General features: G+C 60.8%; 107 protein-coding genes, 1 tRNA gene and 1 pseudogene (1 of these 109 running past the window's edge). 75 read left to right on the plus strand and 34 right to left on the minus strand.

Annotated features, from left to right (window positions below):
- Positions 1–505: pseudogene (locus HMPREF3056_RS00115) on the plus strand (hypothetical protein); the annotation flags it as partial.
- 46 nt (positions 506–551) lie between these two features.
- Here the strand turns inward: HMPREF3056_RS00115 and HMPREF3056_RS00120 are convergent.
- Positions 552–1,550 (minus strand): NUDIX hydrolase, encoded by a 999-nt coding sequence (locus tag HMPREF3056_RS00120; protein WP_046649070.1) that lies wholly within the window; start codon positions 1,548–1,550, stop codon positions 552–554.
- A gap of 149 nt (positions 1,551–1,699) precedes the next feature.
- Here HMPREF3056_RS00120 and HMPREF3056_RS00125 point away from each other — a divergent pair, with 149 nt between their 5' ends.
- On the plus strand, positions 1,700–2,698 hold the full coding sequence (locus HMPREF3056_RS00125; protein WP_070511939.1) for an NAD(P)H-dependent glycerol-3-phosphate dehydrogenase: 999 nt from the start codon (positions 1,700–1,702) through the stop codon (positions 2,696–2,698).
- A 21-nt stretch (positions 2,699–2,719) separates the two neighbouring features.
- Positions 2,720–3,790: a D-alanine--D-alanine ligase family protein gene (locus HMPREF3056_RS00130; RefSeq protein ID WP_046649071.1), complete on the plus strand. Its 1,071-nt coding sequence runs from the start codon at positions 2,720–2,722 to the stop codon at positions 3,788–3,790.
- Positions 3,791–3,856: 66 nt separating this feature from the next.
- On the opposite strand, the gene HMPREF3056_RS00135 is transcribed toward HMPREF3056_RS00130, so the two are convergent.
- Positions 3,857–4,771, minus strand: a complete 915-nt coding sequence (locus HMPREF3056_RS00135; RefSeq protein ID WP_046649072.1) for a DUF3515 domain-containing protein — start codon at positions 4,769–4,771, stop codon at positions 3,857–3,859.
- A 92-nt stretch (positions 4,772–4,863) separates the two neighbouring features.
- On the opposite strand from HMPREF3056_RS00135, the gene HMPREF3056_RS00140 reads away from it, so the two are divergent.
- From HMPREF3056_RS00140 to HMPREF3056_RS00175, 8 genes are read left to right on the plus strand one after another with little or no spacing between them, the layout of a single operon-like run.
- Positions 4,864–5,829: a thiamine-phosphate kinase gene (locus HMPREF3056_RS00140; RefSeq protein WP_102233886.1), complete on the plus strand. Its 966-nt coding sequence runs from the start codon at positions 4,864–4,866 to the stop codon at positions 5,827–5,829.
- Between the two features lie 35 nt (positions 5,830–5,864).
- Positions 5,865–6,473 carry a uracil-DNA glycosylase gene (locus HMPREF3056_RS00145; RefSeq protein WP_158395598.1) on the plus strand — a complete coding sequence of 203 codons (609 nt, stop codon included), beginning with the start codon at positions 5,865–5,867 and terminating at the stop codon, positions 6,471–6,473.
- 10 nt (positions 6,474–6,483) lie between these two features.
- On the plus strand, positions 6,484–7,923 hold the full coding sequence (locus HMPREF3056_RS00150) for a DAK2 domain-containing protein (protein WP_046649075.1): 1,440 nt from the start codon (positions 6,484–6,486) through the stop codon (positions 7,921–7,923).
- A gap of 3 nt (positions 7,924–7,926) precedes the next feature.
- On the plus strand, positions 7,927–10,023 hold the full coding sequence (locus HMPREF3056_RS00155) for an ATP-dependent DNA helicase RecG (RefSeq protein ID WP_070511698.1): 2,097 nt from the start codon (positions 7,927–7,929) through the stop codon (positions 10,021–10,023).
- Between the two features lie 42 nt (positions 10,024–10,065).
- A complete protein-coding gene (rsmD, locus tag HMPREF3056_RS00160) occupies positions 10,066–10,692 on the plus strand; it encodes a 16S rRNA (guanine(966)-N(2))-methyltransferase RsmD (protein WP_046649076.1) in 627 nt (208 codons plus the stop codon).
- A 2-nt stretch (positions 10,693–10,694) separates the two neighbouring features.
- Positions 10,695–11,171 carry a pantetheine-phosphate adenylyltransferase gene (gene coaD / locus HMPREF3056_RS00165; RefSeq protein WP_046649077.1) on the plus strand — a complete coding sequence of 159 codons (477 nt, stop codon included), beginning with the start codon at positions 10,695–10,697 and terminating at the stop codon, positions 11,169–11,171.
- 6 nt (positions 11,172–11,177) lie between these two features.
- On the plus strand, positions 11,178–11,933 hold the full coding sequence (locus HMPREF3056_RS00170) for a sulfite exporter TauE/SafE family protein (RefSeq protein WP_049156553.1): 756 nt from the start codon (positions 11,178–11,180) through the stop codon (positions 11,931–11,933).
- Positions 11,934–11,958: 25 nt separating this feature from the next.
- Entirely contained in the window at positions 11,959–12,813 is an 855-nt protein-coding gene (locus tag HMPREF3056_RS00175) for a PPK2 family polyphosphate kinase (protein ID WP_049156556.1), read from the plus strand.
- A 3-nt stretch (positions 12,814–12,816) separates the two neighbouring features.
- On the opposite strand, the gene HMPREF3056_RS00180 is transcribed toward HMPREF3056_RS00175, so the two are convergent.
- Genes HMPREF3056_RS00180 through HMPREF3056_RS00200 form a run of 5 tightly spaced genes read right to left on the minus strand, consistent with a single transcriptional unit; the run spans position 12,817 to position 16,299 of the window.
- Positions 12,817–13,329, minus strand: coding sequence for a hypothetical protein (locus HMPREF3056_RS00180; RefSeq protein ID WP_070753888.1), 513 nt, complete (start codon positions 13,327–13,329; stop codon positions 12,817–12,819).
- A complete protein-coding gene (locus HMPREF3056_RS00185; RefSeq protein WP_070516567.1) occupies positions 13,326–13,847 on the minus strand; it encodes a hypothetical protein in 522 nt (173 codons plus the stop codon). Before HMPREF3056_RS00185 ends, HMPREF3056_RS00180 begins: the two co-directional genes overlap by 4 nt.
- Complete coding sequence (locus tag HMPREF3056_RS00190; RefSeq protein WP_070516569.1) at positions 13,844–14,365, minus strand: YbjN domain-containing protein; 522 nt, start codon at positions 14,363–14,365, stop codon at positions 13,844–13,846. Before HMPREF3056_RS00190 ends, HMPREF3056_RS00185 begins: the two co-directional genes overlap by 4 nt.
- Positions 14,358–14,873 carry a YbjN domain-containing protein gene (locus HMPREF3056_RS00195; protein ID WP_046649083.1) on the minus strand — a complete coding sequence of 172 codons (516 nt, stop codon included), beginning with the start codon at positions 14,871–14,873 and terminating at the stop codon, positions 14,358–14,360. The genes HMPREF3056_RS00190 and HMPREF3056_RS00195 overlap by 8 nt, the downstream gene beginning before the upstream one ends.
- 28 nt (positions 14,874–14,901) lie before the next feature.
- Positions 14,902–16,299: a TIGR01777 family oxidoreductase gene (locus HMPREF3056_RS00200; RefSeq protein ID WP_070753889.1), complete on the minus strand. Its 1,398-nt coding sequence runs from the start codon at positions 16,297–16,299 to the stop codon at positions 14,902–14,904.
- A 161-nt stretch (positions 16,300–16,460) separates the two neighbouring features.
- Between HMPREF3056_RS00200 and pyrR the strand changes: the two genes are divergently transcribed.
- The 29 genes from pyrR (at position 16,461) to secG (ending at position 48,809) form a co-directional block, all read left to right on the plus strand.
- Positions 16,461–17,051 (plus strand): bifunctional pyr operon transcriptional regulator/uracil phosphoribosyltransferase PyrR, encoded by a 591-nt coding sequence (gene pyrR, locus HMPREF3056_RS00205; RefSeq protein WP_046649084.1) that lies wholly within the window; start codon positions 16,461–16,463, stop codon positions 17,049–17,051.
- Positions 17,052–18,023, plus strand: a complete 972-nt coding sequence (locus tag HMPREF3056_RS00210) for an aspartate carbamoyltransferase catalytic subunit (protein ID WP_046649085.1) — start codon at positions 17,052–17,054, stop codon at positions 18,021–18,023.
- 42 nt (positions 18,024–18,065) lie between these two features.
- Entirely contained in the window at positions 18,066–19,454 is a 1,389-nt protein-coding gene (locus tag HMPREF3056_RS00215) for a dihydroorotase (RefSeq protein WP_070547357.1), read from the plus strand.
- A 115-nt stretch (positions 19,455–19,569) separates the two neighbouring features.
- Positions 19,570–20,733: a glutamine-hydrolyzing carbamoyl-phosphate synthase small subunit gene (gene carA, locus HMPREF3056_RS00220; protein WP_070753890.1), complete on the plus strand. Its 1,164-nt coding sequence runs from the start codon at positions 19,570–19,572 to the stop codon at positions 20,731–20,733.
- A gap of 30 nt (positions 20,734–20,763) precedes the next feature.
- On the plus strand, positions 20,764–24,105 hold the full coding sequence (carB, locus tag HMPREF3056_RS00225) for a carbamoyl-phosphate synthase large subunit (protein ID WP_070753891.1): 3,342 nt from the start codon (positions 20,764–20,766) through the stop codon (positions 24,103–24,105).
- Positions 24,089–24,937: an orotidine-5'-phosphate decarboxylase gene (gene pyrF / locus HMPREF3056_RS00230; protein WP_070681195.1), complete on the plus strand. Its 849-nt coding sequence runs from the start codon at positions 24,089–24,091 to the stop codon at positions 24,935–24,937. Before carB ends, pyrF begins: the two co-directional genes overlap by 17 nt.
- 270 nt (positions 24,938–25,207) lie before the next feature.
- Positions 25,208–25,528 carry an integration host factor, actinobacterial type gene (mihF, locus tag HMPREF3056_RS00235; RefSeq protein ID WP_010186801.1) on the plus strand — a complete coding sequence of 107 codons (321 nt, stop codon included), beginning with the start codon at positions 25,208–25,210 and terminating at the stop codon, positions 25,526–25,528.
- A gap of 8 nt (positions 25,529–25,536) precedes the next feature.
- The gene (gmk, locus tag HMPREF3056_RS00240) at positions 25,537–26,106 is read left to right on the plus strand and encodes a guanylate kinase (RefSeq protein ID WP_070516581.1); all 570 of its coding nucleotides are present in this window, start codon (positions 25,537–25,539) and stop codon (positions 26,104–26,106) included.
- 38 nt (positions 26,107–26,144) lie between these two features.
- Complete coding sequence (gene rpoZ / locus HMPREF3056_RS00245) at positions 26,145–26,447, plus strand: DNA-directed RNA polymerase subunit omega (protein WP_046649090.1); 303 nt, start codon at positions 26,145–26,147, stop codon at positions 26,445–26,447.
- A 151-nt stretch (positions 26,448–26,598) separates the two neighbouring features.
- Positions 26,599–27,867 (plus strand): bifunctional phosphopantothenoylcysteine decarboxylase/phosphopantothenate--cysteine ligase CoaBC, encoded by a 1,269-nt coding sequence (gene coaBC, locus HMPREF3056_RS00250; RefSeq protein WP_070753892.1) that lies wholly within the window; start codon positions 26,599–26,601, stop codon positions 27,865–27,867.
- Positions 27,868–27,982: 115 nt separating this feature from the next.
- Positions 27,983–29,206, plus strand: coding sequence for a methionine adenosyltransferase (gene metK, locus HMPREF3056_RS00255; protein ID WP_070511728.1), 1,224 nt, complete (start codon positions 27,983–27,985; stop codon positions 29,204–29,206).
- Between the two features lie 11 nt (positions 29,207–29,217).
- Positions 29,218–31,260 (plus strand): primosomal protein N', encoded by a 2,043-nt coding sequence (locus HMPREF3056_RS00260; RefSeq protein ID WP_070753893.1) that lies wholly within the window; start codon positions 29,218–29,220, stop codon positions 31,258–31,260.
- Between the two features lie 127 nt (positions 31,261–31,387).
- Positions 31,388–31,897, plus strand: coding sequence for a peptide deformylase (def, locus tag HMPREF3056_RS00265; protein ID WP_070753894.1), 510 nt, complete (start codon positions 31,388–31,390; stop codon positions 31,895–31,897).
- Positions 31,898–31,950: 53 nt separating this feature from the next.
- Positions 31,951–32,952, plus strand: coding sequence for a methionyl-tRNA formyltransferase (fmt, locus tag HMPREF3056_RS00270; protein ID WP_049157471.1), 1,002 nt, complete (start codon positions 31,951–31,953; stop codon positions 32,950–32,952).
- Positions 32,949–34,583 carry an RsmB/NOP family class I SAM-dependent RNA methyltransferase gene (locus HMPREF3056_RS00275; RefSeq protein ID WP_070753895.1) on the plus strand — a complete coding sequence of 545 codons (1,635 nt, stop codon included), beginning with the start codon at positions 32,949–32,951 and terminating at the stop codon, positions 34,581–34,583. The genes fmt and HMPREF3056_RS00275 overlap by 4 nt, the downstream gene beginning before the upstream one ends.
- 28 nt (positions 34,584–34,611) lie before the next feature.
- Positions 34,612–35,289 carry a ribulose-phosphate 3-epimerase gene (rpe, locus tag HMPREF3056_RS00280; protein WP_070701919.1) on the plus strand — a complete coding sequence of 226 codons (678 nt, stop codon included), beginning with the start codon at positions 34,612–34,614 and terminating at the stop codon, positions 35,287–35,289.
- Positions 35,286–36,311: a bifunctional diaminohydroxyphosphoribosylaminopyrimidine deaminase/5-amino-6-(5-phosphoribosylamino)uracil reductase RibD gene (ribD, locus tag HMPREF3056_RS00285; protein WP_083317762.1), complete on the plus strand. Its 1,026-nt coding sequence runs from the start codon at positions 35,286–35,288 to the stop codon at positions 36,309–36,311. Before rpe ends, ribD begins: the two co-directional genes overlap by 4 nt.
- 25 nt (positions 36,312–36,336) lie before the next feature.
- On the plus strand, positions 36,337–36,975 hold the full coding sequence (locus HMPREF3056_RS00290; RefSeq protein WP_046649177.1) for a riboflavin synthase: 639 nt from the start codon (positions 36,337–36,339) through the stop codon (positions 36,973–36,975).
- An 11-nt stretch (positions 36,976–36,986) separates the two neighbouring features.
- The gene (locus HMPREF3056_RS00295) at positions 36,987–38,249 is read left to right on the plus strand and encodes a bifunctional 3,4-dihydroxy-2-butanone-4-phosphate synthase/GTP cyclohydrolase II (RefSeq protein ID WP_046649096.1); all 1,263 of its coding nucleotides are present in this window, start codon (positions 36,987–36,989) and stop codon (positions 38,247–38,249) included.
- Between the two features lie 74 nt (positions 38,250–38,323).
- The gene (gene ribH, locus HMPREF3056_RS00300; RefSeq protein ID WP_070753896.1) at positions 38,324–38,806 is read left to right on the plus strand and encodes a 6,7-dimethyl-8-ribityllumazine synthase; all 483 of its coding nucleotides are present in this window, start codon (positions 38,324–38,326) and stop codon (positions 38,804–38,806) included.
- An 85-nt stretch (positions 38,807–38,891) separates the two neighbouring features.
- Positions 38,892–39,518: a PH domain-containing protein gene (locus HMPREF3056_RS00305; protein WP_070681215.1), complete on the plus strand. Its 627-nt coding sequence runs from the start codon at positions 38,892–38,894 to the stop codon at positions 39,516–39,518.
- Entirely contained in the window at positions 39,518–41,572 is a 2,055-nt protein-coding gene (gene uvrC, locus HMPREF3056_RS00310; protein ID WP_070511746.1) for an excinuclease ABC subunit UvrC, read from the plus strand. Before HMPREF3056_RS00305 ends, uvrC begins: the two co-directional genes overlap by 1 nt.
- Before the next feature lie 62 nt (positions 41,573–41,634).
- The gene (gene rapZ, locus HMPREF3056_RS00315; protein WP_046649100.1) at positions 41,635–42,516 is read left to right on the plus strand and encodes an RNase adapter RapZ; all 882 of its coding nucleotides are present in this window, start codon (positions 41,635–41,637) and stop codon (positions 42,514–42,516) included.
- Positions 42,517–42,603: 87 nt separating this feature from the next.
- Positions 42,604–43,602 (plus strand): gluconeogenesis factor YvcK family protein, encoded by a 999-nt coding sequence (gene yvcK, locus HMPREF3056_RS00320; RefSeq protein ID WP_049157461.1) that lies wholly within the window; start codon positions 42,604–42,606, stop codon positions 43,600–43,602.
- Between the two features lie 101 nt (positions 43,603–43,703).
- The gene (gene whiA / locus HMPREF3056_RS00325) at positions 43,704–44,693 is read left to right on the plus strand and encodes a DNA-binding protein WhiA (RefSeq protein WP_046649102.1); all 990 of its coding nucleotides are present in this window, start codon (positions 43,704–43,706) and stop codon (positions 44,691–44,693) included.
- 444 nt (positions 44,694–45,137) lie between these two features.
- Positions 45,138–46,145 carry a type I glyceraldehyde-3-phosphate dehydrogenase gene (gene gap / locus HMPREF3056_RS00330; protein ID WP_046649103.1) on the plus strand — a complete coding sequence of 336 codons (1,008 nt, stop codon included), beginning with the start codon at positions 45,138–45,140 and terminating at the stop codon, positions 46,143–46,145.
- A gap of 207 nt (positions 46,146–46,352) precedes the next feature.
- Positions 46,353–47,570 (plus strand): phosphoglycerate kinase, encoded by a 1,218-nt coding sequence (gene pgk, locus HMPREF3056_RS00335; protein WP_046649104.1) that lies wholly within the window; start codon positions 46,353–46,355, stop codon positions 47,568–47,570.
- A 44-nt stretch (positions 47,571–47,614) separates the two neighbouring features.
- Positions 47,615–48,394 carry a triose-phosphate isomerase gene (gene tpiA, locus HMPREF3056_RS00340; protein ID WP_046649105.1) on the plus strand — a complete coding sequence of 260 codons (780 nt, stop codon included), beginning with the start codon at positions 47,615–47,617 and terminating at the stop codon, positions 48,392–48,394.
- A gap of 181 nt (positions 48,395–48,575) precedes the next feature.
- Positions 48,576–48,809 (plus strand): preprotein translocase subunit SecG, encoded by a 234-nt coding sequence (gene secG / locus HMPREF3056_RS00345; RefSeq protein WP_046649106.1) that lies wholly within the window; start codon positions 48,576–48,578, stop codon positions 48,807–48,809.
- Positions 48,810–48,919: 110 nt separating this feature from the next.
- On the opposite strand, the gene pgl is transcribed toward secG, so the two are convergent.
- From pgl to tkt, 5 genes are all read right to left on the minus strand, one after another.
- The gene (gene pgl / locus HMPREF3056_RS00350) at positions 48,920–49,681 is read right to left on the minus strand and encodes a 6-phosphogluconolactonase (protein WP_070547342.1); all 762 of its coding nucleotides are present in this window, start codon (positions 49,679–49,681) and stop codon (positions 48,920–48,922) included.
- A 55-nt stretch (positions 49,682–49,736) separates the two neighbouring features.
- Complete coding sequence (locus HMPREF3056_RS00355; RefSeq protein ID WP_046649108.1) at positions 49,737–50,669, minus strand: glucose-6-phosphate dehydrogenase assembly protein OpcA; 933 nt, start codon at positions 50,667–50,669, stop codon at positions 49,737–49,739.
- Positions 50,670–50,690: 21 nt separating this feature from the next.
- Positions 50,691–52,142 carry a glucose-6-phosphate dehydrogenase gene (zwf, locus tag HMPREF3056_RS00360; protein WP_369799708.1) on the minus strand — a complete coding sequence of 484 codons (1,452 nt, stop codon included), beginning with the start codon at positions 52,140–52,142 and terminating at the stop codon, positions 50,691–50,693.
- 209 nt (positions 52,143–52,351) lie between these two features.
- The gene (gene tal / locus HMPREF3056_RS00365; protein ID WP_070753897.1) at positions 52,352–53,440 is read right to left on the minus strand and encodes a transaldolase; all 1,089 of its coding nucleotides are present in this window, start codon (positions 53,438–53,440) and stop codon (positions 52,352–52,354) included.
- 41 nt (positions 53,441–53,481) lie between these two features.
- On the minus strand, positions 53,482–55,557 hold the full coding sequence (tkt, locus tag HMPREF3056_RS00370) for a transketolase (RefSeq protein ID WP_210401766.1): 2,076 nt from the start codon (positions 55,555–55,557) through the stop codon (positions 53,482–53,484).
- A gap of 315 nt (positions 55,558–55,872) precedes the next feature.
- Here tkt and HMPREF3056_RS00375 point away from each other — a divergent pair, with 315 nt between their 5' ends.
- Positions 55,873–56,817, plus strand: a complete 945-nt coding sequence (locus HMPREF3056_RS00375; protein ID WP_049157448.1) for a heme o synthase — start codon at positions 55,873–55,875, stop codon at positions 56,815–56,817.
- A gap of 4 nt (positions 56,818–56,821) precedes the next feature.
- Here the strand turns inward: HMPREF3056_RS00375 and HMPREF3056_RS00380 are convergent, their stop codons facing one another.
- The 5 genes from HMPREF3056_RS00380 to mptB form a co-directional block, all read right to left on the minus strand.
- Complete coding sequence (locus HMPREF3056_RS00380) at positions 56,822–57,790, minus strand: quinone oxidoreductase family protein (RefSeq protein WP_049157446.1); 969 nt, start codon at positions 57,788–57,790, stop codon at positions 56,822–56,824.
- A gap of 126 nt (positions 57,791–57,916) precedes the next feature.
- Positions 57,917–58,930 carry a COX15/CtaA family protein gene (locus HMPREF3056_RS00385; protein WP_070681236.1) on the minus strand — a complete coding sequence of 338 codons (1,014 nt, stop codon included), beginning with the start codon at positions 58,928–58,930 and terminating at the stop codon, positions 57,917–57,919.
- Positions 58,931–59,012: 82 nt separating this feature from the next.
- A complete protein-coding gene (locus HMPREF3056_RS00390) occupies positions 59,013–59,774 on the minus strand; it encodes an ABC transporter permease (RefSeq protein WP_070547338.1) in 762 nt (253 codons plus the stop codon).
- A gap of 62 nt (positions 59,775–59,836) precedes the next feature.
- Positions 59,837–60,751 (minus strand): ABC transporter ATP-binding protein, encoded by a 915-nt coding sequence (locus HMPREF3056_RS00395; protein WP_049157441.1) that lies wholly within the window; start codon positions 60,749–60,751, stop codon positions 59,837–59,839.
- 6 nt (positions 60,752–60,757) lie between these two features.
- Positions 60,758–62,494: a polyprenol phosphomannose-dependent alpha 1,6 mannosyltransferase MptB gene (gene mptB, locus HMPREF3056_RS00400; protein WP_049157439.1), complete on the minus strand. Its 1,737-nt coding sequence runs from the start codon at positions 62,492–62,494 to the stop codon at positions 60,758–60,760.
- A 198-nt stretch (positions 62,495–62,692) separates the two neighbouring features.
- Between mptB and HMPREF3056_RS00405 the strand changes: the two genes are divergently transcribed.
- The 7 genes from HMPREF3056_RS00405 to HMPREF3056_RS00435 all read left to right on the plus strand — a co-directional run bounded on the left by HMPREF3056_RS00405 (position 62,693) and on the right by HMPREF3056_RS00435 (position 68,990).
- Positions 62,693–63,343 (plus strand): helix-turn-helix transcriptional regulator, encoded by a 651-nt coding sequence (locus HMPREF3056_RS00405; protein WP_246822451.1) that lies wholly within the window; start codon positions 62,693–62,695, stop codon positions 63,341–63,343.
- Positions 63,344–63,404: 61 nt separating this feature from the next.
- Positions 63,405–64,811 carry a Fe-S cluster assembly protein SufB gene (sufB, locus tag HMPREF3056_RS00410; RefSeq protein ID WP_198525939.1) on the plus strand — a complete coding sequence of 469 codons (1,407 nt, stop codon included), beginning with the start codon at positions 63,405–63,407 and terminating at the stop codon, positions 64,809–64,811.
- Complete coding sequence (gene sufD, locus HMPREF3056_RS00415; protein WP_049157436.1) at positions 64,812–66,002, plus strand: Fe-S cluster assembly protein SufD; 1,191 nt, start codon at positions 64,812–64,814, stop codon at positions 66,000–66,002. It begins immediately after the preceding gene.
- Between the two features lie 27 nt (positions 66,003–66,029).
- On the plus strand, positions 66,030–66,788 hold the full coding sequence (gene sufC / locus HMPREF3056_RS00420) for a Fe-S cluster assembly ATPase SufC (protein ID WP_046649116.1): 759 nt from the start codon (positions 66,030–66,032) through the stop codon (positions 66,786–66,788).
- 79 nt (positions 66,789–66,867) lie between these two features.
- Complete coding sequence (locus tag HMPREF3056_RS00425) at positions 66,868–68,115, plus strand: cysteine desulfurase (RefSeq protein WP_046649117.1); 1,248 nt, start codon at positions 66,868–66,870, stop codon at positions 68,113–68,115.
- Positions 68,112–68,561, plus strand: a complete 450-nt coding sequence (sufU, locus tag HMPREF3056_RS00430; RefSeq protein WP_046649118.1) for a Fe-S cluster assembly sulfur transfer protein SufU — start codon at positions 68,112–68,114, stop codon at positions 68,559–68,561. Before HMPREF3056_RS00425 ends, sufU begins: the two co-directional genes overlap by 4 nt.
- Positions 68,562–68,990 carry a metal-sulfur cluster assembly factor gene (locus tag HMPREF3056_RS00435; protein ID WP_010186729.1) on the plus strand — a complete coding sequence of 143 codons (429 nt, stop codon included), beginning with the start codon at positions 68,562–68,564 and terminating at the stop codon, positions 68,988–68,990.
- Positions 68,991–69,129: 139 nt separating this feature from the next.
- Here HMPREF3056_RS00435 and HMPREF3056_RS00440 read toward each other — a convergent pair whose 3' ends face one another.
- A complete protein-coding gene (locus tag HMPREF3056_RS00440; protein WP_070753899.1) occupies positions 69,130–71,130 on the minus strand; it encodes a fructose-specific PTS transporter subunit EIIC in 2,001 nt (666 codons plus the stop codon).
- Between the two features lie 160 nt (positions 71,131–71,290).
- On the opposite strand from HMPREF3056_RS00440, the gene HMPREF3056_RS00445 reads away from it, so the two are divergent.
- The 3 genes from HMPREF3056_RS00445 (at position 71,291) to HMPREF3056_RS00455 (ending at position 74,779) form a co-directional block, all read left to right on the plus strand.
- The gene (locus tag HMPREF3056_RS00445; protein WP_070516612.1) at positions 71,291–72,922 is read left to right on the plus strand and encodes an ABC-F family ATP-binding cassette domain-containing protein; all 1,632 of its coding nucleotides are present in this window, start codon (positions 71,291–71,293) and stop codon (positions 72,920–72,922) included.
- Positions 72,923–72,935: 13 nt separating this feature from the next.
- Complete coding sequence (locus HMPREF3056_RS00450; RefSeq protein WP_070753900.1) at positions 72,936–73,898, plus strand: nucleoside hydrolase; 963 nt, start codon at positions 72,936–72,938, stop codon at positions 73,896–73,898.
- Between the two features lie 125 nt (positions 73,899–74,023).
- Entirely contained in the window at positions 74,024–74,779 is a 756-nt protein-coding gene (locus HMPREF3056_RS00455) for a hypothetical protein (RefSeq protein ID WP_070753901.1), read from the plus strand.
- A 180-nt stretch (positions 74,780–74,959) separates the two neighbouring features.
- Here HMPREF3056_RS00455 and HMPREF3056_RS00460 read toward each other — a convergent pair whose 3' ends face one another.
- A complete protein-coding gene (locus HMPREF3056_RS00460) occupies positions 74,960–76,348 on the minus strand; it encodes a tetratricopeptide repeat protein (protein ID WP_141759828.1) in 1,389 nt (462 codons plus the stop codon).
- Between the two features lie 663 nt (positions 76,349–77,011).
- On the opposite strand from HMPREF3056_RS00460, the gene HMPREF3056_RS13260 reads away from it, so the two are divergent.
- The 4 genes from HMPREF3056_RS13260 (at position 77,012) to HMPREF3056_RS12900 (ending at position 80,575) form a co-directional block, all read left to right on the plus strand.
- Positions 77,012–77,692, plus strand: coding sequence for a hypothetical protein (locus HMPREF3056_RS13260; protein WP_141759829.1), 681 nt, complete (start codon positions 77,012–77,014; stop codon positions 77,690–77,692).
- Positions 77,692–78,651: a hypothetical protein gene (locus HMPREF3056_RS00470; protein WP_049155694.1), complete on the plus strand. Its 960-nt coding sequence runs from the start codon at positions 77,692–77,694 to the stop codon at positions 78,649–78,651. Before HMPREF3056_RS13260 ends, HMPREF3056_RS00470 begins: the two co-directional genes overlap by 1 nt.
- 121 nt (positions 78,652–78,772) lie before the next feature.
- The gene (locus HMPREF3056_RS00475) at positions 78,773–79,351 is read left to right on the plus strand and encodes a lipoprotein LpqH (protein WP_049155693.1); all 579 of its coding nucleotides are present in this window, start codon (positions 78,773–78,775) and stop codon (positions 79,349–79,351) included.
- A 15-nt stretch (positions 79,352–79,366) separates the two neighbouring features.
- The gene (locus HMPREF3056_RS12900; protein WP_168166770.1) at positions 79,367–80,575 is read left to right on the plus strand and encodes a CHAT domain-containing protein; all 1,209 of its coding nucleotides are present in this window, start codon (positions 79,367–79,369) and stop codon (positions 80,573–80,575) included.
- On the opposite strand, the gene HMPREF3056_RS00480 is transcribed toward HMPREF3056_RS12900, so the two are convergent.
- Both HMPREF3056_RS00480 and HMPREF3056_RS00485 read right to left on the minus strand, forming a co-directional pair.
- A complete protein-coding gene (locus HMPREF3056_RS00480) occupies positions 80,576–81,940 on the minus strand; it encodes a PFL family protein (RefSeq protein WP_046649124.1) in 1,365 nt (454 codons plus the stop codon).
- Positions 81,941–81,955: 15 nt separating this feature from the next.
- Positions 81,956–82,225, minus strand: a complete 270-nt coding sequence (locus HMPREF3056_RS00485) for an ACT domain-containing protein (protein ID WP_010186707.1) — start codon at positions 82,223–82,225, stop codon at positions 81,956–81,958.
- Between the two features lie 79 nt (positions 82,226–82,304).
- Here HMPREF3056_RS00485 and HMPREF3056_RS00490 point away from each other — a divergent pair, with 79 nt between their 5' ends.
- Entirely contained in the window at positions 82,305–82,994 is a 690-nt protein-coding gene (locus HMPREF3056_RS00490) for an SDR family oxidoreductase (RefSeq protein ID WP_046649125.1), read from the plus strand.
- On the opposite strand, the gene HMPREF3056_RS00495 is transcribed toward HMPREF3056_RS00490, so the two are convergent.
- From HMPREF3056_RS00495 to acnA, 5 genes are all read right to left on the minus strand, one after another.
- A complete protein-coding gene (locus tag HMPREF3056_RS00495) occupies positions 82,991–83,530 on the minus strand; it encodes a hypothetical protein (RefSeq protein WP_246822449.1) in 540 nt (179 codons plus the stop codon). The genes HMPREF3056_RS00490 and HMPREF3056_RS00495 overlap by 4 nt on opposite strands.
- Before the next feature lie 259 nt (positions 83,531–83,789).
- Positions 83,790–84,572, minus strand: coding sequence for a hypothetical protein (locus HMPREF3056_RS00500; RefSeq protein WP_046649127.1), 783 nt, complete (start codon positions 84,570–84,572; stop codon positions 83,790–83,792).
- 103 nt (positions 84,573–84,675) lie between these two features.
- The gene (locus HMPREF3056_RS13655) at positions 84,676–85,116 is read right to left on the minus strand and encodes a hypothetical protein (protein ID WP_246822442.1); all 441 of its coding nucleotides are present in this window, start codon (positions 85,114–85,116) and stop codon (positions 84,676–84,678) included.
- Positions 85,117–85,515: 399 nt separating this feature from the next.
- Positions 85,516–86,088, minus strand: coding sequence for a TetR/AcrR family transcriptional regulator (locus HMPREF3056_RS00510; protein WP_070547417.1), 573 nt, complete (start codon positions 86,086–86,088; stop codon positions 85,516–85,518).
- A 177-nt stretch (positions 86,089–86,265) separates the two neighbouring features.
- Positions 86,266–89,082 carry an aconitate hydratase AcnA gene (gene acnA / locus HMPREF3056_RS00515; protein WP_210401765.1) on the minus strand — a complete coding sequence of 939 codons (2,817 nt, stop codon included), beginning with the start codon at positions 89,080–89,082 and terminating at the stop codon, positions 86,266–86,268.
- A 303-nt stretch (positions 89,083–89,385) separates the two neighbouring features.
- On the opposite strand from acnA, the gene HMPREF3056_RS00520 reads away from it, so the two are divergent.
- The 3 genes from HMPREF3056_RS00520 to HMPREF3056_RS00530 all read left to right on the plus strand — a co-directional run bounded on the left by HMPREF3056_RS00520 (position 89,386) and on the right by HMPREF3056_RS00530 (position 94,321).
- Entirely contained in the window at positions 89,386–89,862 is a 477-nt protein-coding gene (locus HMPREF3056_RS00520) for an Rv1476 family membrane protein (protein ID WP_070511802.1), read from the plus strand.
- A 1,409-nt stretch (positions 89,863–91,271) separates the two neighbouring features.
- Complete coding sequence (locus tag HMPREF3056_RS00525; protein WP_070753906.1) at positions 91,272–93,176, plus strand: DIP1281 family NlpC/P60 protein; 1,905 nt, start codon at positions 91,272–91,274, stop codon at positions 93,174–93,176.
- A gap of 26 nt (positions 93,177–93,202) precedes the next feature.
- Entirely contained in the window at positions 93,203–94,321 is a 1,119-nt protein-coding gene (locus HMPREF3056_RS00530) for a ferrochelatase (protein WP_070511810.1), read from the plus strand.
- Here HMPREF3056_RS00530 and HMPREF3056_RS00535 read toward each other — a convergent pair.
- Positions 94,318–95,085, minus strand: coding sequence for a hypothetical protein (locus tag HMPREF3056_RS00535; RefSeq protein ID WP_070753907.1), 768 nt, complete (start codon positions 95,083–95,085; stop codon positions 94,318–94,320). The two genes, HMPREF3056_RS00530 and HMPREF3056_RS00535, sit on opposite strands and share 4 nt — an antisense overlap.
- A gap of 33 nt (positions 95,086–95,118) precedes the next feature.
- Here HMPREF3056_RS00535 and HMPREF3056_RS00540 point away from each other — a divergent pair, with 33 nt between their 5' ends.
- Positions 95,119–95,967, plus strand: a complete 849-nt coding sequence (locus tag HMPREF3056_RS00540; RefSeq protein ID WP_070511818.1) for a DUF3097 domain-containing protein — start codon at positions 95,119–95,121, stop codon at positions 95,965–95,967.
- Here HMPREF3056_RS00540 and HMPREF3056_RS00545 read toward each other — a convergent pair.
- Positions 95,964–96,536 carry a MarR family transcriptional regulator gene (locus HMPREF3056_RS00545; protein WP_070511821.1) on the minus strand — a complete coding sequence of 191 codons (573 nt, stop codon included), beginning with the start codon at positions 96,534–96,536 and terminating at the stop codon, positions 95,964–95,966. The two genes, HMPREF3056_RS00540 and HMPREF3056_RS00545, sit on opposite strands and share 4 nt — an antisense overlap.
- A 37-nt stretch (positions 96,537–96,573) precedes the next feature.
- Positions 96,574–97,314, minus strand: a complete 741-nt coding sequence (locus tag HMPREF3056_RS00550) for a TVP38/TMEM64 family protein (protein ID WP_070511824.1) — start codon at positions 97,312–97,314, stop codon at positions 96,574–96,576.
- Between the two features lie 326 nt (positions 97,315–97,640).
- Here HMPREF3056_RS00550 and HMPREF3056_RS00555 point away from each other — a divergent pair, with 326 nt between their 5' ends.
- Entirely contained in the window at positions 97,641–98,312 is a 672-nt protein-coding gene (locus tag HMPREF3056_RS00555) for a DedA family protein (RefSeq protein ID WP_198531394.1), read from the plus strand.
- Here HMPREF3056_RS00555 and HMPREF3056_RS00560 read toward each other — a convergent pair.
- Together HMPREF3056_RS00560 and HMPREF3056_RS00565 are read right to left on the minus strand one after the other, a co-directional pair.
- Positions 98,309–98,578, minus strand: coding sequence for a hypothetical protein (locus tag HMPREF3056_RS00560; RefSeq protein WP_070511827.1), 270 nt, complete (start codon positions 98,576–98,578; stop codon positions 98,309–98,311). The genes HMPREF3056_RS00555 and HMPREF3056_RS00560 overlap by 4 nt on opposite strands.
- A gap of 80 nt (positions 98,579–98,658) precedes the next feature.
- Positions 98,659–98,744 (minus strand) — tRNA-Leu (locus tag HMPREF3056_RS00565).
- Between the two features lie 267 nt (positions 98,745–99,011).
- Between HMPREF3056_RS00565 and HMPREF3056_RS00570 the strand changes: the two genes are divergently transcribed.
- Both HMPREF3056_RS00570 and HMPREF3056_RS00575 read left to right on the plus strand, forming a co-directional pair.
- Positions 99,012–99,575 carry a YbhB/YbcL family Raf kinase inhibitor-like protein gene (locus HMPREF3056_RS00570; RefSeq protein ID WP_070511830.1) on the plus strand — a complete coding sequence of 188 codons (564 nt, stop codon included), beginning with the start codon at positions 99,012–99,014 and terminating at the stop codon, positions 99,573–99,575.
- Between the two features lie 23 nt (positions 99,576–99,598).
- The gene (locus HMPREF3056_RS00575) at positions 99,599–99,994 is read left to right on the plus strand and encodes a hypothetical protein (RefSeq protein WP_046649137.1); all 396 of its coding nucleotides are present in this window, start codon (positions 99,599–99,601) and stop codon (positions 99,992–99,994) included.
- 15 nt (positions 99,995–100,009) lie between these two features.
- On the opposite strand, the gene HMPREF3056_RS00580 is transcribed toward HMPREF3056_RS00575, so the two are convergent.
- Both HMPREF3056_RS00580 and HMPREF3056_RS00585 read right to left on the minus strand, forming a co-directional pair.
- Complete coding sequence (locus HMPREF3056_RS00580; RefSeq protein ID WP_070753908.1) at positions 100,010–101,122, minus strand: quinone-dependent dihydroorotate dehydrogenase; 1,113 nt, start codon at positions 101,120–101,122, stop codon at positions 100,010–100,012.
- A gap of 50 nt (positions 101,123–101,172) precedes the next feature.
- Positions 101,173–102,204 (minus strand): NHL repeat-containing protein, encoded by a 1,032-nt coding sequence (locus HMPREF3056_RS00585; RefSeq protein WP_070753909.1) that lies wholly within the window; start codon positions 102,202–102,204, stop codon positions 101,173–101,175.
- Positions 102,205–102,306: 102 nt separating this feature from the next.
- Here HMPREF3056_RS00585 and HMPREF3056_RS00590 point away from each other — a divergent pair, with 102 nt between their 5' ends.
- From HMPREF3056_RS00590 to HMPREF3056_RS00630, 9 genes are all read left to right on the plus strand, one after another.
- Positions 102,307–103,131 carry an undecaprenyl-diphosphate phosphatase gene (locus HMPREF3056_RS00590; protein ID WP_246822452.1) on the plus strand — a complete coding sequence of 275 codons (825 nt, stop codon included), beginning with the start codon at positions 102,307–102,309 and terminating at the stop codon, positions 103,129–103,131.
- Between the two features lie 47 nt (positions 103,132–103,178).
- Entirely contained in the window at positions 103,179–104,423 is a 1,245-nt protein-coding gene (mshC, locus tag HMPREF3056_RS00595; protein ID WP_070702610.1) for a cysteine--1-D-myo-inosityl 2-amino-2-deoxy-alpha-D-glucopyranoside ligase, read from the plus strand.
- Positions 104,424–104,447: 24 nt separating this feature from the next.
- Positions 104,448–104,831 carry a hypothetical protein gene (locus tag HMPREF3056_RS00600; protein WP_046649142.1) on the plus strand — a complete coding sequence of 128 codons (384 nt, stop codon included), beginning with the start codon at positions 104,448–104,450 and terminating at the stop codon, positions 104,829–104,831.
- Positions 104,832–105,557, plus strand: a complete 726-nt coding sequence (locus HMPREF3056_RS00605; RefSeq protein ID WP_046649143.1) for an HAD family hydrolase — start codon at positions 104,832–104,834, stop codon at positions 105,555–105,557.
- A gap of 104 nt (positions 105,558–105,661) precedes the next feature.
- A complete protein-coding gene (locus HMPREF3056_RS00610; protein ID WP_046649144.1) occupies positions 105,662–105,925 on the plus strand; it encodes a phosphoribosyl-ATP diphosphatase in 264 nt (87 codons plus the stop codon).
- 73 nt (positions 105,926–105,998) lie between these two features.
- Positions 105,999–106,844: an ATP phosphoribosyltransferase gene (gene hisG / locus HMPREF3056_RS00615; protein WP_046649145.1), complete on the plus strand. Its 846-nt coding sequence runs from the start codon at positions 105,999–106,001 to the stop codon at positions 106,842–106,844.
- Between the two features lie 91 nt (positions 106,845–106,935).
- Complete coding sequence (gene aspA / locus HMPREF3056_RS00620; RefSeq protein WP_046649146.1) at positions 106,936–108,468, plus strand: aspartate ammonia-lyase; 1,533 nt, start codon at positions 106,936–106,938, stop codon at positions 108,466–108,468.
- A gap of 304 nt (positions 108,469–108,772) precedes the next feature.
- Entirely contained in the window at positions 108,773–110,080 is a 1,308-nt protein-coding gene (locus tag HMPREF3056_RS00625) for an anaerobic C4-dicarboxylate transporter (protein WP_070681286.1), read from the plus strand.
- A 62-nt stretch (positions 110,081–110,142) separates the two neighbouring features.
- Positions 110,143–111,810: a formate--tetrahydrofolate ligase gene (locus HMPREF3056_RS00630; RefSeq protein ID WP_070681289.1), complete on the plus strand. Its 1,668-nt coding sequence runs from the start codon at positions 110,143–110,145 to the stop codon at positions 111,808–111,810.
- 27 nt (positions 111,811–111,837) lie between these two features.
- Here HMPREF3056_RS00630 and HMPREF3056_RS00635 read toward each other — a convergent pair whose 3' ends face one another.
- Entirely contained in the window at positions 111,838–112,641 is an 804-nt protein-coding gene (locus HMPREF3056_RS00635; protein WP_070547430.1) for a RecB family exonuclease, read from the minus strand.
- 75 nt (positions 112,642–112,716) lie between these two features.
- Here HMPREF3056_RS00635 and HMPREF3056_RS00640 point away from each other — a divergent pair, with 75 nt between their 5' ends.
- The 3 genes in view from HMPREF3056_RS00640 to arc are tightly spaced (at most 46 nt apart) and all read left to right on the plus strand, a layout consistent with a single transcriptional unit that may run on beyond the window.
- Positions 112,717–113,979: a M18 family aminopeptidase gene (locus tag HMPREF3056_RS00640; RefSeq protein ID WP_070547431.1), complete on the plus strand. Its 1,263-nt coding sequence runs from the start codon at positions 112,717–112,719 to the stop codon at positions 113,977–113,979.
- Between the two features lie 37 nt (positions 113,980–114,016).
- On the plus strand, positions 114,017–114,853 hold the full coding sequence (locus tag HMPREF3056_RS00645; protein ID WP_049157698.1) for a tRNA (adenine-N1)-methyltransferase: 837 nt from the start codon (positions 114,017–114,019) through the stop codon (positions 114,851–114,853).
- A 46-nt stretch (positions 114,854–114,899) separates the two neighbouring features.
- Positions 114,900–115,343 carry the start of a proteasome ATPase gene (gene arc, locus HMPREF3056_RS00650; RefSeq protein WP_070511868.1) on the plus strand. 1,125 nt of this gene lie beyond the right edge of the window, so only the first 444 of its 1,569 coding nucleotides appear in the window; the start codon lies at positions 114,900–114,902; the stop codon falls past the right edge of the window.

Here is a 115,343-nt window from a genome sequence, read left to right on the forward strand (position 1 = left end):
CGACGTGTCTACTTTCCGGGGGCCAGGCCCTATGGTGGTCATGGCGCTAGCCGCCTACGCTTATCTCTGCTGGATGATGGCGAACCTCTTCAATGGTTCCCGGAAGATCGCTGATGGGGAGAAGGTCACCTTCCGCGACTACTTTAGGTTTGCGCAGCTGAGTGGTTGCGCCGGTGTCTATGCTTGCTTCTTTATTTTGGTAACGCTCGGATCTATTGCGGGTGGCTTCCCCGGACTGATTCTCTATGCGCTCCTGTGGCCAGCGCCCGTGATCAAGGCTGATAACCCCGATAAGCCTCTCATGGACTGCTTCCGAGCGGCCCTCGACCTAATCATGGAGAATCTTGGGCAGTCGCTGCTCTTTATTCTGGTCTGTTCCCTCATCACGAGCTTTGTCGTATTTATCCCCATCGTCGGCTTCCTTGCCGCCTACCCGATCTGGGCTTTGGGGATGGTCCTGTTCACCCGCGCTATGCAGCGCCGCCCTGCTGTGCGGTGGGAATAGAACAGCAGGGCGGTGAAAGATACCTAGTGAAGTGGCGATGTAGTGCTTATCGCACCGGCAGCGGGCTAGCTAGATAGTCTGCGCCCGTAAGCTCACCGTCGTTGAAGGAAAGAACCCACACCGAAGCTTTCTTGAACTTGAGTTCTTCGATCGGCTCTTGAATGAACTTCGGTGCATAGGACTCGATGATGCCGGGGATTGTCAGCCCTTGGCTGACGATGACCGGAACGCCGCCGCCGTCGACCACGCGCTGAAAGGCGGCGCGGGCGGTCTCAGGTGATTCAGCAAAGACATCATCGCCGAATGCTTTGTTAACGGCGATGTCCATGCCGAGTTCATCGGCCAGCGGGGCAGCGGTGTGCTGGCAGCGCTGCGGCGGGGCGCTATAAATGGCGGTCGGATGGAAAGGCGTGAGCATCGGCACGAGCATCTCCGCCTGGCGGCGCCCCTTCTTATCCAGCGGGCGCAGGTCATCATCACCCTCCCAGGTGCGGCGCTGGTGCGCGCGGGCATGGCGCACGTAGAGAACGCGGGTCGTTGGTGCGAGGCGCAGGCGCTTCTTTGCCTTGGCCAAGACCTGTGCATCAACGTCATAAGAGAGCAGTGCGCAGGCATCATCGATCTTCATCCAGCGCAGCTCGTCGGTTTCCTGATTCGGGGTGTATTCGCCATCGAGCACTCGCGCCAGCCAGTAGTAGACCACCTTGGTGCGGCCCTGTACTGGGTAAGCTACTTTGCCGATGAGTTTGCCCAAGCGCACGGTATAACCGGTTTCCTCGAGGATCTCGCGCGCGGCGGTAACAGGAAGGGATTCGCCCGGATCCACCTTGCCCTTGGGCAGTGACCAATCGTCATAGTGCGGGCGATGAATGAGGGCGACTTCCGGATCGTGCGGGTCACCGCGCCAGAGAACCGCACCGGCGGCCAGGGTCGTGCGCTTAAACTCATCGGCCGGATCGACGGGCACTTCTTGGTGTCGGCCAGAAATAAAGACCTCGGATTTGATGTCTTTGTCCGTCTCGTGCATGTTCTTTGCCTTGGGCATGCTGCTCCTTTTGCGCCAGTAGCTTCTAACCTTTTCCATTTTCCTCCACTCACTGCCGCGATGCAGTCTTACGCGCCGAGCGTGCTTTAATGCCGAGCGTGCTTTAATGGGGAAAGCCGATATACCGGGAATCTACAGTGAGGTGGCACATAGTGAACGTAGCAGTATTGGGTGCGGGCTCGTGGGGAACTACGCTGGCAAAGGTTTTTGCCGATGCCGGCAATGACGTCCGCTTGTGGGCGCGCCGTGAAGAGCTAGCCCAGGCCATCAATGCACGCCACGAGAACCCGGATTATCTCCCAGATCTTCCGTTGCCCGCCTCCATCCGCGCTACCACCGATCCAGCTAATGCGCTGGAGGGTGCGGACATCGTCATTTTCGGCGTCCCCTCGCAGACCTTGCGGTCCAACCTGGAAAAATGGGCGCCGTTGCTGCCGGAGGATGCAACTTTAGTATCGATTTCCAAGGGCGTGGAGAAGTCGACGCTCAGCCTGATGAGCGAGGTGATTGCCGATGCCGCCGGTGTTTCCCCCGACCGCATTGCGGTGCTCTCCGGGCCCAACTTGGCCAAGGAGGTGGCCCAGGAGCAGCCGGCAGCTACGGTTATCGCGTGCCGCGACGCCGACCGTGCCAAGGCTGTCCAGCATGCCGCCGCAGCACCCTATTTCCGGCCCTATACCAACACCGATGTTATCGGCGCGGAAATTGGCGGTGCCTGCAAGAACGTGATTGCACTTGCCTGCGGCATGGCTGCGGGTAAGGGGCTGGGAAACAACACCATGGCCAGCATCATTACTCGAGGTCTCGCGGAGATTACTCGTCTCGGCGTGAAGCTGGGAGCGGACCCGTTCACCTTCTCTGGTCTGGCTGGTATGGGTGACCTCGTGGCAACCTGTAGCTCGACGTTGTCCCGCAACCGCACCTTTGGCTACCGCCTCGGCCAGGGCGGCACCCTGGAGGAAGCCACAGCCGCCACCAATGGCCAGGTAGCGGAAGGCGTTATCTCTTCCGATTCCATCTTTAGGCTGGCGCAGCGCGCGGGCGTAGAGATGCCTATTACCCAAGCGGTCTTCGGTGTGTGCCACCGCGGCGTGACTGTCGACGACATGATCGTGGCTCTGATGGGTCGCACCAAGAAAGCTGAGTAAAGCCGAGTAAAGTTGCTCGGTATGACTGAAGCGAATCCTGTGCGCGTGGCCGTAGTGTACGGCGGGCGCAGCTCCGAGCATTCAGTGTCGTGCATCTCCGCCGGCGCAATCATGGAGCACCTTGACCCGGACAAGTATGAGGTTGTGCCGATCGGCATCACGCGAGAGGGCACCTGGACTCAGGGCAGTCGGGAGGGCCTCGGCATCGTAGATGGGCGCCTGCCCGAGGTAGAGCTGCACGATGAGCTGGCGCTTTCCCTCAACCCCGCCACGCGCGGACGCATCCACAACGTCACTCGCCATGAGCACTACACCGAAGTGGATGTCATTGTGCCGGTTCTCCATGGACCCTACGGTGAAGATGGGACGGTCCAGGGGCTTTTCGAGCTCTCCGGCATCCCTTACGTGGGCGCGGGCGTGCTGGCCTCGGCCGTGGGCATGGACAAGGAGTTCACCAAGAAGCTGCTGGTTGCGGAAGGTCTGCCTGTGGCGCCCCAGGAGGTGCTCACTGGGGAAGCCACGCTGAGCGACGCCCAAAAGGAGCGCCTCGGCCTGCCTGTCTTTGTGAAACCGGCGCGCGGTGGTTCCTCCATCGGTGTGTCCAAGGTTTCGGCGTGGGAGGATTTCGCGGACGCGCTGGCCCTAGCCTACGAGTCCGACGAGAAGGTCCTTGTCGAGCCGGAAATTCGCGGTGCAGAGGTGGAAGTGGGCGTCCTCGAGCACCCAGACGGTAGCCTCCAGGCTTCCGTTCCCGCCAAACTTTTGGGCACTACGGAGTCCGAAGAAGGCTTTTATGACTTCGATGCCAAGTACATCGACGAGGGCGTTTCGGCGGAAATCCCTGCGCCGTTGAGCGATGAACTAACCGCTGAGCTCCGCCAGCGCGCTATTGAGGCTTTCCGTGCTCTGGGCGCTGCCGGCCTGTCCCGCGTGGATTTCTTCGTCAGCGAGGATTCCTACTGCATCAACGAGGTGAACACCTTCCCCGGCTTCACACCCATCTCGATGTACCCCCAGGTATTCGCCGCCGTGGGTGTGGGCTATGCCGAGCTGCTGGATACCCTCATCCAAACCGCGCTCGCGCGTTCCTAGTCCTTAGCCCGCCTAGTCCCTCAGCTGAGTGCGAAGGGCAGGCGGTAGAGGAGCAGGCCGCGGTTGCTACTGGGAAGGGGTGGCGGCCACGAGGGCGTCGCTCAGCCGCACCAGCGCGGAATTGGCTGCCTCCTGCGGAGCAGACAGCGCGAGATCCTCCGCCCGGCCGAGCGCGAACCACGTGCCGGCCGTGGTGCCCTCCGCCAGGGTGGTGTCCTCGAACCAGGGCACGTCATTGACCTGCTGAAGCTGGACACCTGCACGGTAGTTCTCCGGTGCAGCCACACCACAACGCACGACGATCTCTTCCTGGCCCGGCGCGCTGTAGACCCAGGTGTTCTTGTCACCGACATCCTCGCGGCGCGAGTAGCCCTCCGCGAGGGTCTCCGGCAGGGCCTTTTCCAGCCGGCTGCACATGGAATCCGGGCCCGCCTTCAGCTGCGATAGCGGAGCGGCATTGGGCTGTTGCTGTTTCTGTTCCAAGTGGTCGAGAGCATCACCGAGACCCTCCGGGGCGTCGTCGCGCGCGTTGTCGGAGGTGGTGGTGACCGCGACGGCGGGAACGCGCTTGGTGCTGTACCACGTCGTGAGATTCGAGCCGGGAGTGGCGTCGACGACCTGCAGCCAGGATTCGCCGTCGGCCTCGACGGTCTGGGAATACTCAGTAAATTGCTGCGGCAAGTCAACACCGCAGCGCAGCGTTATCTTGTCCTCCGAGCTCTTCGCCCACGCCGCAGCACCCGCGGGAGCTGGCTCGACAAGATCGACGCGTGGGTACCCCAGTAGTTTGTCTGGCAGCGCATCGACCACGGCGGCGCACTCGGGGGAATCCGCCGCCTCAGATGGGGTGGGAGGCAGCGCCACCGGTTGCTGGGCAGCGGTGGTGAAGACGTATTTTGCCCCAAAAATCACCGCGAAGACCATCGCGATGGCGATCCCGAGTGAGACGTAGATTGCGGTGCGGTTAAATTGGGTATCCATAGGGGCTTATCCTATCGCTGATAGTCCAGGAAGAACGAACGTGGACGGTGCGCACGCGTACAGTGCGTGGCCCGCGCAACACAAAGGAGTCCGTGACGGTGGGTTTATCGCATACCCTCGACCAAGCCGGTGAGCGGCAAGTCATCCATGAGATTGTCACCGCTGCCCCGAGCGCGCTCAACGGTGACGATGCCGCGGTGCTGTACCCGGCAGCGCCCAATTCCCGCACGGTGGCAGCGACAGACATGATGGTGGAAGGCAGGCATTTCCGCCGGGATTGGTCGACTGCCGCAGAAATCGGGCAGAAGGCCATCGTGCGTAATTTCGCCGATATCGAGGCGATGGGTGCCCGGCCCACCGCAGCACTGCTGGCTATTGCCGCCCCAGGGGAAACCCCGGTGGATTTCGTGCGGGGGATTGCGCAGGGCATCGCTGAGCGCTGCGCGGTCTATAACGCAGAGCTGGTCGGCGGCGACCTTACCCGCAGCGACAGCTTAGTCATCAATGTCACGGCGATGGGCTCCTTGGGAGGAAGTGGGGCGCCGCTGACCCTAGATGGAGCACGCGCGGGCCAAAAGCTGGTGGCGCACGGCAAGATTGGGTACTCCGGAGCGGGCCTTGCTCTGCTTCAGCGCTTTGGCCGCGCGCTGCCCCCGGAACTAGAGGAGCTGTGGCCGCTGATCGACGCCCACTGTGCACCCACCCTGAGCCCAGGGCGTGGGGTTATCGCTCGGGCAACGGGGTCGACCGCGATGACAGATAATTCGGATGGCTTAGTGCGTGATGTGGGGCATCTGGCACAACGCTCCGGGGTGCGCATCGACCTCGACCGCGCAGCCATTGCCCCGGATCCGCTCCTAGCTGCTGCCGGCGCGGTGCTTGATATCGATCCGTGGGAATGGGTCCTAACGGGAGGGGAGGATCACACGCTGTTGGCCACCACGTACAAGGCCGCTCCCTCTGGGTTCCGGGAAGTAGGCCGGGTGATGCGCGGTACCGGTGTCACCATCAGCGGAGAGGAGCCTCGCTATCGCGAGGGCTGGGAGGGATTTGCGTGAGCCACATCGATACCTCTCGTATTCACTATTCGTGGATGCCCCACATCCGGCAGGCGCTGGAGGAGAATCTGCCGCGCCTTGAGCAGCAGATCGGCCAAGACTTTCTGCCCCCGGCCGAGGACGTCTTCGCTGCCTTGTCGATGCCCCTCGACGACGTACGTGTCCTCATCGTGGGCCAAGATCCCTATCCCACCCCGGGCCATGCCATGGGCTTGTCCTTTTCTACGCGCCCCGGGGTGCCGGCTCCCCGCTCGTTGCAGAATATCTACGTCGAGCTTCACGATGACCTCGGGATCGACGGTCGCGCGGATGGGGACCTGCGGGCGTGGTTCGACCAGGGCGTGCTGCTGCTGAACAGGGTGCTTACCGTGGCCCCGGGCCAGGCCGGCTCGCACCGGCGGATGGGCTGGGAAGCGATTACGGAGGCCGCCATCAGAGCGTTGGCGGGGCGCGATATCGTGGCCATTTTGTGGGGGCGCGATGCCCAAACCTGCCAGGCCTTCCTGCCGGGTACGGAGTGCATCACCTCCCCGCATCCTTCACCCCTGTCAGCACGACGCGGCTTCTTCGGATCGCGTCCATTTTCCCGGGCGAATGCGGCCTTAGAGGCCCGTGGCGTCTCGACAGTGGACTGGCGCTTGTAGACTAACCAACATGTCTTATCCCGCCGAGTTGGATGCCCGTGGCCTGCACGAGTGGGCCGCGCGAACCGTTAAGGAGCTACAGCGCCGCCGCGCCGAGATTAACGCCCTCAACGTGTTCCCGGTGCCCGATTCTGACACGGGATCCAACATGGCGCACACCATGGAATCTGCCCTGGCGGAGGCCGATAAAGGCGAGATGGACGTGGCTGAAGCCCTGGCCATCGGTTCGGTACGCGGAGCGCGCGGCAACTCCGGGATGGTGCTGTCCCAGGTATTGCGCGGGGTGGCTGACGCCACGACGGATTCGCGGGTGGATGGTTCGGTCTTGGCGGATGCCCTCTCGCTGGCCGTCACGCTGGTCGACCGTGCTCTGGCCTCCCCAGTGGAAGGCACCATCATCACCGTGCTGCGTGCCTCGGCCGCCGCTGCTAGTAAGGCCGCCGAGGAGTCCGGCGCGCAACTGCACGGTATTGTGGTCGCGGCGGTCGACGCCGCCCGGCAAGCCTTAGCGGAGACTCCTTCCCAGCTGCCGGCGCTGCGCGAGGCCGGTGTCGTAGACGCCGGCGGAGCAGGCTTCGTCATCTTGTTGGAATGCTTGCTGGCCCAGCTCACCGGTGAAGACACCGTCCCCGAACCTGTGGCTATAGAGACTGTAGGGGCAGAGCCCACGCAGAGCGAATCGCTGCCGTCTCACGGAGAGAACTGTGCCGCGCCACAGCCTGGGGCCGGCCCGGAGATTGAAGTCATCTTCTTCTTCGAGGGAGACCTCGCCCAGATCGAGGAGGCCCTCAACCCGTTGGGCAATAGCCTCGTCATCGCGCGAGCCACGGAGGATTCTGCGAGCGTGCACATCCATAGCTCCCAAGCCGGTGCGGTCATCGAACAAGCCTATGGCCTCGGAAAAGTCAGTAACCTGCGCCTCGAGGTGCTTCCCTCCGCCGGAGATACAGCGGCCGGCGAAATGCAGGCCATCGATCGTGCCGGGCGGCGAATCTTCGCCGCAGTGCCCGAAGGAGCCGCCCGCGAGCTTTTTGAAAAGGCCGGGGCGGATACCGTCAAGCCCGGCGACGGCCCTCGCGCCGCGAAGGCGGGTGATCTCTTCTTGCCCAACGGCTACGGCGGTGCGCCCGGCACAGCCACGCTTATCCCGACTGATTCCCTCGTCTCCGGGCTCGCCGCGCTGTCGGTCTACTCACCGGGTTCCACCCACACCGCCGAGGCAGTGGCCACCATGGCGGATGCCGCACGCTCGATGCGGGTGGTGCATCCGGATACAGAATCCATCGACGGGATTGTGGCGTCGTGCTGCAGCCAATTGGCCTACGGCGGGGAGCAGATCACCGTGCTCACCGGACTAGAGATCGATGAGGACGAGCTGGCGCAGCTCTTGGGCGTCGACGTGGTGGTGCTGCGGGTTCCCGGGCTGCGTACCGAGATCGGGGTGGAGTAAGCCATGCTGGGGTGGCAGGATGACCGTGCGCTGACGGAGATTCTGGCAAAGAAGGATGCCTCAGCAATCAAGCGCGCCTTCGGGTACACCACGTGCGGGGAGCTGCTCAGCCACTATCCACGCGACTACATCCGCCACAACAAGGACGTCGGCCTCGGCGGTGCCGAGGACGGTGACCACGTCACCATCACCGGTGTCATTGAGGATGTCCGCGTCAAGCACACCTCCAAAGCCATGGTCTTTATCCTCTACATGGATAGTGGAGTCCAAGCCTCATTCTTTAACGCGCATTACGTGCAGCGCGTGCTGGGGCGCGGCATGCGCGTCATGCTGTCTGGCAAGCTGAAGTACTTTCGGGGATACCCCAGCCTGCAGCACCCTGACTTCCTCATCCTCGACCCCGGCCGTTATCAGGAATCCTTGCTGGATAGCACGTCCGGGCAGGGGACGGGCTCGCTGAAGAAGCTCTCCCAATTCGGGTCGCTGGAGACCTTCCTGCAGCGCGAGTGGATCCCCGTGTACCCAGCCAGCGGGAAGGTGACGTCGTGGTACATCATGGGTGCTATCCACAAGGTGCTGGAACACACGCCTTCGATTCCGGAGCCACTGGACTACCGCATGATGGTGACGCTGGACCAAGCCGTCCGCGAGATCCACGAACCGGGTGAGCACGGGCCCGAACGCGCCATCCAACGTTTGAAATACAATGAGGCGCTGTCGATTGGGCTGGTTATGGCCCTGCGCCAGCGCGATGTCAAGGCGCGTACGGCAACCCCGATGCCAGCGATTTTGGAGGGCTACCGCGACGAACTGCTCAGCGAGCTGCCCTTTGAACTGACTGCGGGCCAGCGCCGCGTCATCGCGGAGATCGACGCGGACCTGTGTGGCACCGCGCCCATGATGCGTCTGCTGCAGGGCGAGGTGGGCTCGGGCAAGACCCTGGTGGCCACGTGTGCCATGCTGCAGGCGGTCGACGCCGGTAAGCAGGCCGCCCTTCTCGCGCCGACGGAGGTGCTGGCGGCGCAGCATGGGGCGTCGATTAGCGCCAGCGTTCCCGAAGGAGTCACCGTCACCGTGTTGACCGGCTCGATGAAGACGGCGGAGAAGCGGCAGGCGCTGCTGGAGATTGTCTCCGGCGAGGCCGATATCGTCATCGGAACGCATGCCATCATCCAAGACACGGTGGAGTTCTTTGACTTGGGCCTCGTCATCGTGGATGAGCAGCACCGTTTCGGCGTGGAGCAGCGCGATAGCCTGCGCACCAAGACCCGGGAGGGCACGAGTCCCCACCTGCTGGTCATGACGGCGACACCGATCCCGCGCACGATTGCCATGACCGTCTTCGGTGATTTGGCCGTGTCCACTCTCAAGGAGCTGCCTGGCGGGCGAAAGCCCATTTTGTCCGCGGTGGTGCCCGAATGGAAACCGGAATGGGTGCGCCGCGCTATCGAAAGAATCCGCGAAGAGGTAGAAAAGGGGCACCAGGCCTATATCGTCTGCCCGCGGATTGAAGGAGAGGGCGGCGTGGAAACGATGTCCGTACAGCTGCGCAACCTGCCGCTGCGGGGTCTGCGGGTGGAGATGCTCCACGGCAAAATGCCCGATAAGGATGAGGTCATGGAGCGCTTCGCCCGCGGGGAAATCGACGTCCTCGTGGCGACGACCGTCATCGAGGTTGGCGTCGACGTGCCCAACGCCACCGTGATGCTCATCCGCGAATCGGAGAATTTTGGCGTCTCGCAGTTGCACCAGTTGCGTGGGCGCGTGGGGCGCGGTGGTAACGACTCCGTGTGCTTGCTGCATACCACCGCCGAGCCCGACAGTAAGTCCTACCGGCGCATCCAGGCCATAGCTGATACGCCGTCCGGTTTTGATTTGGCGGAGCTGGATCTTCGGCAGCGCCACGAAGGGGACATCCTAGGAACGCTGCAATCTGGCACCAAACGCACTCTGAAGCTGCTGGATCTCAGCCATGATAGGGACATTGTTGAGCGCACGCATGCTGATGCTGCCGCATTGGTGGAGCGCAATCCCGAGCTAGCGGAGGAGTTGACACACAATTTGAGTGCGGATGAGCAGGAGTTTTTGGAGAAGAACTAGGCAAGTCACCGCGCGCAGCTGTGGGGAGATAGGGTAGAGGCCATGACCAGAATCATCGCTGGGGAGGCCCGGGGGCGCACCATCAAGGTGCCGGAAGCCGGGACTAGACCTACCTCTGACCGTGCCCGCGAGGGCCTTTTCTCATCGTTGAACGTGCGTTGGGGTTTCATCGACTCCCGCGTGCTGGACCTTTTTGCTGGGTCCGGTGCCTTAGGTCTGGAGGCAGCCAGCCGCGGCGCTGAGGAAGTGGTCTTGGTGGAAAACAATCCCGCGGCGGTGAAGATCATCCGGCACAACATAGGGGTGGTGAAGCACCCGCGCGTCGAGGTACGCGAGATGAAGGCCTCGTCCTATCTAGCGACCGCCCCGCGCGGGTATTTCGATATGGTGCTCGCGGATCCTCCCTATGAGTTCGATGATGTGGATGGGCTGTTGGCCGCGATCGAACCGGTGTTGGATGATGCCGCAATCGTCGTCATCGAACGCCATGTGGATTCCCCACAGACACAGTGGCCGGAAGGCTTTGAGCCCACCGGCCAGAAGCTCAAGAAACGGACCTTCGGCATCGCGCGTTTTGATATGGCGATTTATCACCGCGCTGAGGACAGCGACTACAGCGACAACGCGGGTAGCGAAGACACCGCCATGACCGAAATCAAGGAGGATTAGCCATGCCCACCCACGCCGTCTGCCCGGGATCTTTCGACCCCATCACGCTAGGCCATGTTGACGTGTTCAACCGCGCCAGCGAATTGTTTGACAAGGTCACGGTGCTGGTGACGGGAAACCCCGATAAGCCATCCGGGCTATTTAGCGTGGAGGAGCGCGTGGATCTCATCCGCCGTACCGTCGCGCCAGAGATCCAGGTGGACTGGTGGGGCGGCCTGCTCGTGGACTACACCAGTGCCCATGGCATCGACACCATTGTCAAAGGCCTGCGCTCCTCCTTGGACTATGAGTATGAGCTGCCGATGGCACAGATGAACCGGCGCCTTTCCGGAATCGATACGGTCTTCTTGCTCACTGATGAAAAGTACGGCTATATCTCCTCCTCCCTATGCAAGCAGGTGGCACAGTACGGCGGTGATGTCACGGGCATGTTCCCAGAGCACGTTGCGGCCGCCGTGATGGAACGCTACCGAGGCTAAGGAGACATGTCTGTACTGGCAATACCTTTCGTCGTCCTCGTTACCGTCATAGTGGGCTCCTGCCTGCAGCGAGTCTCCGGCATGGGGTTGGGCCTCATTGGCGGGCCCATCTTGACGCTCTTCCTCGGCCCCGTGGAAGGCATCATGGTCATCAACGTTTTGGCCTGCATTAACGCCATCCTCACGACCTATTCGATGCGCGAGAATGTGGCGTGGGATAAGTGGCTGCGCATCGGCCCCTTCATGGTCCTCGGCTCAATCCCGGCGGCGCTGCTTATCGCGCGCATCGATACCTCGGCGTTATTGGTGCTCGTGGGCGCCGCCTTGTTGATCGCGCTGGGCGTGGTGGTCTTCGGCCGCAAATTCGTCCCAGAGATGCGGGGGACGGGGCCCGCGATCTCCGCGGGTATCTTGGGCGGTTTTACCAATACCCTGGCCGGCGTCGCCGGCCCCGTCATCACCGTGTACGCCCAGGCTGCGCGGTGGCCTAAGTCAATCCTCGCCGCGACCCTGCAACCCTGCTTTGTCATCGGCGGATTGTCCTCTGTTCTGACGAAGTACTTCCTGGGCTCCGGCGGTTTCGAGGGCCTGCACTGGCTGGTGTGGCCTTGCGGAATAATCGGCATGTGCGTCGGCATCCTTGTAGGCAAGAAGATCGCCGGGCACGTCTCGCGGGAGAAAGCCCACACGCTGTCGCTGGCGCTGGCTAGCCTGGGAGCGCTGAGTGCTCTGCTGCGCGGTCTTTCCACGCTGGGCGCTTAAAACACTGCCTGGGTAAGGTGGACCCATGGCGAAGTTCAAGATTGAAGACGCGCTCTCCCTGCGCGCAGGCAAGAATTTTCAGATCGACTCGGTCGATGCCTCCGCAACCCCCGGCTTCGACGGTGACAAGGACGAGCTCGATGCCCGTTTCACCAAGTACGATGACGAGCTCTATGAACTGCAGGAGCGGCTCTTTGCCAACGGTCGCAGCTATGGTGAGGACGCCCCAGCGGTGCTCATTGTGTTGCAGGGAATGGATACCTCGGGCAAGGGCGGTGCTATTCGCCACGTGCTCAGCACCTTCGACCCGCAGGGAACCACCACGGTTGGTTTCGGAAAGCCCACCGAGGAAGAGCTGGAACATGACTTCTTGTGGCGCATCCGCAAGCACGACCCGCAGCCGGGACAGATTGTGGCCTTTGACCGCTCCCACTACGAAGACGTCCTCATTCAGCGCGTGCACGAGTGGGTCGACGAAGAAGAAGTGGACCGCCGCATCGAGGCTATCCGGGATTATGAGCTCGACCTGACAGCGAAGGGTGTCAAGGTCATCAAGATCTTCCTACACCTGTCCAAGGAAGCCCAGAAGGAGAATCTGCTGGAGCGCACGGAGCGGGAAGACAAGTTCTGGAAATACGATCCCGCCGATGTGGAGGAGCGCGCCTATTGGGATAAGTACATGGCGGCCTACCAGGACGCCATCCAGCGCACGGATGAAAACTATGCGCCCTGGTATGTCATTCCTACCGATAACAAGAAATACGCCCGCATGGCGCTGAAGTTCCTCATCGTGGATCTCCTACGCCATCTTGACCTCGAATGGCCGGCGCCCGACTTCGACCCGGAGGTGGAGCGCCAGCGCATCGAGGACGCCGACTAAGAACTAGTCGCTCTGTGCCTCATCGACGTCGCTGGCGAGCTCACGGGCGGCGGCGTTGAAACTATCGAGGACGGACAACAGCGCTTCCTGGGCATTGATAATTCCCAGGTTGAGGGCGTGGAAGAGCTGGTCCTCGTTCAGACCCGCCGTGGTGACGAAGCAGGCATCACCACGCAGCTCCACCTCATCCTCAACGAGGCCAACGATCGCGCGCCCATCGAAGGCACTGGAATTGAACTCGTTGCACAAGACGTGGAAGATCGGGAGCATGTCCGCGTCGAGCTGCGTCGGCAGCACGCATTCTATGCGCACGAGGCCATCGTCGACGGTGATAACCCAATCAAGGTCATTGAGGCGGGCAACCGCCGCAGTGGGGTCCTCCGGGTGCGCGGTGGCCGCCATATCTAGTTCCGTACCGTTGAGCACGCTCAGCACGCTGTCCCGGCTGACGGCGGGCAGCGGAGACCCAGACAGGATGTCGAAAGGATCGGTGCCTTCGCTAGCGTTGTGGTTCATGCTTGCTCCTCCTCGTTCCAGGTGACCGCCTGGGGAAAACGCTGCGCCACGACGTCGAAAATCTCCGCGAAGCTGGCGAGCGAGCTCAGCAGGAAATGCCCCAGCTGGGCCAAGGACAAACCTTCGCCCACGGCCATGGCGCGGTTGGCGCCTAGGTGGATCTCCGCGTTGCCCTTCGCGTCCTCTTCGACGAGGAAGTTCAAGGTGGGCGCCACGCTGGCCCAGTTCAGCTCCGCCACGGCAGCAGCAACGTCGTGTTCGAGGTGCGCGGGAAGCGTGCCTTCCCAGGAGGCGAAGGCGCTCAATACGTCGCCTTCCGCGTCGAGGTCACAGTGCACCGCGATATGCGGCACACCGGTCTGCAGGACGCGGCGCGCGGGGGCGTTGTCGTCGCCGGCACCAGGAGCGTCGCCTTCCTCGGGGGCAGCTTCGATGAGCGCGTAGTCGGCATCGATAAGCTCGCACAACTGCGCCAGCCGGTCAATGGTGACCGGCTCAACCACGTGGAGATCGGTCACTGCTGCTCACCCTGCGCGCCCTCAGCTCCCTCGCCCGCCTGTGCAGCAGATTCGGAACCGAGCTTGGCCATTTCCTCGGCGGCGGCGACCATGGCGTTCTGGGCGTTGATGACACCATCCACGGAGGCGCGCAGCGCGGCCGCGAGTTGTTCGTCGGTCATGCCGGCCGCGCACGGAATATCGGCCTCGGTGCGCACGAGCAGCATGCCGTCGAAGTCAGCAATGACGGCGCGGGCCCCCATAGCCACGGAATTGATCTGGTTAGCCGCGAGGAAAAGGCCGGCGTCGGCCTTGGCGTAGTTGACGTCCGTTGGCACATCGCAGCGCACGATGGCAACGCTTTCCAGCACAGCGAACATGCACGGCAGGCCGTTGAGGTTGGCGGTGGCGGCGTCGTCGCGGCCGGTGACCGGCTCGAGTTCGATGTCGAAGGTCTTCATTGCCTCAATGATGCGGTCGAGGGTGACCTCCGGCAGTGCGTGCGGATCCTCGGCGGGGGTAGTCGCAGGATTAGTCATGGTTGTGCTCCTTCCAGGTGACGAGCTGCGGGTACTGCTGTTCAATCCACTCGAAGGACTGCAACACGGCATCCAGGGTGGACATGACGAACGCGCCTAACTGGTTGCGGGAAGCGCCGTGGGTCAGGTCGAGATCGCGCGCACCGGAGACTGCCAAGGCGTTGTCCGGAGCCTCAAAGAAGCGGAACGTCGGCGTGAAGTGATCCTGGTTCCAGGCGTTGATGTGCATGAGGAGCGCCGGGCCCTCGGAGGCGGGCACAGAACCGCGCCACACGGAATCAACGATGAGGGAGGAGCCAACCAGCTGGAAGGCAATGGCGGCGTTCGAGAAGCCGGTGCGCAAAAGGTTGACCGTCTGGCCGTCCTGCGTCTTTTGCTCTTCGATGCGGTATTCCAAGCCTTCTGACTTAAAGATCTCCGCAATGCGCTCGAGTGTGACCTCCTCAATCGGAGTATCGGGCTGCAGCTGGCGCTGCTGCGCTTCGTCGTGATTAGTGGTGTCAGTCAATTCTTCTACTCACTTCGCTACATTCTTCTTAATCTTTTCCGGCCCCGACACTACCGGAGCCGTCTTCCTGGGGTGCGCAGGTGGGGTCCTCGAAGAGTTTTTCCCCGCCCAGCTCGTGGGCAAGCGCTGGAGCGATCTCGGGATATCGGAAAGTATGGCCGAGCGCTTCCGCGCGCGTGGGCAGAACCTTTTGGTTAGCCAGTGCAAGCTCACGCGCACCTTCCTTGCCTAGCAGCAGCGCCGGACCGACGCTGGGAATCGGAATGATGGTGGGGCGGTGGAGCAAGGAACCAAGGGCATCAACATAATCGCGGTTGAGCACCGGAGTGGGGGAGACCGCGTTGATGACGCCGTGCCAGGCTGGGTCGAGCGCGGCGCGGACAAACATGTCAGAAAGATCATCTTGCGCAATCCAGCTATTCCACATGGTGCCTTTGCCAAAAGCGCCGCCAAGACCAGTGGAAAACAGCCCTCGTAGCAGCGGCAGGATCCCCGCATTGGCTGATTGCACAATACCGGTACGCAGGTTAACCACGCGCTTCCCAGCCTCCCGCGCCGGCTCACACGCCGCCTCCCAGTCGGCGACGACGTCGGCGAGAAAACCCTCGCCGCGCTCCAATTCCTCGGTCAGTTCCGTTTCACCCCTGTCCGCGCCGTAAATACCAATGGCGGAGGCACACACCAGGGCGGTCAGGGACGGGGTCTCAGCAGCCACCTGGGCCAGTAGGCGGGTAGGTTCAACGCGGGAATCCCGAATGGCCTCTTTGTGTGCGGAATTAAAACGCCCAAAGATAGGTTCGCCGGCCAAGTGGATGAGAACGTCAACGCCCTCCAGCAGGTCCTTCGCCGGCAGCTGGGGGCGCCAGAGGCGCTCGCCAGGCCCGGGGTTGGAGCGCACCAAAGGGATGACGGTGTGGCCCAGGGTGCCCAATTGCGCAGCCACAGCCGCGCCCACCGTCCCGTGCGTTCCGGTTATCGCTACCGTGCGGGGCTCGGCGTTGAGCGCGCCGAGCCTGTGGGCAAAGCGAAAGTCTTCGATGAGCTGCTGCTGGCGGTAGGCGAAAATCGATTCCAGGGCTCCGGCGGGGATGCGGGTCTCCACCTTGTCCGTGATGAGCGTGCCCTCCGGGTGATCCTCAAAGAAGTGCTCGTGGCGCCAATTCGCTAGGGAACGGAAGGGGGCGTTGATACAGACATCCGCGAAAGAGCGCCGCGGTTGGTAGCGGCTGAGGTCGTGGCGGGCAACCCATTTCAGGCCGCCGGGAAAGCCCAATATTGAGGTTCCATCGGCCAAGGACTCGGCTTGTTGGAGCGGGGTCATAAAACCGAAAGGTGGGGTGAGGCGAGCAAACGCCCCCTGGCGGGTATGCCACTGCCATACGTCTTCGCGCGGGGCGGGGACAACGTGCTGGGTAGTGAAACTCACTGTCTATAGACCTGCCTCAGGAGATTCGGGGGTGCGAGGGCGTACCAAGCACGCGTGAAGAGTGCTATGGTTAGTGCTGGCTTTCAAGCATAGACAAGTCCACTGAACCATTGTCCGACATCCTTTAAAGACCGCACCGTGAGGCGGGGAAGGAGGTCACGATGAGTGAATCCGGCACCCACGCGGAGTCCAACGAGCTGCTGAGCTCCTCAGACGTCGCGCGTACTGTCGCACGCATCGCGCACCAGATCATTGAAAAGACGGCGCTAGATTCGAGTGATTCTTCTCGAGTCCTGCTCTTAGGCATTCCCTCTGGTGGCGTGCCTTTGGCGCAGCGCCTTGCCGAAAAGATTGAGGAATTCTCTGGGGTGGAGATTCCCTGGGGCTCCCTCGACATCACTTTGTACCGAGACGATTTATATGCCCGCCCGCACCGTGCCTTGCAGCCCACGACGGTGCCTGACGGCGGGATCGATGGCGCCACCGTCATTCTTGTCGACGACGTCCTTTACTCCGGCCGCACCATCCGTGCCGCCCTCGATGCCCTCGCGGACATCGGCCGCCCCGACATCATCCAGCTCGCCGTCCTCGTGGACCGCGGACACCGCCAGGTACCCATCCGCGCCGACTACGTGGGCAAGAACATCCCCACCGCGCGGGATGAGGATGTCACCGTGTACAACGCCGACATTGATGGGCGCGATGCCGTCGTTCTCACCCGCTTCACTGCACAGCCCGGCAAGGAGGCATAAATGAAGCACCTTATTAACATCGCCGACCACAGCGCCGAGGAGATTCTCGGTCTGATGGATGAGGCCGACCGCTTCCGGGAGGCCCTAGAAGGCCGCGAGGTCAAGAAGTTGCCCACGCTGCGCGGTCGTACTGTCTTTACCCTGTTCTATGAGAATTCCACGCGCACTCGTTCCTCTTTCGAGACGGCGGGCAAGTGGATGTCGGCGGATGTCATTAACCTCTCCGCTTCGACGTCCTCGGTCAAGAAGGGCGAGTCCCTCAAGGACACCGGGTTGACCTTGGCGTCCATCGGGGCGGACGCCATCATCATGCGCCATCCTTCCTCCGGTGCGGCACAGCAGCTAGCTAGCTGGGTAGCGCCCGGCGGCCAGGGCCCGAGCGTGATTAACGCCGGCGATGGCTCCCACCAGCACCCCACGCAGGCGCTTCTCGACGCCGTCACGATGCGCCAGCGCCTGCACCTGGGCGCGGATCGCTCGGCAGCCGGCACCGGTTTTGAAGGTCTAAACGTGGCTATCGTCGGTGACTGCCTGCATTCTCGCGTGGTGCGCTCCAACGTGGACCTGCTCTCCACGCTGGGTGCTGAAGTCACGCTCGTCGCCCCGCCGACGCTGCTGCCTTTCGGCGTCGACACCTGGCCGGTGCGCGTCTCCCACGATTTCGATGCAGAGGTTGCCAAGGCAGACGTCGTCATGATGCTGCGCGTGCAAGCAGAGCGCATGAACGGCGGTTTCTTCCCCTCGCACCGCGAGTACGCCACTCTCTACGGGCTGTCCAAGGACCGCGCAGCGGCCATGAAGAAGGACGCCATCATCATGCACCCAGGCCCCATGGTCCGCGGCATGGAGATCAACTACGCCGTGGCTGACTATGACAACACCGCGGTACTCCAGCAGGTTAACAACGGTGTCCACGTGCGCATGGCGGCTTTGTTTACGCTGCTCACTAACGGCGAGAACGCCGGTATCTAAATCGATATGTCCCACTTAGCAACGAGGAGAGCTGAAGAATCCATGACTACTTATCCAGACACCGGCGTGCTCTCTGCTCCCGCGGCCGGCACTCTGCTCATCACCAACGTTCGCCCCTATGGCGAGGGTGAGCCCACCAGCATCCTGATCAAGGATGGCGTCATCGAAGCCATCGGTGCTGCCGCTGACGCCGGTGACGCCAGGGACGCCGGGGGCGTGACCCCGGCGGTCAAGGCGGACCGCACTATTGATGGTGGCGGCAACGTGCTGCTGCCAGGGCTGGTGGACATGCACGTTCACCTGCGTGAGCCGGGCCGCGAGGACACCGAGACCATCGAAACCGGCTCGCGCGCTGCCGCCAAGGGCGGCTTTACCGCAGTGTTCACCATGGCTAACACGTCACCGGTGACGGATCAGCCGATCATCGCCGAGTCCGTCTGGGCCAAGGGGCAGGCACGTGGCCTGTGCGATGTCCACCCGGTTGGCTCCATCACGAAAGGCCTCGAGGGCAAGACCCTGACCGAGTTTGGCATGATGGCCCGCTCGGATGCCAAGGTGCGTATGTTCTCCGATGACGGCAAGTGCGTCCAGGATCCGCAGCTCATGCGACGTGCCTTGGAGTACGCGAAGGGCCTTGACGTTCTTCTGGCCCAGCACGCAGAAGATCACCGCATGACCGAAGGCGCTAGCGCCCACGAGGGTGAGGTCGCCGCCCGCCTCGGCCTGCGCGGCTGGCCGCGCGTCGCCGAGGAATCCATCGTCGCCCGCGACGCACTGCTCGCGCGTGACTATGGCAACCGCATGCACATCTGCCACGCTTCGACGAAGGGCACCGTGGAGCTTCTCAAGTGGGCCAAGGAACAGGGCATCCCGCTGACCGCCGAGGTGACCCCGCACCACCTGCTGCTGACCGATGACAAGCTGGTGACTTACGACGGCGTCTTCCGCGTCAACCCGCCGTTGCGCGAGGAATCCGACACCCTGGCCCTGCGCCAGGCGTTGCTCGACGGGCTTATCGACGTCGTGGCGACCGACCACGCTCCGCACGGCAGCGAAGACAAGTGCGTCGAGTTCGAGCACGCCAAGCCGGGCATGCTGGGTCTGGAGTCCTCCCTGGCGGTCATCGCCAAGCTCTTCGTTGCCACCGGTCTGGCCGACTGGCGCTTCGTTGCCCGCGTCATGTCGGAACGCCCGGCAGAGATCACCCGCCTGCCCGGCCATGGCCGCCCGATTGCGGTGGGAGAGCCAGCGAACCTCACCATCGTTGATCCGGAACACCAGTGGGTATCCGATTCCACGCGCCTGGCATCGAAGTCGGAGAACAACCCGTACGAGGGGGAGGAATTCGGCGCACGCGTGGCCTACACCATCCTGCGCGGTGCGGTGACCTACGACCTAGCGGCTGAAAGCGGCAGCGAGGCGGCCGAGTAATCGGGATAATCGACAATCAGAGTTGCTCACCACTTAAGTAGTCAACGCACACCAACGTACGTCCCCAACACAACCACCCTTCACCGAGAAAATTCACTGAAAGGTTCAACACACAGTGACTTCCACTAGCACCACCCCCGCCATCCTGGTCCTCGCTGATGGCCGCACCTTCCGTGGCTTTGGCTTTGGCGCCACGGGTACGACCCTGGGCGAAGCCGTCTTTACTACCGCCATGACGGGCTACCAGGAGACCATGACGGATCCGTCGTACCACCGCCAGATCGTCGTAGCCTCTGCGCCGCAGATTGGCAATACAGGCTGGAATGATGAGGACAATGAGTCCCACGGCGACAAGATCTGGGTCGCCGGTCTGGTCATCCGCGACCTTGCCCGCCGCGTCTCCAACTGGCGCGCCGAGCGCTCACTGCCGGAGGAGATGGAAAAGCAGGGAATCATTGGTATCAGCGGCATCGATACCCGCACCCTGGTGCGCCACCTGCGCAACCACGGCTCCATCAAGGCCGGTATCTTCTCCGGTGCCGATGCTGAGCGGGACGTCGAGGAGCTCATCGCTGAGGTAAAGAACCAGCCCTCCATGGCCGGACTCGACCTGTCGGCAGAGGTCTCGACTGATGAGGTTTATACCTTCCCGGCCGTAGGGGAGAAGCGCTTCACCGTCGTGGCCTACGACATGGGAGTCAAGACCGCCACACCGAAGAACTTCGCCGAGCGCGGCATCGAGACCATCGTGGTTCCCGCCAACACCCCGTTCGAGGAGATTAAGCAGTACAAGCCGGATGGTGTGTTTGTCTCCAACGGCCCGGGCGACCCGGCTACTGCGGACACCATGGTTGGCATTGTCCGAGACATCCTCGCCGCCAAGTACCCGTTCTTCGGTATCTGCTTCGGCAATCAAATCCTCGGCCGTGCGCTGGGCATGGATACCTACAAGCTGAAGTTCGGCCACCGCGGCATCAACGTGCCGGTGCGCAACCAACTGACCGGAAAGATCGACATCACCTCTCAGAACCACGGCTTCGCCCTGGCCAGCCCCTCGGGCAAGGAAGACCCGGCCGGTGAGGAATTCGAGACCGACTTCGGCCCGGCAGTGGTGTCTCACACCTGCCTCAACGACAACACCATTGAAGGTGTTGCGCTCAAGGATGGCATGGCGTACTCCGTGCAGTACCACCCTGAGTCCGCGGCTGGCCCGCACGATGCTAACCCGCTCTTTGATCAGTTCATCGAGCTCATGACTGAAAAGTCCCCGAACAAGTAGAACGCAACCAGGAAAAGGAAGAAGAAACACATGCCAAAGCGCAACGACATCAATCACGTCCTGGTTATCGGCTCCGGTCCGATTGTTATTGGCCAGGCCTGCGAGTTCGACTACTCCGGTACCCAGGCCTGCCGCGTGCTCAAGGAGGAAGGCCTGCGCGTTACGCTGGTCAACTCCAACCCGGCAACGATCATGACGGACCCGGAGTTCGCCGACCACACCTATGTGGAGCCCATCGAGCCCGAGTTCATTGAGAAGATCTTCCAGAAGGAAAAGGAAGAGGGCAACCCCATCGACGCCGTGCTGGCAACCCTGGGCGGCCAGACCGCTCTGAACGCCGCGGTGCAGCTGGACCGCCTGGGTATCCTGAAGAAGTACGATATCGAGCTCATCGGTGCCGATATCGATGCGATTGAGCGCGGCGAGGACCGCCAGAAGTTCAAGGATATTGTCGCCTCCATCGGCGGCGAATCCGCGCGCTCCCGCGTCTGCCACACGATGGAGGAGGTCCACGAGACTGTCGCCGAGCTCGGCCTGCCGGTTGTCGTTCGCCCGTCGTTTACCATGGGCGGCCTCGGTTCGGGCCTGGCCTTCAACGAGGAGGACCTTGAGCGCATTGCCGGCGGCGGCTTGGCTGCATCCCCAGAGGCGAACGTCCTCATCGAGGAGTCCATCCTGGGCTGGAAGGAGTTCGAGCTCGAGCTCATGCGTGACGGCGACGATAACGTGGTGGTCATCGCGTCCATCGAGAACGTCGATGCCCTCGGCGTCCACACCGGTGACTCCGTCACCGTGGCGCCGGCCCTGACTCTGACGGATCGCGAGTACCAGAAGATGCGCGACCAGGGTATCGCCATCATTCGCGAGGTGGGCGTCGACACCGGCGGGTGCAACATCCAGTTCGCAGTGAACCCGGATGATGGCCGCATCATCACCATTGAGATGAACCCGCGCGTATCCCGCTCCTCGGCGCTGGCCTCCAAGGCCACCGGTTTCCCGATTGCCAAGCTGGCCGCCAAGCTGGCCATTGGCTACACCCTCGATGAGGTGCGCAATGACATCACCGGTGTTACCCCGGCTGCTTTCGAGCCGACTCTGGACTATGTCATCGTCAAGGCTCCACGCTTTGCTTTTGAGAAGTTCCCGGGCGCCGATGACACCCTGACCACCACCATGAAGTCTGTGGGCGAGGCCATGGGTATCGGCCGCAACTACATTTCCGGCCTGAATAAGGTCATGCGTTCCCTGGAATCCAAGCCCGCAGGTTTCTGGACCCAGCCAGATGAGTACTTTGCCGGGGAGCGCGCTACGGATCTCGAGGCCGTTCTCAAGGACCTGGAGCGCCCGACAGAGGGCCGCATGTACGACGTCGAGCTGGCCCTGCGCCTCGGTGCGACCATCGAGCAGCTGCACGAGCACTCCCACTTGGACCCGTGGTTCCTCGCTGAGTTGGAGGCGCTGGTCCAGTTCCGCGAGGAGCTCGTGAGTGCGCCGGTTCTGGACGCTGATTTGCTGCGCCGCGCCAAGGTCCTCGGCCTGTCCGATGCCCAGATCGCGGCTCTTCGCCCAGAGTTCGCTGGCGAGGATGGCGTGCGCTCCCTGCGCTGGTCCTTGGGTATTCGCCCGGTGTACAAGACCGTCGATACTTGCGCTGGTGAGTTCGAGGCGCAGACCCCGTACCACTACAGCACTTATGAGCTGGATCCGAACGCTGAGTCCGAGGTCCGCGCAAGCGACGAGAAGACGAAGGGCAAGGTCATCATCCTGGGCTCTGGCCCGAACCGCATCGGTCAGGGTATCGAGTTTGATTACTCCTGCGTGCATGCCGCCCTGGAGCTTTCCCGTGAGGGCTACGAGACGGTCATGGTCAACTGCAACCCGGAGACGGTGTCGACTGACTATGACACGGCAGACCGCCTCTACTTCGAGCCGCTGACTTTCGAGGACGTCATGGAGGTCTACCACGCGGAGGCCGCGTGCGGTGAGGTTGCCGGCGTCATCGTCCAGCTGGGTGGACAGACCCCGCTGGGCCTGGCTGAGCGCCTGACCGCTGCCGGCGTTCCGGTCGTGGGTACGTCTGCCGCTGCCATCGACTTGGCGGAGGACCGCGGTGAGTTCGGCAAGGTGCTTGCTGAAGCCGAGCTTCCCGCACCGGCCTTCGGCACCGCGACCTCCTTCGAGGAGGCCCGCCAGGTCGCCTCGAATATCGGCTACCCGGTATTGGTCCGCCCGTCCTACGTGCTGGGTGGCCGCGGCATGGAGATCGTCTACGACGAGGATTCGCTGCGCAACTACATCGAGCGCGCTACCGAGATCACCTCGGATCACCCGGTCCTCGTCGACCGCTTCCTGGATAACGCCATCGAGATTGACGTCGACGCGCTGTGCGACGGCGAGGAGGTCTACCTCGGCGGCGTGATGGAGCACATCGAGGAGGCCGGTATTCACTCCGGTGACTCCTCCTGCGCTCTGCCGCCGATGACGCTGGGACCTGAGGATATTGAGAAGGTGCGGGAGTCGACGCGTCGCCTAGCGCATGGCATCGGCGTCAAGGGCTTGATGAACGTTCAGTACGCCTTGAAGGATGACACCCTCTACGTCATCGAAGCCAACCCGCGTGCCTCCCGCACCGTGCCTTTCGTCTCCAAGGCCACCGGCGTCCCGCTGGCCAAGGCCGCCGCGCGTGTCATGCTGGGGGCATCCATCGCCGAGCTGCGCGAGGAGGGCATCATCCCGTCTACTTACGACGGTGGTTCCCTGCCGCTGGAGCACCCGATTGCGGTCAAGGAGGCCGTGCTGCCGTTCAACCGCTTCCGTCGCCCCGATGGCCAGCTACTGGATACCTTGCTGTCTCCGGAGATGAAGTCCACCGGTGAGGTGATGGGCTTGGCCGATAACTTCGGTGCCGCCTATGCCAAGGGTGAGATGGCCGCCTTCGGCGAGCTGCCCACCGAAGGCACCGTGTTTGTCTCCGTAGCCAACCGCGATAAGCGCACGCTTATCTTCCCGATTCAGCGCCTGGCCTACATGGGCTACACCATTGTGGCTACCGCTGGAACCGCGCAGATGCTGCGCCGCAATGGCGTCGAGTGCGAGGTCGCCCGGAAGGTTTCGGAGGCCACGGAGGGCGAGGAGTCCATCGTGGATCAGATTCTCGCTGGAAAGGTAGATCTCATCCTTAACACCCCGGCAGGCTCCGCCGGTGCCCGCCACGACGGCTATGACATCCGCGCTGCTGCCGTATCCGTGGGTATTCCGTTGGTGACCACCGTCCAGGGCGTGACCGCCGCCGTGCAGGGCATTGAGGCTCTGCGTCGCGGGGATCTCAAGGTGCGCGCGCTGCAGGAGCTTGAGCATGACCCAGCAAACTAGGAAGACGCCGTCTTTCGGTGAGCGCCTCGTAGCAGCCGGTGCGGAGCGCGGGCGCCTGTGCGTAGGCATCGACCCGCACCCGCATCTGCTGGAGGACTGGGGCCTGTCGGTTGATGTGGATGGTCTGCGCACGTTTACCCTGCGCTGTGTAGAGGCCTTCGCTGAGACTGCCGCAGTGGTGAAGCCACAGGTGGCCTTCTTTGAGCGTTTCGGTTCGCGCGGCTTCGCAGTTCTTGAGGAGGCCCTCGCGGGGCTCCGCGAGCAGGGCTGTCTGAGCTTAGCGGACGCGAAGCGCGGAGACATCGGTTCCACCATGGCGGGCTACGCGCAAGCCTGGCTGGGGGAGGACTCGCCGCTGCGTTCTGATGCTGTGACGGTCTCGCCCTACCTTGGTGTGGGCGCTTTGAGCCCAGTCTTCGACCTAGCGGAGCATACTGGACGCGGGGTCTTTGTCCTTGCGGCGACCTCCAACCCGGAGGCCGTGGCGTTGCAGTCGTTGAGCGTCGACGGCCGCAGCGTGGCACAGCGCGTCGTCGATGAGCTTGCACAGCGCAATGCGTCCGCGGCTGGGCCAGACACCACCGTGGGTGCCCTTGGTGTTGTCGTTGGCGCGACGTTGGAGGCTCCGCCTGCACTAGACCAATTAAACGGTCCGGTGCTGCTGCCGGGTGTGGGCGCCCAGGGCGCCACGCCCGCCGATGTAAGGGAACTCACCGCAGCGGCGCCCGAGCTCGGCTTTGCCAACGTTTCCCGGGCCATTCTTTCGCAGGGGCCGAATGTCTCTGACCTGCGGAAAGCCGTAGTGGATACGGCGGCGGAGTTCCGAGACTAAAAATCAGACCAGGTAGCGGCGTGCTGGATTAACGGGCGCGCCGTTTACCTGGTATTTTGTTTAAGGCATGTGCGTTGACGTGCGGGAACCTTTAAAAGAAGGGGGCCGCGTTACGTCATCGCGTACAGACCAGTGCTAGGATTGCCAGAAGTCGGTTCGTGGAGGTAGCAAAAGCTATCCCGCGCTGGGGAAACCTTCCCACCGTGAGCCGAGATTCTGGTGCTAGCCATCAGATGACAATGTTCGAACTAATGAAATCGGAGGAAACCCGTGGCCCTTCCCAAGTTGACAGATGAGCAGCGCAAAGAAGCTCTCGCAAAGGCCGCTGAGGCCCGCAAGGCTCGCGCTGAGCTCAAGGCTGCGCTGAAGCGCGGCGAGACCAACCTGCAGGAAGTTCTAGAGAAGGCCGAGACCGATGAGATCATCGGCAAGACCAAGGTCTCCGCTCTCCTCGAGGCCCTGCCGAAGGTTGGCAAGGTCAAGGCTAAGGAAATCATGGAGGACCTGGAGATTGCTCAGACCCGCCGTCTGCGTGGCCTGGGTGACCGTCAGCGTCGCGCCCTTCTCGAGCGTTTCGGCTACGGCGAGTAATTAGCGCAATGGCTGACGAAACTGCACGCGGGCGCCTGGTCGTTCTGGCCGGGCCGTCTGCTGTGGGTAAGTCCACTGTGGTTTCGCGCCTGCGCGACGATGTCGACAACCTCTACTTCAGCGTCTCCATGACGACGCGCCAACCCCGTCCCGGAGAGACTGATGGGGTGGACTACTTCTTCGTCTCCCCAGAGACCTTCCAACAGCATATCGACGCCGGTGACATGCTCGAATGGGCAGAGATCCACGGCGGTTTGCAGCGTTCCGGGACGCCCGCTCAGCCGGTCCAAGAAGCGATGACGGCTGGACGCCCGGTGTTGGTAGAGGTTGATCTTGCAGGCGCCCGCAACGTGAAGGCGGCGATGCCGGAGGCGGAAACCGTGTTTCTCGCCCCACCATCTTGGGAAGTTTTGGTCGAGCGCCTGACAGGGCGTGGGACCGAACCGCAGGATGTCATCGATCGCAGGTTGCAGACCGCTGAGTCGGAGCTTGCCGCGCAAAAGGAGTTCGACCACATCGTTGTCAATGAAGATCTCGATGAGGCCGTTGCTGCTATTAGTGCTATCCTGCGTGGATAGACCACGATTTTGACCATCTACCAACAGTAAAGGTGCATGTGACCAACGTGACCACACCTGCTAATTCTGAGGCCGTTAAGCCGGAACCAGTATTCGATCCGCCGACGGGCATTACCGATCCGCCGATCGATGAGCTGCTGGGCAAGGTCTCGTCCAAGTACGCTCTGGTGATCTTTGCCGCTAAGCGCGCACGCCAGATCAACAGCTACTACCAAGAACAGGATGAAGGCGTCTTCGAGTTTGTCGGACCGCTGGTGACCCCAGAACCGGGGGAGAAGCCGCTGTCCATCGCTTTGCGCGAAATCGAAGCCGGCCTGCTGGACCACGAGGAAGGCAACTAAGCTTTTCCGTGCCGGTCGCTGCCTACAGCACATTCTGAACTGAACCCACCCACGTGTCTGCCAAGATACTGGGTGGGTTCAGTGCGTCTTGGGTAACATCGTCCGAGTGAAGGACGTACAGCATTTCCAAGAAGCTCAAGAAAGTAGCGCCGTGAATCATCCAGAGTCCGCAGGGGCGGGGTCGGCTCAACGGCGGCGCATCCTCATCGGAGTGGCGGGAGGAATTGCCGCCTACAAGGCGTGCCATCTTATCCGCGATTTCACTGAGCATGGCGATGATGTTCGCGTGATTCCTACCGAGGCTGCGCTGAACTTCGTTGGGGCAGCGACCTTTGAGGCCTTGTCGGGGCATCCGGTGTCGACCACGGTCTTTGATGCGGTGGATGAAGTCCAGCACGTCTCCCTAGGCCAGCAAGCGGATGCCATCGTTATTGCCCCGGCAACCGCGGACCTGATCGCGCGTTTGGCCGGTGGTCGCGCCGACGATCTTCTCAGCGCATCCGCCCTTGTTGCGACGTGTCCGGTGATTATCGCCCCAGCGATGCACACGGAGATGTGGCTTAACCCGGCAACCCAAGACAACGTGGCTACGCTGCGCCGTCGCGGAGTTACTGTCATGGAGCCCGCCCACGGCCGCTTGACCGGTACCGATACGGGCGCAGGCCGGTTACCGGATCCGGAGCAGATCGCGGAGTTTGCTCGCACCATCATTGCCGGGCACCGCGTGGGCCATGATTGGCAGGGCCGGAAGGTCGTGATCTCCGCTGGCGGCACGCAAGAGAACCTTGACCCAGTGCGCTACCTTGGCAACCGCTCGTCCGGGCGGCAGGGCTTTGCGTTGGCTGAGATTGCCGCACAGCGGGGTGCCGATGTCACCATCGTTGCTGGTAATACGGAGGCGCTTCCGGTTCCCTCCGGTGCCGCGGTCGTGCGGGTGACCTCAACCCGCGATATGCAGGAGGCAATGAATGCAGAGTCCGCGGACGCGGACATCGTCATCATGGCCGCGGCCGTTGCGGACTATCGCCCAGCTTCCGTGGCTGAGTCAAAGATGAAGAAGGGGTCCGCGGACGCCGATTTGGCGCATCTGGAACTGGTAGAAAATCCAGATATTCTCAAGGGCCTCGTCGAGCGCCGCGACAGTGGCACCCTCAACCCCGATGCCATCATCGTCGGCTTTGCCGCAGAAACCGGTGATGAGACGACGACTGTCCTGGAGTACGCCCGGCGGAAGTTCGCAAAGAAGGGCTGCGATGTACTCATGGCCAATGAGGTTGGGGAGGGAAAGGTCTTTGGACAGCCTACGAGCGCTGGGTGGATCCTGCGGCGTGATGCCGAGCCAGTGGTGGTCGAGCCTGGCTCGAAACAGGTCGTGGCCGCGCAGATACTTGAAGCTGTGAATGAAATCCTGAAAAAGTAGTGGTCGTTCTTGCAGCTGTAGACCGCTTGGTCTACGATGGGGCGGTGTTATCAGCCGAGGCGTGGGCAAGGCGCTGTCCCACCCACGACGCGCAGAACTAGCTTAAGGAAAAGTTGTGACTGAAAGAACTGCACAGGCGGTACGCCTCTTTACCAGCGAATCCGTAACAGAAGGCCACCCGGATAAAATTTGTGACGCGATCTCGGACGCCATTCTTGACGCCCTCCTCGAAGAAGACCCCAACGCCCACGTCGCCGTAGAGACCCTCGTGACGACGGGGCAGGTGCACGTCGTCGGTGAGGTGCGCACTACCGGTTATGTAGAGATCCCGCAGATCGTTCGCAAGACCCTCGTGGAGATTGGGTTTACCTCCTCCGACGTTGGTTTCGACGGCCATACCTGTGGTGTCAACGTCGCCATTGGTGAGCAGTCCCAAGAGATCGGGGCCGGCGTGGACGCCTCCACCGAGGTTCGTTCCGGTACCTTTGAAGATGATGACCAGTACGGTGCGGGTGACCAGGGCCTCATGTTTGGCTATGCCACTAACGAGACCCCGGAGTTTATGCCGTTGCCGATTTCCACGGCGCACCACCTCTCGCGTCGTCTCACTCAGGTGCGCAAGGAGGGCATCGTGCCTTCCCTGCGCCCCGATGGCAAGACCCAGGTCACCTACGCCTATGACGAGAATGATGTACCCACGCGCCTGGAGACGATCGTCATCTCTACCCAGCACGATCCGGACGTAACTCAGGAGTGGTTGGCCGAGCAGCTGCGCACGCACGTCGTCGAATGGGTCGTCAACGACGCCGACTTGAGCAAGTACTACACCGAAGACACCGAGCTGCTCATCAATCCTTCTGGCTCCTTCATCCTCGGTGGCCCCATGGGTGATGCCGGGCTGACCGGCCGCAAGATCATCGTGGATACCTATGGCGGCATGGCTCGCCACGGCGGCGGTGCCTTCTCCGGTAAGGATCCGAGCAAGGTGGACCGCTCCGCTGCCTACGCCATGCGTTGGGTAGCCAAGAACATCGTGGCCGCAGAGCTTGCCGACCGCGCCGAGGTGCAAGTGGCGTATGCCATCGGCCGCGCCAAGCCGGTTGGCCTCTATGTTGAGACCTTCGGTACTGCGCACGGCGGGCTGAGCGACGCCGACATTCAGGCTGCCGTGGACAAGGTTTTCGATCTGCGCCCGGCCGCCATCATTCGCGAGCTCGACCTCCAGCGCCCGATCTACCGCCAAACCGCGGCCTACGGTCACTTCGGCCGCACCGATGTCGACCTTCCGTGGGAGGATACCTCACGGGCCGTCGACCTACGACGCGCTGCCGGCCTGTAGAATCGGGCGCTATGCCCAAGAAGACACCCGCCGCCCAACAACCGGTTGCGCGGGTGTTGCCCTTGTTAGGGGTGGCGCACCTCGACCGCAGCTTCGACTATCTCATTGATGAGGCGGATTCCGACGCCGCGCAACCGGGCGTGCGGGTGCGTATTCGCTTCAACGGCAGGTTGGTAGACGCCATCCTGCTCTCCCGCAGCAGCGACTCTGATTTTTCCGGGTCACTTCGCTATATCGAACGCGTCATCTCCCCCTATGCGGTGTACACACCGACCATGGCGGCGCTCATTGAATCTCTTGCCGCCCGCTACGGCGGCGTGCGCTCCGATATCATTCGCACCGCCATCCCGGCGCGCCACGCCAAGGCCGAAGAGGCGGATATCACCACACCCTGGGAAGAGCTCGGCACAGCAGAGCACCCAGATCTCTCTGCGTGGTCGAGCTACCAGCATGGCGAGTCTTTCGTGGATTCGGTGCTCACGGGGAACATTGCGCGGGCAGCATGGCAGATCGCACCGGGGGATGATTGGGCTGGCGCGCTTGCGGCCTTGGGCGCGAGCGTGGCGCTGCAAGGCGGCGGGGTGCTCATGGTTGTGCCTGATCAGCGTGACCTTGACTTGTTGGAGGCGGCGTTTCGTCGCCACCTCTCCGCCAAGCAGATCACGGTGCTTGCGCACAGTACTGGCCCGCAGGCTCGCTACCGCCGCTATCTGTCCGCACTGACGGGACAAGCACGCATCGTCATTGGCACACGCTCCGCAGCCTTCGCCCCAGTTAAAGATCTTAAGCTGGCCGTTGTCCTGAATGACGGTGACGATAGCCTGGTGGATAACCTTAAGCCCTACGTCCACACGCGCGAGGTGTTGAGCACGCGTTCCGCGCAGGAAGAGTGCAGCTTTATCCTCGCTGGCCACGCGCGCACGGCCGAAGCCCAGCTGCTGGTTGAATCAGGATGGGCACACGATCTTCTCCCAACTCCGGAAGCTCTGGAAGCGGCGCGCCCCGATATTGTTGCGGTGGGTGCGTTCGGTATCAATCTAACGCGGCACATGCAGGGCGGGACGACGTCGGTCAGCGGCCCAGCTTTTCAAGCCACCCGCGCTGCACTCGACCGCGGTGAACCCGTCCTTGTCCAAGTCCCGCGCAAGGGCTACGCCCCAATTCTGGCGTGTGGGCAGTGTTCAACCCCGGCACGGTGCCGACACTGCAACGGGCCGCTAGGTTTACCCTCTGCTCGTGGTGCGGCGGATGGGTCTCAGGACTCCGCCGCGCTGCCCACGTGTCGCTGGTGCGGGCGTGTCGACGCCCATTACCGCTGTTCCGAGTGTGGTTCCCCACGGCTGCGGGCCATTGTGTTGGGCTCCGAGCGCACCGCCGAGGAGATGGGGCGCGCCTTTCCCAACACTCGCGTCATCCAGTCAGGTGGCTCCACAGTCCTCGACGAGATCCCTGCTGGTCCTGCGCTGGTCATTGCCACTCCCGGCGCGGAGCCACGCGTTGCCGAGGGAGGACACTATGGTGCTGCGCTGCTGGTGGAAACCGGGGCGTTGCTGGGCCGTCAGGATCTCCGAGCTACGGAGGATACCTTGATCACATGGGCCGCCGCCGCCACCCTCGTGGCCCCGGCTGCGCAGGGCGGGGCAGTGATCGTGGCAGCAGATGAGCAGCTCCCGCTCGTGGGCTTCTTTAGCCGGTGGGACATGGTGGCTGCCGCGGCGGCCGAGTTGCAGGCACGCCGCGAGGTACGCTTCCCACCCGCGGTGCATATGGCGGCCGTCGACGGTGCCGATGCCTCGCTCGATGCTTTCCTGGAGCTGGTCGAACTACCGGAGCACGCGGAGCTTCTCGGCCCGGTCCCGCTACCGCCCGGGGTGAGCTTGCCGGGCGAGTATGACCATGAACGCGGCGGTGAGCCCCAGCGCCTGCTGATCCGCACGCCGCTGGGGCCGCGCTCGGAGCTTGGGAAGGCGCTGCGAACGGCCAATTCGCTGCGCAGCGCGCGCAAGGATGTGTTGCCTCTGCGCATCGCCGTGGACCCGATCAACATTGGATAGACAGAGCAGCCGACCCCACCCCTGGAGGGGACGCACTGCTTACTGTGAACTATTCTCGGTGCAGGAGCACTATGGATGGCCATCCCTGCTCACCGTGAAAGACCGCAAACCACGAGGAGTTCATACTATGACCGTGCGCGAGGTTCGTCTCTATGGCGATCCCGTCCTGAGCACCCGGGCCGAGGAGATCACCGAATTCGGGCCATCGCTCGAGCGTCTTGCTCAGGACATGCTGGAAACCATGGAAGACGCCGGGGGAGTGGGCCTAGCGGCTAACCAGATCGGCGTGACCAAGCGCATCTTCGTTTTTGACTGCTCTCATTATCAGCACGGCCTGCGCGGTGCCATCATCAATCCCGAGTGGGAAGCAGTGGGACAAGAGACTCAGCTGGGACCAGAGGGCTGCCTGTCCATCCCCGGTATTTCCCAGCCCACCGAAAGGTTCAATACCGTACGCCTTACAGGGTTCGATCCCCAAGGCCGCCCAGTGTCTATGCTCGCGTCTGGACTGATGGCACGCTGCATCCAACACGAAACGGATCACCTCGACGGAATGTTGTTCCTCAAGCGCCTGAGCGATGAGTTGCGAAAGGAATCCATGAAGATCATCCGCCAGTCGGAGTGGTTCAACGCATAGGCGTCAGACTTTAATCAACAATCAACCTCACGAGAGAAAGGCATGCACCCACTGTGCGCATCGTTTTCGCCGGAACCCCCGAGCCCGCCGTCGTGGCTTTGGAGAAACTCATTGCCTCACACCACGACATAGCCGCCGTCATCACCCGTCCTGATGCCCGCCGCGGCCGCGGGCGCACCCTGCACCCCAGTCCCGTGAAGGCGCTGGCCCAGGAACACGGAATCGAGGTTCTTACGCCAACCACACTCAAGCCAGGCACCGAGGACGGCGACGCCCTGCGCGCGCGGTTGGCGGAGATTGCTCCGGAGGCTATTCCGGTGGTGGCCTACGGAAACTTGATCACCGAGGATCTGCTGGGCCTTCCAACGCACGGCTGGGTCAACCTGCACTTCTCCCTGCTTCCAGCGTGGCGCGGCGCAGCACCGGTCCAGGCAGCCATTGCGGCCGGCGACGAGCGCACTGGCGCCACGACCTTCCGCATCGATCAGGGCCTGGATACCGGGGACATCCTGGCCACCATCGAGGAAGCAATCCTGCCCACCGATACCGCTGATGACCTGCTCACGCGACTGGCATACGCGGGTGGTGACCTCCTAGTCCAGACTATGAATGGCCTGGAGGACGGCAGCATTACGCCGCAGCCGCAGGAAGGTGAGGCCACCTATGCGCACAAGATTGCGACCGACGACGCCCGCATTGACTGGACCCGGCCTGCTGACGTCATTGATCGCCACATCCGCGCCCATACCCCGGGGCCGGGAGCCTGGACCTTAATGGGGGAATCCCGCCTGAAGGTAGGGCCTGTAAGCAGCGTGGTACCCGCCGAACTCGAGGCGCTGCCAGAGCCTGCCGCAGTGCGCGCACTCCAGCCAGGAGAAGTGCACGTGGCCAAGAATGCCGTCATGGTCGGCACCGGTAGCTCCCCAGTACGTTTGGGCAAGATTCAACCGCCCGGCAAGAAGATGATGAACGCCGCCGATTGGGGCCGAGGTCTTGCTAGCCAAGGCTCTTGCGGCACGGATTCCACAGACACAGACGAGGTGAAGTTCTCATGACCGGAGGGTTTAGGTCCCGCAGCAAGTCTGGTGACCCGGCGCAGCGCGCGGGGGCAGGCGCAGAGAAGGGAAAGCAGCAACGGGGCAGCCAACAGCGTGGAAGCTCCCGCGGTGGAAACGACCACAAGGGACGCGGAGGTTATAAGAACACCGGTGCGCAGCGTGACCGCCGAGGCGGACAGCGCCAGACTGCTCACCACGATCGCCAGAACCCGTCGCTGATTTCCGCGGCACGGCGCAGCGGGGTCGACGTGCCGCGCGCGGTCGCCTTCGAGGTACTGCAGCGGGTAGCGGCGGATGACGCTTTTGCCAACCTCACGCTGCCGAAGGCCGTGAGCTCGAACAAGCTCAGCGGCCGCGACGCCGCCTTTGCCACGGAACTGACCTATGGCACGCTGCGCACCGAGGGCGTTCTCGATGCGGTCATCGCTGAATGCTCGTCGCGCGGGCTCGACGCCATTGCGCCCGAGGTGCTCATGGCCCTGCGACTGGGAACCTACCAGGTGCTCTACACCCGGGTGGAGGCGCACGCGGCGGTCGATACCACCGTTCGCCTCGTGGAGGCGGCCGGCCACGAGAAAGCCAAGGGCTTTGCCAACGGCATCATGCGGACTATCACCCGCACACCTGCGCAAGAGTGGCTGGACAAGCTAGCTCCGAGCGGAGAGGTCGCGGCTTTGGCCTTCCGCCACGCTCACCCCGAGTGGATCGCCCGCTCCTTCGGCCGCGCGTTGGGGCTCCTCGACACCGCTGACGATAATGCGCTCAGCGCCGAGCAGACAGCGGAGCTGGAGCGCGCACTCGAGGCGGACTCTGAGCGGCCCCTCGTGCACCTGGTAGCGCGACCGGGCGAGATATCCGCCGAAGAACTCGCGCTCATTACCGGCTGCGAGGAAGGACGCTATTCCCCTTATGCGGTCTACCTTGAGCAGGGTGACCCGGGCTCCCTCGAGCCTGTCCGCCAGAAACTCGCGGCGGTGCAAGACGAAGGCTCCCAGCTCATCGCACGCGCGGTGACGGAAGCTGAACTTATTGGCGAGGACACCGGGCGTTGGTTAGACCTGTGCGCCGGCCCCGGTGGCAAGGCCGCCCTGATGGGTGCCATCGCTCGCGTCGAGGGGGCGGAGGTCGATGCCGTAGAAGTCTCCCCGCACCGCGCTACCTTGGTGGAAAAAACAGTGGGTGACCTACCCGTGCGCGTGCACCGTGCGGACGGTCGTGCGCCGGGGCTCGACGCAGGCTTTGACCGGGTGCTTGTCGACGCCCCCTGTTCCGGCCTCGGTGCACTCCGTCGCCGCCCCGAAGCCCGCTGGCGCAAAGCCGAGTCCGATATTGCGGAACTCAACACACTGCAGACCGAGCTCCTCGAGTCCGCGTTGGACCTCGTGCGCCCAGGTGGCGTCGTGGTGTACTCCACCTGTTCGCCCGACCTGCGCGAGACCCGGGGCATCGTGGACGCTGCCGTGGAGCGCCATGGCGTTGGGGCAGAGATCCGCGTCGAGGAGCTGGATGCGCGCGACGTGCTTCCGGACATGGGGGATCTCGGCAGCGAGCTCTCTGCCCAGATGTGGCCGCACCGTCACGGCACAGATGCAATGTTTTTCGCCGTCCTCCGCCGAGTAGCGGACTAGCGGGGCGTGAGGGACTAGGCTGAGTGTCATGTCTGCACACTCGTCTGCTCCCATTATCTCCCCATCCATTCTGGCCGCCGACTTCACCCGCTTGGGCGAAGAGGTCAAAGCAGTGGCCAACGCGGATTGGATCCACGTTGACATCATGGATGGACACTTCGTGCCGAACTTGTCCTTCGGCCCGGATATTACCGCGACGGTGGACGGGATTACCTCGCAGACCCTCGACGTTCACCTCATGATCGAGGAGCCGGAGAAATGGGTGGAAACCTACGCCAAGGCGGGCGCTGATTGCATCATCTTCCACGTCGAGGCCGTGGCCGACAAGGACGCGGCCATCGCCTTGGCCCGCAGGATTCGGGACCTAGGGGTGCGCGCGGGCTTCTCGATCAAGCCGGGCACCCCGATTGAGCCCTGGCTGGATGCGCTGGAGCACTTCGACGAGGTTCTCGTCATGTCTGTCGAACCCGGCTTTGGTGGTCAGAGCTTCATGCCGGATCAGCTGGATAAGGTGCGCACCTTGCGCGCAGCCATCGATGAGCGCGGCCTCGATGTGCTCATCGAAATCGATGGCGGTATCTCTGCCGAGACGATCCGCTCCGCCGCCGAGGCGGGCTGTGATGCCTTTGTCGCGGGTTCGGCCATTTACAAGCAAGCAGATAAGGCGGCCGCCGTCGAGGAGCTACGCCGACTGGCCACGCTGTGATCCCACGCCACGATTCTGCTGTCCTATCGCAAGCATTGCGCGTAGCCATGGAGGCCGGCGAGCGGGTTCGCGGTACGACGAGTCCGAACCCGCCGGTCGGCGCGGTGATTCTCGATGCTGCCGGCCAGGTCGCCGGCGTCGGCGCCACCCAGCCCCCGGGCGGGCCGCATGCTGAAGTCATGGCGCTGCGCGATGCAGGGGACAAGGCCCGCGGTGGAACCGCCGTGGTGACCTTGGAGCCCTGCAATCACACGGGTCGTACTGGGCCCTGCGCGCAGGCGCTTATCGATGCCTCCGTGGCCGCCGTGTACTACCTCCACCCGGACCCCACCCCACAAGCCGGGGGCGGATCAGCAACACTGCGCCGCGCCGGAGTCACGGTGGGACAGCTCGCGCCGCCGGAGGGCGTGGACGATGCGCTCGAACCGTGGTTGAGCGCGGTGAGTCTCGGCCGCCCGCACGTCACGCTCAAATTTGCACAAAGCCTGGATGGTTTCACCGCTGCCGCGGATGGCAGTAGCCAGTGGATTACCGGAGAGCGGGCCCGCGAGCACGTGCATCGTGATAGAGCTCAGCGCGATGCCATCCTTATCGGAACGGCCACGGCGTTAGCGGATAATCCATCGCTGACCGCGCGCTACCCCGATGGTTCATTGCGTGAGCGGCAACCGCGGCGCGTTGTCATCGGTTCCCGCGATGTTAGCCGGGGCGGGGCTAGTAACCTGGTCGAGCTAGGCTTCGAGCACTATTCCACGCCGCAGGAGGCACTAGATCAGCTGTACGCCAGCGGCGCGCGAGACATCCTTGTCGAAGGCGGCGCAGGGCTAGCCACCAGCTTCATGGAGTTGGGCTACATCGAGCGTATTCAGGCCTACCTGGGCAACGTCATTCTCGGCGAGGGCAGAGGAGTTCTCACCCGTGCACTGTCCCAGAATCTGGCCCAGGCTGAGAGGTGGCAGCGCGTGGCGGTTACCGAGCTAGGCGAGGACCTGCTCGTGGAATATAGAAAGCTCAAAGGTTAAAAGATAGGGAAGGGGAGTGCTGGCTATGTTTACTGGACTCGTTGAAGAAATTGGCCACGTCGATAGCGTGGAGCTGCAGGGTGATGCCGTGCGCCTCGGCATCGCCGCAACCATCGTGCTGGGGGACGCCCAACTGGGAGATTCCATCGCGGTCAACGGCGTGTGCCTGACCGTTGCTGAGTTGGGAGAAGGAACCTTCACCGCAGATGTCATGAAGGAGTCTTTGAACCGGAGTTCCCTCGGCGAACTCGAAGTGGGCGCGCCGGTCAACCTCGAGCGTGCGGTGCTCCCGACGACGCGCTTGGGTGGCCACATTGTGCAAGGGCACGTCGATGGCACCGGGACCTTGCTGAGCCGCACGCCGTCGGAGCACTGGGAGGTGCTGCGCTTTAGCCTGCCGGCCGAGCTGGAGCGCTACGTGGTGGAGAAGGGTTCCATCGCGGTGCAGGGAACCTCCCTGACGGTATCGGCCTTGTCAGACGGGCAGGGAGAGCCCGACGCGGAGAGCTATTTCGAAGTCTCTCTCATTCCCACCACGCTGCGCGATACCGTGTTTGGTTTGATGGCGCCAGGCGCTCGCGTCAACCTCGAGGTAGACGTGGTTGCAAAGTATGTGGAGAAAATGGTTCACCCCAACGCCTCCGCCAGTGGCACGGAGGGATAGAGTAAGTCCTTATGAGCGCTGCAGATTCAGCTTTTAGTTTAGATAGCGTCGACCAAGCCATCGCGGACATCGCGGCCGGCAAGGCGGTCGTCGTCGTGGACAATGAGGACCGCGAGAACGAAGGTGACCTCATTTTTGCCGCTGAGCTCGCTACCCCGGAGCTCGTGGCTTTTATGGTGCGCTACAGCTCCGGCTACATTTGCGCACCGCTGCTCCCAGAAGACTGCGAGCGTTTGAACTTACCCCCGATGTTCGCGGTGAACCAGGACGTACGGCAGACCGCCTACACCGTCACGGTGGACCTGGCTAATGGTTCCACTGGTATCTCTGCCACCTCACGTTGCGAAACTATCCGCAGGTTGGCCGATCCCTCCTCTAAGCCCTCGGAATTTACCCGCCCCGGACACGTGGTCCCGCTCGCCGCGCGCCCGAATGGCGTGCTCGAACGTGACGGGCACACGGAAGCCGCCATCGATCTGGCTCGCTTGGCAGGCCTTCGCCCAGCTGGCGTGCTCTGTGAGATCGTCTCTGAAGAGGATCCCACGGACATGGCGCGCTCCCCGGAGCTGCGCCGCTTTGCCGACGCCCACGGGCTGACGATGATCTCCATTGAGCAGCTCATCGAGTGGCGTCGCCACAACGAACAGCAGGTTCACCGCCAAGTCGAAACTCGCCTGCCCACCGAGTACGGCGAGTTTCGCGCGGTAGGTTATTCGAATGACGTCGACAAGCGCGAGCATATCGCCCTTTTCGTTGGTGACGTGGAGAGCTATTCCGGTGCCGAGGATGTACCCGTTCGCGTTCACTCTGAGTGCCTTACAGGTGACGTCTTTTCCTCTCAGCGCTGTGACTGCGGACCGCAGCTGCAGGAATCCCTCCGTGCGGTGCAAGAAGCGGGACGCGGCATCGTCATCTACCTGCGTGGACAGGAAGGGCGCGGAATTGGCCTGGTCAACAAGCTCAAGGCTTACCGTCTGCAGGACGAAGGCCTCGACACCGTTGATGCCAACGTGGAGCAGGGCCTGCCGGAGGATGCACGCGAATACTCCGTGGCCGGACAAATCCTGCGCGACGTCGGCGTGAAGTCCGTGAACCTCTTGACCAATAACCCGCACAAGGGCGAGGGGCTGCAAGGCTTCGGCATTGATGCCACCGCGCGCACAGCGCTGGCTACCCCCGCCACAGCGGAGAACATCAGCTATCTGCGCACCAAGCGTGACCGAATGGGGCATGATCTGCCCCAGGTAGCCGAATGGGATCAGAAACACTCCTAGAGTTGGGATGAAGCGCTTCAGCGCCCCTAACCATCACGCATTGAGTATCAAGCTTTGAGCACAAGGAGCACACTATGAGCAAGGAAGGCCTGCCCACCCCGAGCAATGTCTCCGGGGAAGGTATCCGCGTCGCCGTCGTTACCGCAACGTGGAACGCAGAGATCTGTGATCAGCTGCATCGTCGAGCGCTCGAGACTGCCGAAGCCGCCGGCGCCGCGGTCACGCCCCTGCGCGTGGTCGGGGCCCTTGAACTGCCCGTCGTGGCCCAAGCCGCCGCGCGCACCCATGATGCCGTGGTTGCGTTGGGCTGCGTTGTTCGTGGTGGAACCCCGCACTTTGATTACGTCTGCGATTCCGTGACGCAGGGCCTGACGCGCATCGCGCTCGATGAATCGACCCCGGTGGCCAATGGAGTGCTGACGGTCAACGACTATGAGCAAGCCGTCGATCGCGCCGGCTTTGCGGACTCTGAAGAGGATAAAGGTGCCGAGGCCATGCACGCAGCTTTAGAAACCGTGCACACGTTGCGTACACTGAATGAGTCAAACCAAAAGTAGGCTGCCAAGTGCAACCACGCCGCCTGGCGTATCCGGCAGGGGGAGTGGCCTGCCTCAGCGGAGTGATGAGGAGATGGAAAACTCGATGACGGACTCACAGGTGCCTTCCGGGCACGAAGAGCGGGCACAATCGGCTCATGCCAACCAGTCCTCCGCAGCTTCGCAGCCGGCTGCGTCGATGGCGGCCGGGGAAGCAGGCCGCAGCATGAGTGATGAGCAAATGCTGGCCTATACCAGCGCGGATCCTTTCGCCCAGACGTCGTCCAAGCCCTGGGAGTATGAAGTTACCTCTCCCTACCTGCGCAAGGTGGCCATCATCTGGATCATTCTCGTTATGGCCGCGCACCTTTTCATGGGCTTTACGGTGGGTCTGTCCTTTACCGGCGCGACGGTGACGACGATTGATAAGTTCGCTTTTCCCGGCGTCGGCGTGGTAATTTCCATTTTGTCTTGGCTGGCGCTGACTCGCCCGCGGCTGCGCGCGAACTCCGACGGGGTGGAGGTCCGCAATATCGTGGGAACCCGTTTCTACCCGTGGCAGGTCATCTACGGCTTGTCCTTCCCCGAAGGCTCCCGCATGGCGCGCATCGAGCTTCCGGACTTTGAATACGTGCCGGTCTGGGCCCTGCAGTCGGGCGATAAGGACGACGTGATCACCAATGTCCGCTCTTTCCGCGACCTAGAAGCCCGTTACATGCCGCAGGATGACTAGTGGCTGATCCCTCTCAGTACCGTCCCGCGCCCGGAAGCATCCCTACAGATCCGGGCGTTTATAAGTTCCGTGATGAGAACCGCCGGGTCGTCTATGTGGGCAAGGCAAAGAACCTGCGGGCGCGGTTATCCAATTACTTCCAGGACATCACTCAACTACACCCGCGCACTCGCCAGATGGTGCTGACGGCGGCCTCGGTGGAATGGACCGTGGTGGCCAGCGAGGTGGAAGCGCTGCAGCTGGAGTACACGTGGATTAAGCGCTTCGATCCGCGCTTTAACGTGATGTACCGCGATGATAAGACTTATCCCATGCTCGCGGTATCCGTTGGGGAGACCATTCCGCGTGCGTTTTTCTACCGGGGCCCACGCCGCAAAGGCGTGCGCTATTTCGGTCCCTATTCCCATGCCTGGGCGGTGCGTGAATCCCTGGATCTTCTCACTCGCATCTTTCCCATGCGTACCTGCGCCAAGGGTGTGTTCAACCGCCACGAGCGCTTGGGGCGGCCCTGTTTGCTGGGGTATATCGGCAAGTGCGATGCCCCCTGCATCGGCCGCGTTAGCCCGGAAGAACATCGCGATACGGTTAACCAACTCATCAGCTTCATGAACGGTAACACCGCACCCGTTCGCAAGCGGGTCACGCAGCGCATGGAGGAGGCCGCGGAGAACCTGGAGTTTGAGTTGGCGGCCCGCCTGCGCGATGACTTGGGTGCCATCGACAAGTTGATGGAGCAGCAGGCAGTGGTGTTGCCTGATGGCACGGATGCGGACCTCATTGCGTTTAGCTCGGATGAATTGGAAGCTGCAGTTCAGATCTTCCATGTGCGTTCGGGACGCATCCGCGGGCAGCGCGGCTGGGTTGTGGAGCGTTCCGGAGATCAGGCAACGACTGACGCGGTGCGCGAAGGCGAGCCAGATCCTGGTCTGCCGGCTTTGATCCAAAACTTCCTCATTCAGTTCTATTCTGACGCGGCAGAACGCCAGCGCCTAGAGGCTGAAGAAGACGCGAAGTTGGAGCGTAGGGGAGTGGACCAGGAATCCCATGCCGAGGAGCATCGTGGAAACGCTATTCCGCGGGAGATTTTGGTCCAGGAACTGCCCGACGAAGCCGATGAGGTCAAGATCGTTTTGGAGGAGCTGCGTGGCGCCCAGATCGATCTGCGCGTTCCGCAGCGAGGGGATAAGCGCGCGTTGATGGAGACCGTCGAGCGCAATGCCAAAGAGCAACTGAAACAGCACAAACTCAAGCGCGTTGGCGACCTCACTGCGCGCTCCGCCGCACTCCAGGAGCTGCAGGAAGCACTGGGCATGGATTCCGCGCCGTTGCGCATCGAGTGCACGGATATCTCCCACATTCAGGGCACCGATGTTGTGGCCTCCCTGGTGGTTTTCGAGGATGGGCTGCCCCGTAAGTCCGACTACCGGCGTTATCGCATCAAGGAAGCGGCGGGCGATGGCCGCTCGGACGATGTCGGTTCCATCGCCGAAGTCACCCGCCGCCGGTTTAAGCATCACCATGACGATAAGCGGGCGGTGCCTGACGAAGAGCTAGAGAACACCACCTTCGCTGAGGAGTTGGTGCGCGAAGAGGCGGCGAGCCAGACCAAACGCAGCTCTTATCCGCCTCAGCTCTTCATCGTTGATGGCGGCGCGCCGCAGGTGGCAGCCGCGCAAGCTGTGTTTGATGAGCTCGGCATCGTCGATGTGACACTCATCGGTCTGGCCAAGCGCCTAGAGGAGGTGTGGGTGCCTGGTGATGACGAACCGGTGATTCTACCGCGCAATTCGCAGGCGCTGTTTCTACTGCAGCACCTGCGCGACGAGGCCCATCGCGTAGCTATCTCTTATCACCGCCAGCAGCGTTCAAAGCGGATGCGCTCCTCCGTCCTCGACGCGGTCCCGGGCTTGGGGCCGCAGCGTCGCACGGACCTAGTGAAGCACTTCGGCTCGGTAAAGAAGCTCAAGGAAGCAAGCGTGGAGGACATTGCTGAGGTGAAGGGATTCGGCCCCAAACTAGCTCAGACCGTCTTTGATCACCTTCACGACTCTTAGGAGGGATTCCCACCGTATTCCTAGACAGGATTCCTACCGTGGCAACCACTTAAGTGGTAAGAATGGAGGCCATGACGTTGTTTGATTCTCCGCCCATTTTGATTACCGGCATGTCGGGCGGCGGCCTGACGTCGGCGGCAAAAGTGTTGGAGGATAAGGGCTACTACGTCGCCCACAACATCCCGCCGAAGGCCATCGTTGACCTCTTGAAGCTGTGTGCGCGTCCGGATTCTCCAGTTACGAAGATCGCCGCGGTCACCGACGTACGCTCCCGCATGTTCCCTGGTTCTTTGGCAGAAACCTTGGACGAACTAGAGCAGCTGGATATGAAGCCGACCCTGCTTTTCCTCGATGCGCGCGATGACGTGCTGATTCGCCGCTTCGATTCGGTGCGTCGCACGCACCCGCTGCAGGACGGTGAAACACTGAAGGCCGGCATCCAACGCGAGCGCGCCGCCGTGCAATCCATTCGTGAGCGTGCGGACATTATCATCGACACGACGAACCTGTCCGTTCATGACCTACGCCGTGCCATCGAGGCTGCCTTCGGTGACATGCGTGGGGAGCGCCAGCACGTCACGCTCCAGTCCTTTGGCTTCAAGCATGGTTCTCCGCGGGACGCTGACCTTGTCGTCGACGTCCGTTTTCTTCCCAATCCTTATTGGGTACCGGAACTGCGGGGCTACCGGGGCACCGATGAGCCGGTGTCGGATTATGTTCTGTCTCAGGACGCCGCTGAGCCTTTTATCGAGCGCTTCATCGAGATGTTGGACTCGATGCTCACGGGGTATCGCCACGAGGGGAAGAATTTCATCACTGTAGGCATTGGTTGCACGGGTGGGCACCACCGTTCCGTGGCCGTCACGGAAGAGATTGCCCGCCGCCTTAGCGAGCGCGGAGACTTGGATGTGAGCACCCTGCACCGAGACATCGCCCGCGACTAGGCGCGATACGTATCGAGAAGATTCGTATTCATTCCTTTTATTACATGACTGAAAGCTAGTACTTACGTGACGACTCTCCCACTCCACATGGCTAGCCTGGGCGGCGGCCATGGTCTTTATCAAACCTTGCTCGCTGCTCGCCGCACGGGCGCGGAGGCAATCTCCGCCATCGTCACCGTGGCCGATGACGGCGGTTCATCCGGCCGGTTGCGCCGCGAGATGGACATTATTCCGCCGGGTGATTTGCGCATGGCGCTCGCCGCTTTATCCAGTGATACGGAGGATGGCCAGCTGTGGGCTGAGACGCTTCAGCATCGCTTCCAGAGCACCGGAGCGATGGCCGGCCACGCCGTGGGCAACCTCCTCATCGCTGGACTCACTGAGGTGTTGGGGGATTTCCAGGCGGCTCTCGATGCCGTTGCCCGCTTAACGGAGTCGGCCGGCCGGGTACTGCCAGCCGTGAACTTACCTCTGGAGATTGAGGCGGATGTTTCTGGGCTTGACGACGACCCCCGTATCATTCGCTCGGTCCGCGGCCAGGTGGCTGTTGCATCGACCGTGGGGCAGGTGCGCCGGGTGCGCATCATTCCGGAGAAGCCTCGGGCCAACCCGGAAACCATTAGCGCGCTGCACGACGCGGACCTGATCACCCTAGGTCCTGGTTCCTGGTTTAGTTCCGTTCTCCCACACGTCCTGGTGCCGGATATCGTCGACGCGATTACCTCGTCGGATGCTCTCCGCGTGGTGGTGCTCAATCTTTCTGCTGAGCCGGGTGAGACCCAAGGTTTTTCTGCCGAGCGCCACCTGCATGTCCTAGCGCAGCACGCCCCGAGCCTGCGGGTAGACCGCGTTATCGTCGACGCATCCGGGCTTCCGAACGAGTCGGAGCGAGTCTTTGTCCAGCGCGCCGCCAGTGTTCTGGGCGCTACGGCAGTCTTCCGAGACGTGTGCCAATACGACGAGGACGGAAGGTCGATTAATAAGCACTGCCCAGACAAGCTGGCGCAGGTGCTCACCGAGCTTTACGCCGAGTATGCCGCCGATCGCGATGGCACAGCGGGAGCCCCAGACGCTCATCGCGGTTAAGCGCGCGATAGACTATGGGGCATTCATCGTTCACCGCCGCGTCTCGCCCACGCCAATCTGCGCGGTGCGCTACGTCCACGAGTTGAAAGGGGAGGCACGAGGTGTCTGCGTCATTGACCGATCAGGTCAAGGAGGAACTTACGGCGGTGTCCGTGCCGCGCCAGTCCGCCCGCGCGGCGGAGGTTGCCGCGATCCTCAGGTTCGCTGGCGAACTCCACATCACCGGGGACCGCGTGATGTACGAGGTGGAACTGGAGTCGCAGAGCGTAGCGAACCGCCTCGTCACCGCACTCGATGAGCTCTATTCGATTTCCGCCAGCACCCACGTCGCTGGGCCCGCGGCTTCGTCCAAGAAGAGTCGCGTGCAAGTGCGCATCACCACCGGTGCCAAGGAACTGACCAGACGCCTTGGTTTGGTAACCCGCTCCGGCCACCCCGTGGTGGGTTTGCCCCCACAAGTCATCTCCGGTTCTGTAGCCGATAATGAAGCAGCCTGGCGCGGCGCCTTCTTGGCGCAAGGTTCCTTGACCGAACCGGGCCGCTCCTCAGCGCTTGAGGTGACCTGCCCATGCCAGGAGGCTGCACTCGCTCTTGTCGGCTGCGCGCGCCGTTTGGGCGTGGCGGCGAAGACAAAGGAAACGCGCGGCGCGGACCGCGTCGTCGTGCGCGACGGCGACGCCATTGGCGCGCTGCTGACCCGTATGGGCGCCCAAGAGACGCGCCTGACATGGGAAAAGAAGCGGATCCAGAGAGAAGCCCACGATACGTCTCGCCGTCTCGATAATTTCGATGATGCCAACTTGCGCCGCTCTGCCCGCGCGGCCGTGACGGCTGCAGCACGCGTCGAACGCGCGATGGTCATCTTGGGCGATGACGTTCCGGAGCATCTCGCGGATGCCGGCCGCTTGCGCGTGCAGCATCGTGAGGCCTCTTTGGAAGAGCTCGGCCGCCTGGCTGATCCGCCAATGACTAAGGATGCGGTGGCCGGGCGTATTCGGCGCCTTTTGTCTATGGCGGACAAGCGTGCCAAGGAGCTTGGGGTCCCAGATACGACGAAGGCCGTCACTGAGGATCTTTTCGAAGAGTCCTAGTTACTCGTGCCCGTTCGGGCATTAGACCGGGTATCACGCCCGATTTCCGTGCGGCTGTTGCCGCATTTCTTTTTGGATTAATCCGCTCTTTTTTGCTTTAGTGAGATATCCCACCCCGCAGTGAAAGTCCCCAACATAATCCCACACAAACGGGCATAACTGCAGGTGTATAGCTCGAGGGTTGTCTCAAATTCTCTGCGACGGCCCAACCACTATACGCCTCTTTTTGGCCTCGTGCGACCACTCGCGTTGGGGACCGGCAGGAGCACTGCGGGATGCACAAACCGTGGGTACTATCGGCCGTGTTGGGAAAACCACCGAGCACGTCACGGAAGTGGCAGGGGCAACGGTTCCGCAAGAACGGTCCACCGCACTGCCTATAAAGACAAAGTCTCGGAAGCCCCCACGATAGAACTTCACTCGATTATTTGAGGAGACATTACAGTGACCATTCGCGTAGGTATCAACGGATTTGGCCGCATCGGCCGCAACTTCTTCCGTGCAGTCGCACAGGGCAACAATGACCTCGAGGTCGTCGCAGTCAACGACCTGACCGACAACGCAACCCTGGCCAACCTGCTCAAGTACGACTCGGTTCTGGGCCGCTTCGACGGTGAGATCCAGCACGACGACGAGTCCATCACCGTCAACGGTCACAAGATTGCAGTCTCCGCAGAGCGCGATCCGAAGAACCTGAACTGGGGCGAGCACAACGTCGACATCGTCATCGAGTCCACCGGTTTCTTCACCGATGGTGAGGCCGCCAAGGCTCACATTGAGGCCGGCGCCAAGAAGGTCATCATCTCTGCTCCGGGCAAGAACGTCGACGCAACCTTCGTCTACGGCGTTAACTCCGATGAGTACGACGCTGAGAAGCACAACGTCATCTCCGCCGCATCCTGCACCACCAACTGCCTGGCCCCGATGGCCAAGGTCCTCCACGAGAAGTTCGGTATCGAGAAGGGCCTGATGACCACCATCCACGCCTACACCGGTGACCAGCGCATCCAGGATGCTCCGCACCGCGACCTGCGCCGCGCCCGCGCCGCAGCCGTCAACATGGTTCCGACCTCCACTGGTGCAGCAAAGGCCGTCTCCCTGGTTCTCCCAGAGCTGGAGGGCAAGCTCGACGGCTACGCAATGCGCGTTCCGACCATCACCGGTTCCGCCACGGACCTGACCTTCCAGGCATCCCGCGACGTCACCGCTGAGGAAATCAACGCTGCTATCAAGGAAGCCGCCACCGGCGAGTTCGGCGAGACCCTGGGTTACACCGAGGATCCGATTGTCTCCACCGACATCATCACCGACTCCCACGGCTGCATCTTCGATGCGGGCATGACCAAGGTTTCCAACGGCAACTTCGTCAAGGTCCTTGGCTGGTACGACAACGAGTGGGGTTACACCAGCCAGCTCGTGCGCACCACCTCCCTGGTTGCCTCCAAGCTCTAAAGCTGACTCTTTAGAATGACCACAGTGAACCAAGCTGTGATCGCCTGTGACAGCTCCACAGGCTAGACACCGGCCCATGCGCCACGCCTCACCCTCCATAATTTCGTGGCGTGCGCTGGGCCGATAGTCGTTTATAAGGAACCAGCACACTTTCCCATTGAATAGCATTAACCTTTAGCTTGAGTACCTACTTTTAAGGAGAACATCATGGCTTTCAAGACTCTGGACGACCTGCTCGCAGAAGGCGTCTCCGGCCGCCACGTCCTCGTCCGTTCTGACTTCAACGTCCCACTTGATGATGAAGGAAACATCACCGACTCCGGCCGCATCACCGCTTCCTTGCCGACAATCAAGGCCTTGATTGAAGGCGGTGCGAAGGTCATCCTGTCGGCGCACTTGGGCCGCCCGAAGGGCGAGGTCAACCCGAAGTACTCGCTGGCCCCAGTAGCAGAAGCTCTGTCTGAGGCACTGGATCAGTATGTCGCCCTCGCCGGGGATGTCAGCGGCGAGGACGCCCACGAGCGCGCTAACGGTCTCAACGAGGGCGATGTCCTGTTGCTGGAGAATGTCCGCTTCGATCCACGCGAGACCTCGAAGGACGAGGCAGAGCGCGGCGCCTTCGCTGACGAACTCGTCGCTCTGGCTGCAGACAACGGTGCTTTCGTCTCCGATGGTTTCGGTGTCGTTCACCGCGCACAGGCGTCCGTGTACGACGTGGCTAAGCGCCTGCCTGCTTACGCCGGCAAGCTCGTGCAGAAGGAAGTGGAAACCCTGGCGGCGGTAGCAGAGAAGCCAGAGCACCCGTACGTTGTCGTTCTTGGCGGCGCCAAGGTATCCGACAAGCTTGGTGTGATTGAGGCGCTTGCCGGTAAGGCCGACAACGTCATCATCGGCGGCGGAATGTGCTACACCCTCCTGGCAGCACAGGGCTACAACGTCCAGAACTCCCTGCTGCAGGAAGACCAGATCGACAACTGCAAGGAGCTGCTGGAGCGCTTCGGCGACAAGATCGTCCTGCCGGTCGACCTCGTCGCTGCCACCGAGTTCAATGCCGATGCAGAAAATAAGGTTGTGGGCCTCGACGGTATCCCGGAGGGATGGATGTCCCTCGATATCGGACCGGAATCGGTGAAGAAGTTCGATGAGGTCATCGCTTCCTCCAAGACCGTCTTCTGGAACGGCCCGATGGGTGTCTTCGAGATGGAAGCCTTCTCCAAGGGCACCGCAGGTGTGGCGCAGTCCATCATCGATGCCACGGCCAAGAATGGTTCCTTCACCGTCGTGGGTGGCGGTGACTCCGCAGCTTCCGTCCGACTGCTCGGCCTCGACGAGGACGGCTTCTCCCACATCTCCACCGGTGGTGGTGCTTCCCTGGAGTTCCTGGAAGGCAAGGAGCTGCCGGGCGTCAAGGTCCTGGAATCCTAATCAACCATCCTCTCAACACAGTCTGACTTCGAGAAAGGCTAATCATGGCACGTACCCCGCTTATCGCTGGTAACTGGAAGATGAACCTCGACCACAAGGAAGCTATCGGCTCCCTGCAGAAGTTCGCTTTCTCCTTGCCGAAGGAATACTACGAAAAGGTCGACGTGGCTTTTATGGTCCCGTTCACCGACATTCGCACGGTCCAGACGCTTGTCGACGGCGACGACCTGCAGTTCACCTACGGCGCGCAGGACATCTCCAAGCACGAGTCCGGCGCCTACACCGGTGAGGTATCCGGCAAGATGCTCTCCGCCCTGGGCTGCTCCTGGGCAGTGGTGGGCCACTCCGAGCGCCGCGAGTACCACGGCGAAACGGATAAGCTCGTCGCAGAAAAGGCCGCAGCGGCGTTGGCCAACGGTATCAGCCCCATCGTGTGTGTCGGCGAGCCCTTGGATGTCCGCGAGAAGGGCACTCACGTCGATTACGTGGTGACCCAGACCCGTAACTCCCTGGAGGGCCTGTCCGCTGAGGATCTGGCAAAGACCGTCATCGCTTATGAACCTGTCTGGGCTATCGGCACCGGCAAGGTTGCTTCCGCTGAGGATGCACAGGAAGTGTGCGCAGCTATTCGTCAGCTCGTCCGCGAGCTCGGCGGCGACGAGGTTGCCGAAGGCATCCGCATCCTCTACGGCGGCTCCGTCAAGGTGGACTCTATCGCGGAGATCGTGGGCAAGCCCGACGTTGACGGTGGTCTCGTCGGCGGCGCCTCCCTCAAGGGCGAGGAGTTCGCAAAGCTGGCGGCTAACGCCGCCCAGGGCGCCTAATCTCCCCGCATCCTGCCGTGGCGGGTCGGAATAGTTTCTGGCCCGCCACGTGGTGTATCATCGAGGATTATTGCGCGCGCTGTCTTCGCGCCCTTTTCCCACGCGTGACGGTGGCTCACCACGGTGATTCACTAACGCGCGTCATACTCACTGTACATACGCGTAAACAAGGAACTACTTCATGATCTTGGCACTGGAAATCCTCCTCGTGATTGCCGCAATCTTGATGACTATCTTCGTGCTGCTGCACAAAGGTAAAGGTGGTGGCCTGTCGAGCCTCTTCGGTGGCGGCGTGCAGTCCAACCTCTCTGGTTCCACCGTGGTAGAGAAAAACCTTGACCGCTACACCGTGGTCATGGTGGTTATCTGGCTTGCCTGCATCGTGGCTCTGAACCTGCTGCAGGCTTATAGCTAAAAGGTCCCGCCGCACATACGCCAAACGCCGCGTCCTCCTCCAATAAAGGTGAAGGACGCGGCGTTGTAGTTTTCATCGGCGGCCCTAGAGAAGCCGCCGGGGAGCTGCTGCTAGAGACGCTGCGCGGCATCCTCGCTTAAGAACAGCAGCGTTTCCTCAGTGCCCTGAGCACCTGCGGCCGGCCAGTCCTCAGCCGCAGCGCCAGCCACGAGGTGGCAGACAGCCTCGGCCTTCTCCTCACCAGAAACCAGGAACCAAATGCGCTGGGAGCGGTTGATGGCCGGGTAAGTCAACGTCACGCGCTCAGAAGGCGGCTTGGGGGAGTCGTGGACCGCGAAAGCATAGTCGGTGTCTTCATAGACTGCTTCTGAATGCGGGAACAGGGAGTTAATGTGGCCTTCGTGACCCATGCCCAGCAGGTGAATATCGAAGCCTTCCGGCGCAAAGTCACGGATCTCGCCCTCATAGGCTTGTGCTGCGTGCTCCATGGATACGGCTCCCAGGTCATAGCCGTGAATGTGGCGCTCCGGGATATCCACGTGTGCCAAGAGAGCCTCACGGGCTTGGCCCTCGTTAGAGTCCGGATCGCTCACCGGCACGTTGCGCTCATCGCCAAAGAAAACATGGATGCGCGTCCAGTCCACCGCCAATGCTGGGTAGTCGCTGCCTTGCTGTTGTGCGGCGTCGTGAAGCCGCGCCAGCTCGCGCAACATACCTATTCCTGCTCCGCCACCGGTGAGCACGACGCGGGCGACACCATCCTTGTGGAGGCCGCCGCCTGGGGCTTGAATCGCCGCAACCGTCTCAATAAAGGCGAGTGCGGCGGAGGATATGAGCTCGTCGATGTCGCTAACGCGGCGAAGCGTGACCATGGTGCAGAAAGATCCTTCTGAATGATGAGACTAGGAAACGATGAAATGATTATGCCTACACACTGTAGTCCACGCGGGCTAAGGCGCGGAGAGCGTGAGCGTATGTCTTATCCGCATCGAGATGGCGGAGTTCTTCCGAGAGCACTTCTGCTTCGGAACGCACCGCGAGGCTAACGAGTGATTCCGGGGAGCCCGGAACACTGACCTTCACTGTCGCAGGGTCAACGACAGTGACGCTAACATCGGCAGTGGGACGTTGGAAAACCACCGAGGTAATCGGGAAGGTACCCGCCGCGCAGTCCGACACAGTACGGGTAACGGGGACGGAGAGGGCGTCGAGAAGCCAGCCGGCAGCAAAGTCGACGGCGGCGTGGTGCTCGGCACCGGAGATCTTCACAGAGGTGATCGGCTCGTGCGGGAACCTGTCGAGGGCCGAAGCGACGATACCGCGCCAGAGGGTGATGGCACCCCACGACATGTCGGAATCTCCGGGCTTATAGCCAGAGGAGAGCACGTGGAGGTCGTACTGATCGACTCCACTGCCGAAGGCAACGTTGGTAATACGGCGCTGGGCCAGCGCACCGATCGGAACAGAGGACGGGGACGGCGGGCATGCCGTAGGCCACCACGCCACGATTGGTGTATCGGGAAGAAGCAGTGGAGTCACTACCGCTTCTGCCTGATCCGCGAGGGCGCCATGCAGGTGCATGACGACGATCTCCGAGGCACCCGCTTCGCCACCGACGCGCAACTCGGCGTCGAGCCGCGTGTCCTCGTCGAGATTTCCAGTAGCGATGACGATGACACGGGATGGGTGCTCGTGGGAGGCATCGCGCACCGAAGCGAGCAGGTTGTCCAGGTCATCGCCCTCTTCGGTCATGACGATGAGCGTGAGGACCCGGCCGGTCGTGAGCGTGTAGTGCTCCTGCATCTCTACAAGCTTCTTAGAGATCTTGCGCGTCGTCGTATCGGGCAAGGGGATAATCATAAGGCCATTCCTCCTAAGGACCTACGGACGGCGCCAGGAATGACCCCGGCGGCGCAGCATTCTATTAGCGGACTCCGGCCCCCACGTGCCAGCGCGGTATTGCTCCGGCTGTCCGATACTGGACCAGTACTCAATGATGGGGTCGAGGATGGACCACGACAGCTCCACTTCCTCGTTGGTGGGGAAGAGGGAGGACTCGTCCAAGAGGGCGTCGAGAATCAGGCGCTCATAGGCTTCCGGCGATTCTTCCGTAAAGGCCTCGGCATAGGCGAAGTCCATGTTGACGTCACGCACCTCCATGGTGGAGCCCGGAACCTTGGAACCAAAGCGCATGGTGACGCCTTCATCAGGTTGGACGCGGATCACCACGGCATTCTGTCCCAGCGCATCGGCTTGGCCCTGATCAAAAGGCTGGTGCGGGGCGGTCTTAAACACCAGTGCAATCTCGGTTACGCGGCGGCCCAGCCGCTTGCCGGTACGTAGGTAGAAAGGAACGCCCGCCCAGCGACGGGAATTGACCTCGAGGGTACACGCGGCATAGGTCTCCGTCGTGGACTCCGGATCGAATCCTTCCTCCTCCCGCAGGCCCTTGACATACTCTGAGCCTTGCCAGCCGGCGGAGTACTGGCCGCGGGCGGTGGTCTTGTTGAGCGGGTGTACCGCGTTGGTGGCGCGCAGCACCTTGATCTTTTCCGCCTGGAGCGCCTCTGGGTCGAAGGAGGAGGGTTCCTCCATGGCGACGAGGGCTAATAGCTGCAGGAGGTGATTCTGGATGACGTCGCGCGCAGCGCCGATGCCGTCGTAATAGCCGGCACGTCCGCCCAATCCGATGTCTTCGGCCATCGTGATCTGCACGTGATCGATGTAGTGCGCGTTCCACATCGGCTCGAAGATCTGGTTGGCAAAGCGCAGCGCCATGATGTTTTGCACCGTTTCCTTGCCCAGGTAATGATCGATGCGGAACACCGAAGACTCCGGGAAGACGGCATTGACGATCTCATTGAGCTGGCGCGCGGAAGCCTGATCGTGGCCGAAAGGTTTTTCAATGATGACGCGGCGCCAGGAGCTTTCCGTGCTGTCCGCCATACCGACGCGCTCTAGCTGGTGGCAAATATCGGAGAAGAACTCTGGCGGAACCGAAAGATAATAGGCCCAGTTTCCGCCGGTGCCGCGGGAAGCGTTGAGCTCAGACAACCGGGCGGAGAGCTTATCAAAGCCAGCGTCGTCGAAGTTGCCTTGGACAAACTCGATTCCTTTGGCGAGGTGCTCCCACACATGCTCACTGAAGGTGGTTCGGGCACCCGCTTCGGCAGCCTCGCGGACGTAGTCGCAAAAGGCTTGCTTGTCCCAGTCTCGGCGGCCGTAGCCCACCAGCGTGAAGCCGGCGGGCAGCAGCCCTCGGTTGGCCAGGTCGTAGATGGCAGGGAGGAGCTTTTTGCGCGCCAAGTCACCCGTGACGCCGAAAATCACCATGCCGGATGGCCCGGCGATACGTGGTAGGCGCTTGTCCTTCGCGTCGCGCAACGGGTTGACCCACGCGCTGGTAGTGCTCACTAAGTGTCCTTTCGGTCTGTGTGAGATTAGTCCAACAGCTCAGCATAGCGACACGCGCCCCGCCGGCCACAGTTGGATGGCCGTTGGTGGCGCGCGCCGATGGTGAGCACTTAAAACCTCATGCTCTTTTAGGAGAGGCGGTCTGTCATCGAGGCAAGCAGTTCCTCCCACGCATCGACGAACTTGTCGACGCCCTCCTGCTCGAGCACGGTGAAAACATCGGCGAAGTCGATGCCGACAGCCTCCAGCTGTGCCCATACCTTCTCTGCGTCGTCAGAAGCTTCAGTCAGTGTATCGCCGTGCAGGTTCCCCTGCGCAAGAACCGCATCAATGGTTTTCTCGGGCATCGTGTTGACGGTCTCCGGCCCAGCGAGCTCGGAAACGTACAAGGTGGCAGGGTAGTCAGGGTTTTTGACTCCCGTCGACGCCCACAGTGGCCGCTGCGGGTGGGCACCGGAAGGCAAGTCGCTACCGTTGTCCTTGAACTCCTTCAGGAAAAGCGCATAGGCGCGTTGGGCGTTGGCCACGCCGGCCTTTCCACGCAGCGCGAGGGCTTCATCAGAGCCGTTCAACTCGAGGCGCTTGTCGACTTCGGTGTCCAAGCGGGAGACAAAGAAGGAGGCCACGGAGTGAATAGTGGAGATATCCTTACCTGCTTCGGCGGCGCGCTGAATTCCCTCCTTGTAGGCGGCAATCACCTGCGCGTAGCGTTCGACAGAGAAGATCAGGGTGACGTTGACGGAAATACCTTCTGCCAGAGCATCGGAGATGGCGGGAAGGGAACCGTCGGTTGCCGGGATCTTGATCATGAGGTTGGGGCGGTTGACCTTGGACCACAGCTCGCGGGCCTGTGCCAAGGTTGCCTCCGCATCCGCTGAGATTCGTGGATCAACCTCGATGGACACCCGCCCATCCCGGCCATCGGTTGATTCATAGATCTCGGTGAAGAGATCGCAGGCATTGCGGACATCGTCTATGGCGAGCAAGTACACCGCGTCGTCCGCGGTAGCGGACTTTTCTTTCAGCGCTGCGATGTCGGCATCGTAGGAGGTGCCGGAGGACATTGCGGCAGCAAAGATTGCCGGGTTCGTGGTGACACCCACGATGGACTTGGTGTCGAGGAGTTCGCGGAGGTTGCCGGAATCCAAGCGCTCGCGGGAAAGATCATCGAGCCACGTCGAGGTACCGAGACGGGCCAGCTCATCAATATGTGTCATGGTGTGTGCAGGGTCCTTTCGTAATGGACAGCAGTAGGGGGTTAGCCTGCCTGAGCAGCGGTGAGGGACTCGCGGGCGGCGTCAGCGACGGCCTCGGCAGTGAAGCCGAACTTCTCAAAGAGTTCCGCTGCAGGTGCGGAAGCGCCGAAGTGCTCCAAGGACACGGTGCGGCCGAAGAAACCGGTGTACTTGTGCCACGGCATGGAGATACCGGCCTCGACGGAAACACGCGCGCGCACCGAGGAGGGGAGGACGGACTCGCGGTAGGAAGCGTCCTGCTCGTCGAACCACTCTAGGCACGGCGCGGACACCACGCGGGTCGCGGTACCGTCCGCCTCGAGTTGCTTGGCGGCCTCCACGGCGAGCTGTACCTCGGAGCCGGTGGCGATAAGAATCACGTCCGGGGTTTCCTTCGATGCCTCAACGAGGACGTAGGCGCCGCGGCGCACACCTTCGGCAGCCTTCTCCTTGGTTCCTTCGAGTACAGGCAGGTTCTGGCGGGACAGAGCGAGGCCCTTCGGAGCGGCCTTGTACTCAAGGGCCGCCGCCCACGCCTGGGCGGTCTCGTTGGCATCTGCCGGGCGGATGACGGAGAGGTTGGGGATGGCGCGCAGGGCAGCGAGCGTTTCCACTGGCTGGTGGGTGGGGCCGTCCTCGCCCAGCCCGATGGAATCGTGCGTCCAGACGTAGTAGGTATCGGTGGACATGAGCGCGCCGAGGCGGACAGCCGGGTACTGGTACTCAGAGAAGATGAGGAAGGTACCACCGTAGACGCGGGTATTGCCGTGCAGTGCAATGCCGTTCATGACTGCGGACATGGCGTGCTCGCGGATGCCGAAGTGCAGGTTGCGGCCGTAGGGGGTGGCAGTCCAAGTATCGGTGGTGATGGACTCTGGGCCGAAGGAATCCGCGCCCTTGATCACCGTGTTGTTGGAGCCTGCCAGATCGGCGGAGCCGCCCCACATCTCCGGCAGGGAGGCTGCAAGTGCCTGGATGGCGGCCTCGGAAGCCTTGCGCGTGGCCAAGGATTCGCCCGCTTCCCATGTCGGAAGTTCTGCGGCGAAGTCAGCCGGCAGCTCGCGAGCCTGGAGGCGGTCGAAGAGCTTCTTCTCCTCCGGGTTGGCAGCTGCCCACGCGTCAAACTTTTCCTGCCACTCTGCGTGCTTCGCGGCACCGCGAGTGGTCAGCTCGCGGGTGTGTGCGAGGACTTCCTCGTCGATGTGGAAGGACTGCGCCGGATCGAAGCCGAGGACCTCCTTGGTGGCGGCTACCTCATCCTCGCCAAGAGCTGCACCGTGGACGCCACCGGTGTTCATCTTGTTCGGTGCCGGGTAACCAATCACGGTCTTAACTCGGATGAAGGAGGGGCGGGAGGTTTCGGCGCGTGCCGCGGCGGCAGCTGCTTCGATGGCTTCGACATCTTCGCCGGACTCCACGGTCTGCACGTGCCAGCCATAGGCCTCGTAACGCTTAGCCACGTCCTCGTTGAAGGCAATGTTGGTGTCGTCCTCAATGGAGATGCGGTTGTCATCCCAGAAGACGATGAGATTGCCCAGCTTCTGGGTGCCCGCGAAGGAAGAAGCCTCAGCGGTGACACCCTCTTGCAAGTCACCGTCGGAGGCGATGACGTAAACGAAGTGATCGAAGGGGGATTCGCCGGCCGGGGCCGAGGCATCGAACAGGCCGCGCTCTTTGCGTGCGGCCATTGCCATGCCGACCGCGGACGCCAAGCCTTGGCCCAGGGGACCGGTGGTGATCTCGACGCCATCGGTGTGGTGAACCTCGGGGTGGCCCGGAGTCTTCGAGCCCCAGGTGCGCAGCGACTTGAGATCCTCCATCTCGAGACCGAAGCCGCCGAGGAAGAGCTGGATGTACTGCGTCAGGGAAGAGTGTCCAACGGAGAGTACGAAGCGGTCGCGCCCTGCCCAGTGAACATCGGCCGGATCGTGGTTTAGCACGCGCTGGTAGAGCGTGTAGGCCAGCGGTGCCAGGGACATGGCGGTACCGGGGTGGCCGGAGCCGCAGTTCTGGACGGCGTCGGCAGCTAGGACGCGCACGGTATCCACGGCGCGAGTGTCGAGGTCACTCCAGTCCGAAGGATAACGGCGCTCAACCATAGCCTGCAGTTCTGGGGACAACTTTTCGTTCGACACGGCGAAAACCTCACTTCGCTTCTGGAAACAGATATACCGTTAATCAGTGTAAAGGTTTTTCGATCTTCGGCGGGGGATTATATAAACCAGGTTTCGGGCGGTAGTCTGGCATGGTTGACGCTGTTGCCCCGCTGTCAGCCAGTGGGCGGCGACTATCCCCGAAGAACGCTTGGGGGATTCGCCACAAAGTTCTCGGGAACTTTTTAGCGCGGGCAGCCGACCAGTACGTCAGACCCATAAGCCATACACCCACGTGCCGGATATACGGAGGATTGTTCCTTGGAGACCATCAAGGCCTATTTTGCGCTAACGAAACCGAGGATCATTGAGCTCCTCCTCGTGGCGGCAATCCCGGCTATGCTCCAGGCGCAGCGTGGTTTCGAGGCAGTGTCCTCCAACTTCTGGCTCATCGTCTCCACCATCTTCGGTGGATGGATGGGTGCCGCGGCTGCCCACACGTTTAACAACGTCGTCGATTATGAGATCGACCAGAAGATGCAGCGCACCCGTGCCCGGCCGCTAGTGCGCAAGACCATTTCGCGACGCAATGCCGCGATCTTCGCGTGGATCATGTTGGCGCTATCCGTCTTTTGGCTGGGTGTGTTAGCTAACTCGTGGTTGGCTGCGTTCTTCGTGCTCTTGACCAACTTCTTTTATGTCATCGTCTATACGAAGTTCCTCAAGATGCGGAACTCCCAGAACATCGTCTGGGGCGGCCTCGCTGGCTGTATGCCCGCCATGGTGGGTTGGGCCGTCATTCGTGATAACGCACCGGCGGGGGAGCCGGACCGTTGGTGGCAGGCCGTGGTGCTGTTCCTCATTATCTTCTTCTGGACACCACCCCACACCTGGGCGCTGGCGATGAAGTACAAGGAGGACTACCGCAAGGCCGGGGTGCCGATGCTGCCCGTCGTTGCCGGGGAAGTAGAGGTGACCCGGCAAATCGTGTGGTACACGATCGGAACGGTTATCGTGACCTTCCTTATCATCCCTGCGGCCTCGTGGATCTACTTGGTGGCCGCGGTGTCTTCCGGCGCGGTCTTCCTTTGGATGGCGATTCGTCTGCACCAAGGGGTAAAGAAGGGCGCAAAGGTCAAGCCCATGCGCCTGTTTATTTACTCCAACAACTACCTGTCGGTGCTCTTTATCGGCCTGTCCATCGACGCAGTCGTGGGCTGGGAGCCCATCGGGCGCATGCTGGGATGGTCGGCCGCGCTGTTCTAGCGAGCTAGTCTTCGCGTACCCGGAGGACGATCGAGCCTGTGGTCTTGCGCTCTTGGAGGTCGCGGTGGGCCTGAGCAGCTTCGGCGAGCGGATACTCTGCGGAGATGCGGAAGTCGAGGTCGCCATCGATGACCGCCTGCACCACTGCCTGGGCGCGCATCTGGAACTCGCCTTCCTGGGAGGTCCAGGCGCCGAGTGAGGGGCGGGTGAGGAAGATGGAGCCGTGCTTGTTCAGCAGCTGCGGGTCCATTGGCGGGACGGGGCCCGACGCGGCACCGAAGAGCGCTACCGTGCCGCGCGGTCGCACAACCTCAAGGGATTCACCGAAGGTGGCTTTGCCGACGCCGTCGTAAACCACGTCCACGCCGCGCCCACCGTTGTGACGACGCACCTGCTCGGCCAAGCCGCTGCTGTAGCGGAACACGTGGTCTGCGCCCGCGCCATAGGCCAGCTCTTCCTTCTCATCCGTGGAGACCACGGAATAGACGGTGGCGCCCAGGGACTTCGCCATCTGGGTGAGGATCAAGCCCACGCCGCCTGCACCGGCAGTGATCAGACAGGATGCTCCTTCCCCTAGCTGATACACACCGTGGGTGAGGTAGTGCGCCGTCATGCCCTGCAGGAGCATCGAACCGGCGACGGCGGAGGGAATCTCGTCGGGGACGGCCACCACGCGGTCGCGCGGCACGCAGACCTGCTCCGCATAGGAGCCGAAAGCGTGATCCCAGGCCACCATCGTGCCCGGGGCGATTTCTCCCTGGGGGTCGTGCACAACGCGTCCGGTTCCTTCGAGACCGATGATGAAAGGCACGGAGGCGTTGTAGATGCCTTCGCGGTAGTAGGTGTCGATGTAGTTGACACCGGCCACGGAGACGTCGACAAGCAACTGCTCCTTCGTCGGCGTGGGGGATTCTACCTCGGCGTAGGTGAGGACCTCGGGCCCTCCGGTCGTGGTCACCTGAATAGCATGCATGGTGTCTAGGCTAAACGAAGCACAGACACCCGCGCAGCAAAAAGCACCGCCATCCTCACTTCCTGGTGAGAACGGCGGCGCTACGAGTACCTGTTGTAGTGGCTTTACTGGCTCCGCTGACTCTGCTTAGCCTTGGGCGGCGGGAACGTTCTCGTCACCGCGCTGGGCAGTGCTTGCAGTAGTGTCATCCTCGTTTCCGACGCGGCGCAAGCCATGCGCCCACAGCACGGCGGTGAAGGCCGTGACCACTGAGGACATGCCCACGTGGAAGGGAACAGTCCAGCGAGGGATGTGGAGATAGAACTGGGTGACACCGATAGCCCACTGGATAACGATGCAAGCAATGAGCACCCAGCCGGCCTTCTTGGCCACCTTGGGAGCGCCGGTGCGGTGCAGGAGGAAGACCACGATGAGCGTCAGCGCCAAGTAGACGTACATGCAGACCGCGTGAATGATGGCCATGCCATAGGTGTCCACGCCGAGGCGGCCCTCCATGCCCACACCGGCATCACCGGAGTGAGTACCCGAGCCAGTCACAAAGGTGCCGGTCAGCAGAACGATGGACAGGGCTACAGTGGCCACCACCGCGAGGGTGCGCACTGCGGCGGGGAAGAGGCGAGTGGGAGTGCCGTCATCGGGCTCGTTAATACGGGAGAACAGCATGGCCGCAATCCACACTAGGACCATAGATGGGAGGAAGTGAATTGCCACACTCCACCAAGAAAGCTTCAGCACGACCGACAGAGCGCCGATGAGTGCCTGCACGAAAACACCTGCGAGCCCCGCCCAGGCATAGACCTTGAGCTCCTTGCGACGCTGCGCCTTGTGGACCACCACAATGCTGGCGATGGCCGCCGCCGCCACAACAAAAGTCAGCAGGCGGTTGCCGAACTCAATGGCCTGGTGGAGCATGGGAGCCGCGCCCTGGATGGGAACCAAGGAACCAGGGTGGCAGTTAGGCCAGGTGACGCAACCAAGGCCGGAGCCGGTTACGCGCACGATGGAACCCGATACTGTAATGCCACCCTGGCAGAGCAGGAGGATGAGCGCGACGATGCGCTGCGTCTTCACCGAGGGACCGGTGGTCGGCGCAGCGGGCGCGGTGGAATGTTGAGGAGAGGAAATATTGGCGGTACTCACGGCTATTCAGCCTACCGCCCGGCCCCATCCGGGAACCAATATCGACGGGTGGGTCACACCACGCAAGGGAGAAGAATCACTTTTAGCCCTCGAAGCGGAACCAACGCACTGCGGCAAACGACGCCACCGCTGACCAACCGACGAGTACAAGGAGCTCAAAGCCCGGGAAGGACCCGTTAAGGGCGGTATCGAGTCCGGCGGCCATTGCCACGGTGGGTACGAGGGTCAACACCCCGTTATCACCGAGCCCCTGGGAAAACATGACCCATCCGACGGTGCCGAGAAGGATAAACCAAATGAGGTTGGCCACCGCCAAGACCACCTCCGAACTCAGCGTGCCGCCGAGCAGTAGGCCTAAGGCCGTAAACGTGGCCACACCCAAGGCGAGGGTGAGCACGCCGATGGCCGCGCCCCCAGCGGTGATGCGCAGCCCCAGGAAGGCGGCGATCGTCCCCAGCACGAGGACCTGGAGCACCACCATCGACAGCACGGCGAGAATCTTTCCCACCACAATGGCCCAGGCAGGAACGCCTGAAGCGCCTGTGCGTTTCAGCGCACCATAGCGACGGTCGAAAGCCAAGGAGATGGCCTGACCCGTGAAACCGGAGGAGGTCGCCGCAACGGCCAGCACCATGGGGAAGATTTCCTCCACGCCGTGGCCAGTGCTGTCTTGCAGTGTCGCAGCGCCGATCAAGATGGCCACTGGGATGATGATGCTCAGCAGCTGCTGCTCGCCGTGACGCAGCATGAGCTTGGATTCGATAGCCCCTTGGGCACGTGCCATGGCCGCTACACCCACGCGCTGCGGGTGCGGGCTAAAAGTGCCGGGTGCGAAGGTGCTCATGGAGCTTCTCCTTGTTCAAACAACATGATGAAAGAATCGGGGTGAAGGGCCGAGGGGCAGTTCTAGCTGCGCATGTCGCGGCCCGTGAGATCGAGGAAGACTTCTTCGAGATTCCGGTGTGAGGTGTGCAGGTTGCGGAGGATGACGTTTTGCGCGGCCAAGCATGAAGCCAGCGCCGCGATGCCGGCGGGGCTGGGCTCCGAGGTGAGACGGTAATGCAGGGGGCGGAGAGCTTCCGCCGCGATGCCGGCGTCCCGCAGCGCCTCGAGGTCCACCGGTGTGGCGGTATCGAAATTCACCTGTGGAACATCGGCCGAGTCCGTCAGCGATGCTGCGGTGCCGCTCGCCACGAGTTGGCCGTGGTCAATAATGACGACGCGGTCGCTGAGCGCTTCCGCTTCATCCATGAGGTGCGTGGTGAGGATGACGGTTACGCCATCGGCTCGGAGGGCGCGGATGAGGTCCCACACGGCAAGGCGCGACTGGGCATCCATTCCTGCGGTGGGTTCATCGAGAAAGACCAACTCTGGGCGCCCGATGATCGCTAGGGCTAGGGAAAGACGTTGTTGTTGCCCGCCGGACAGGCGGCGGTAGCTGCTCTTCGCCACCCCGCGCAGTCCGAGCGTGTCCAGCAGCCACTCCGGGTCCAAGGGATTCTCGTTATAGGAGGCGCTAAGCTCAAGCATCTCCTTGACTTTGATTCCGGAATAGGAGCCGCCGCCCTGCAGCATGATGCCGATGCGGGAGCGCACAGCATCGGGATTGCGCGCGGGGTTAAGACCCAGCACCTCGATGCGGCCCGACGTAGGCTTCTTGAAACCCTCACACATTTCGATGGTGGTGGTCTTGCCTGCGCCGTTAGGGCCCAGCAAGCACAGGATCTCGCCGTAATTGGCGCGGAAACTCAGCCCATTCACTGCGTTGACGTCGCCATAGGTCTTCATGACGTTATCTAAGACAAGAGCTGATGTAGTCACGAATCGCTAGTTTAGGACACGTACGCCCGCCCTGCGCAAAGCAACCCACCCCACGCCGGCGAGGACGAGGAATGTCACCAAGGCGGCGAGGTAAATGACGAAGACTGTCCCTGGGGGAAGGCCGAGGCCGCGGGGAAGCACGATGAAACTCATGAACCCGGAATAGATGATCACCGCCATGCGGAAGAAGCGCCGGTTGGCCCAGGCCGCCAGCGGCAGCACCGCCCACAGGATGTACCAGGGTTGGACGACAGGAAAGAACACCACGAGCACGAAGGTCGATACCCCCAAGCCGCCCACAGGGTGGATGGCACCGCGGTAGGTGGCAAAGAGCATGCGGATCATAAAGCCCGCGGCAATGATGACGCCCACAGTCCGGGTCACGGTGAGGATGGCCTCGGTGTGATCACCCAATCCCAACAGCATCCCAAGGAAGCCGGCGCCGACGCCTACGGAGGTCGTCGCAGACAGCCACGACCGGATGGTGGCCGCGCCGCCCTGGCCAAAGACCCAACCAATGTCGATCCCCGTGAGTACCGTCACTGCGGCGATGGAGGTGGCAAGCAGGAGAAGCTGCGCGGCCCCGGCGCCCAGCACTGCCCGCACGCCGGACACGCCGTGCTTGTCGACGAGCCTGCGTGCCGCCGCCATGCCAACGAACCCGAGGCCGATAAAGCCAGTCACCTTGACCATTCCGGCACACGAGATCAGGACGCCAGATGCGATAAACAGCGACCATGCTCGCCAGCGGGCCTCGTGGGAATCGTTAACCGCCCGCAACCCCAGCTCCACACCGACGAGAGCTAGCCCCAGCATGAAGGATTCATTGTGGATGCCTCCGACGAGGTGGAGGATGGTCAAAGGGTTAAGGATGCCCAGCCACAGCGCTGCCTCCGGGGATACTCGGCAGCGCGTAGCAAGCCGCGCGATGGCCCAACCGGCGGCGATGATACCGACGAGGGACAGTACCCGGTGCAGGACAACACCCCAGATAATGGAGTCGTTGGTCAGCCAACTGACCACCGCCGCTACACCTAGCGCCACAGGGCCATAAGGGGAAGGTGAGTTCGCCCAGATGAACGGGACGGAGCGGGCCAGGTCGTTATCGGCGCCTAGTAGCTCCACCGGCCCCGCCGAATAGGGATCGAGGCCTTGGAGCACGATGGAGCCGTTAGCGAGGTAGGAGTAAATGTCCTGCGTGAACAGGGGAGCGGTCACCAAAAGCGGGAGAACCCACCCTAGCCAGGTGCGCCACATCTGGCTCTGCGTGACCACCCGGGGCGAGTGGCTAAAGCGCCGAACCTTGGCCGGCTTCTGTAGGCGCAGGGGCGCGCCCACCAGCGGTGCCATGCAAATCCACGCCGTGACCATGAAACCGACCCCGATGAACACGATGGCGGAGGCTGACTGCAGCATCCGCGTCATGAGCGAGCCAAAAGGCAGAGACTCATAGGGGTTGCCCACCACCGGAAGCGCACCGGCGCCCAATCCGCCGAGCGCAATGAGTAGCGCACCAATGGTGCCGAGCCACCGGAGGCTAAAGAGCGTGCGCAGCTGGGCGATGGTGTGGCGGTGGACGTCGCCAAGCGCGGCGCCCTCTGCACCGTCGGAAGAATCTGGAAAATCTTGGTGCAAGAGCGCGGAACGGGATCCGGGCAGGCCCATGCGGGGGAGTTCATCGCGCACGCCCCAAAAGACGCGGTGCAATCGCCCCGATCGGGTGTAATCGCGCTCCATATTCATGAGTGTCTACCTTAGTCGCTCGGTGCTGAGAGAGGACGAGCTGCCCGCGACACGAATGAAAGAGTGGAAATCGGGAATGAATTAAGGAACACTAGTGTTGTCTAAAGAGAGAGTGTTTCATTCAAGGAGGTGTACACCGTGACGAAGGAGCTACCTAGGGAGACTCGCTCGACTGAGGGCGACACCCGCCGACACGTCATGTTGTTGCTTCTCAAGGACGGCCCGGTAACGGCGTCGTATTTGGGTGAACGTCTCGGTCTCTCTGCAGCCGGCATCCGTCGGCACTTAGACATTTTGGTGGAGGAAGGACTCACCGAGGTGGTGCATCGCCGCCCATCAGCCCGCCCTGGGCAGTCGGTGGGCCGTGGTCGCCCCGCTAAGCATTTCCGCCTCACGGATCAGGGCCGCGCCCAATTTGGGCACGCCTACGATCAGCTGGCGGCGGAAGCGCTCACCGCACTGCGCGAAGCGGGCGGGCCGGAAGCTGTTCGTCGCTTCGCCAAGGCTCGCTTCGAGCGCCTCGTGGACGACGTGAAGCCCCTGGTGGAAGATCAGGAATCCGTTCCGGAGGTGGCGCGTCAGCTGGCCGAAGTGCTCGACGCGCATGGCTACGCGGCCACAGTGACGTCGGTGGGCAACGGAGTACAGATTTGCCAGCACCATTGCCCGGTCGCCCACGTGGCGGCCGAGCATCCGGAGTTGTGTGAAGCTGAACAGGAAGTCTTCTCCGCGCTATTAGGCAAACATGTGCAGCCCTTGGCCTCCATTGCGGACGGTCACGGAATCTGCACCACGAATATCCCCTTAACCCCAGTCCCGCCTTCCGCGGCGGAACCGGGAAAGAACTAATCGAACTAGAAAGGAGCGGGCTTTGACACAGGCACAACCGGCACCAGGCCTTGAAACCAAGATGAGCGATGACGAGATCATCTCCTCCATCGGCGGCTATGAGTACGGCTGGCACGATTCCGACGAAGCCGGCCAGGCAGCACACCGCGGTTTGAGTGAGGACGTCGTCCGCGATATTTCTCGGAAGAAGAACGAGCCGGAGTGGATGCTCGAGTCCCGTCTGAAGGCGCTGCGCGTCTTCAACAAGAAGCCAGTTCCGACCTGGGGCCCAGATCTGTCCGGAATCGACTTCGACAACATTAAGTACTTTGTCCGCTCCACCGAGAAGCAGGCCCAAACCTGGGATGACCTGCCGGACGACATTAAGGAGACCTACGACAAGCTGGGAATCCCGGATGCTGAGAAGAAGCGTCTGGTCTCCGGTGTTGCCGCGCAGTACGAGTCCGAGGTGGTTTACCACAAGATCCGCGAGGACCTGGAGGCCCAGGGCGTTATCTTCGTTGATACCGACACCGCGGTGCGCGAGTACCCGGAGATCCTCCAAGAGTACTTCGGCACCGTGATTCCGGCCGGCGACAACAAGTTCTCCGCGCTGAATAACGCCTGCTGGTCCGGTGGTTCCTTCGTGTACGTTCCGAAGGGCGTTCACGTGGATATTCCGCTGCAGGCCTACTTCCGCATTAACACCGAGAACATGGGCCAGTTCGAGCGCACCCTCATCATCGTGGAGGAGGGAGCCTACGTTCACTACATCGAGGGGTGCACCGCGCCGATCTACAACTCGGATTCGCTGCACACCGGTGTCATCGAGATCATCGTGAAGAAGGGCGGCCGCTGCCGCTACACCACCATTCAGAACTGGTCCACCAACGTCTACAACCTGGTGACCCAGCGCGCCAAGGTCGAAGAGGGCGGCACCATGGAATGGGTCGACGGCAACATTGGCTCCAAGGTCACCATGAAGTACCCGTCCTGCTGGCTTACCGGCGAGCACGCCAAGGGTGAGGTCCTCTCCTTGGCCTTTGCTGGCGATAACCAGGTCCAGGATACCGGCTCCAAGATGATCCACATGGCGCCGAACACGTCCTCCAACATCGTCTCAAAATCCGTGGCCCGCAACGGCGGCCGCGCGGCCTACCGCGGCTTGGTGCAGGTCAACGCTAACGCTACGAACTCCGCTGCCAATGTTGAGTGTGATGCCTTGCTTGTGGACAATGACTCGAGGTCGGATACGTATCCGTACAACGACATCCGCAATGATCACGTCAACCTTGGCCACGAGGCAACGGTCTCCCAGGTCTCTGAGGAGCAGCTGTTCTACCTCATGTCCCGCGGTATCGCTGAGGAAGAGGCCATGGCGATGATTGTGCGCGGCTTCGTCGAGCCGATTGCAAAGGAGCTCCCGATGGAATACGCGCTGGAGCTGAACCGTCTTATCGAGCTGCAGATGGAAGGATCGGTGGGCTAAGTGGTAGCTTCCAACGAATTTAATCCGGCTGACGTCACTAAGGGAGACCAGTTCACCTCCTTCGATGTCGAGGACTTCCCGGTCCCGCACGGCCGCGACGAGGTCTGGCGCTTCATCTCCTTGCGTAACCTGCGCGGCCTGCACAATGGTGAGTTCGCGCCGGCAACCGCCCAGAAGATTGACGTGGTGGCCCCGGAGGGCGTAACGGCCGAGACCGTGGCGCCTGACGACGACCGCCTCGGCACCGCCGGTGCACCTGCTGACCGCGTTGCAGCTCAGGCCTGGTGCTCCATGCCGGAGGCGCAGATCGTCAGCGTTGACGCCGATGCACGACTGGATAAGCCGGTGGAGATCACCATCACCGGCGCTGGTGAGGGCGTGACCTCCTTTGGTGCGACCTCCATCCACGTGGGCAATCACGCGGAGGTCACCATCGTTCTTAAGTACGTCGGTTCCGGTACCCACGCAGACAACGTGGAGTTCGTGCTGGGCGACGGCTCCCAGGTCACCGTCGTCGTCGACGCCGACTGGGAAGACGATGCAGTGCACCTGTCCCATCAGATTGCGAAGGTGGGCCGCGACGCCGTACTGCGCCACAACACCGCCATCTTTGGCGGCGAGATTGTGCGCCTTGTTCCGCGCGTAGTTTTCGATGGCCCCGGTGGCGATGCCGAGCTGCTCGGCGTCTACTTTGCTGATGCCGGCCAGTACTTCGAGAACCGCCTGCTGGTGGACCACGACGTGCCGAACTGCCGCTCTCGCGTCTTCTACAAGGGCGCTCTGCAGGGTGCTACTGCTGCGCAGAAGGCCGAGGCCGGCTCCGCCTCCCGCACCCCGGAGGCCCGCACCTGCTGGGTCGGTGACGTGCTCATCCGCAAGAATGCGAACAACACGGACACCTATGAGACGAACAACAACTTGATCCTCACCGAGGGTGCGCGCGCTGACGCCATCCCGAACCTGGAGATCCAGACCGGTGAGATCGTCGGTGCTGGCCACGCCGCAACGGTGGGCCGCTTCGATGACCTTGAGCTGTTCTACCTCATGTCCCGCGGTATTCCTGCCGCCGAGGCACGCCGCCTCATCATCCGCGGCTTCTTCTCCGAAGTCATCTCCCGCATCCCGGTCGAGTCCCTGCGCGAGGATCTGGAATCCCGCGTCGTCGACGAGCTCGCCAAGATCAACGCTTAAAACTTCCCGAAAGCAGGTACCAACTCAATGTCTACTCTGGAAATCAAGAATCTCCACGCGCAGGTGCTCCCACACGAGGAGGACGGTGAGCCCACGCCGATCCTCAAGGGTGTCAACCTCACCATCAATTCCGGTGAGACCCACGCCGTCATGGGCCCCAACGGCTCCGGCAAGTCCACCCTGTCCTACGTTATCGCCGGTCACCCCAAGTATGAGGTGACCGAGGGCGAGGTGCTTCTCGACGGCGAGAACATCCTCGAGATGGAAGTCGACGAGCGCGCCCGCGCTGGTCTTTTCCTGGCCATGCAGTACCCGACTGAGGTGCCGGGCGTGAAGATGTCGCAGTTCATGCGCTCCGCCGTGACCGCTATCCGTGGCGAGGCTCCGAAGCTGCGCGAGTGGAACAAGGAGCTCACCGAGGCCCGCGAGAAGCTGGCCATCGATAAGTCCTTTGCACACCGCTCCGTGAACGAGGGCTTCTCCGGTGGTGAGAAGAAGCGCCACGAGGTCATGCAGCTCGACATCCTCAAACCGAAGTTCGCCGTCATGGACGAGACCGACTCCGGCCTGGACGTCGACGCCCTGCGCGTCGTCTCCGATGGCATCAACAGCTATCAGGAGGAGACCAACGGCGGCATCCTCCTCATCACGCACTACAAGCGCATCCTCAACTACGTTGTCCCGGACTTCGTTCACGTCTTCGCCGACGGACAGATCATCAAGACCGGCGGCGCCGAGCTGGCTGACCAGCTTGAGGCAGACGGCTACGAGCAGTTCCTCAAGTAGGCTGTACCGCCGACCCCGGTAACACCACGACAGACCACACCACGACACGCTAGAGAAAAAGAACCGAGCACAAGGACCTATGCCTGAACTAGACGTTAATGCGATTCGGGAACAATTCCCTATCCTCTCGCGCACGGTGCGCGACGGTAAACCTTTGGTGTACCTGGATTCGGGAGCGACCTCGCAACGTCCCCTGCCGGTATGGAAGGCCGAGGAGGAGTTCGTGCTCGGCACCAACGCTCCGGTGCACCGCGGTTCCTACCAGCTGGCGGAGGAGGCCGATGACGCGTACGAGTCCGCTCGCCAGGCCATCGCCGCCTTCGTTGGTGCCGACCGCGATGAGATTGCCTTCACCAAGAACGCCACTGAAGCGCTCAATGAGGTTGCCTACGTGCTCAGTGATGAGCGCGCCGGCGAGCTTTATGTCGGTGAGGGCGATACCGTCGTGGTCACCGAACTGGAGCACCACGCGAACTTGGTGCCGTGGCAAGAGCTGTGCCAGCGCACCGGCGCGACGCTGAAGTGGTACTCCATGACCGAGGACGGCCGCATTGATCTCGATTCGCTTGAGCTCGATGACTCCGTGAAGGTCGTGGCTTTTACCCACCAGTCCAACGTGACCGGGGCCGTGGCTCCCGTCGCAGAGTTGGTACGTCGTGCCCGTGCCGTAGGTGCCATGGTGGTTCTCGACGCCTGCCAGTCGGTGCCGCACATGCCGGTGGATTTCCACGAACTTGATGTGGATTTTGCCGCGTTCTCTGGGCACAAGATGTGCGGGCCGACCGGCGTGGGCGTGCTCTACGGTAAGCAAGAGCTGCTGGCGCAGCTGCCGCCTTTCCTCACCGGCGGTTCCATGATCGAAGTAGTCAAGATGGAAGGCTCGACGTTTGCCGCGCCACCCACCCGCTTCGAGGCCGGAACCCAAATGACCAGCCAGGTTGTGGGCCTTGGTGCAGCAGTGAAGTTCTTGAGCGAGGTGGGCATGGAGGCCATCCACGCCCACGAGCAGAAACTCACTGCACTGGCCTTGCAGAAGCTTGCCGAGATCCCCGGCGTGCGTATCATCGGGCCTGAAAACACCGAGGATCGCGGAGGAGCGGTCTCCTTCATCGTGGATGGGATCCATCCGCATGACCTAGGCCAGGTTCTTGACTCTCATGGCGTATCCATCCGCACCGGCCACCACTGTGCGTGGCCGCTGCACCGCGCGTGCCAGGCTAATTCGACCGCACGCGCTAGCTTTTACCTGTACAACACTGAGGACGAGGTCGACGCCCTCATAGAGGCGGTGCGGGCTGCCCGCACCTTCTTTGGAGTGAGCGAATGAACCTAGATTCCATGTACCAGGACGTCATCCTGGACCACTACAAGAACCCGAAATTCTCTGGCCTGCGCGAAGGCCAGGCAGAAGTTCACCACGTCAACCCTTCCTGCGGTGATGAACTCACCCTCCGCGTGAAGCTTTCCCCCGACGGCACAACCGTCGAGGACGTGTCCTACGACGCCGAGGGATGCTCCATTTCGCAGGCCTCGACCTCTGTTATGGCGGAGGAAATCGTCGGCATCCCCCTCGAGGAGGCAAACGCCAAGCTGGCCGAATTCGAGAGGATGGTGACCTCCCGCGGCGAAGTGGAAGGTGACGACGAGATCATCGGGGACGGCATCGCCTTCGCCGGCGTAGCCAAGTTCCCCGCCCGTGTTAAGTGCGCTCTCCTCGGGTGGAAGGCTTTCCAAGCCGCCACCGTGGAAGCGTTGAACGAATTGGAGAAGTAGATGGCTGATAACACTGAAACCACCGGTGGCAGCACCGATCCTTACCAGGACCAGAATGCCTCCTTCGATGGCGCTGCTGTCAAGCCTGAACAGACCGAAGAGCAGATTGCGAAGACCTTCGATATCACCGAGTACCTTCGTGATGTCATCGACCCAGAGCTTGGAATCAACATCGTTGATCTGGGCTTGGTCTATGACGTCTGGCTCGACGATATTGACGGCAAGAACACCTGCGTCATTAACATGACGCTGACCTCCCCGGCCTGTCCTCTCACCGATGTCATCGGCGAACAGATCGAGGATGTCATCGTAGGCAACAAGCTCGCCGAGGCAGTCCAGCTCAACTGGGTCTGGATGCCGCCGTGGGGCCCGAACATGATTACCGAGGAGGGCCGCGAGATGCTCCAGGCCCTCGGCTTCGCCGTCTAGTTTCGGCTGCAAGTCCCCATTACCGTCAGCCCGAGGCGCCTAAGGTCTTCACAACATGACCTTGCGCACTCGGGCTGGCGGTTTCTTTTTCCATAATGCGCGGTATTTTAAGTAGCTTTAAGAGCTTGAGTACTCACTGCTATGACGAAGCGGGTGAGGACGCCGGATCCAAAGCCGAGGAGATGATGTCCACCGCTTCATCCTTGGATGCGGCGGATTGTAGGCGAGTACGGAAATCATCCTTCATGATTGCCCGCGCCAGCTTGGAAAGCAGCTTGAGGTGCTGCTTGCCGGCGTCCTCAGGCACTGCAATGAGGAAGACCAACGTCGTTGGTTCCTCGCCCTCTGCCCACGTAATCCCCTCGGGAAGACGAGCAAAGGCCAAAGTCGGCACTGTCACTCCCGCGGAACGAGCATGTGGGATAGCCACACCATGCCCCACACCGGTCGAATGCTTCGCTTCCCGCTCTAGGGCCGTAGTGATAACTGCGGAAGGATCAGAAAGCCGAGGGGAGACAAGCTGGACTAGCGAATCGATCGTTTCCTTGCGATTCGTGCCAAGGTCTTGGTCAAGGCTCACCGTGTCGGCAGAAAGCAAAGGTTCTTCCTGGACCGGTGCTTCTGACACATCCTCCTTAGCTATGCCCGCTTCACCCCGTTCACCAGAGCTCTCATTCTTACTCTGGGCCTTTCTATTTTGGGTAAGTCCGATCAACAGAAGCATGACGGAAGCACAGACAACGACACCAATAAGCAGTGCGATGAAGAAGCCCACGACGTTGTCGACAGCCCCGAGCACAGCAACGATGGGGCCACCATGCATGACATGGTCCTTGACCCCGAATGCACCTGCCAGGGCGCCTGCTACCGCACCACCGATGACGTTGGCTGGGATGACCTGCAGCGGGCGTGCCGCCGCAAGAGGGATAGCGCCTTCAGTGATGCCAAAGAACCCCATGAAGAGCGCGGCGATACCGGCGTCCTTCTCCGCCTTATTGAACCAAGCACGGCGTACGAGGGTCGCAACACCCACCGCCAGGGGCGGTACAGCGATGGCGGTAGCCGCCATGCCCATCGGAGCCGCATTGCCGGCTGCAATCATGCCCCCGCCGAACAGGAAGGCAGTTTTATTAAAGGGACCGCCCATGTCGAAAGCGATCATCGCGCCAATGACGAGACCGAGGACAATGACAGAGGAGCCTTCCATCCCGGCGAGGTACTCGGTCATGGCTTCAAAGGCGCCGGCTACTGGCGCACCGACAAGATAGATAAAGATGAGCCCCACAATGAGCGTGGTGAAGATCGGAATAACGATGATCGGCCAAATCGGGGCGATGTACTTATTAACGGGAATCTTTTTGATTCCCAGGGCTACGTAGCCTGACAGGATGCCTGTGACGATGCCTCCTAGGAAGCCCGCTCCAGCTTCAGAGCCGTAAAGCGAGCCGGTCGTAGCGATAAGACCAGTGATGAGTCCCGGCGCTAAACCGGGGCGGTCCGCAATGCCGACCGCGATATAACCGGAAAGGATCGGCACCATGAGAGAAAAGGCTAGGCCGCCAAGCTCATTCAGGGTGTTCCAGAAGGAGTCTTCGGGGATAGCCAGGCCCTCGGGCGTGGGTGTTCCTCCGATTGAGAGTGCTACCGCGATGAGGAGACCACCGGTGACCACGAACGGAATCATGTGGGAGACACCATTCATTAGCGCCTTGTAGAGGGTCTCACTCACGGCACGGAACCCAGTGGCGCTGCCGGAGGTCTCTACGCCTTGATTCCCTTGTACCGCTTCGCTCGAAGTCTCCTCTTGCCACTTCGCCGCTGACAGTGCGCGAGTGAGGAGTTCCTTTGGATGCTTAATAGCTTCATCGACACCAGTGGCTGCTAGGCGCTTTCCGCGAAAGCGGTCCTTTGCAATGACGGTGTCGGCACCGATCACGATGGCATCGGCTTCCTCGATGTCCTGAGAGCTAAAAGTGCCTTCGACGCCAATTGAACCATGTGTCTCAATCTTGATGCGGTAACCCAGTTCAGCGGCAGCAGCCCCCAGGTTCTCAGCGGCCATGTAGGTGTGGGCGATTCCGGTCGGACATGCGGTAATCGCGAGGATTAATGGAGATCTCGATGTGTCTGATGTGCTCATGACGCCAATCTAGTCACATCGAACTTCATGCATAAGTGAAACGCGCCGAACAGGAATCAGGTTTTCCAAAGGGCACCACAACCTGGAACCCCAGATATATGCTGATTGGGCCCTGCCGCTGGTTCGGGTTTAACTACCCTGGTTGCTAGACTGTTTCGACGTGATTGTGACCAATGATTTCGAGGTGCGCGTGGGCGCACGCACGCTTCTCGACGCCCCCGGCCAGCACCTTCGCGTGCAGCCGGGGGATCGCATCGGCCTGGTCGGGCGCAACGGCGCGGGCAAGACGACCACCATGCGCATCCTGGCGGGGGAGACCGAGCCCTATGGCGGCTCGGTAACGCGCTCAGGTCCGATTGGTTACCTGCCGCAGGATTCTCGAGAAGGCAATATTGAGCAGACTGCGCGTGAGCGCGTGCTCTCTGCCCGCGGTTTGGATGAGATCAAGCGCCGCATGGCCAAGCAACAAGAGCTGATGGAAACCGCCACGGACGATAAATTCCGAGACAAGGCCATTCGTAAGTTCTCCCGCCTGGAGGAGGAGTACCACACCTTAGGTGGCTATGAGGCGGACTCCGAATGCGCGCAGATCTGCGATAACTTGGGGCTGCCGCAGCGTGTGCTCGACCAGCAGCTTAAGACGCTGTCCGGCGGTCAGCGCCGCCGCGTGGAGCTGGCGCAAATTCTCTTCGCAGCTTCGGCTGGGTCAGGCAAGTCCCAGACAACGCTGCTTCTCGACGAGCCCACCAACCACCTCGACGCGGACTCGATTACGTGGCTGCGCGGCTTTCTGTCCAAGCATGAAGGTGGCCTCGTGATGATTTCGCACGACGTCGATCTGCTGGAGGCCGTGTGCAACAAGGTTTGGTTCCTCGATGCCGTTCGCGCCGAAGCAGACGTCTACAACATGGGCTTTAAGAAGTACCTTGATGCCCGCGCCACCGATGAAGCTCGTCGCCGCCGCGAGCGCGCCAACGCGGAAAAGAAAGCCGCAGCCCTGCACAAGCAAGCCGCCAAGTTGGGAGCGAAGGCCACGAAGGCCGCCGCCGCCAAGCAGATGCTGCACCGTGCAGAGCGCATGATGAACGAGCTTGATGACGTTCGCGTGGCCGATAAGGTTGCCCACATCAAGTTCCCCGAACCTGCACCCTGCGGCAAGACCCCGATGAACGCCAAGGGCCTGACCAAAATGTATGGCTCGCTGGAGGTCTTCGCTGGCGTCGACTTGGCCATCGACAAGGGGTCCCGCGTGGTCGTGCTGGGCTACAACGGTGCCGGCAAGACGACCCTGCTCAAGCTGCTGGCGGGCGTGGAACGCACCGACGGCGAAGGAGGCATCGTCTCCGGCCATGGCCTGCGCATCGGATACTTTGCTCAGGAGCACGACAATATCGATCCAGACAAGACCGTGTGGGAAAACACGATTGAGGCATGCCCTGACGCTGGCCAGCAGGATTTGCGCGGACTGCTGGGCGCCTTCATGTTCTCCGGTGACAAGTTGGAACAGCCTGCTGGAACGCTCTCCGGTGGTGAGAAAACCCGACTGTCGCTGGCAACGCTGGTGTCCTCACGCGCCAACGTGCTGCTTCTCGACGAGCCCACGAACAACCTCGACCCACAGTCTCGCGAGCAGGTGCTTGATGCCCTAGGCACCTACACAGGTGCCGTGGTCTTGGTTACTCACGACCCAGGTGCGGTCAAGGCACTCAAGCCGGAGCGCGTCATCATCATGCCCGATGGCGATGAGGATCTGTGGAACGACGAGTACATGGAGATCGTGGAATTGGCCTAATAAACTTTCGGGCATGACTGCCCAGCCTGTTCTCCTTGATTGCGACCCCGGTATCGACGATGCCCTAGCGTTGATCTACCTCGCCGCGCTTCACCGCGCCGGAGAGATCGAACTGGCCGGTGTTACTACCACCGCTGGAAACGTTGGGATTGATCAGACCACCCGCAATGCTGCCTACATCCTGCAACTGTGTGGCCTGGATGAGGTGCCCGTCGCGGCGGGGCTTCCGGAGCCCAGCCAGGTGGAGCTGGTAACCACTCCGGAAACTCACGGCCCAAGCGGTCTTGGGTACCTGAGCGTGCCGGAGGGGCACGCTAGTGCTGAGCCTGCCGAGTGGACCAGCATTTGGACCGAAGCTGCGGACCGCAACGCGCAGCTCATCGTGACCGGACCATTGACCAATGCCGCGCACTTTGCTGCGGAGCACGCTGCCGACTACGCCTGCTTCTCCGGTGTCACCATCATGGGTGGTGCTGTGAACTATCCCGGCAACACCACGCCAACGGCGGAGTGGAACTTCTGGGTCGACCCGCATGCTGCGCGCGACTTCTTTGAATCCACCTCAAGGCCCACCACGCTGTGCCCACTCAACGTCACTGAGACGATGCTCCTCGGCCCGACGCAGCTGGAACGGCTGCGTGAAGCGCTCGCGCAGCACCCAGTGGCGGACGTTCTACCGGAGATCATGCGCTTCTACTTCGAGTTCCACGAGGCGCACGGCTCGGGTTATCAGGCTCAGATACATGATCTGCTCACCTGCATGGTGGCGTTGCAGAAGGTCCCGTTCTTTTCCACCGCGACCACCGTACGGGTAGTCAGTGAACCGGAATGGTTGCGCGGAACGAGCGTGGCGGACCTGCGCGGTCACTGGGATCGGGCCGCTAATGCCGCGCTGGTTACCGCCGTCGATGTTGGCACCGCCCATCGAGAATTTCTGCGCGCAGCATCTCTTCTTGGTCTTCCAGTAAACCTATAGTGCGCTAGAATCGGGGCCACAACCACACACCGCTCAAGACTCTTCTCTTGGGTCCTTCCGCTTCCCACGCACAGGGTCTAGAAGTGGTCAGACCCCGGCGTGCTGCCGCAGGAGAGGAAGAAGTCATGAACACCGCCAATAACCTCGATTCCGTTATTGAACCGTTGCTCACCGGATTAGTGAGCAAACGACCTGAGGTCCGCGTGGACTGGGCCTATACCGAATTGAAAGAGGGCATTGAGTCTGGTCAGTGGGATGACCATCTTGATCAAATTCGTGAACGCCTCAGCGGCTACCTGCGTACAGACAAGGTGTGGACGAAGGCTTTGTCCGCTCGGTTGCTCAACGTGCTGGCGGAGGCAGGCCACTTCCGCTATGAGGACTACCTCACCTTCCGCGCGTGGTATGTCACGGAGGATGACACACGCGGCATTGTTAAAGACATCGGCCCTATTATGGCCGTTGGTTGCGGCGCTGACTATGTAGAAACCTGTGTTCGCAAGGGGAGGATCCCTGCCGTCGAAGGCGCAGCGATCATCTCGTGCCGCCTTCGCGCCCCCGGAGGAGTGTGGCATGACGATGAGGGCTTGCGGCTTGCGCGTGCTGCCTGCACCACAATTGGCAAAAGCACCTCGACTCACATCCTCGAAATCTGGATCGAAAGGCTAAGCAATACCGTGCTTACCGAAGGCGTGCGCAACAACAACCGCGCCGTCGTGGAAAACTTCGCCCGCTTTCTCAAGGCCACAGCCCACATGGTCCGCAGTGAACCGGAGAAGTGGGGAATTGATGCCGAACGCGCGGAGCTGGCCTTGCCGATAATTGCGGAGCTTGAGGCGCAACTACGCAACGCTAGTGATTACCGAGAAGCAGCACCATAAAACGGACCTTCGTTACCTTCGTCGGGAGAGCGTGCTGCCATGGGGAGCCGTCTGGTGATGCTTGGGCCGGCTTACTGAGGAACAGGAGAGTATTGGGTGCCTCAATGAGGGGGCCCGGGGCAACAGCGCCGACATTCGAAAACTAGTAGGCCAACTCCTCATCCACCGGATAGGTTGTTCTCAGTTATCGGTGCCAGCCTTGTGAACTACGCTCCAGTCATACTGTGCGGTGGCTTCTACGATGAGGGCCGAAAGCGCTGGAGTATCCCCAAGGAAAAGTGCCAATGAACAAGCGGCTTCAAAGGCATGTCGCAACCTTGAACGTACAAACCTATAGCGGGTTCTGCTCTCCGCAATGCTTTGGCTGACGCTATAAATAGTCCGCATAGCCGCGATGATGCGCTGGAAGGCTTCTCTAAGTTCATTGTGAGACACACCGTGATAGCGATCGTGCCATTGAACGATATACTCGGCTGCCGTCACATCGATCGATGCCGTAGACAATTTGTGCCCGTGCTCCTGACGAATGGCGCGGGCCTGCGAGAGCTTTCGCATCGCGATCCGGTGATGTTGTGCGGTCTCATCAACATCGCTAGTGGCATGTGCAAGGCGTTGGTGTACGAAAGCCTGCTGTTGCAAGACATCAGAGAAGAAACAAACGTCATGTTGGTCGTACGCCAGGGCTGCACACTCTTCGAGTGTATGTAAAGCTTCATCGTGGCGGCCTTCGAGATGTAATCGATGTGCCTGTATAAGCATTATTTGTTTGCTAACTTGCGGTTCAACCGTGACTATGGTTGTTCCAATTTGTGCGATAGCAAGAGAAACACTGCTAACCCACTCTGGATGTGCGCTCAAGAGACGCAAATAAGCGCGTGTAAGTTGCAGGGTTGGCGCGTGGTTCGGATCTTCGCCTATCAAAGGCTCTGCACGGTTGAGGTTTAGCTCAGCAGCGGCATAATCACCAAGCATCATTTCGGTTTGTGCCACTCCTAAAAGAACGATTCCAAGATAAGAAGTGCCGAGACTTCGAGCTAAGGCTTGTATGTTTCGATAGGCTATAGCGGCCTGATTGTGTTGTCCTTGGCACATAAACAACGCAGCACGTTCAGTTTTTGTTAGGAAAGTGCGTTGTACAGGTTCAAGTGTTCGCGGAGCTAGTTCTTCGAGTGCAGCGACTCTCTTTTCGGCTTCCTCTAGCTTATTGGCGAAACGAAGCGATTGAGCGACGCTGAATGTGATTGCCCATTGTTGGTCTTCGAGGCGCATCAACTGAGACGGGTCGTCGACCCTTAGCTTTTTCCTCTCAATAGTGGAAAGGGCTCCGTGGAGAAGGTCGATGGACAAAGCAAGGTTGGCTTCACGAGTGACTTGAGGAAATTCTAAGAGTAGGTTGCTGAGCTCAGAGACACCCTTAGAACACTGTTCCGAATTAGTTAATTTCGTGGAATTCCAATGGACAGGGGTTTCTCGCCGCGAATCGTCGCCAGCCCGCATTTTCGAGCTTGCTTCCTCACATCGAGCTCTGAAAGCTCGTGCCGAAGTACGCACTTTTATGGAATCGAACACACTATAATCTCAGCACAGATTGGAATTTGTTGTCAATGATTTGGACACTTACGTTGAGAGGTAACGAAGCCCATGGCTACCTTGAGACCACGCACTGCAGTAATTGCGGATGCGTGGACCGCCGCAGAGATTGACGCACCTGCGCTAGTAAATAAGAAGGGTCTGCCTCTGGCACGAACACAGAAATGTCTACTTGATCCACTAGTTTTTAGGCCGCGGGAACGAAAGCATCTCGCCAAGGCACTGTTGAACCCCGCGGACGCTGCCGAGATGTACCAGCTTCTGGTTGATTCCCGAGAGGCGTTGTCATGGACGTCCTTGTGGTATCTCGAGTTCAAGGAAATGAGACAAGCACTGGGAATCTCGGAAGGGAATCCCCAGGAGCTTTATTATCCCCGAGCTTATGAGCTCGCCATTACTAGGGGAGCCCCCGAGGGCGATGTAAGCGAGCTCGTTAGTGCACTACTAGATTCCATACATACGATTGGCCCCAGCACGAGAGAAGTGATGGAGGTGCTGAGGTCAAAGGAAACGCATGACTATGCGGAGAAGACATGGACTTCCTCTTGGTACAACAGAAGAGTACCCCCTCAAACTCATGGACTTAGTGAACGGCTAGCGCTTGCTCTTCTTGATCAGTCAGGGGAGAGTCTTGAAGCCTTTGTGGCTACAGAAGACGTTCGGGCTATCGCTTTTGAAATGCGAGATCAAGAAGGAATTATTGAGAAGTTTCTGGAAGCTATTGTCCCTAAAACGCAAACAGTTTCTCTTTCTGAGAAGGATCCCCTTGTTCCACCGGAGTTGTTAGGTTCGGCATTTCTTCCGCTTGACCGCACCATTGAGCAGCGCGTGCGGGCAGCGTTAATTCGGCATCGGGACGCAGACTCTGAGGTCGGAGCTGCGGAAATCGTGATCGAAGAGATTGAAAGGGCAGTGGATGCATTTGGCCTCCACGATGCCCGAAGCCAAGCGCTATTCCTTGTTGGCACGGTGATAGCACCTCAGCTAACTCCGCTGCTTCACGTTGATTCTGACGACGTCGGAGCGGCAGAGGGGTTTGTAGGCGAGCTCCAGCAAAGAATACGGAGGGAGGCATATGTAATGCACTTGCGACGCCAATTATGTGCTGGGGGAGCCATCCATGCTGACCAAACCAAGATCGTTGCTGATTTGCAAGATTTCTGGAAGCCTTGGTTGAACCGCTTATGGTCTCGACTACACGGTCGCGAAATTAGGCCACGTCCCCCGGCTGAAAGCCCTAAAGAATTGCTGACCGGCATTACCCGTTCTGTCATTCTTGACCACCGCGCAAGAATCCGTAAGTCTCTTGAGAGGAGCTCCTGATGAAGTGGACATTGAAAGATGGAGCCTGGTCATCGGGCGTTATTAGTTTCTCAGAGTTTCCACTTATCCAAGCTGTTGAAGCTAGGGGAGCGCTATTGGAGTGGAATATCGACGAGCCCGAAAGGAGCCGGCCACGCATCACGATCACTGACGAAGACGAATGCGATTGGCTGTGGGAACTCATCGGAGAGCCTGCCCATGTTGAATTTGTACAGTCGGCGCAGAACCCCAACATGCGAAAAGCATTCAATGCCGCTGCTCAATGGAATCTGGAGACGTTACTGGCGCTTCGAAAGCTCGCTCATGGCCAGTGGCTACGAGATTGGTGGCCGACCAGTGCCGTTGATGGGGTACCCAAGCTGAGTGATGAGGGGCTGGTTCGTGAGATCAACGACGTGGCTATGCAGGTAGAAACAATCGTCGACGGGTATCAGTTTTCTCGTACTGAGGACACCTCAGTGTCCTTAAACAGAACAAGGGACAACCAGGCACAATCTGACTATGCTTTGGTCGCGGGCACAGTTCAAGAGTGTGCGATCACGGGCCCCATTTTTAGTGGTACATCCTCCCCGGCGTGGCAAGGGCTGCCAGCACATGTAGTTGATGCGACAGAGAATCCCGTTCAATGGCATGTCGAAGCGGCTCCGAATCCGGTGCTAGACATCCAAGTATTACTCGCTGATAAGCAGTCAAACGGTGAAGGCCTTGAGGTGCGGGTGCTTCGCGGACCTGAGGAATTAGCCCACGGATATCTCGACAAGCGGGGATTCGCGTCTGTGCCGTTAGGTCTCACGGTAGCTGAGGTATGGCTTCAAGATTGGACTGACGTGGTCGTACAAGTTGGGGTTGATGTCAACGAGAGCCAGGAAGTGCGCAACCGTATTAGGGCCTTTGCTCAGGAGCGACTGCGAGCTCGCGACAGGTTGAGCTTTGCCGAAGAGTGCGTTGCTCTTTACTGATTGAAGGCATCGAATCCCCCCCTTTGGGGGACCAGTTTTGTGAGTGGTAGAGCTAGCATTCTCCAATACTGAGGCTAGCTGGCACTCGAATGCACAGCTAAATGCAAAGAAAGGAACTCCAGTGAAGATCACTAAGTCTCTCGTATCTCTTCTTGCCGCCGTCTCGTTGACAACGCTCGCTGCCTGTTCTCAATCTGAAGGCGACAACGGCGAAAAGTCTGCGGACGCTACCACCGAAGTTGCTGCCAACGAGGCTGAAAAGACTGAAGACTCTAGTACAGATTCTGATGCGAATGCAGAATCAAACGACAGCGAAGATGAGTCTGCAAATGCAGATGCGAAGACCGCTTCAATCGGTGGAAGCTATGAAGCCACAGTTGATGGCCAGGCCATCGTGGTAGAAGACGAAACCATCGTATGCCAGGAGGCAGCTGGCACGATGAATCTCGCAGTAGGTTCCGGTACAGCTGGTATCTCCGCAATGCTTTCCACCGATGATAACCCCACGGTGAAGGGTGTCGGAATGATGGATGCAGATGGAAATACCCTGGCCTACGCTGAGGGTAGCCCGATGGGCTCCGCTACGGCGACGAAGGACGGCGACAGCTACACCGTGTCGGGTGAGGGCATTGTGACCGATCCACAAAACCCGACCAGCATGGAAACGAAGCCGTTCGAATTGAAGATTACCTGCGGTTAATCAAGGTAAGACGTGGTGAGTGGGCAACAAGTCCTGACCTTGTGGTTTGCTGAGGCAAGCACTTGCTGGATCACGTGGCGCTGGGAAGGAGAGGAAGACGCGCACGCGTCTCGTCTTGACCCAGCGCTACGCCAGACTCTTCTCAACTTTTATGAGGAGGCATTGCCCAATGCTCGCCCTGCTGAATCTGCGGAGGAAGCGCTCGACCGCGCCTTGAGTGGTCCATTGGCCTCTCCACAAGAATCGGCGGATTTTGGGGCAAGACTAGCTGATGGTCTTCTTCCCACTGAACTGACCCAAGCGTTAATTCGACGTTCTGGGCATGGCGCCGAGCGCGTTTGCATGAAGATCCATGTATCTCCAACTGCAGCTCGGATTCCATGGGCACTCCTGCGTATTCAAACAGAAACTGCAGGAAATCATCGTACGCTACTTTTGGACTTTGCGGACGTCGCTATAGCTATTCCCCGCAATGCTTCCCGCCTTGCGAAACGCCGCGATAAAGGAGCTTCGCGTTTGCGTGTTAACGGAACACGGCGCGGGGTTATAGCTGTCATCGATCCTAAAGTTCCTGGATACCAACCGACTTCGGCGTTGGGCTCGGTCCTGGGACCACCCCAAGACAACGATGAACTAGCAGCACTTTTAGGGCGGCGAACTGGAAACCTTATTCCCACAGCGACCGTTTTCTCTGAACTAGCTAGACGTAGTGATCTAGATCGCCGGTGGCTCAAGTCCGTACTGCCTAAAGCTTCCGCTTTTCTGTACGTGGGACACGTTAGCGTGGGACAGGATCTCACCTCCTCAGGGGCATCATCAGCACTCCACTTGTGTTGTGTTGATGACACGGGGCAGCACGATCCGTTGACCGCCGGTGAGATTCTAAGCGATGAAGAGTTCGTGTTCCCTGAACACGTGGCATTCATTGGGTGTGGTTCTGGTACCGACCATACTTTTCTCGAACCCATGGGTTTGTCTTTGGCCGCGCATTTGCGGGGCGCTCAGTACGTCATCGCTGCTTCGTGGACGATACCCACGGATTCATACCTTCCCTCTACACCGTTGCGGCGACTGATTCTTGCAGCCGATGAAGCATTAGATTCATCTAATCCGGCGCGTGCAATGAACTTGTGGCAACGTGACCGTGCGGAAGCGTGGTTTCGCGACGGCCACGTTAAGGACACCCCATTGCTTTGGGCGGCGATGCAGACTTTCGTGCGCTGACTAGTTGCGGAAACCGTGCACCGGTGCCGGAATGAAGCCACCGCGGTTGATGAAGGTGGAGTTGCCTACCTGGTTAACCGGGATGACCGGAGCGTAGCCTAGAAGGCCGCCGAAGTTGACCTCGTCGCCAGCCTTGGTACCAGGAGCAGGGATAACGCGCACGGCGGTTGTTTTATGGTTCATCACGCCAATGGCGGCCTCATCCGCGATCATGCCGGCGATGGTCTCAGCAGAGGTATCACCCGGGATGGCGATCATGTCCAAGCCCACCGAGCAGATCGAGGTCATGGCCTCCAGCTTGTCGATGGAGATAGCACCGGTGCGCACCGCATCGATCATGCCCTTGTCCTCGGAAACCGGGATGAAGGAACCCGACAGCCCACCCACGCGGGAGCAGGCCATCATGCCGCCCTTCTTGACGGCGTCGTTAAGCAGTGCGAGCGCTGCCGTGGTGCCGTGCGTGCCCACTTGGTCGAGGCCCATGTGCTCCAGGATGTGCGCGACGGAGTCACCCAGCTCTGCGGTGGGAGCAAGGGAGAGGTCAATGATGCCGAACGGGACACCGAGGCGCTCCGAAGCCATTTCACCCACGAGCTGGCCGGCGCGGGTGACCTTGAAGGCCGCCTTCTTGACCTCTTCGGCGACCTCGTTGAGGGTGGCGCCCTCAAGGGAGCCGAGCGCGCGATCGACCACGCCCGGGCCCGATACACCTACGGAAACGACGCAGTCCGGTTCCTCAATGCCGTGGAAGGCACCGGCCATGAAGGGGTTATCGCCCACGGAGTTGGAGAAGATCACGAGCTTGGCGCAGCCGATGGCGCTGCGCTCCTTGGTGAGCTCGGCAGCTTCCTTGATGATGCGTCCCATCTGTGCCGCAGCATTCATGTTGATGCCGGCGCGGGAGGAAGCGATATTCACCGAGGAGCAGACCAGGTTTGTCTCTGCCAGGGCTTCCGGGATGGAACGGATAAGCGCCTTTTCGGCGGTCGTTGCGCCCTTTTCGACGAGCGCGGAGTAGCCACCGACGAAGTCAACACCGGTCGCTGCGGCAGCGCGATCCAGCGCGCGGGCAACGTCCACGGGGTTTCCTTCGATACCGGCCACGATGAGCGCGATGGGGGTGACAGAGATGCGCTTGTTGACAATCGGGATGCCGAGCTCGGCCTCGATTCCCTCGCACACCTCAACCAGGTGTGCGGCGCGGGATGTCACGAGGTCGTACACGGCCTCGGCGGTGGCTTCCATAGTGGAGCGGGTGCAGCCGAGCAGCGAAATGCCCATAGTGACGGTGCGGATATCGAGACGGTACTTCTCGATCATCTCGATGGTGTCGAGAATGCTGGCGGTATTGAAGCGGTTAAGCATGACTGGTTATCGTCCCTAAATCTCGTTCATTGCGGTGAACAGCGCTTCCGACTGCACGCGAATGGATTGCTTGATGGACTCACCGACGGTGTTCATCCGCTCCTGGAGCTGCTGGATGCTGACCTCGTTCTCATCGAATTCGACGCGCAAGATCATGGTGAAGTACTCAGACATGAGCGTCTGGGAGACGTCAACGATATTGACGTTAAGTTCTGCGAGGGCGGTGGACACGGCGGAGATAATGCCGGTGTTATCGACACCGGTAACAGTCATGATGGCGATCATGACTAGATTGTAACCTGTACGTTTTTCCAGCTGCCCTGGGGTCCTGCAGTGAGATCAGATAGCGCGTACGGTGGCGCACATGACTGATACGACAACAACTGCACGCAAGAAGGTTTTGTACATCGGCGGCCACGGAAAGGTTGGGCTTTTGGCGGCGCCCAAGCTTGTCGACGCCAACCTCACCGTCCATTCCCTTATCCGTAGCCCCGACCAGGTCGCTGATATTGAAGCCCTAGGCGCCACCGCAGTGGTGCGCGATCTCACCGAGCTTTCTGTTGAGGACTGGGCAGAGCTTTTGGCTGACTATGACGTCGTCGTGTGGGGCGCTGGAAACGGTGGCCGCGCGGGTGCGGAAGTGACGTGGGCAGTCGACCGCGATGCGGCACTTGCCTCCATCGCTGGCTTGGAGAAGCTAGCGGAGGAGGGGAAGCACACCCCGGCCTACGTGATGATTTCCTACATCGGCGCTACGGAGAACACGACCGATCCTTCCGATGAGTCGTGGTACGCCTACGTGGAGTCCAAGAAGGCCGTAGACAATAAGCTTAATTCGACGGATCTCAACTACCTCATTCTGGGTCCTGCAGCGCTCACGGAAGAGCCTTCCCAGGGCATCACTGTGCTCGATAGCGATGCCGAGCGCACCAGCGATATGACGACTTCCCGGGAGCTTGTCGCCGAGGTTGTCGCTGAGGTTGCTCGCCGCGATAGCTTCCCGGCCTCGCCTCTGGAGTTCATCGATGGTGAAGGCAGCGTTAAGGACATCTAGGATGCAGGAGACGCCGCGGCGTTAAGGCCAGCACTTACTTGCTCGCGGGTCAGACCGTTGTGCAAGCTCGCCTGGCGAAAAGGTTTAGTAGCGAGGTGGGCGGCGATGTACCACCCCGTGGTGTGCTCGAAGGTGGCTTGGCTTTGGAAGCGCACCACGGCAATACCTTGCTCGCGGAAGGACCGGGGAGACGTGTGGGATTCAAACTCGTCGCTGATGATTTCTTGAACCGTGCCGTCGGGGAGGAAGAGGCGCACCTTGGCTTTGTAGTAGTACTCGGTGGGATCGGCATGCGGCACGTGCCGACCGGTCTGCCAGATCTCGCTGAGCAGAGCGGGATAGTACTCAATCCAGCCTTTTTCTGCGGCGGTGCCCAGTCGGCGTGCGCCCCACGTTGAACTGCGAATGGACCGAATCTGTCTACCTGCCGCGACCACGAGCACGAGGACAAAGACTGCGACGGCCAATCCCTGCCACCCCGAGCTGATGGACGTATCTTCGCCGATAATGGCTGATATCGCGATAGCGAGTAGCACTACCGCCACGATGAGCTTGGTCCGCAGGTTCTTCCATCCAGATGTGGATCGACCCGGCAATGGCCCAGCCGCTGCAATGGCGCGACCGACGGCAGCTGTCGTAGGAGAAGGGTTTGGCGAAGATACTTCCCTTAAGCTACGAGGAATGAGCCTTTCGGAGTATTCATGATTCGGAAAGTCGAAGGGGGCTATCGCTTGCTGAGACATTGTGGTGGGCTCCTGAAGAAGGTGGGGCGTCCCGATGGCACGCTGTTGAGCGTTAACCTTTTACCCAGTTCTGCTCAGCAAAAGACAGCGCCGCCTCGATGTTCTTCTTGCGCAGACCATGCTGGAGTTCTAGTTGCGGTTTGTCCGAGTCGGCGCGGTATCCCACCACACTCCAGCCGTTATTGTGGTTGAAGTCAACGGTGGCGACGAGGGGACCGTCGGCGAGCAGCCGGCCGCGAAGCTTCAGCCAATTCGGGTTCGGAGCGACGAACTCCGCTGTCATGGCCTTTTTCAACGAGCCGTCTGGCTGCAAGATGAGTATCGGGGCGGTGTAATAGTAGTCGGTGTTGTCGTTGTAGTCGACGCGGCGCTTGTAGACGAGCTCCCCGATTAACGCAGGACGGTACTCAACCCACCCATTCGCCCAGGCGGTCCGCAACCTAGTTCTCCTTCCCCAGCGACCCCGCACGAGCATGACTCCGACAAAGATGAATACCATTGCGGCAAGCCCGTTGATAATGCTGGCTATTGGTATCCCGCCGTTCGTTCCGTCTGCGCCCGGAAATAGGACAAAGAGGAATAGCACATGGAACACTGTGAAGAATAGGGACATGACACCCATGGAGATGAAGATGAATCCAAAGATGATCGCGCCGAGATTGGCTTGGCCGATCGGTCGCCCGACACTATTGATAGCTTCGCGTATACCGCTGCGGTCCACGTTAGGGTTCGGCTGCTGATCATGCTCCTTTAACTCCTTAGGCGCGAGGGAGCCTGCGCTGACTGCATCAAATTTCAGCGGTGACCGAGGCAATTGAATAGAAGATTGCGTCATGGATCACAGTGTAAAGGGGTTAGAGCTGCCTTTCTCGTCGGTTCAACACCTAATGGGGAGTAGGACCCGTGTTGGGCGGCGGGCCAACCAATCGAACAGCGGCTTAGCGCGCCCAATGCTGTTCGGCGAAGTGGAGAACGGCATCAACTTGGCGGCCGGTGAGTCCATTGGAGAGTTCCGCCTCCGAGCTCGTTCCGTCGGTGCGGTAAGCAGCGACGGTCCAGCCATTATTGTTCGCAGTATCCACGGTAGCGATCCGGGAGCCCTCTGCCAGTGCAGCGCCACGTGATCTCAACCAGTTCGGGTTGTTTGCGCGGAACTCACCGGACATGGCCTTCGCCAGTGCGCCGTCTGGTTGAAGGATCATGAGCGGCGCGGAGTAATAGAAATAGGTCCGTTCACGATCATCGGGACCTTCGGTTTTGCTGCGCAGGTAAACCAACTCACCGATGAGAGCGGGACGGTATTCTACCCAGCCATTGCGCCACGCGGTGCGCAAACGCCGAGCTTTACCGATTTCCTTGAGGATGTTCCACAGGCTCACAGCGACAAAGGTCGCGCTGAGGAAACACAAAATGATAGGGATTAGCGAAAATATGCCGATGTCAGAGAAGCTGAATCGCGGAGGACCAAAATCACCAGCGAAGAAAGAGAACGTCATGTTGCACATAAATAGTCCAACTAGACCTATGATGACCCAGACTGCCAGGTCGCTGAGCTTCAGGCGCCCAGGCTGGGGCCCAGCCTCCTCGATGACCTCGCGAAGACCTGAATTGTCCATTCGCGGGCTCGGCTGAGCATCGTGGGCGCGCTGTTCTTTCGGAGCAAGCCGGGGTGTGGCGTTCAGACTAATTCCACACTGCGTCCGCGGAAGCTGTAGGGGAGTATGGTCCATGCGCCACAGTGTAGCGTCAACCACACTCCGGCACTGAGTGTTAAGCGTTTAGTGACCGGCGTGTGGGCCACGAATCGATTGCTCTACTAAGGACAACACCTGTTCTAGATTCTTCGTGTCCCCGAGCGCTAGGCGGTTGATAAAACCGTCCATGAAGGTCTCTAGATAAGTCACGAGGGTATCAATAGAGACGTCGTCGCGCAGCCGGCCTTTCTCGGCGTTTGATTCCAAGCGCGCACGGACCGCCTTATCCAAAACCTGCTGCTCTTCATGCCACCGAGCAGCGAAGGAGGGATCGGTACGCAGCATCGAGGTCACAGCAAGCCGGGTAGCAAGCCAGTCATGGCGCTCTGGGTGACGCAGCATCTCGCTCATTACCTCAACGAGACCGTTGTTTGCTACGACCTCGGCCTCGCGGGCCGCGTCTTCCCGAGCCAGGGCCAAAAAGAGAGACTCTTTATCGCCGAAGTGGTGAAAGATAGCCCCGCGCGATTTACCCGTGGCTTCTTCGAGGCGTCGAACTGTGGCACCTTCATAGCCGTGCTCAGCGAAGCATCTGCGTGCACCGACCAGAATGTCATGGCGGCGGCGGTTCAGTTCGGAGTCGCTCATAATCGGCATGGTGGGGAAAAGCTCCTTAAAGCGCGGCTGGGGGATAGACGAGTGACGGAAGTATGTGGAGTATGTGGGGCGGGAAGCAGAAAGGCCAGCCAGCACTCTATGTTGCTGGCTGGCCTATCCGCCTAACTATGCAGGCCACCCCGTTTCCGGGGAACCTGCATGGTGGGCAAGGTTGGTTTAGGCCTTGACCATCTGGCGCAGAACGAACTGCAGGATGCCGCCGTGGCGGTAGTAGTCGGCCTCACCAGGCGTGTCGATGCGAACCTTGGCATCAAACTCAACGGTCTCGCCGGATTCCTTGGTGGCGGTGACGTGAACCGACTTCGGAATGCCGCCCTCGTTGAGAGCCTCGATACCTTCGATGTCAAAGGTTTCGGTGCCGTCCAAGCCGAGGGACTCGTGGGACTCGCCCTCCGGGAACTGCAGCGGAATAACGCCCATACCAATGAGGTTCGAGCGGTGGATGCGCTCGAAGGACTCGGTAATAACGGCCTTTACGCCCAGCAGGTTGGTGCCCTTAGCAGCCCAGTCACGGGAGGAACCGGTGCCGTACTCCTTACCTGCCAGGACAACCAGCGGGATATCGGCTGCCTTGTAGTTCTCGCAGGCGTCGAAGATGAAGGCCTGCGGTGCGCCCTCCTGGGTGAAGTCGCGGGTGTAGCCACCGGCGACGTCGACCAGCTGGTTCTGGAGGCGGATGTTAGCGAACGTACCGCGCATCATGACCTCGTGGTTACCACGACGGGAACCCAGGGAGTTGTAGTCCTGGCGCTCCACACCGTTGGCATCGAGGTACTGAGCGGCCGGGGTACCCGGCTTAATGGAGGAGGCCGGGGAGATGTGGTCGGTGGTCACGGAGTCACCGAGCTTTGCAAGGACGCGAGCGCCCTTGATGTCCTGAACGGGCTCCGGCTCAGTCGGCATGCCATCGAAGTACGGTGCCTTGCGGATGTAGGTGGAGTCTTCGTTCCACTTGAAAGTCTCACCCTCCGGGACATCCAGGCTGCGCCATGCGTCGTCGCCCTTGAACACGTCGGCGTAGTCAGCCTCGTAGAGCTCGCGGGAGATGGCCTGCTGGATGGTGTCCTCGATCTCCTGCGGAGAAGGCCAGATGTCCTTGAGGAAGACATCGTTGCCATCCTGATCCTGGCCCAGCGGCTGGGTCTCGAAATCGAAGTCCATGGTGCCCGCAATAGCGTAGGCAATGACCATGATGGGGGAAGCCAAGTAGTTCATCTTGACGTCCGGGGAAATACGGCCCTCGAAGTTACGGTTACCGGAAAGCACCGCGGTAGCAGCCAGATCATGCTCGTTGATGGCGTTGGAGATCTCCTCCGGCAGCGGGCCGGAGTTACCGATACAGGTGGTGCAGCCGAAGCCGGAGAGGTAGAAGCCCAGGGCCTCTAGATCCTTCCAGAGGTCTGCGCGCTGGAAGTAACCATCCACAACCTGGGAACCCGGAGCACAAATGGTCTTAACCCACGGCTTGGACTTCAGGCCCTTTTCAGCAGCCTTACGTGCGATAAGACCAGCGCCGACCATAACGGACGGGTTGGAGGTGTTGGTGCAGGAGGTGATGGAAGCGATGGCAACCATACCGTGGTCCAGCGTGTACTCACCGCCGTTCGGGGAGGTGACGGTCACCGGGTTGGACTGGCGGCCGGAGCCGCCCTTGGCAGCGGACTCACCCTCGCCTGCGCGGGATTTGTTCAGGCCACCGGTCACGTCAACGAGGGAGTTCTCGTCGCCGCCCTCGGCGGTCATGCGCTTGGCCTCAACGGTGGACTCGTCGGCAACAACCTCGCCGGAAGCGTAGGTCGGCAGATCCTTACGGAACTGCTCCTTGGCCTCGGAGAGGAGGATGCGGTCCTGCGGGCGCTTCGGGCCAGCGATGGACGGCTTCACGGTGGACAGGTCCAGCTCGAGGTACTCGGAGTACTCTGCCTCCGGAGCATCCTGCTCCAGCCACATACCCTGTGCCTTGGCGTATGCCTCGACGCGGTCGATCTGCTCCTGTGGGCGACCGGTGAGCTCGAGGTACTTGATGGTCTCCTCGTCGATCGGGAAGATCGCAGCGGTGGAGCCGAACTCGGGGGACATGTTACCGATGGTGGCGCGGTTGGCCAGCGGCACAGCCTTCACGCCGTTGCCGTAGAACTCAACGAACTTCTGAACCACGCCGTGCTGACGCAGCATCTCGGTGATGGTCAGAACCACGTCGGTAGCGGTCACGCCGGTCGGAATCTCGCCGGTGAGCTTGAAGCCCACAACGCGCGGGATCAGCATGGACACCGGCTGGCCCAGCATCGCTGCCTCTGCCTCGATGCCGCCAACGCCCCAGCCCAGGATGCCCAGGCCGTTCTCCATGGTGGTGTGGGAGTCGGTACCAATGCAGGTATCCGGGTATGCGAGACCGTCGTTGTCGAAGACCACGCGGGAGAGGTACTCAATGTTGACCTGGTGGACAATACCGGTTCCCGGGGGGACAACGCGGAAGTTGGAGAAGTTCTCAGCACCCCAGCGCAGGAACTGGTAGCGCTCCTGGTTGCGCTCGTACTCGATCTCCACGTTCTTCTCGAGGGCTTCAGTAGAGCCGAAGGCTTCGACGATGACGGAGTGGTCAATAACCATCTCGGCCGGGTTGAGCGGGTTCACCTGGTCCGGCTTGCCACCGAGTGCGGTGATAGCCTCACGCATGGTTGCGAGGTCCACCACGCAAGGGACGCCAGTGAAGTCCTGCATGAGAACGCGGGCCGGGGTGAACTGAATCTCAGTATCCGGCTCAGCGGACGGATCCCAATTGGCCAAAGCGTTGATGTGATCCTTGGTTACGTTCTTACCGTCCTCGTAGCGCAGCTGGTTCTCAGCCAGAACCTTGAGGGAGTACGGAAGCTTCTCCAGGCCCTCGACTGCGTTGATGTCAAAGTAGTCATAAGACTTACCGTTGACCTCAAGAGTCTTCTTGGCGCCGAAGGAGTTCAGGCTTTCAGTCATAAGGAGCTCCATTCCTTGCTTTTCGCTTGTGGGTTATCGAACACTTGTCGAGGGTTCGTCGAACTATCCGACTAGCACTGACCTTTCAGGAGGCCAAGCGTGTCGACGATCTTTGAACACGCATGTTCTCTAATACATTGTAGATGTAAGAACCCTCGGTCGACACCACTATAACAGTACGCGCGTTCTGTTTCATCCATTTCGGGGGTAGCGGCGCGTCGCGAAGCTTGCCCGGGTCCGGCGGTTTAGGCTCGACCACGAATCTGGGGAACCGAAGCGCTACAAGATAACGAGGAGTGGCAAATGATCCCGGCGGACGTAAATGTAGACGATATTGCCGCACAGCTGTCAGCCGACGGCGTTGCCTTCTCTAATCCGGAGCTGGCGCTTGACGACGACCTCCAGGCCCACATCTCAGCCTCATTACAACCCGGACACGGTATCGCAGTGGTTGACGTCTTCCCGGAGAAGATTCCGGATCTCCGCGACTTAGCGACAACCCTCCAGCGACAGACAGGGCTAGACACTGTCATCTTGCAGGCGCCCATGAAGGTCTCCGCGGTGAGCAATTCTTATGACCGCGCAACCTTGGAGGCGGCCGAAGATGCGTTGCCAACCGGTCTCGATCAGGTCACGCTGCTCAATGATTTCTATGCCACCGCTGACCATTTTTCGGCACCATGGGGAATCATTCTGGGGCTCCTTTTCTGCCTCGCTTCGGCCGTCGGATGGATAGCCTTCCGCGCGTCTGCTCGGCACAATTTGATCGCCGAAAAATAGGCGGAATAACTACGGCGCGCACTTCGCTACTCGTTGGGGCCTGACGGCAGGGGAGTGGGGAAGTGGCAAAAGTCAACCACTATCCCTTTACTTTCGAAGCGGGGGAGTGGTTTGCGTCGCGCGCCGAACGGCAAGTTATCCGTGATTGCGGGGCTTGCCAGGCCGTGAAATTTCACCGAGGGTCAAATGGCCCGCTAGAGCATCGTGCCCCAGTCCGACATGAAGGACGGATGTAGCAATCTGGGGCAATCACGAGAGCGGTCGGTGAGACAAGCCTCAAGGCGTGACACCGTACATTCACTGCCAGGTAGCCCCGAAAGCAGACCTTACAAGTAGGCGTTACTCGAACGTGATAAACATCACAATCACACCTTGGTAACAAAGTCATTGCAGGTTAGGTGCTCCTGTCATGCCCTGTGCCCGCACGTGGCTGATGTGAAAATTGAGGAAAGTGTGCGAGATGGAGTGTCGGTGACGTATGGTTCACGTATCGACTCACGGGTTGACTATTGCTCCATACGTTCATGGACCAAGCCTTGACTCTCAATTGATTTGTCGCACGGGTATGTGGGGAAGCACGCCACGAGCGAAGGGAACAGTTGGGGTTCACCGCCTGGTGGATGAACGTCGTGTCACTGCTGACGCGAGTAGCGGAACAGTTTGCCCGAGGCAGTCGGTACCAGTGTTCAACTTTTAAAAATCGAAACACCTACCTTCCGAGTGGAAGAGGCTTCACACACTTCATTGTGCGCGTCTTTGTAGCGGGCAAGAAGCGGCCGTATGCTCTTCCGGTTTCCGGTTGGGTGCCAGCCATGGAGGCGGGCACTCGTGCCATGTGGGCGCGAGTTGCTGCTTTCACGAGCGCGGCGTCCAGCGAGGAGGAACCGTGAGAGACGTGGCCCTCAGCCAGAGGTGTGCCCCTTCGTCGTCGGATCGCGGCTAGTCCTAGGCGTACTCGCTATCGAGCGAGGGACGCTCTGCAACTGGAAGATTGGGACGGCGGTCTGATGAGACGTTGGTGTACACACAGCGCCTGCGCAGTACCTTTAGTGTCTCCGTTGTTGGCAGAACACAGTGCCCTTTAGGGGCACGAACGCAGGAATACTCCTGCCTGCGCCAGGACGTACATGCCTCGTTCGACCACTCTTGTTCGCGTATCCATCTCCGCTTCATCAGCCTCGAAGGCGTAACTCTAGGAAGCGCACGGCTTTCCTTAGGCACGCATGCAACCTTTCAGCTTCGAAGTGGTGGGGGAGGCGACGCTCCCCGCAGTACCTACTCGCTATTGGCGAAGAAGCATCCTCAAGTCCCGGCGGCGTTTTCTGCTGCCGCATCCGGCTTCGCCCAGCCATGAGGAAGTACTTTAAGGATGCACAACTACATGGGTAGGTGTCTAGGAGATAACTCTCGTGGCCACCACATCATCTTTCGGCTTCCGGCGCTTCAAAGCAGCCTTCGCTGCTATTGCGACCACTGCAGCCTTATCTACTGCCTCCTCGCTCACTCCTGCAGTGGCGGCGGAACCTGAGCAGCTCAACATCGACTCCCTGCTATCCTCCGATAATCCGTCCATCGCTGACCTCGCCGGCGCAATCGCGCAGATCGAGGAACGTATCGCTCAGGCCGAAGCAGCCATCGGTATCCAACGCGAATCTGTGAACCGGGCGCTCGTCGATCTCAACGACGCTCGGACCAAGGCGGCCCAGGCACGCCAGGGGACCACGACGGCGCGCGAGCAACTCGACGCCGCGCAGGCGGATGTCGCGGATGCGCAAGCAAAGTTGGACGAGGTCTCACGTTCGGCCTACCGCCGCGCCAATACCTCCGACACCGTTGCTCATGCAGCAGGTAAAGACGCCCGCTCGGATATGCTCGAGCGCCAGTCCTATCTACGATCGCAATCCGATAAGCAACAGGCGGTGTTGCGTGACTTGGAAAAGCAGCGGACGGAAAAGGCCAATAAGGAATCTCAGCTTCGCAAGACCCAGCAGCTTGCTGAGGAGCGCGCGGACCGGGCCGCTGATGCCGAGACCGCAGCACGCGATCAGCTCACCGCCTCCGAAGCCTCCATCAAGGATTCGGCGTCCGAACGCGATGATCTTCTCTCACAACTCTCCGCTCTCCATAAGGCCCTCAATCAGGCTAAGGGGCTTGACGGCGATGAAGAGTCAACCCCTGAGACTAGTCTGGAGGTCAATGATGGGCCGTTGACTTCGGAGGTGCAGAGCGATACGCAGGACATTACCGAGACCGCTGACGACGCCGACGAGCCCACGGTAGCCCCGTCCGAGCCCGCCAGCACAACGACTGCCGCCGAGTCCACGACCGACGCACCGGCTGGCCCTTCGGCCTCTGAAGCCAAGACTCCTACGCTCCAAGCGCAGCGGTCGACCCCTACGGTCTCTGCGGAGGAAATGAAGGAACTTTCAAGCGCTGCAGACGCGGTTGCTTCGGATCCAAACGTGCAGGAGCTGTCTTCTACTCGCGCAACGGGCTCTGAGAAGAAGGAGACGGGGCTGCCCCGAGGCGGCAGCTCTTTTGATCCGGGTGACATCGATCCTGAGACGGTTGCCCTCGGCATCGGCGTAGTTGGAACCGTCGCCTCGATGGTGGCGGCGTCCCAGCCTAACCACAACAACAGCTTGACCCAGGACGAGATCGACGCACTGGTGCAGGGCTCTTTGAAGCTCTTTGCCCTTCAGGGCGAAGGGGAGAGCACGGGATCTACGGCGGCGGGATCCACCGAGACGTCGACAAGTGATTCGGCATCCACGACCACGTCCACTGAGGACGAGGATTCTCTTGCCTCCGATCTGTCCGGCGTCCTAGAAGAGCTTGATACCACCGACAGCGTGACCAAGGAGGCATCGGCAACGCTGGGCGACGCCTCCCGCGAAGCAAAGATCGAGACCGTGATTGAGCGTGCCACCTCCCAGGTCGGTGTTCCGTATGCGTGGGGCGGCGGTGACGCAAATGGCCCTACCAAGGGCATCCGTGATGGAGGCGTTGCAGACTCCCACGGTGACTACAACAAGGTTGGTTTCGACTGCTCGGGGCTGGTTCTGTATGCCTTCGCCGGCGTGGGTATTTCCTTACCGCACTACACCGGATACCAGTACCAGAAGGGAACGAAGATTTCCCCGAGCGAAATGGAGCGCGGCGACCTTATCTTCTATGGCCCTAGCGGCAACCATCACGTGGCTATCTATCTTGGTGATGGCACCATGGTTGAAGCCCCACAATCCGGTCAAAACGTGAGTATCACCCCCGTACGCCAAGGCGGCATGGCCCCCTATGCCGTGCGCCTGATCTAGGAGGGTGCGTTGCTAGACTGGGCTGCATGACTGACACACTGCGTACTGCCCAGGGCAACGCCCACAGCACCGATTCGGTGCCCTCCTCATTTGACGCCCTCCTCGTTCTTTCTTTCGGTGGCCCGGAAGGAACCGAGGAGGTCGTTCCGTTTTTGGAGAACGTTACCCGCGGCCGTGGCATCCCTCGTGAGCGCCTCGAAGAGGTGGGGGAGCACTACTTCCATTTCGGCGGCATAAGCCCTCTCAATGCATTGAATCGAGAGATCATCGCTAATATCTCTGCGGAGCTTTCGAGCCGCGGACATAATCTGCCTGTCTATTTTGGTAACCGCAATTGGTATCCCTTTGGCACTGAAGCCGTTGAACAGATGGCAGCAGATGGAGTGCGCAGCGTCGCCGTGTTTGCCACCTCGGCCTGGGGTGGTTACAGTGCCTGCCGGCAATACAACGAAGATATCGTTGCCCTGCGTCGGCACATCGAGGAGAAGAATCTTCCAGACATAACCTTCACCAAGCTGCGCCAGTTCTTCGATCACCCGAAGTTCGTAGAGGAGATGGCTGCCGCAGTCCGAGAAGCCTACGCGGAGGTCCCGGCCGACAAGCTGGCTAGCACTCGCATGCTCTTCACCGCGCACTCAGTGCCCACGGCACACGATGCGGTTGGGGGTGCCGAAGGGGATAAGCATATTTACTCCCGCCAGGTGGCGGAGGCCTCTCGCCTCGTCGCCGAGGCCGCCGGTGTGAAGGACTATGACCTCGTGTGGCAATCCCGCTCTGGTAACCCGGCCACACCGTGGCTGGAACCGGACATCGTAGACCACACCACACGGATCCACGAAGAGGAAGGCATCGACGGCGTCGTCGTCTGTCCCATCGGATTCATCTCTGATCACATGGAGGTGATTTGGGATCTCGATTCCGAGCTCAAGCAGGCCGCCGATGCGATGGGCGTCAGTGTCTACCGCACCCGCACCGCCGGGCCGTCTGAGCGCTTTGCGTCGCTGATCGTGGATCTGATCGAGGAACTAGAGCAGAGAGGTGAGTCCGCGTCCCTCGGCGAGGTCACAGTGCAGGGGTGCACGGTCAACGGCGAGCCCTGCGCCGATGGTTGCTGCGATATTTGGTCGCTGCGCAAGCCGCATTAGCGCGCGAATTCGCTTAGTGCGTAGGCCACTCCCGCCATGCGCGCTTGGCGGATGTGGCGCCAGAGGCGCAGAAGCTGCGGATCGAGGCTGTGGTCTTGGACTCGATCAGTCACCGTCTCGATAATGGCAGCAACCCGGTCAGCCCGAGCAAAGAGTTTTGCCGCACGCCCCGGCACGGCTGAGGGCAAGCCCGGTGTGTCGTAGAAGTCGCTCAGCGTACCTACGGTCAGCCGCGGGTTGGGGAGAGTATCGCTGCGATACCCCGTTGCCTCGATGAGAGTGGCCGATTCATTCGTTGCGTTGCTCAGCAGCGCATCCGCCTCTCCTGGGCTCAGCCACGCGGGCGAGGGCAACGGGGCCGTTTCCTCAATCACCGTCCACCGCGTCACACCTGCGGTGTAGGTGGGGATAAGCACTAAATTCCTATCTGGATCGTTGGTGCGCACAACAATGGCGCCGGCCGGGTTTTCGGCCGCAGCTTGAGCGGATTCGGATCCCGCCGGAAGAGCCGGTGCTTCGCCGGGCCCAGAAAGGACCAGTCGCAGCAATGGCTCCCGCTCAGCGCGCTCGATGATGGCGGCCGTCTCGCGCCTTAGAAGTGACATAACATTAACGAAAGCCTGACCGTCAGCGGTTAATTGCTCGCCGCCAAGCTCAGTAAGAGCGTCGAGGAAGTCATCGGTAGATTCCTGGCCCCACAACCACGCTCCAAGCCACACGGCAACGTTTTGCAGAGGGGACCAGACTTCGGCGCGCATATCCATGGCTGGACAGTGTAGACGATAGGGTAGACCGCTATGAGCTTGAATTCCCGGGATCCTTACGGTGGCGATATTTTCGCCGGACATGCACGCAAGAAGAAAACCGAATACCCCGAGGTGCCCGCAGAACCGGGGCTGGTCGTCGAGGTTCGGGGAGACGATTTCGTGGGGGCGGTGATGGGCATGGACAAGACCGCGTGGGGGCCAGTCGTGCGCCTCGAAGATCGTCACGGTACCGAGCGAGTATTCAAACTTGTCAAGGGCGGCTTCCTTGTGGAGGGGCAGCCGGTGACGCTGACGAGATACGTCGAGAAGCAAGCGCCCAGAAAGTCGAACTCTGGATCGCGCCGCGTTGAGAACGTTGAGGCGAAAGTAGCTGCGCCATCACGTATTTGGGTCGAAGGTATCCATGATGCGGCGATCGTGGAGAAGGTCTGGGGGCACGACCTGCGAGTAGAGGGCGTGGTAGTCGAATACCTCGAGGGTCTCGACAACCTCGAGGAACGCCTCGCTGAATTCCAGCCCGGGCCTGGGCGCCGCGTGGGAGTTCTCGCGGATCACCTCGTAGAAGGCTCAAAGGAAACGCGGTTGACGCAAACAGTGGGCGAGCACGTGCTCGTGACCGGGCATCCCTTCATTGACATCTGGGCAGCAGTCAAACCCGAGCGCCTTGGGCTGCGAGCCTGGCCGGACGTGCCTTTTGGAGAAGACTGGAAGACTGGCATCTGCCGCCGTGTTGGGTGGTCCGACCCTAAGGAAGGCTGGAGCCGCGTCTACAACGCCGTGACGTCATTCCGGGATCTGGATTCTACGTTGATCGGTGCGGTAGAGCGGCTCGTGGACTTCGTCACTACACCGGAGCTGCGCAAAGAAGATCTTCTTTAGTTCGAATTCGCTCGGTCGATGAGATTCACCGCGAGCTGACATCCGGCGGTTTCCGCTGCCCAGCCTGCCGCCTGGAGGCGCTGGGACATAGCCTGTTTGGAGATACCCAATTCCTCGGCGGCCTCATTCTGGTTCAATCCTCCGCGCACCAAGGATGTAGCCTCGCGACCCTCCATCGTGCGCTTAGTGAGTACGAAGCCGAGGAGAGCGAAGGCCGCTGCAATATCCTGCGCTTCCTGCGCCCGCCCGCGCCGATCAACCTTGGCGTAGACATGCCCCGCGCGTGCTGATCGCTTCACAGCAGCGGTAGCGACGGCGCGCGTCTCGGAATCTCCCGCGCCCTCGCCCGGGACAACACCGATACCGATGGCCCAGTCACCGTCCGCAAGGAGTGCCATGACGACATCGCAAACCGCGGACGAGGAGTAGGCAACGGCGCAAATATCCTCGACGCCAAGGACCTCGAATTCACCGACGCCCTCCAGCGTGGAAAGCGCAGCTGCGGAGCGTTGGACCAAATCGGCGCGGCGTACCGAGCGACCGCGGTAGCGGGCATGGACTGCTAGCACGTTGAGAGACTCCTTCCAGCGAGAAACAACGTTTAGTCTACCCCTTGCGCTTGACCGGTCGTTGCATACCGGGCTCGAGCGGCAAGCGCGTGTCTAAAATGAGTCCGGCGATACCGAGTGCAGCGGCGAGGACAAAGCCAACGATGGTGTAGGGGCTTGTCTTATCGGTAAGCGCGTCCCCGAAAAAGACACCGATGGCGGTCGTGGGAATCGAACCGATGAGAGTGGCGATGGAAAACTGCAGGACCGAAATTGGGGTGAGAGCCGCGACATAGTTTAATAAGGAAAACGGAACTCCCGCGACCATCCGCAGTGAGGCCACGGCGAGCCAACCGCGGCGATCCAGGCGCGCATTGATGGCATAGACCGCCGGGTGCGTGAGGTGCGGGCGAATCCATTCACCAAGCAAGCTGCGGACTATCAGCAGGGAGACAGTGGCGGAGATGGTCAGTGCGACGAGGGAGATGGCCAACCCGAGCCACGGGCCGAAGAGGAGCCCCGCGGCTAAAGTCCATACTGTTCGGGGGATGGGGAACTGCGTGAAGAAGATATAGGCGCCGGCAAAGGCGACGAGAAACCATGGCCCGAGGTGCTGCGACCAAGAACGAAGCGCGGAGAGAGAGGGGACGTCGACAAGCACGGCAAGAATCACCAGTGCCATGCCGGTGAGGATTACCGCCGCCCAACGCTTCCACGTCCAGCGGCTGCAGCTCCGCCAAGCCGAGCGCGCCAAAGACCTACAAAAGTCACCGACGCTGTGCACCCAACCAGTTTTCATAGGGCTACAAGTTTAATCCGAGTGAGGTCGAAATCCTCATTGGATCCAAGCGCGTCCCGCGAGTCGCGGTGTCTGGGGAGAAACTGGGAGTAGAGCCCCAACTTGCTGGCAAGCCTCGGTTCGATGCACGGTTTCAGCACTCCGCGGTGGATACTTATCTGAGGCACGCATCCGCATGAGCTGATTTAATCCAGTTATCCTGCTTGATCTTTAGTTAATTTTTGCCGCCTATCTCATTTGCGCGCGCTTCCTGCGGAGCGGTTTCTTTCCTTGCTATGCCCCCTTTTCTTGTCTGCTGTGACACCTGGAGCTATTGGAGTACAACCATGAACTTTCTCCATAACCTCACGTCTTATATGGACGCGGCTACCTTGCTTGAGGCTTTTGGGCCGTGGGTCATAGGCGGTATTGGCCTCGTGGTGTTCATTGAGTCAGGAGTACTCTTTCCGTTCCTTCCGGGGGATTCACTCTTGGTGACCGCTGCGATTTTGCGTTATGACCTTCATGTCTCACTGTGGCTGCTTATAGCGGTAGGCATGATAGCTGCCATTGCCGGTGACCAAGTGGGCTACTGGATTGGTCACCGCTTTGGGCGCGGCCTGTTTAAGCACGATGCACGGCTTCTCAAGCTGGAGTACCTCATCACCGCGGAGAACTTTTTCCGCAAGCATGGCCCGCTGGCGTTGGTGTTGGGACGCTTCGTTCCCATTGTGCGCACCTTCATCCCGGTGGCCGCTGGTACGGCTGAAATGCCCTATAAAAAGTTCATCGGATGGAACGTTAGCGGGACAGTGGCATGGGTGCTCTCCATGAATTTGGTCGGCGTCTTCTTGGGAAATATTCCAGGCATTGCCGATTCGATTGAGAAGATCATGTTGCTTATCATCGCGCTGTCTGTAGCGCCCATCCTGGTCAAGGCTGTGCACAGCTATGTCACGTCGAAGAAGAAGGCGACTGTAGTGGAAGAAGCGGAACCTATTGATAGCCGGGCAGCTTAGCAGTCCACGTAGCGAGCGTACTCACCCTGCAAGCGAGCGTGGGTGACATAAACGGGTTCGTTGTCCCCAGCGTGCCGCAATTCCTCCGTGAGGCCGGTCATGACCGCGTCTCGGGCTTGCGCATGGGTGGCGTGGAAGCTCATCACCGTGCCATCAACAACGGCGTCACCGAGCCGTTTAACCACAACATACTGAGAGTCCTCGGGGGCCTCGACGACATGGCGCTGGGCAGTGAAAGGATCTAGATAGGTAAAAGTAGCGTGCATACGCACCCACTGTACCGATGCGAAAAGACCCGTGAATCACCTGCCTTTTCTGACAATGCGAAACACGGGGCTTCTATCTGTGCCCGAGGGGGGACTTGAACCCCCACGTCCGTTAATAGGACACTAGCACCTCAAGCTAGCGCGTCTGCCATTCCGCCACCCGGGCTAGGGTGTTTGTTCAGCCTCTCGGCTGGGCACTCGAATACTGTATCCTGAACCGGTGTCACTTCACAAATCAGCACTACACGGCCTGTTTTCACGCCACTCTTAGGGGTTAAAAACACACTGATGAAAGTAGAGTCTTCATCGTCGCTAGTGCATGCCGGATCGTGACGCCCGCATGCCCCGCCTGTGAAATCGGCCCAGAAAGTCATAGTAAGTCAGTCTTAGTAAGTCAGAGCGCTGAATATAGCTTTCAGGTACAAAGGGAACTATGACTAGCAACACTTCAGATAACACTGCGAACTACGCCGCTGACTCTCGTTTCCCGGGTCCGGACCCCTATGCCCCATTGGGGGATGTAACCGCCTTCACCGTGACCTCCTCCGATATCGAGGAAGGCGCAGAGATTGCGGAACGTTTCCGGGCTCCGGAGAATATCTCTCCACAGCTGTCCTGGACCGACGTCCCCGAGGGAACCAAGTCCTTTGCCGTCACCTGCTTTGATCCTGACGCGCCTACGGGTTCTGGTTTCTGGCACTGGGCGGCCTTCAACATTCCTGCCGACGTCCGCGAGCTGCCCACCGGGGCAGGCTCTGCTGAGGACCTTGGTCACGAAGGCGTCGTCAGCCTGCGTGGCGATAGCGGCCAGCGTGTCTACTACGGGCCCCAGCCGCCAGCCGGTCACGCCCCGCACCGTTATCTTTTTGCAGTGCACGCTGTTGACGTAGAGAAGCTGGATATTGATCCAGACGCCACCCCGACGGTCCTCGGCTTCAATCTCTTCTTCCACACGCTTGGCCGTGCGGTTACCTGGGGTTGGTACGAAGCCCACTAAAGGGGCCAATTAGACTCATCACAATGAGTAAGAATCCGGAGACTAACCCCACCACCGACGGAGTAGACATCCCCGCCGCCCTGCGCGTGGGCGGAGCCTTCATGCTGTTGGCTGCTGTGCTCGCGCTATTCGGGCTCGTATCCATATTTACCGACGGCTGGGGAGCTACCTTCGAATGGACATGGCGCCGCCTGGCCATTGTGGGTGCGGCGCTTCTCGTCGGCGCATTCAGCACCCAACGCCGCGATCAACGGGGCAGCCGCGAGCAGATCATCGCGCTGGTCTTAGCGCTCGTCCTCATCATCGCCAGCCGGGCTCTGCCCAACACGGTTCTCACCACGATGGGCCAGTATGTGGTCTTTCTGTACGCCGTCGCAGCAGGGCTATGCGCGGTCATTATCCGCCGCACCTTGCGCTAGAACCACTGTGGTCGGCTAGTCCGCCCATTCCAGTCCGGAACCTACGGCCTCCGAGATGTTGCTCAGTCGGTGAGCGCGAATCTGCTGAGCAATGCCACGGTGGATGTCGCGGATCCAATCCGGGCCGCCGTAGATCAGGCCGGTGTAGCCCTGCAGCAACGAGGCTCCTGCGGTGATACGCTCCCACGCCTGTTCCGGGGTGGAAATACCACCGGCAGAAATCAAAACCAGCTTATCGCCCACGCGAGCGTGGAGGCGCTGCAGGACCTCCAGCGAGCGCGCAGCCACCGGAGGGCCGGACACGCCGCCGGCTCCCATCGCCGCGACCTCCTCAGCCGGGGTTACCAACCCCTCGCGTGAGATGGTGGTATTTGTGGCCACAATGCCTGCTAGTCCAACCTCTACGGCCATATCAGCTACGGCATCAATATCTTCATCGCTGAGGTCCGGTGCAATCTTCACCAAGACCGGCGAGGACGTCGATTCCACCACGGCCTCCATGATGGGGCGCAGGGATTCCACCGCCTGCAGGTCGCGCAGGCCCGGGGTATTAGGGGAGGAGACGTTGACCACGACATAATCGGCCAGATCCCCTAACACTGATGCGCATTGGCGGTAGTCATCCACCGCATGCTCAGCTTCAGTGACTTTGTTCTTACCGATGTTGATGCCCACGACATCGTTAGAGCGGCGCTTGCGTAGGTTGCGGGCAGCCACCAGCGCGCCCTCGTTGTTAAAGCCCATGCGGTTCAAGATGGCCTTGTCAGCCTTGAGCCGGAAAAGTCGGGGAGCTGGATTGCCCGGCTGCGCCTTCGGGGTGATGGTGCCGAGCTCGGCGTATCCGAAGCCGATGGGGGACCAGACGTCGGCAGCCGCCGCATTCTTATCAAAACCTGCGGCCAGCCCCAGCGGGCGCGGGAAGCGCACGCCAAAGACCTCTTGCGCTAGGACCGGATCAGTGACCGGTACGATCTTGCCCAGCGCACGGTTAAGCGGCGAGGCGACCTGAAGCGCGGCGAGACCGCCATTGATGATGCCGTGGATACGTTCCGGGCTGAGTTTGAACATTCCCTTCAACGCGGCCTGGTAGGCCGCGTGGCGGGCACGGTCAAGGGCTGAGTACTGCATGCGGTGTCCTTAAAAAGAAGTGAAAATCAAAAGGGGCGGGATGGTGAAAGTTAGCGGGGTGTCTCGTCGAGTTGCGGATCGCTGATGAACTGGAGGCCGTCACCGCTAGCTGAGGCGGTGACGAGGGTGCCGTCGCCAAGCACGGCAACGTTCTGAGCGTCCGCCACCGTGGCCATGCTGCCGACGGACTCCGGAACACCCGCAGCGACGGTGAAGGCGTGCAACAGATTGTTGTCAGTGGTGGTCACCCAAGCCAAGGAACGCTCTGCGTCCCAGGCCACGCCCCACGGCGTGCCGTCGATGTTCCCGTACTGGTGTAGGCGGATGACGTCGCTGGCGGTGTAAATGGCCACGCGTTTGCCCACGGTGTCTGAAGCTACGACCACGGCGCCCTCACCGCCCGCGATCTGTCCCACGCCCTGGCCCGAGCGAAGGCGTCCGCCCGCGCGATCCTTCTCCCAGTCCAACGACTGAATTGTGGAGTCCTCCCTGAAGATGCGGACGATGCCGTCGGCGCCATCCGGATTGGGGACGGAGATGAGCTGATCCGAGCCTGCTTCCACCGTGATATCGCTGCTACGTTCACCGTCCACGTAGACCCCGATAGTCGTGGACTCCCGAGAGCCCACAAAAACCTCGCCGCTGGAGGCCTCTGCGGCCACCGTCACCGGCGTCTCCTCATCCACTGCTAACTCCTGGGGGGAATCCGGCTTCTGGGGATCAAAGAGCAGTACCTTATCCCCACAGGCGAGAAGGAAGTGCTGGTCGGAGGCAGTCAGGTCGCCACATTTCGCATCGACGGATACTGTGGTGGCCTTCTCCTCGGAGAAGTCATCGGCGGTGCCTACGGCGAGTGACTCATCGGTGCGAACTGCAAGGACGTCACCGACTGCGGCGAGATCCGACACGGCATCGAAGGGGACGACGTTGCCCACCGGCTTGGTGGCCGCCGGGGAGGAGGCGGGTTCGGCCTTGCCATAGACCGCGGAATTGGGATCTGCGCCAACACCAACCGTGGGATTGCAGGCGGCAAGAGCGCAGGCGCTGGTGAGAAGGGCAGAAGGAAGCAGAACACGACGCATTTTCACGATCCCTCATTCTAGCAGTCAGCGTGGTGGAAACCGGAAGCCATGGACCGCGCTAGTAGGCTGTCGCGGGTGACTACAACAGCGACAACTGAAGCCATGACATGGATGCAGGTCATCATCCTCTCCCTCGTCCAAGGCCTCACCGAATTCCTGCCCGTGAGCTCTTCCGGACACCTGCGCATCGTGTCCACCCTGTTTTGGGGCCAAGACGCAGGTGCCTCCTTCACTGCGGTCATCCAGCTCGGCACCGAGTTGGCAGTGATCGTGTACTTCGCGGGAATGATTTGGCAGATCCTCAAAGGCTGGTTCATAGGCCTCGTGCACAAGGAGCAGCGCGGCCAGGATTATCGCATGGGATGGATGGTCATCGTCGGTTCTATCCCCATCGGCATCCTGGGTGTGCTGGGCAAGGACCTGATTAGGGATAACCTGCGCAACCTGTGGATTACCGCCTCCATGCTCGTGCTCTTCTCTTTCGTTTTCATCATCGCCGAGAGGGTAGGGAAGAAGGAACGCAGCTTCGAGGAACTGACGATGCGCGATGCCATCGTCATGGGCCTGTGCCAGTGCTTGGCACTTATCCCAGGTGTCTCGCGCTCGGGAGGAACGATTTCGGGCGGCCTCTTTTTGGGCTTGGATCGCGAGGTGGCGACGCGCTTTAGCTTCCTCTTGGCCATTCCTGCGGTCATGGCTTCGGGGCTGTTTTCGCTTGGCGACGCCTTCGGCCCCACCGTGGGGCAGTCTGCCACCGGCGCCCAGCTGCTCGTCGGCACGCTCATCGCATTCGTCGTCGGCTATGCGTCTATTGCGTGGCTGCTGAAGTTCGTGGGCAGCCACTCCTTCGAATGGTTTGCGGCCTACCGCATTCCTGTCGGGCTTCTCGTCATGCTGTTGCTGGACCTCGGGGTTCTTGCCCCCTAACCGGCCATGCGCCCGCGGCGGTGGGACCACACGTTAGGATGGTGCCCATGCAATCTTGGCCTGTCCCGCACATCGATTCCGTCCCTGGCGCCCCGTCGCCGCTTCACCTCTATGATTCCGCTGATGAAGAGGTAAAGAAGCTCAACATCAAGGGGGAGACCGCCACGATGTATGTCTGTGGCATTACCCCTTATGATTCCACTCACCTGGGCCATGCAGCGACCTATCTGACGTTTGATCTGATTTGCCGCCAATTGCTGGATAACGGCTACACCGTGAATTACGCCCAGAACATCACCGACGTGGATGATCCGCTCTTCGAGCGCGCTGAGCGCGACGGTGTGGATTGGCGCGAACTGGGCACCTCGCAGATTAATCTTTTCCGCTCGGACATGGAGCTGCTCTCCGTGTTTCCGCCTCAGCACTTCGTCGGAGCGATGGAGGCCATCGACGAGATTACGGTCATGGTGCAGGCGCTTCTCGACGCCGATGCAGCCTACGTTGTCGACGATCCTGAGTTCCCGGACATCTACGCTTCCATTGAGGCCACGAAGAACTTCGGCTACGAGTCGAATTATTCTCGCGAGCAGATGGAGACCTTCTTTGCCGAGCGCGGCGGTGACCCGGACCGTCCCGGCAAGCGGGATCCTTTGGATGCGCTCATTTGGCGCGCCCACCGCGAGGGCGAGCCCGCCTGGGAATCTCCGTTTGGCCCGGGGCGTCCGGGCTGGCACATCGAGTGTTCCGCCATCGCGACCAACCGGCTCGGGTCCAGCTTTGATATCCAGGGCGGCGGATCGGATCTGAAGTTCCCGCACCACGAATTCTCCGCGGCCCATGCGGAAGCGGCGTTGGGTGTGGAGCGGATGGCCCAGTCCTATGTGCATACCGGCATGATCGGCTTGGACGGCACCAAGATGTCGAAGTCATTGGGCAACCTGGTGTTCGTCCACAAGCTCGTCGAGGCTGGCGTCGACCCTTCGGCCATCCGTCTCGGTGTCTTCGCCGGCCATTATCGAGCCGACCGCGACTGGTCCGATGCGGTCCTGAACACCGCGCAGGAGCGGCTGGAGCGCTGGCGCGCGGCTTCCCGCACGGCAGGCAACGTGGAGGAAGTCAAGGAGGTCGTGCACCACGTACGTCGTGCCTTGGCCGACGACCTCGATACGCCACGTGCCCTTGAGGTTATCGATCAATGGGCAGATAAGGCACTGCAGGATGGTGCTCCGGATGAGGAGGCGTCCAGCTTGCTGCGCACTGCACTTAATTCTCTGCTGGGCGTGCGCCTCTAGACAACTTCAGGCATGATTTAGCTCATGACGATTCGCGCCGAATTCCAGCCCACCGTAGATGAGTTCATGTCTAACCTAGAGTCCTTTGCCACCGGGGATTACCTCAAGGAAGAGGAAAAGGAGTTCTGGGAGGCACCGTTCGATGCAACGGTGCTTCCGGATCTTCGCAGCATCCTCGAGTCCTTCCTCGATGATCTGGATAAGCTGCCCGATGATCCGGAAGGTGGGCTGTTGAGTGCAGCGGTGCGCCCCTCCGTGGAGAAACTCGCCGCCTTCAACCGAAAGAATGCTGACGCAGTGCTGGAGCCGGAGGAAAAGGAGGAGCTCACGGAGCTTATTCACTCTGCCTCGGCGGCCACCGGCGCGGATGACGATGCCTTGGCACAGCTACCGGAACTGGATTTTTAATTGACTGATAGCGAGCAGGCTGCAGGTGCTACCCGTCCCGCAGCGATCTTCTGGGATATGGATGGCACCCTTACTAATTCCGAGCCCCTTTGGGAGCAAGCCACCTTCCACCTCTCCGAAACGCTGGGACGCCGGCTAACGCCGACGGAGCGCTTAGCCACGGTAGGCGCCACGTTCGAGGACACCTTGGCCATCTGCGCCGATAAGGCGGGCGTCGTGCTTCAGCCCGGAGATACCGAAAAGTACCGTCGGCTCATGTTCGACTATGTCAAGTCCCTTTTTGTCGAACACCTCGAGATTTTCCCGGGTATTCCGGAGCTGCTTAGTGAGCTCAAGGAGTTGGGTGTGCCCATGATGGTGACCACGAATACCGAACGTTACGTGGCGGACTCCGCGATTGCGGCTTTAGGCCGACACTACTTCGTGGACACGATTTGCGGTGACGAAGTCCCGCGGGGCAAACCCGCTCCGGACATGTATGCCGAAGCTGCCCGCCGGGTAGGCGCCTTACCGCAGGATTGCCTGGTCTTTGAAGATTCTGCAGCCGGCATGCGCGCGGCTGTCGCCGCTGGCTGCACCGTCATCGCGCTGCCCGAGGGCGACCACGTTGCGGTACCGGAGGAGGCGACCGTCATCACCGAGTTGCGCGGAACCCAGCACCGCCATCTCGACGGCGCTTCAGCCGCCGACGTCCACGACTGGTACAACCGCCTACGCGCACTCTAGCCGCCGCGGATTCGCTGCGGGGCGGTGGAGCGGTTGACTCCTTCCGTCGGGATTTCGGCTAGGGAGGAAGCATTTTATGCAGCAGTGTGGAAGAATAAGCCATTGTGAAGAATTTTGAGAGCCTGTTTGAGGAATTGTCCCAGAAAATCGCCGAGCGCCCTGAAGGCTCCGGCACCGTGGAAGCTTTTGACAAAGGGATCCACCACCTGGGCAAGAAAATCATCGAAGAGGCTGGCGAAGTGTGGATTGCCGCAGAGTATCAGTCCGATGAAGAGCTCGCCGAGGAGATGTCGCAGCTGCTGTACTGGCTCCAAGTCATGGCCCACAAGCGTGGCCTGAAGCTCGAGGACATTTACACCTACCTCTAATCGGCCGCCCAGTACGAGGGCTTCCAGCAGTTTCAACAACCAGCGCAATCACCGTAGAAAGCACCGCACACTCATGATCAAAATCGCCGTCCCTAACAAAGGCTCTCTGTCCGAGGCCGCTCTGGAGATCCTCAAGGAAGCAGGATATAAGGGCCGTGGTCACAATAAATCGTTGAACGTAGTGGATGAGGACAACGGCGTCGAGTTCTTTTTCCTGCGTCCGAAAGATATCGCCATTTATGTCGCGCAGGGTGTCCTTGATCTCGGGATTACTGGCCGCGACTTGGCTCTCGATTCGCGCGCGAAATTTAACGAAGTCTTGGATCTCGGTTTTGGCGCCTCGACGTTCCGCTACGCAGCACCAGCGGGGGAGCAGTGGGATGTTCCGAAGCTCCAGGGCAAGCGCATCGCCACTTCGTACCCTAACGTTGTGCGCAATCACCTCAGCGCGAATGGAATTGAGGCTGACGTCATTCGCCTCGACGGAGCGGTAGAGATTTCGATTCACCTCGGTGTCGCGGACGTGATCGCAGATGTTGTCTCAACGGGAACTACCCTGCGTCAGCAAGGGCTTAAGCCCTTTGGCGAACCCATCGTTTCTTCCGAGGCGGTCGTGATCAAGCGCGAGGGCGAAGAAGTCACGGCCGAAGAGAACGTTGTGCTCAGCCGCATTCGCGGAATCCTCAACGCCCGCCACTATGTCATGCTCGATTACAACGTGGCGGAAGAGAAGCTCCCAGACGTCGAAGCTGTGACCCCCGGCTTGACTGGTCCCACCATCTCACCACTGGCACGCGAAGGGTGGGTGGCTGTGCGCGTCATGGTGCCCCGCAAGCAGGCTAATCAGGTGATGGACGCGCTGGAAGGGCTCGGCGCCGAGGCAATCTTGGCTTCAGATCTGCGAATTGCCCGCTTTTAGGGGGAGAATCCAAGCATTTTATTCGCGCTCCTAGCTACGATGGGGGCTGACCATCATCGTTCTTCGATTTTTATGCAAGGAGTCAGCCCCGATGGCAAAGACAACTAAGAAGGATGCTCAGCCGGAGGCCAAGGAGACCAAGGACGTGAAGTCCCAGGTCGAGGAAAAAGCCACCAACAAGGCTCCGAAGTCCCCGTCCAGCAAAAAGACGCGTACTGAGACTGATCTTCTCGGCTCCGTAGAGGTTCCGAGCGATGCGTACTACGGCGTTCATACGCTGCGCGCTATCGAGAACTTCCAGATTTCCTACGTGACCATCAACACCATCCCGGATTTCATCCGCGGTATGGTGCAGGTCAAGAAGGCTACCGCGATGGCTAACCGCCGTCTGCACGTCCTTCCTAAGAAGAAGGCAGAGGCAATCATCTGGGCTTGTGACCAGATCCTGGAAGAGGGCCGCTGCATGGACCAGTTCCCGCTGGATGTCTTCCAGGGTGGCGCTGGTACCTCCCTCAACATGAACACCAACGAGGTTGTAGCCAACCTGGCACTCGAGTACCTCGGTGAGGAAAAGGGTTCCTACGACGTCATCAACCCGAACGATGATGTCAACATGTCCCAGTCCACCAATGACGCATACCCCACCGGCTTCCGCTTGGGCATCTACTACGCCATGGAAGACCTCATCGAGCGCATCGATACCCTGCAGGCAGCATTCCACGCCAAGGGCAACGAGTTCGTTGACATCCTAAAGATGGGCCGCACCCAGCTGCAGGATGCCGTTCCGATGACCCTTGGTGATGAATTCAAGGCCTTCGCGCACAACCTTGCGGAAGAGCAGGCCATCCTGCGTGACGCCCAGAAGCGTCTGCTGGAGATCAACCTCGGCGCAACCGCTATCGGTACCGGCGTGAATACCCCGGCCGGCTACCGCCACCAGGTCACCGCCGCATTGTCCGAGGTCACTGGTCTGGAGATTAAGACCGCCCGCGATCTCATTGAGGCAACCTCTGACTGTGGCGCTTACGTACTGCTGCACTCCACCATCAAGCGTGCAGCAATGAAGCTGGCCAAGATCTGTAATGACCTGCGCCTGCTGTCGTCTGGCCCCCGCGCTGGCCTGGCCGAAATCAACCTGCCGCCGCGTCAGGCTGGTTCCTCCATCATGCCGGGTAAGGTCAACCCGGTTATTCCGGAGGTTGTCAACCAGGTCTGCTTCAAGATCTTCGGCAACGACCACGTCGTCACCATGGCCGCTGAGGCAGGCCAGCTGCAGCTCAACGTCATGGAGCCGGTGATCGGTGAGGCACTGTTCCAGTCCATCCGCATCATGGGCAACGCCGTCGACACCCTGCGTGAGAAGTGCGTCGTGGGCATCACCGCCAACGCTGACGTCTGCCGTGCTTATGTGGAGAACTCCATCGGTATCGTCACCTACCTGAACCCGTTCATCGGCCACCACAACGGTGACCTCATTGCCAAGGAGTCCCTGAAGACCGGCAAGGGAGTCAAGGAACTGGTTCTGGAGAAGGGCCTGCTCGACGAGGAAACCCTCAACAAGGTTCTGTCCGTGGAAAACCTCATGCACCCGGAGTTCCGCGGCCAGCTGTACATCGACGAATAAATCGTCGCCCAGCACTAGCGAGAGCGAATCGCTCATGCTGTACAACACACGCCCGCGCTGCCTCAATGATGGCGGCGCGGGCGTGTGCCCGTTTTCAACCACACCAGGTATCACGCCCTCTCTCGAGACCGAGCCGTCGGTGCGCACTTTTGTGGAAACGGACACAATCGGGCCTGAATACTCGCTAAAGCCACACCAATAGGGAAGAATAAAAACTGTCAGTTCTCGCGCCATGGTCGTGTTCTGACCGCCGCGCGAATTACCACCCATACTGCAGTTCAACTGCACATATTGGAGTTACACAATGGTTGTAGTGCACATCCTCATCGTCCTTGCGGCGATCTATCTCGGTGCCCGAATCGGTTCAATCGGCATTGGTATGGCCGGCGGCTTGGGCGTTCTACTTTTAGGCCTCACCGGCGTCCCCGTCACCCGCGAAGATATCCCCTTCGATGTCATCGGCATCATCATGACCGTTATCGCGGCCATCGCTGCCATGCAGCGCGCCGGCGGCATGGACTATCTGGTCTACCTGGCAGAGAGATTCCTTCGTAAAAACCCGAAGAAGATCACGTTCTATGCCCCGGTCGTCACGTGGCTGATGACCGTTCTGGCAGGCACTGGACACACCGCTTTTTCCACGCTCCCGGTTATCGTCGAGGTAGCCAAGGAAGGCAAGGTCCGCCCCTCACGCCCGTTGTCCATCGCGGTTGTTGCCTCGCAGATGGCCATCTGCGCCTCACCCATCTCTGCGGCCGTAGTCTTGCTGGCCTCCCTGTTGGAGCCCATGGGCGTGGGCTATTTGCAGATCCTCGCCGTGCTCATTCCTGCGACGTTCCTCTCCATTTTCCCTGCCGCCTGGATTGCCAACCGAGCAGGCGCTGAGCTCGAAGATGATCCCGTTTACCAAGAACGCAAGGCCCAAGGCCTGGTAAAGATGCCACAGGGCTCCCACAACTACAGCCCGGTGCAGGGCGCCAAGACCTCCGTGATCATCTTCCTGGTTGCCATCGTCATCGTTATGCTGTGGGCCACCCTGACCTCCTCCCAGGTAGGACTCATCGAAGAGCCGACTCTGCCCCGTAACGAAGCCATCATGACGGTGATGCTTACCGCTGCAACCCTCATCGTCATGATCACCAAGATCTCCGCTGGCGATGTACTCAACACCCCAGTGTTCAAGTCTGGCATGTCTGCCTGTATCTGTGTGCTTGGTGTGGCCTGGTTGGGCACCACGCTGATTAACCACTACATGGAGGACATCCAGGCCATTTCCGGGTCCGTCATCGAATCCGCCCCATGGTTGCTGGCCATCGTGCTCTTCTTTGCTGCGGCGCTGCTGTACTCCCAGGCAGCCACCACCAAGGCTCTCATGCCTGCGGCCCTGGCCCTTGGCGTCAACCCGCTGACCGCTGTCGCTGCCTTCCCCGCGGTATCCGCTCTGTTCATTCTGCCGACGTACCCGACCCTGTTGGCGGCCGTTGAAATGGATGACACTGGCTCGACCCGCATCGGAAAGGCTGTCTTCAACCACCCGTTCATCATTCCTGGCACTGTGAGCATCGCCTTGTCGGTCCTCCTGTGCTACGCCATCGGCGCAGTCGTTCTCTAGCATTATCAAAAAATTATTTGATTTTGCTCAAGACACTTCTTTAGCACGCTAAGCTGGTGGGCATGACTACGCAACGTTCTGATGTTGAGATCGCTCAAGCCCACCAGCTCGAACCCATCACTGATATTGCTGCCCGCGCCGGTATCCCGGCGCCCGCTCTTATCCCTTATGGGCAGAATAAAGCCAAGGTAGATATCACCCAAGTTGGGGATACACCCGCCAACGGCAAGCTCGTCCTCGTTACTGGTGTCTCGCCGACTCCAGCAGGTGAGGGCAAATCCACTGTCCTTATCGGTTTGACCGATGCCCTCACCCAGCTGGGGAAGAAGGCTATCGTGGCACTGCGCGAGCCCTCCCAGGGCCCCGTCATGGGCATTAAGGGAGGCGCCGCTGGAGGCGGCTACTCCCAGGTTGTTCCCATGGAGGACATCAACCTCCACTTCACGGGTGACTTCCACGCCATCTCTGCGGCGACCAATACCTTGGCCGCCATCATCGATAACCACATCCACCAAGGCAACGCTCTCAACATCGATCCGCGTCGCATCACCTGGCAGCGCTGTATCGACGTTAACGACCGCGCGCTGCGCAATGTCGTCACCGGTCTTGGCGGCCCGGCCCACGGTGTACCGGGGGAGACCGGTTTCACCATTACCGCGGCATCCGAAATCATGGCTATCCTGGGACTCGCCACCGACTTGGCAGACCTGAAGAAGCGCCTCGGCGACATCACTGTGGGCTACACCTATGACCAGAAGCCGGTCACTGCCCGCGAGTTGGGGGCAGAAGGCGCGCTGACGGCACTGATGCGCGATGCACTCAACCCCAACTTGGTGCAAACTCTCGGCGGAACCCCGGCCTTCGTCCACGGCGGACCATTTGCCAACATCGCTCACGGCTGCAACACGCTCCTCGCTACCCAGACCGCGATGCGCTTCGGCGATATCGTTCTTACGGAGGCAGGGTTCGGCGCGGATCTCGGCGGTGAAAAATTCCTCGACGTCAAGTCCCGCTTCGGTAACCTCGATGTCGCCGGCGCCGTCGTCGTGGCGACTATCCGTTCCCAGAAGTACAACGGTGGCCAGCCACGTGAGGAACTGACTACGGAAAACCTGGAAGCGTTGAAGAAGGGCGTGGTCAACCTCGAGCGCCACGTGGAGAACCTCCGCAAGTTTGGTCTGACCCCAGTGGTGGCCCTCAACCTCTTCGGCAGCGATACCGATGCCGAGCGCGAGTTCATGCGCCAGTGGGCGGCAGACTTTGACGTCGCGCTCGAGGAAGCAGAGGTGTGGGCCAAGGGAGGCGCCGGCGCCACAGCGCTAGCTGAGCGCCTTTTGGACAGCCTCTCCGAAGGCTCCTCTCACCAGCTTTACGATCCCGCCGATGGTATCGAGGCATCCATCGAGACCATCGCCACGGAAATTTACCGCGCAGAACGCGTCGAGTATTCCTCCAAGGCGCTCAAGGATCTCAAGTACATCAAGGACAACGGCTGGGAGAAGTTCCCCGTCGTTATCTCTAAGACCCAGTACTCCTTCTCCGATGATCCCAGCCAGCTCGGCGCTCCGGAAGGCCACGTCCTCCACGTCCGCGAGCTGCAGCCGCGCACCGGCGCTGGTTTCATCGTTGCCCTAACCGGTGACGTCATGACCATGCCGGGCCTGCCGAAGAAGCCCGCGGCAAACAACATCGACGTTGCCGCTGACGGATCGATCTCCGGCTTGTTCTAAGCCGCCGTACGGTCTACTCAGCGCAGTTTACGCCGTCTGGTCGGGCCACCCGGGATACTCGGGTGGCGTTCCACCAAAAGCCGGGCAGAGGTCTTGGAACGAGCACCAACCGCACAGCTTTGAAGTCTTCGGCCTAAAGTCTCCGGCCTTGCCATCGCCTTCGATTTTGGCCCAGAGCTCGCCTAGGTCGCGCTCGAAGTATTCCAGTTCCTCCGGTCCCGGCGTGAGGAACATAGAGTCCAGTACCTTGAGGTACATCAGCCGCAACTGCGTGGGGATCGTGCCAAGCAGCCGCCAGTAGACCAATGCGTAGAAATTCATCTGGAACTGCGCGTCCTGGGAATAACGGGGGAGCGGCTTCTTTCCGGTCTTATAGTCCACCACGCGCACCTCGCCAGTGGGAGCAACGTCTACGCGGTCAATGAACCCGCGCACCGGCACACCGTTGGGCAGCACGGTATCGACGTACATCTCGCACTCGTGGGCGTCGAAGCCCTGGGGGTTTTCCATCTGGAAATAGCCCTTGATGAGCTGACGTGCTTCGACGAAGAAGTCGAGTTCTTCGCCCTCGGGAACCAGATCGCGCAGCTCGGGATCGGATTCAAGCATCACTGCCCATACGGGCTTAATCATCTTCACCGCCACCGGGTACTCCCGCTCCTCGCGGGGTAGCTGGTGCATCTTTTCCAGGACGGCGTGGACCAGCGTTCCCTTGACCTGTGCCTTCGTCTTGGGCTCGGGGAGCTTGTCGATGGCCCGGAAGCGATAGAGCAGCGGGCATTGCTTGTAATCGGAGGCGCGGGAAGGGGAGAGGGCTAGTCGTTTCGGCATAATGTTTCTCAGCCTAGCGCATAGGCACCCACAGTCCTTCCGGCATCACCCGGCAGTCCGTGGCAAGCTGGAAGCATGAGCACTACGCAAGATTTTCTCGATTTCATCGCCGCCAGCCCGTCCTCCTACCACGCGGCTGAGGAGGTAGCGCGCAGACTCGTTGAGGCGGGTTTTAGCCGCCAGGATGAGTCCGCCGAGTGGTCAGCCGAACCGGGCGGCCACGTCATGGTCCGGGGTGGTGCGGTCATGGCATGGTTTGTCCCCGAGGGCGCGAGCCCGGACTCCGGCTTCCGGATTATCGGTTCCCACACGGATTCGCCCGGGCTGGCTCTCAAACCGACCCCGGACTTCGACTCCGCCGGTTGGCAGCAGGTCGCCGTCGAGGTTTATGGCGGAGTCCTTCTCCACAGCTGGTTCGACCGCGAGCTCACCGTGGGCGGCCAGGTCATCACGAAGGATGGTAGCCGCCACTTGGTCAATACCGGCCCTTTGCTGCGCTTGCCTTCGCTGGCTATCCACCTCTACCGCAAGGATGAGTTCAAGCCGGATCGCCAGCGCCACATGCAGCCGGTGCTCTCCGTAGGTACACCGGAGACGTCGGTGATGGGGGTCGTCGGCAAGCAACTCGGCGTTGCCCCAGAAGACATCGCTTCCTTCAACCTCATTACCGCCGATGCCCAGCGCGGTGAAGTCTTTGGCGCCGGCGAAAAGCTCATCGCTGCTGGACGCATGGATAACCTCTCTTCCGTCCACGCCTCCCTGCGTGCCCTTCTCGCCGCTGCCCGCAACGCCGACTCGATTGAGCACAAGGACATCCTCGTCATGGCGGCCTTCGACCATGAAGAAGTTGGCTCCTCTTCGCGCTATGGCGCGGGTGGGCCGATTCTGGGGGATATCCTTACCCGCACCGCTCGGGCGCTTGGCGCCAATGAGGAGCAGCGCTTCCAAATGTTCGCGCGCTCCAGCTGTGTGTCGGCCGATGCCGCCCACTCCGTGCACCCGAACTACGCGGAAAAGCACGATCCCACCCACCACCCGATCATCGGCCAGGGGCCGGTGACCAAGATCAACGGCAACCAGCGCTACGCTTCCGACGCCAACACCGTGGCCCTGTGGGAATCTGCCTGCCGCCGCGCCGAGGTGCCCTACCAGCGCTTCGTAGGCAATAACGACGTGCCCTGCGGCTCCACTATCGGGCCGATTTCCGCCACCCGCTTGGGTATTCCCACCGTCGACGTGGGAGTGCCGATGCTCTCGATGCACTCAGCCCGCGAGCTGGTGGGCGAGCGCGACCAACTATGGCTTGGTAACGCCCTTGAGGCATACTTGGTGGGTTAATCCTAGCCACCCAAACTATGTGAAAGGTACCCACGCCATGGCTTATTCTGGCCCCTTCCGCTACGGCGACCGCGTGCAGCTCACCGATGCCAAGCGGCGTCACTACACCATCGTCCTCGAGGAGGGAGGCCAGTTCCATTCGCACAAGGGCATCATCAACCACGATGATGTCGTCGGCATGGATGAAGGCTCCGTCATCGATTCGACTCTGGGCAGCTCCTTCCTCTTGTTTCGCCACCTCATGGTGGACCATGTCCTGTCGATGCCACGGGGTGCCGCGGTGATTTATCCCAAAGACTCCGCGCAGATTCTGGTCGAAGGCGATATCTTCATGGGCGCACGCGTGCTCGAGGCCGGCGCCGGTTCCGGCGCTCTCTCGATGACGCTGTTGCGCGCCGTGGGGCCGGAAGGCCACGTTTTCTCCTATGAGGTGCGCGATGATCACCTGGAATACGCCGTGGACAACGTCACCGAATACTTCGGTAAGCAGCCCGAATGGTGGAGCCCGCGTCTGGGGGACTTGGCCGATGTCACCGTCGAGGATCTGGGTGGCCCGGTGGACCGCGTCATCCTGGACATGCTCGAGCCCTGGGAGCACCTCGAGAAGGTGCGCGATATCCTCATCCCGGGCGGCGTTTTCATGACCTATGTCGCCACCGTGCCGCAGCTGATGAAGGTGATGGAGGGCATCCGCGAGCTCAAGTGCTTTACGGAGCCGCGGGCCTGGGAGTCCCTCGTGCGCGAATGGAAGGTGGAGGGCTTGGCCACCCGCCCGGAGCACCGCATGAACGCGCACACAGCGTTTCTGATCTGGACACGCCGGCTTGCCGACGGCGTCACGCCACCCCGCCCACAGCGCCGCGCCCGAAAGTAAACCCTTTCACACTAATCGTGGGTTGCTGCGCGCTAGGGTGGGATCTATGAACGATGCCACTCATTCCCAGGAACTTGGCCAGCAGCGTCGCCAGATAGAGCAGCTCGCTGAACGCAATGCCAAGCTTGCTGCCCTGTTGAAGGATGCTCGCACGAAGCTTCAGCAGATGCTCGCGGAGGTTGACGCCCTTGCGGAGCCCGCCTCCACATACGGTGTCTTTCTGGGCTATTCCGGGCGTGCGCACGATTCGCGCCGCGACGCTGAGGTTTATACCAACGGTCGAGCCATGCGGGTCAAGATTTCGCCGAACCTCGAGCCCGGCTCCCTGAAAGTAGGGCAGCAGGTGCGCTTGGGCGAGGGCTTCGTTATCGTGGAGGCCTGCGCCCCTGTAAATACCGGCGCGCTGGCCACGCTACAAGAGCGTCTCGGCACCGACCGCGCCGTGGTCATTAATTCCTCTGGTGAAGAGCAGGTTATTCTCCTCGCCGCA

The organism is Corynebacterium sp. HMSC056F09, from assembly GCF_001815785.1.
Lineage (GTDB): Bacteria > Actinomycetota > Actinomycetes > Mycobacteriales > Mycobacteriaceae > Corynebacterium > Corynebacterium hiratae.

Coding starts and splice junctions, on each gene's coding strand:
- sufB (WP_198525939.1), top strand. CDS start 63,405: ATGAGCGATGACGAGATCATCTCCTCCATCGGCGGCTATGAGTACGGC.
- HMPREF3056_RS00275 (WP_070753895.1), top strand. CDS start 32,949: ATGACCGGAGGGTTTAGGTCCCGCAGCAAGTCTGGTGACCCGGCGCAG.
- HMPREF3056_RS00535 (WP_070753907.1), bottom strand. CDS start 95,085: ATGGATATGCGCGCCGAAGTCTGGTCCCCTCTGCAAAACGTTGCCGTG.
- HMPREF3056_RS00260 (WP_070753893.1), top strand. CDS start 29,218: ATGCCCAAGAAGACACCCGCCGCCCAACAACCGGTTGCGCGGGTGTTG.
- mshC (WP_070702610.1), top strand. CDS start 103,179: ATGCAATCTTGGCCTGTCCCGCACATCGATTCCGTCCCTGGCGCCCCG.
- HMPREF3056_RS00150 (WP_046649075.1), top strand. CDS start 6,484: ATGTCTTATCCCGCCGAGTTGGATGCCCGTGGCCTGCACGAGTGGGCC.
- HMPREF3056_RS00155 (WP_070511698.1), top strand. CDS start 7,927: ATGCTGGGGTGGCAGGATGACCGTGCGCTGACGGAGATTCTGGCAAAG.
- HMPREF3056_RS00470 (WP_049155694.1), top strand. CDS start 77,692: ATGAAGTGGACATTGAAAGATGGAGCCTGGTCATCGGGCGTTATTAGT.
- HMPREF3056_RS00380 (WP_049157446.1), bottom strand. CDS start 57,790: ATGCATGCTATTCAGGTGACCACGACCGGAGGGCCCGAGGTCCTCACC.
- HMPREF3056_RS00570 (WP_070511830.1), top strand. CDS start 99,012: ATGACTAGCAACACTTCAGATAACACTGCGAACTACGCCGCTGACTCT.
- HMPREF3056_RS00190 (WP_070516569.1), bottom strand. CDS start 14,365: ATGACTAATCCTGCGACTACCCCCGCCGAGGATCCGCACGCACTGCCG.
- tal (WP_070753897.1), bottom strand. CDS start 53,440: ATGACACATATTGATGAGCTGGCCCGTCTCGGTACCTCGACGTGGCTC.
- HMPREF3056_RS00120 (WP_046649070.1), bottom strand. CDS start 1,550: ATGCCCAAGGCAAAGAACATGCACGAGACGGACAAAGACATCAAATCC.
- HMPREF3056_RS00455 (WP_070753901.1), top strand. CDS start 74,024: ATGAACACCGCCAATAACCTCGATTCCGTTATTGAACCGTTGCTCACC.
- HMPREF3056_RS00145 (WP_158395598.1), top strand. CDS start 5,865: ATGCCCCACATCCGGCAGGCGCTGGAGGAGAATCTGCCGCGCCTTGAG.
- HMPREF3056_RS00645 (WP_049157698.1), top strand. CDS start 114,017: ATGGCTTATTCTGGCCCCTTCCGCTACGGCGACCGCGTGCAGCTCACC.
- HMPREF3056_RS00540 (WP_070511818.1), top strand. CDS start 95,119: ATGAGCTTGAATTCCCGGGATCCTTACGGTGGCGATATTTTCGCCGGA.
- HMPREF3056_RS00355 (WP_046649108.1), bottom strand. CDS start 50,669: ATGATTATCCCCTTGCCCGATACGACGACGCGCAAGATCTCTAAGAAG.
- HMPREF3056_RS00635 (WP_070547430.1), bottom strand. CDS start 112,641: ATGCCGAAACGACTAGCCCTCTCCCCTTCCCGCGCCTCCGATTACAAG.
- HMPREF3056_RS00440 (WP_070753899.1), bottom strand. CDS start 71,130: ATGAGCACATCAGACACATCGAGATCTCCATTAATCCTCGCGATTACC.
- tpiA (WP_046649105.1), top strand. CDS start 47,615: ATGGCACGTACCCCGCTTATCGCTGGTAACTGGAAGATGAACCTCGAC.
- HMPREF3056_RS00560 (WP_070511827.1), bottom strand. CDS start 98,578: ATGCACGCTACTTTTACCTATCTAGATCCTTTCACTGCCCAGCGCCAT.
- zwf (WP_369799708.1), bottom strand. CDS start 52,142: ATGGTGATTTTCGGCGTCACGGGTGACTTGGCGCGCAAAAAGCTCCTC.
- def (WP_070753894.1), top strand. CDS start 31,388: ATGACCGTGCGCGAGGTTCGTCTCTATGGCGATCCCGTCCTGAGCACC.
- HMPREF3056_RS00530 (WP_070511810.1), top strand. CDS start 93,203: ATGACTGACACACTGCGTACTGCCCAGGGCAACGCCCACAGCACCGAT.
- HMPREF3056_RS00295 (WP_046649096.1), top strand. CDS start 36,987: ATGAGCGCTGCAGATTCAGCTTTTAGTTTAGATAGCGTCGACCAAGCC.
- gmk (WP_070516581.1), top strand. CDS start 25,537: ATGGCTGACGAAACTGCACGCGGGCGCCTGGTCGTTCTGGCCGGGCCG.
- ribH (WP_070753896.1), top strand. CDS start 38,324: ATGAGCAAGGAAGGCCTGCCCACCCCGAGCAATGTCTCCGGGGAAGGT.
- secG (WP_046649106.1), top strand. CDS start 48,576: ATGATCTTGGCACTGGAAATCCTCCTCGTGATTGCCGCAATCTTGATG.
- pgk (WP_046649104.1), top strand. CDS start 46,353: ATGGCTTTCAAGACTCTGGACGACCTGCTCGCAGAAGGCGTCTCCGGC.
- HMPREF3056_RS00575 (WP_046649137.1), top strand. CDS start 99,599: ATGAGTAAGAATCCGGAGACTAACCCCACCACCGACGGAGTAGACATC.
- rsmD (WP_046649076.1), top strand. CDS start 10,066: ATGACCAGAATCATCGCTGGGGAGGCCCGGGGGCGCACCATCAAGGTG.
- mptB (WP_049157439.1), bottom strand. CDS start 62,494: ATGAATATGGAGCGCGATTACACCCGATCGGGGCGATTGCACCGCGTC.
- pgl (WP_070547342.1), bottom strand. CDS start 49,681: ATGGTCACGCTTCGCCGCGTTAGCGACATCGACGAGCTCATATCCTCC.
- tkt (WP_210401766.1), bottom strand. CDS start 55,557: ATGGTTGAGCGCCGTTATCCTTCGGACTGGAGTGACCTCGACACTCGC.
- HMPREF3056_RS00435 (WP_010186729.1), top strand. CDS start 68,562: ATGGCTGATAACACTGAAACCACCGGTGGCAGCACCGATCCTTACCAG.
- sufU (WP_046649118.1), top strand. CDS start 68,112: ATGAACCTAGATTCCATGTACCAGGACGTCATCCTGGACCACTACAAG.
- HMPREF3056_RS00450 (WP_070753900.1), top strand. CDS start 72,936: ATGACTGCCCAGCCTGTTCTCCTTGATTGCGACCCCGGTATCGACGAT.
- HMPREF3056_RS00510 (WP_070547417.1), bottom strand. CDS start 86,088: ATGCCGATTATGAGCGACTCCGAACTGAACCGCCGCCGCCATGACATT.
- HMPREF3056_RS00555 (WP_198531394.1), top strand. CDS start 97,641: ATGAACTTTCTCCATAACCTCACGTCTTATATGGACGCGGCTACCTTG.
- HMPREF3056_RS00180 (WP_070753888.1), bottom strand. CDS start 13,329: ATGAACCACAACGCTAGCGAAGGCACCGATCCTTTCGACATCCTGTCT.
- HMPREF3056_RS00480 (WP_046649124.1), bottom strand. CDS start 81,940: ATGCTTAACCGCTTCAATACCGCCAGCATTCTCGACACCATCGAGATG.
- acnA (WP_210401765.1), bottom strand. CDS start 89,082: ATGACTGAAAGCCTGAACTCCTTCGGCGCCAAGAAGACTCTTGAGGTC.
- sufC (WP_046649116.1), top strand. CDS start 66,030: ATGTCTACTCTGGAAATCAAGAATCTCCACGCGCAGGTGCTCCCACAC.
- HMPREF3056_RS00630 (WP_070681289.1), top strand. CDS start 110,143: ATGACTACGCAACGTTCTGATGTTGAGATCGCTCAAGCCCACCAGCTC.
- HMPREF3056_RS00485 (WP_010186707.1), bottom strand. CDS start 82,225: ATGATCGCCATCATGACTGTTACCGGTGTCGATAACACCGGCATTATC.
- HMPREF3056_RS00390 (WP_070547338.1), bottom strand. CDS start 59,774: ATGAGCACCTTCGCACCCGGCACTTTTAGCCCGCACCCGCAGCGCGTG.
- HMPREF3056_RS00135 (WP_046649072.1), bottom strand. CDS start 4,771: ATGGATACCCAATTTAACCGCACCGCAATCTACGTCTCACTCGGGATC.
- HMPREF3056_RS00500 (WP_046649127.1), bottom strand. CDS start 84,572: ATGACGCAATCTTCTATTCAATTGCCTCGGTCACCGCTGAAATTTGAT.
- HMPREF3056_RS00305 (WP_070681215.1), top strand. CDS start 38,892: ATGACGGACTCACAGGTGCCTTCCGGGCACGAAGAGCGGGCACAATCG.
- HMPREF3056_RS00600 (WP_046649142.1), top strand. CDS start 104,448: ATGACGATTCGCGCCGAATTCCAGCCCACCGTAGATGAGTTCATGTCT.
- HMPREF3056_RS00130 (WP_046649071.1), top strand. CDS start 2,720: ATGACTGAAGCGAATCCTGTGCGCGTGGCCGTAGTGTACGGCGGGCGC.
- pyrF (WP_070681195.1), top strand. CDS start 24,089: ATGACCCAGCAAACTAGGAAGACGCCGTCTTTCGGTGAGCGCCTCGTA.
- aspA (WP_046649146.1), top strand. CDS start 106,936: ATGGCAAAGACAACTAAGAAGGATGCTCAGCCGGAGGCCAAGGAGACC.
- HMPREF3056_RS00215 (WP_070547357.1), top strand. CDS start 18,066: ATGACTACTTATCCAGACACCGGCGTGCTCTCTGCTCCCGCGGCCGGC.
- HMPREF3056_RS00550 (WP_070511824.1), bottom strand. CDS start 97,314: ATGAAAACTGGTTGGGTGCACAGCGTCGGTGACTTTTGTAGGTCTTTG.
- HMPREF3056_RS00170 (WP_049156553.1), top strand. CDS start 11,178: ATGTCTGTACTGGCAATACCTTTCGTCGTCCTCGTTACCGTCATAGTG.
- HMPREF3056_RS00490 (WP_046649125.1), top strand. CDS start 82,305: ATGACTGATACGACAACAACTGCACGCAAGAAGGTTTTGTACATCGGC.
- pyrR (WP_046649084.1), top strand. CDS start 16,461: ATGAGTGAATCCGGCACCCACGCGGAGTCCAACGAGCTGCTGAGCTCC.
- HMPREF3056_RS00590 (WP_246822452.1), top strand. CDS start 102,307: ATGACATGGATGCAGGTCATCATCCTCTCCCTCGTCCAAGGCCTCACC.
- HMPREF3056_RS00175 (WP_049156556.1), top strand. CDS start 11,959: ATGGCGAAGTTCAAGATTGAAGACGCGCTCTCCCTGCGCGCAGGCAAG.
- HMPREF3056_RS00290 (WP_046649177.1), top strand. CDS start 36,337: ATGTTTACTGGACTCGTTGAAGAAATTGGCCACGTCGATAGCGTGGAG.
- HMPREF3056_RS00625 (WP_070681286.1), top strand. CDS start 108,773: ATGGTTGTAGTGCACATCCTCATCGTCCTTGCGGCGATCTATCTCGGT.
- HMPREF3056_RS00425 (WP_046649117.1), top strand. CDS start 66,868: ATGCCTGAACTAGACGTTAATGCGATTCGGGAACAATTCCCTATCCTC.
- rpe (WP_070701919.1), top strand. CDS start 34,612: ATGTCTGCACACTCGTCTGCTCCCATTATCTCCCCATCCATTCTGGCC.
- carB (WP_070753891.1), top strand. CDS start 20,764: ATGCCAAAGCGCAACGACATCAATCACGTCCTGGTTATCGGCTCCGGT.
- yvcK (WP_049157461.1), top strand. CDS start 42,604: ATGGCTAGCCTGGGCGGCGGCCATGGTCTTTATCAAACCTTGCTCGCT.
- hisG (WP_046649145.1), top strand. CDS start 105,999: ATGATCAAAATCGCCGTCCCTAACAAAGGCTCTCTGTCCGAGGCCGCT.
- HMPREF3056_RS00210 (WP_046649085.1), top strand. CDS start 17,052: ATGAAGCACCTTATTAACATCGCCGACCACAGCGCCGAGGAGATTCTC.
- rapZ (WP_046649100.1), top strand. CDS start 41,635: ATGGAGGCCATGACGTTGTTTGATTCTCCGCCCATTTTGATTACCGGC.
- HMPREF3056_RS00640 (WP_070547431.1), top strand. CDS start 112,717: ATGAGCACTACGCAAGATTTTCTCGATTTCATCGCCGCCAGCCCGTCC.
- HMPREF3056_RS00405 (WP_246822451.1), top strand. CDS start 62,693: ATGTTGTTGCTTCTCAAGGACGGCCCGGTAACGGCGTCGTATTTGGGT.
- HMPREF3056_RS00580 (WP_070753908.1), bottom strand. CDS start 101,122: ATGCAGTACTCAGCCCTTGACCGTGCCCGCCACGCGGCCTACCAGGCC.
- HMPREF3056_RS00520 (WP_070511802.1), top strand. CDS start 89,386: ATGATCCCGGCGGACGTAAATGTAGACGATATTGCCGCACAGCTGTCA.
- coaD (WP_046649077.1), top strand. CDS start 10,695: ATGCCCACCCACGCCGTCTGCCCGGGATCTTTCGACCCCATCACGCTA.
- HMPREF3056_RS00585 (WP_070753909.1), bottom strand. CDS start 102,204: ATGCGTCGTGTTCTGCTTCCTTCTGCCCTTCTCACCAGCGCCTGCGCT.